The sequence below is a fragment of the Kitasatospora sp. McL0602 genome (assembly GCF_052076145.1).
Classification (GTDB): Bacteria; Actinomycetota; Actinomycetes; order Streptomycetales; family Streptomycetaceae; genus Kitasatospora.
The window spans coordinates 5,229,215-5,342,608 of the sequence record NZ_CP197246.1 but is presented as its reverse complement, the minus strand read 5'-3'; the positions used below and the strand labels follow the sequence as shown (position 1 = coordinate 5,342,608).

General features: G+C 71.3%; 102 protein-coding genes and 6 tRNA genes (2 of these 108 only partly in view). 42 read left to right on the top strand and 66 right to left on the bottom strand.

The genetic code is table 11. The features are described 5' to 3' along the window. The 3 genes from ACR68M_RS24315 to ACR68M_RS24305 all read left to right on the top strand — a co-directional run. Positions 1-481, top strand: the end of a protein-coding gene (locus tag ACR68M_RS24315; RefSeq protein ID WP_441246225.1) for a deoxyguanosinetriphosphate triphosphohydrolase. Its footprint begins 806 nt before the window's first position; 481 of the gene's 1,287 nt are visible here — the last part of the coding sequence; the start codon falls outside the window, past its left edge; the stop codon is at positions 479-481. Positions 482-561: 80 nt separating this feature from the next. Continuing rightward, entirely contained in the window at positions 562-2,460 is a 1,899-nt protein-coding gene (dnaG, locus tag ACR68M_RS24310; protein WP_441246224.1) for a DNA primase, read from the top strand. Between the two features lie 168 nt (positions 2,461-2,628). Then, positions 2,629-3,840, top strand: a complete 1,212-nt coding sequence (locus tag ACR68M_RS24305) for a sigma-70 family RNA polymerase sigma factor (protein WP_441246223.1) — start codon at positions 2,629-2,631, stop codon at positions 3,838-3,840. Here the strand turns inward: ACR68M_RS24305 and ACR68M_RS24300 are convergent. After that, positions 3,828-4,421 carry a TetR/AcrR family transcriptional regulator gene (locus ACR68M_RS24300; protein WP_441246222.1) on the bottom strand — a complete coding sequence of 198 codons (594 nt, stop codon included), beginning with the start codon at positions 4,419-4,421 and terminating at the stop codon, positions 3,828-3,830. The two genes, ACR68M_RS24305 and ACR68M_RS24300, sit on opposite strands and share 13 nt — an antisense overlap. 177 nt (positions 4,422-4,598) lie before the next feature. Between ACR68M_RS24300 and ACR68M_RS24295 the strand changes: the two genes are divergently transcribed. Next, the gene (locus ACR68M_RS24295; protein WP_441246221.1) at positions 4,599-4,985 is read left to right on the top strand and encodes a DUF4267 domain-containing protein; all 387 of its coding nucleotides are present in this window, start codon (positions 4,599-4,601) and stop codon (positions 4,983-4,985) included. 35 nt (positions 4,986-5,020) lie between these two features. Here ACR68M_RS24295 and ACR68M_RS24290 read toward each other — a convergent pair whose 3' ends face one another. The 3 genes from ACR68M_RS24290 to ACR68M_RS24280 all read right to left on the bottom strand — a co-directional run bounded on the left by ACR68M_RS24290 (position 5,021) and on the right by ACR68M_RS24280 (position 8,750). Then, the gene (locus tag ACR68M_RS24290; RefSeq protein ID WP_441246220.1) at positions 5,021-6,424 is read right to left on the bottom strand and encodes a glutamate decarboxylase; all 1,404 of its coding nucleotides are present in this window, start codon (positions 6,422-6,424) and stop codon (positions 5,021-5,023) included. 147 nt (positions 6,425-6,571) lie between these two features. Continuing rightward, positions 6,572-7,996 (bottom strand): sensor histidine kinase, encoded by a 1,425-nt coding sequence (locus ACR68M_RS24285; protein ID WP_441251703.1) that lies wholly within the window; start codon positions 7,994-7,996, stop codon positions 6,572-6,574. 76 nt (positions 7,997-8,072) lie between these two features. Beyond that, a complete protein-coding gene (locus ACR68M_RS24280; protein WP_441246219.1) occupies positions 8,073-8,750 on the bottom strand; it encodes a response regulator transcription factor in 678 nt (225 codons plus the stop codon). A 134-nt stretch (positions 8,751-8,884) separates the two neighbouring features. On the opposite strand from ACR68M_RS24280, the gene ACR68M_RS24275 reads away from it, so the two are divergent. The 3 genes from ACR68M_RS24275 (at position 8,885) to ACR68M_RS24265 (ending at position 11,582) form a co-directional block, all read left to right on the top strand. Further along, positions 8,885-9,514, top strand: a complete 630-nt coding sequence (locus tag ACR68M_RS24275) for a hypothetical protein (protein ID WP_441246218.1) — start codon at positions 8,885-8,887, stop codon at positions 9,512-9,514. Positions 9,515-9,762: 248 nt separating this feature from the next. Beyond that, positions 9,763-10,866: an MGDG synthase family glycosyltransferase gene (locus ACR68M_RS24270; protein ID WP_441246217.1), complete on the top strand. Its 1,104-nt coding sequence runs from the start codon at positions 9,763-9,765 to the stop codon at positions 10,864-10,866. Next, complete coding sequence (locus ACR68M_RS24265) at positions 10,863-11,582, top strand: polysaccharide deacetylase family protein (protein WP_441246216.1); 720 nt, start codon at positions 10,863-10,865, stop codon at positions 11,580-11,582. The genes ACR68M_RS24270 and ACR68M_RS24265 overlap by 4 nt, the downstream gene beginning before the upstream one ends. A 26-nt stretch (positions 11,583-11,608) precedes the next feature. Here ACR68M_RS24265 and ACR68M_RS24260 read toward each other — a convergent pair whose 3' ends face one another. Then, on the bottom strand, positions 11,609-13,042 hold the full coding sequence (locus ACR68M_RS24260; RefSeq protein ID WP_441246215.1) for an FGGY family carbohydrate kinase: 1,434 nt from the start codon (positions 13,040-13,042) through the stop codon (positions 11,609-11,611). A 148-nt stretch (positions 13,043-13,190) separates the two neighbouring features. Next, positions 13,191-13,484 (bottom strand): hypothetical protein, encoded by a 294-nt coding sequence (locus ACR68M_RS24255; protein WP_441246214.1) that lies wholly within the window; start codon positions 13,482-13,484, stop codon positions 13,191-13,193. A 303-nt stretch (positions 13,485-13,787) separates the two neighbouring features. On the opposite strand from ACR68M_RS24255, the gene ACR68M_RS24250 reads away from it, so the two are divergent. Continuing rightward, a tRNA-Asn gene (locus tag ACR68M_RS24250) sits at positions 13,788-13,860 on the top strand. 44 nt (positions 13,861-13,904) lie between these two features. Next, positions 13,905-13,977: transfer RNA gene (locus tag ACR68M_RS24245), tRNA-Asn, on the top strand. A gap of 110 nt (positions 13,978-14,087) precedes the next feature. Here ACR68M_RS24245 and ACR68M_RS24240 read toward each other — a convergent pair. Together ACR68M_RS24240 and ACR68M_RS24235 are read right to left on the bottom strand one after the other, a co-directional pair. Beyond that, the gene (locus ACR68M_RS24240; RefSeq protein WP_441246213.1) at positions 14,088-14,858 is read right to left on the bottom strand and encodes a trypsin-like serine peptidase; all 771 of its coding nucleotides are present in this window, start codon (positions 14,856-14,858) and stop codon (positions 14,088-14,090) included. A 112-nt stretch (positions 14,859-14,970) separates the two neighbouring features. Beyond that, positions 14,971-15,861: a trypsin-like serine peptidase gene (locus tag ACR68M_RS24235; protein WP_441246212.1), complete on the bottom strand. Its 891-nt coding sequence runs from the start codon at positions 15,859-15,861 to the stop codon at positions 14,971-14,973. Positions 15,862-16,077: 216 nt separating this feature from the next. On the opposite strand from ACR68M_RS24235, the gene ACR68M_RS24230 reads away from it, so the two are divergent. The 5 genes from ACR68M_RS24230 (at position 16,078) to ACR68M_RS24210 (ending at position 20,177) form a co-directional block, all read left to right on the top strand. Then, positions 16,078-16,154 (top strand) — tRNA-Ile (locus tag ACR68M_RS24230). Positions 16,155-16,468: 314 nt separating this feature from the next. Beyond that, complete coding sequence (locus ACR68M_RS24225) at positions 16,469-17,371, top strand: ABC transporter ATP-binding protein (protein ID WP_441246211.1); 903 nt, start codon at positions 16,469-16,471, stop codon at positions 17,369-17,371. Positions 17,372-17,422: 51 nt separating this feature from the next. Next, positions 17,423-18,166: an ABC transporter permease gene (locus ACR68M_RS24220; protein WP_441246210.1), complete on the top strand. Its 744-nt coding sequence runs from the start codon at positions 17,423-17,425 to the stop codon at positions 18,164-18,166. 41 nt (positions 18,167-18,207) lie between these two features. Continuing rightward, positions 18,208-19,494: a sensor histidine kinase gene (locus ACR68M_RS24215; RefSeq protein ID WP_441246209.1), complete on the top strand. Its 1,287-nt coding sequence runs from the start codon at positions 18,208-18,210 to the stop codon at positions 19,492-19,494. Positions 19,495-19,589: 95 nt separating this feature from the next. Continuing rightward, a complete protein-coding gene (locus tag ACR68M_RS24210) occupies positions 19,590-20,177 on the top strand; it encodes a response regulator (protein ID WP_441251702.1) in 588 nt (195 codons plus the stop codon). 14 nt (positions 20,178-20,191) lie between these two features. Here the strand turns inward: ACR68M_RS24210 and ACR68M_RS24205 are convergent, their stop codons facing one another. After that, a complete protein-coding gene (locus tag ACR68M_RS24205; protein WP_441246208.1) occupies positions 20,192-21,058 on the bottom strand; it encodes a polysaccharide deacetylase family protein in 867 nt (288 codons plus the stop codon). A 295-nt stretch (positions 21,059-21,353) separates the two neighbouring features. Here ACR68M_RS24205 and ACR68M_RS24200 point away from each other — a divergent pair, with 295 nt between their 5' ends. After that, positions 21,354-21,812 carry a hypothetical protein gene (locus tag ACR68M_RS24200; RefSeq protein WP_441246207.1) on the top strand — a complete coding sequence of 153 codons (459 nt, stop codon included), beginning with the start codon at positions 21,354-21,356 and terminating at the stop codon, positions 21,810-21,812. Between the two features lie 126 nt (positions 21,813-21,938). Further along, the gene (locus ACR68M_RS24195; protein ID WP_441246206.1) at positions 21,939-22,610 is read left to right on the top strand and encodes a class F sortase; all 672 of its coding nucleotides are present in this window, start codon (positions 21,939-21,941) and stop codon (positions 22,608-22,610) included. Positions 22,611-22,663: 53 nt separating this feature from the next. On the opposite strand, the gene ACR68M_RS24190 is transcribed toward ACR68M_RS24195, so the two are convergent. Further along, positions 22,664-23,593 carry an SGNH/GDSL hydrolase family protein gene (locus ACR68M_RS24190; protein WP_441246205.1) on the bottom strand — a complete coding sequence of 310 codons (930 nt, stop codon included), beginning with the start codon at positions 23,591-23,593 and terminating at the stop codon, positions 22,664-22,666. A gap of 113 nt (positions 23,594-23,706) precedes the next feature. Continuing rightward, positions 23,707-24,651, bottom strand: coding sequence for a PAC2 family protein (locus ACR68M_RS24185; RefSeq protein WP_441246204.1), 945 nt, complete (start codon positions 24,649-24,651; stop codon positions 23,707-23,709). A 955-nt stretch (positions 24,652-25,606) separates the two neighbouring features. Between ACR68M_RS24185 and ACR68M_RS24180 the strand changes: the two genes are divergently transcribed. Then, positions 25,607-26,326 carry a GNAT family N-acetyltransferase gene (locus ACR68M_RS24180; protein ID WP_441246203.1) on the top strand — a complete coding sequence of 240 codons (720 nt, stop codon included), beginning with the start codon at positions 25,607-25,609 and terminating at the stop codon, positions 26,324-26,326. A 137-nt stretch (positions 26,327-26,463) separates the two neighbouring features. Here the strand turns inward: ACR68M_RS24180 and ACR68M_RS24175 are convergent, their stop codons facing one another. From ACR68M_RS24175 to ACR68M_RS24150, 6 genes are all read right to left on the bottom strand, one after another. Next, positions 26,464-26,943, bottom strand: coding sequence for a ribonuclease domain-containing protein (locus tag ACR68M_RS24175; RefSeq protein ID WP_441246202.1), 480 nt, complete (start codon positions 26,941-26,943; stop codon positions 26,464-26,466). A gap of 322 nt (positions 26,944-27,265) precedes the next feature. Then, positions 27,266-29,974 carry a pyruvate, phosphate dikinase gene (gene ppdK / locus ACR68M_RS24170; protein ID WP_441246201.1) on the bottom strand — a complete coding sequence of 903 codons (2,709 nt, stop codon included), beginning with the start codon at positions 29,972-29,974 and terminating at the stop codon, positions 27,266-27,268. A 564-nt stretch (positions 29,975-30,538) separates the two neighbouring features. Continuing rightward, the gene (gene dusB / locus ACR68M_RS24165; protein WP_441251701.1) at positions 30,539-31,645 is read right to left on the bottom strand and encodes a tRNA dihydrouridine synthase DusB; all 1,107 of its coding nucleotides are present in this window, start codon (positions 31,643-31,645) and stop codon (positions 30,539-30,541) included. Positions 31,646-31,813: 168 nt separating this feature from the next. Next, positions 31,814-32,737, bottom strand: a complete 924-nt coding sequence (locus ACR68M_RS24160; protein ID WP_441246200.1) for a DUF4097 family beta strand repeat-containing protein — start codon at positions 32,735-32,737, stop codon at positions 31,814-31,816. After that, positions 32,738-33,382, bottom strand: coding sequence for a response regulator (locus tag ACR68M_RS24155; protein WP_441246199.1), 645 nt, complete (start codon positions 33,380-33,382; stop codon positions 32,738-32,740). Beyond that, positions 33,370-34,599 carry a histidine kinase gene (locus ACR68M_RS24150; RefSeq protein WP_441246198.1) on the bottom strand — a complete coding sequence of 410 codons (1,230 nt, stop codon included), beginning with the start codon at positions 34,597-34,599 and terminating at the stop codon, positions 33,370-33,372. The genes ACR68M_RS24155 and ACR68M_RS24150 overlap by 13 nt, the downstream gene beginning before the upstream one ends. Positions 34,600-34,733: 134 nt before the next feature. Between ACR68M_RS24150 and ACR68M_RS24145 the strand changes: the two genes are divergently transcribed. Next, entirely contained in the window at positions 34,734-35,198 is a 465-nt protein-coding gene (locus ACR68M_RS24145; protein WP_441246197.1) for a hypothetical protein, read from the top strand. Between the two features lie 571 nt (positions 35,199-35,769). Here ACR68M_RS24145 and ACR68M_RS24140 read toward each other — a convergent pair. Further along, positions 35,770-36,633, bottom strand: coding sequence for a helix-turn-helix transcriptional regulator (locus ACR68M_RS24140; protein WP_441246196.1), 864 nt, complete (start codon positions 36,631-36,633; stop codon positions 35,770-35,772). A 152-nt stretch (positions 36,634-36,785) separates the two neighbouring features. Between ACR68M_RS24140 and ACR68M_RS24135 the strand changes: the two genes are divergently transcribed. Then, complete coding sequence (locus ACR68M_RS24135; RefSeq protein ID WP_441246195.1) at positions 36,786-38,258, top strand: MFS transporter; 1,473 nt, start codon at positions 36,786-36,788, stop codon at positions 38,256-38,258. An 82-nt stretch (positions 38,259-38,340) separates the two neighbouring features. Beyond that, positions 38,341-38,937 (top strand): NADAR family protein, encoded by a 597-nt coding sequence (locus ACR68M_RS24130; RefSeq protein WP_441246194.1) that lies wholly within the window; start codon positions 38,341-38,343, stop codon positions 38,935-38,937. A gap of 151 nt (positions 38,938-39,088) precedes the next feature. Here ACR68M_RS24130 and ACR68M_RS24125 read toward each other — a convergent pair whose 3' ends face one another. After that, on the bottom strand, positions 39,089-40,471 hold the full coding sequence (locus ACR68M_RS24125) for a glycine--tRNA ligase (protein WP_441246193.1): 1,383 nt from the start codon (positions 40,469-40,471) through the stop codon (positions 39,089-39,091). 194 nt (positions 40,472-40,665) lie between these two features. Here ACR68M_RS24125 and ACR68M_RS24120 point away from each other — a divergent pair, with 194 nt between their 5' ends. The 4 genes from ACR68M_RS24120 (at position 40,666) to ACR68M_RS24105 (ending at position 43,992) form a co-directional block, all read left to right on the top strand. Next, positions 40,666-41,637: a metal ABC transporter substrate-binding protein gene (locus tag ACR68M_RS24120; RefSeq protein WP_441246192.1), complete on the top strand. Its 972-nt coding sequence runs from the start codon at positions 40,666-40,668 to the stop codon at positions 41,635-41,637. An 89-nt stretch (positions 41,638-41,726) separates the two neighbouring features. Then, the gene (locus ACR68M_RS24115; protein WP_441246191.1) at positions 41,727-42,545 is read left to right on the top strand and encodes a metal ABC transporter ATP-binding protein; all 819 of its coding nucleotides are present in this window, start codon (positions 41,727-41,729) and stop codon (positions 42,543-42,545) included. Continuing rightward, positions 42,542-43,498: a metal ABC transporter permease gene (locus ACR68M_RS24110; RefSeq protein WP_441246190.1), complete on the top strand. Its 957-nt coding sequence runs from the start codon at positions 42,542-42,544 to the stop codon at positions 43,496-43,498. The genes ACR68M_RS24115 and ACR68M_RS24110 overlap by 4 nt, the downstream gene beginning before the upstream one ends. Before the next feature lie 35 nt (positions 43,499-43,533). Continuing rightward, the gene (locus tag ACR68M_RS24105; RefSeq protein ID WP_441246189.1) at positions 43,534-43,992 is read left to right on the top strand and encodes a Fur family transcriptional regulator; all 459 of its coding nucleotides are present in this window, start codon (positions 43,534-43,536) and stop codon (positions 43,990-43,992) included. Positions 43,993-44,095: 103 nt separating this feature from the next. Here ACR68M_RS24105 and ACR68M_RS24100 read toward each other — a convergent pair whose 3' ends face one another. The 4 genes from ACR68M_RS24100 to leuA form a co-directional block, all read right to left on the bottom strand. Beyond that, a complete protein-coding gene (locus ACR68M_RS24100; protein ID WP_441246188.1) occupies positions 44,096-44,929 on the bottom strand; it encodes an isoprenyl transferase in 834 nt (277 codons plus the stop codon). Between the two features lie 2 nt (positions 44,930-44,931). Continuing rightward, entirely contained in the window at positions 44,932-45,678 is a 747-nt protein-coding gene (recO, locus tag ACR68M_RS24095) for a DNA repair protein RecO (RefSeq protein WP_441246187.1), read from the bottom strand. 210 nt (positions 45,679-45,888) lie between these two features. Next, positions 45,889-46,434, bottom strand: a complete 546-nt coding sequence (locus ACR68M_RS24090) for a TerB family tellurite resistance protein (protein ID WP_441246186.1) — start codon at positions 46,432-46,434, stop codon at positions 45,889-45,891. 315 nt (positions 46,435-46,749) lie between these two features. Next, positions 46,750-48,531 carry a 2-isopropylmalate synthase gene (gene leuA / locus ACR68M_RS24085; protein ID WP_441246185.1) on the bottom strand — a complete coding sequence of 594 codons (1,782 nt, stop codon included), beginning with the start codon at positions 48,529-48,531 and terminating at the stop codon, positions 46,750-46,752. 338 nt (positions 48,532-48,869) lie between these two features. Here leuA and ACR68M_RS24080 point away from each other — a divergent pair, with 338 nt between their 5' ends. Then, positions 48,870-49,889, top strand: coding sequence for a M4 family metallopeptidase (locus ACR68M_RS24080; protein ID WP_441246184.1), 1,020 nt, complete (start codon positions 48,870-48,872; stop codon positions 49,887-49,889). 142 nt (positions 49,890-50,031) lie between these two features. Then, on the top strand, positions 50,032-50,331 hold the full coding sequence (locus ACR68M_RS24075; RefSeq protein WP_441246183.1) for a protealysin inhibitor emfourin: 300 nt from the start codon (positions 50,032-50,034) through the stop codon (positions 50,329-50,331). Positions 50,332-50,455: 124 nt separating this feature from the next. Here the strand turns inward: ACR68M_RS24075 and era are convergent, their stop codons facing one another. The 15 genes from era to hrcA all read right to left on the bottom strand — a co-directional run bounded on the left by era (position 50,456) and on the right by hrcA (position 64,895). Continuing rightward, positions 50,456-51,385 carry a GTPase Era gene (era, locus tag ACR68M_RS24070; RefSeq protein WP_441246182.1) on the bottom strand — a complete coding sequence of 310 codons (930 nt, stop codon included), beginning with the start codon at positions 51,383-51,385 and terminating at the stop codon, positions 50,456-50,458. Positions 51,386-51,440: 55 nt separating this feature from the next. Further along, positions 51,441-51,599: a hypothetical protein gene (locus tag ACR68M_RS24065; protein ID WP_441246181.1), complete on the bottom strand. Its 159-nt coding sequence runs from the start codon at positions 51,597-51,599 to the stop codon at positions 51,441-51,443. A gap of 32 nt (positions 51,600-51,631) precedes the next feature. After that, complete coding sequence (locus tag ACR68M_RS24060; protein ID WP_441246180.1) at positions 51,632-51,985, bottom strand: cytidine deaminase; 354 nt, start codon at positions 51,983-51,985, stop codon at positions 51,632-51,634. 73 nt (positions 51,986-52,058) lie between these two features. After that, positions 52,059-52,598 (bottom strand): DUF4383 domain-containing protein, encoded by a 540-nt coding sequence (locus tag ACR68M_RS24055; protein WP_441246179.1) that lies wholly within the window; start codon positions 52,596-52,598, stop codon positions 52,059-52,061. 89 nt (positions 52,599-52,687) lie between these two features. Beyond that, positions 52,688-52,921 (bottom strand): hypothetical protein, encoded by a 234-nt coding sequence (locus ACR68M_RS24050; protein ID WP_441246178.1) that lies wholly within the window; start codon positions 52,919-52,921, stop codon positions 52,688-52,690. A gap of 81 nt (positions 52,922-53,002) precedes the next feature. Beyond that, entirely contained in the window at positions 53,003-54,331 is a 1,329-nt protein-coding gene (locus tag ACR68M_RS24045; RefSeq protein WP_441246177.1) for a hemolysin family protein, read from the bottom strand. A 12-nt stretch (positions 54,332-54,343) separates the two neighbouring features. Beyond that, positions 54,344-54,838: an rRNA maturation RNase YbeY gene (gene ybeY, locus ACR68M_RS24040; protein ID WP_441246176.1), complete on the bottom strand. Its 495-nt coding sequence runs from the start codon at positions 54,836-54,838 to the stop codon at positions 54,344-54,346. 14 nt (positions 54,839-54,852) lie between these two features. Further along, on the bottom strand, positions 54,853-55,959 hold the full coding sequence (locus ACR68M_RS24035) for a PhoH family protein (RefSeq protein ID WP_441246175.1): 1,107 nt from the start codon (positions 55,957-55,959) through the stop codon (positions 54,853-54,855). A 189-nt stretch (positions 55,960-56,148) separates the two neighbouring features. Continuing rightward, on the bottom strand, positions 56,149-57,075 hold the full coding sequence (locus ACR68M_RS24030) for a ribonuclease Z (RefSeq protein ID WP_441246174.1): 927 nt from the start codon (positions 57,073-57,075) through the stop codon (positions 56,149-56,151). Positions 57,076-57,077: 2 nt separating this feature from the next. Then, complete coding sequence (locus ACR68M_RS24025; protein WP_441246173.1) at positions 57,078-57,431, bottom strand: HIT domain-containing protein; 354 nt, start codon at positions 57,429-57,431, stop codon at positions 57,078-57,080. A 43-nt stretch (positions 57,432-57,474) separates the two neighbouring features. Further along, positions 57,475-58,320, bottom strand: coding sequence for an MBL fold metallo-hydrolase (locus ACR68M_RS24020; protein WP_441246172.1), 846 nt, complete (start codon positions 58,318-58,320; stop codon positions 57,475-57,477). Positions 58,321-58,474: 154 nt separating this feature from the next. Continuing rightward, entirely contained in the window at positions 58,475-61,735 is a 3,261-nt protein-coding gene (locus ACR68M_RS24015) for a S41 family peptidase (protein ID WP_441246171.1), read from the bottom strand. Between the two features lie 93 nt (positions 61,736-61,828). After that, entirely contained in the window at positions 61,829-62,578 is a 750-nt protein-coding gene (locus ACR68M_RS24010; protein WP_441246170.1) for a 16S rRNA (uracil(1498)-N(3))-methyltransferase, read from the bottom strand. An 87-nt stretch (positions 62,579-62,665) separates the two neighbouring features. Next, positions 62,666-63,808 (bottom strand): molecular chaperone DnaJ, encoded by a 1,143-nt coding sequence (gene dnaJ / locus ACR68M_RS24005; RefSeq protein WP_441246169.1) that lies wholly within the window; start codon positions 63,806-63,808, stop codon positions 62,666-62,668. A gap of 73 nt (positions 63,809-63,881) precedes the next feature. After that, positions 63,882-64,895 carry a heat-inducible transcriptional repressor HrcA gene (gene hrcA, locus ACR68M_RS24000; protein WP_441251700.1) on the bottom strand — a complete coding sequence of 338 codons (1,014 nt, stop codon included), beginning with the start codon at positions 64,893-64,895 and terminating at the stop codon, positions 63,882-63,884. Positions 64,896-65,241: 346 nt separating this feature from the next. On the opposite strand from hrcA, the gene htpX reads away from it, so the two are divergent. Genes htpX through ACR68M_RS23985 form a run of 3 tightly spaced genes read left to right on the top strand, consistent with a single transcriptional unit; the run spans position 65,242 to position 67,620 of the window. Then, on the top strand, positions 65,242-66,165 hold the full coding sequence (htpX, locus tag ACR68M_RS23995; RefSeq protein WP_441246168.1) for a zinc metalloprotease HtpX: 924 nt from the start codon (positions 65,242-65,244) through the stop codon (positions 66,163-66,165). A gap of 10 nt (positions 66,166-66,175) precedes the next feature. Further along, positions 66,176-66,760, top strand: coding sequence for a PspA-associated protein PspAB (gene pspAB / locus ACR68M_RS23990; RefSeq protein WP_441246167.1), 585 nt, complete (start codon positions 66,176-66,178; stop codon positions 66,758-66,760). Between the two features lie 41 nt (positions 66,761-66,801). Continuing rightward, complete coding sequence (locus ACR68M_RS23985; RefSeq protein WP_441246166.1) at positions 66,802-67,620, top strand: DUF3097 domain-containing protein; 819 nt, start codon at positions 66,802-66,804, stop codon at positions 67,618-67,620. Positions 67,621-67,643: 23 nt separating this feature from the next. Here ACR68M_RS23985 and hemW read toward each other — a convergent pair whose 3' ends face one another. Together hemW and ACR68M_RS23975 are read right to left on the bottom strand one after the other, a co-directional pair. Further along, on the bottom strand, positions 67,644-68,873 hold the full coding sequence (gene hemW / locus ACR68M_RS23980) for a radical SAM family heme chaperone HemW (RefSeq protein WP_441246165.1): 1,230 nt from the start codon (positions 68,871-68,873) through the stop codon (positions 67,644-67,646). Positions 68,874-68,923: 50 nt separating this feature from the next. Next, entirely contained in the window at positions 68,924-70,822 is a 1,899-nt protein-coding gene (locus tag ACR68M_RS23975; protein WP_441246164.1) for an AMP-dependent synthetase/ligase, read from the bottom strand. Between the two features lie 285 nt (positions 70,823-71,107). Between ACR68M_RS23975 and ACR68M_RS23970 the strand changes: the two genes are divergently transcribed. Together ACR68M_RS23970 and ACR68M_RS23965 are read left to right on the top strand one after the other, a co-directional pair. Further along, a complete protein-coding gene (locus tag ACR68M_RS23970) occupies positions 71,108-72,841 on the top strand; it encodes an ABC transporter ATP-binding protein (protein ID WP_441246163.1) in 1,734 nt (577 codons plus the stop codon). Between the two features lie 110 nt (positions 72,842-72,951). Further along, positions 72,952-74,850, top strand: a complete 1,899-nt coding sequence (locus ACR68M_RS23965) for an ABC transporter ATP-binding protein (RefSeq protein WP_441251699.1) — start codon at positions 72,952-72,954, stop codon at positions 74,848-74,850. Here ACR68M_RS23965 and ACR68M_RS23960 read toward each other — a convergent pair. Then, positions 74,847-75,764: an EamA family transporter gene (locus tag ACR68M_RS23960; protein ID WP_441246162.1), complete on the bottom strand. Its 918-nt coding sequence runs from the start codon at positions 75,762-75,764 to the stop codon at positions 74,847-74,849. The two genes, ACR68M_RS23965 and ACR68M_RS23960, sit on opposite strands and share 4 nt — an antisense overlap. 46 nt (positions 75,765-75,810) lie before the next feature. Continuing rightward, the gene (locus ACR68M_RS23955; protein ID WP_441246161.1) at positions 75,811-77,091 is read right to left on the bottom strand and encodes an MFS transporter; all 1,281 of its coding nucleotides are present in this window, start codon (positions 77,089-77,091) and stop codon (positions 75,811-75,813) included. A gap of 75 nt (positions 77,092-77,166) precedes the next feature. Between ACR68M_RS23955 and ACR68M_RS23950 the strand changes: the two genes are divergently transcribed. From ACR68M_RS23950 to ACR68M_RS23940, 3 genes are read left to right on the top strand one after another with little or no spacing between them, the layout of a single operon-like run. Further along, a complete protein-coding gene (locus ACR68M_RS23950; RefSeq protein WP_441246160.1) occupies positions 77,167-77,670 on the top strand; it encodes a MarR family winged helix-turn-helix transcriptional regulator in 504 nt (167 codons plus the stop codon). Between the two features lie 17 nt (positions 77,671-77,687). Then, positions 77,688-78,599, top strand: coding sequence for a sigma-70 family RNA polymerase sigma factor (locus ACR68M_RS23945; protein WP_441246159.1), 912 nt, complete (start codon positions 77,688-77,690; stop codon positions 78,597-78,599). A gap of 48 nt (positions 78,600-78,647) precedes the next feature. Then, a complete protein-coding gene (locus ACR68M_RS23940) occupies positions 78,648-79,715 on the top strand; it encodes an NAD(P)/FAD-dependent oxidoreductase (protein WP_441246158.1) in 1,068 nt (355 codons plus the stop codon). 82 nt (positions 79,716-79,797) lie between these two features. Here the strand turns inward: ACR68M_RS23940 and lepA are convergent, their stop codons facing one another. Beyond that, the gene (gene lepA, locus ACR68M_RS23935; protein WP_441246157.1) at positions 79,798-81,669 is read right to left on the bottom strand and encodes a translation elongation factor 4; all 1,872 of its coding nucleotides are present in this window, start codon (positions 81,667-81,669) and stop codon (positions 79,798-79,800) included. 200 nt (positions 81,670-81,869) lie between these two features. Between lepA and ACR68M_RS23930 the strand changes: the two genes are divergently transcribed. From ACR68M_RS23930 to ACR68M_RS23920, 3 genes are all read left to right on the top strand, one after another. Next, positions 81,870-82,175, top strand: coding sequence for an antibiotic biosynthesis monooxygenase family protein (locus ACR68M_RS23930; RefSeq protein ID WP_441246156.1), 306 nt, complete (start codon positions 81,870-81,872; stop codon positions 82,173-82,175). A gap of 128 nt (positions 82,176-82,303) precedes the next feature. Next, complete coding sequence (gene rpsT, locus ACR68M_RS23925) at positions 82,304-82,561, top strand: 30S ribosomal protein S20 (RefSeq protein ID WP_441246155.1); 258 nt, start codon at positions 82,304-82,306, stop codon at positions 82,559-82,561. A gap of 433 nt (positions 82,562-82,994) precedes the next feature. Further along, positions 82,995-83,777, top strand: coding sequence for a hypothetical protein (locus tag ACR68M_RS23920; RefSeq protein WP_441246154.1), 783 nt, complete (start codon positions 82,995-82,997; stop codon positions 83,775-83,777). A gap of 21 nt (positions 83,778-83,798) precedes the next feature. Here ACR68M_RS23920 and holA read toward each other — a convergent pair whose 3' ends face one another. Then, positions 83,799-84,794 carry a DNA polymerase III subunit delta gene (holA, locus tag ACR68M_RS23915; protein ID WP_441246153.1) on the bottom strand — a complete coding sequence of 332 codons (996 nt, stop codon included), beginning with the start codon at positions 84,792-84,794 and terminating at the stop codon, positions 83,799-83,801. 139 nt (positions 84,795-84,933) lie between these two features. Between holA and ACR68M_RS23910 the strand changes: the two genes are divergently transcribed. Beyond that, a complete protein-coding gene (locus tag ACR68M_RS23910; RefSeq protein WP_441251698.1) occupies positions 84,934-85,164 on the top strand; it encodes a hypothetical protein in 231 nt (76 codons plus the stop codon). Between the two features lie 23 nt (positions 85,165-85,187). On the opposite strand, the gene ACR68M_RS23905 is transcribed toward ACR68M_RS23910, so the two are convergent. The 3 genes from ACR68M_RS23905 to ACR68M_RS23895 all read right to left on the bottom strand — a co-directional run bounded on the left by ACR68M_RS23905 (position 85,188) and on the right by ACR68M_RS23895 (position 88,530). Next, complete coding sequence (locus ACR68M_RS23905; RefSeq protein WP_441246152.1) at positions 85,188-85,919, bottom strand: hypothetical protein; 732 nt, start codon at positions 85,917-85,919, stop codon at positions 85,188-85,190. Beyond that, entirely contained in the window at positions 85,916-87,169 is a 1,254-nt protein-coding gene (locus ACR68M_RS23900) for a 2-isopropylmalate synthase (protein ID WP_441246151.1), read from the bottom strand. The genes ACR68M_RS23905 and ACR68M_RS23900 overlap by 4 nt, the downstream gene beginning before the upstream one ends. A gap of 1,136 nt (positions 87,170-88,305) precedes the next feature. Then, positions 88,306-88,530, bottom strand: coding sequence for a hypothetical protein (locus ACR68M_RS23895; RefSeq protein WP_441246150.1), 225 nt, complete (start codon positions 88,528-88,530; stop codon positions 88,306-88,308). Positions 88,531-88,692: 162 nt separating this feature from the next. Between ACR68M_RS23895 and ACR68M_RS23890 the strand changes: the two genes are divergently transcribed. Beyond that, a complete protein-coding gene (locus ACR68M_RS23890; RefSeq protein WP_441246149.1) occupies positions 88,693-89,427 on the top strand; it encodes an XRE family transcriptional regulator in 735 nt (244 codons plus the stop codon). A 675-nt stretch (positions 89,428-90,102) separates the two neighbouring features. Then, positions 90,103-90,927: a recombinase family protein gene (locus tag ACR68M_RS23885; protein ID WP_441246148.1), complete on the top strand. Its 825-nt coding sequence runs from the start codon at positions 90,103-90,105 to the stop codon at positions 90,925-90,927. Between the two features lie 877 nt (positions 90,928-91,804). On the opposite strand, the gene ACR68M_RS23880 is transcribed toward ACR68M_RS23885, so the two are convergent. From ACR68M_RS23880 to ACR68M_RS23840, 9 genes are all read right to left on the bottom strand, one after another. After that, a complete protein-coding gene (locus tag ACR68M_RS23880) occupies positions 91,805-93,415 on the bottom strand; it encodes a recombinase family protein (RefSeq protein WP_441246147.1) in 1,611 nt (536 codons plus the stop codon). A gap of 40 nt (positions 93,416-93,455) precedes the next feature. Continuing rightward, positions 93,456-95,987, bottom strand: a complete 2,532-nt coding sequence (locus ACR68M_RS23875) for a ComEC/Rec2 family competence protein (protein WP_441246146.1) — start codon at positions 95,985-95,987, stop codon at positions 93,456-93,458. A gap of 24 nt (positions 95,988-96,011) precedes the next feature. Then, positions 96,012-96,830 carry a helix-hairpin-helix domain-containing protein gene (locus tag ACR68M_RS23870; RefSeq protein ID WP_441246145.1) on the bottom strand — a complete coding sequence of 273 codons (819 nt, stop codon included), beginning with the start codon at positions 96,828-96,830 and terminating at the stop codon, positions 96,012-96,014. Positions 96,831-96,917: 87 nt separating this feature from the next. Beyond that, positions 96,918-97,787, bottom strand: a complete 870-nt coding sequence (locus ACR68M_RS23865; RefSeq protein ID WP_441246144.1) for a DegV family protein — start codon at positions 97,785-97,787, stop codon at positions 96,918-96,920. 56 nt (positions 97,788-97,843) lie between these two features. Next, positions 97,844-98,560, bottom strand: coding sequence for a hypothetical protein (locus ACR68M_RS23860; RefSeq protein ID WP_441246143.1), 717 nt, complete (start codon positions 98,558-98,560; stop codon positions 97,844-97,846). A gap of 248 nt (positions 98,561-98,808) precedes the next feature. Next, the gene (leuS, locus tag ACR68M_RS23855) at positions 98,809-101,694 is read right to left on the bottom strand and encodes a leucine--tRNA ligase (RefSeq protein WP_441246142.1); all 2,886 of its coding nucleotides are present in this window, start codon (positions 101,692-101,694) and stop codon (positions 98,809-98,811) included. A gap of 214 nt (positions 101,695-101,908) precedes the next feature. After that, complete coding sequence (locus tag ACR68M_RS23850) at positions 101,909-103,213, bottom strand: hypothetical protein (RefSeq protein ID WP_441246141.1); 1,305 nt, start codon at positions 103,211-103,213, stop codon at positions 101,909-101,911. 114 nt (positions 103,214-103,327) lie between these two features. Then, positions 103,328-103,400, bottom strand: a tRNA-Ala gene (locus tag ACR68M_RS23845). Positions 103,401-103,470: 70 nt separating this feature from the next. Then, the gene (locus tag ACR68M_RS23840) at positions 103,471-104,937 is read right to left on the bottom strand and encodes an MFS transporter (RefSeq protein WP_441246140.1); all 1,467 of its coding nucleotides are present in this window, start codon (positions 104,935-104,937) and stop codon (positions 103,471-103,473) included. Positions 104,938-105,039: 102 nt separating this feature from the next. Here ACR68M_RS23840 and ACR68M_RS23835 point away from each other — a divergent pair, with 102 nt between their 5' ends. Next, positions 105,040-105,957, top strand: a complete 918-nt coding sequence (locus ACR68M_RS23835) for a helix-turn-helix transcriptional regulator (RefSeq protein ID WP_441246139.1) — start codon at positions 105,040-105,042, stop codon at positions 105,955-105,957. A gap of 72 nt (positions 105,958-106,029) precedes the next feature. Here ACR68M_RS23835 and ACR68M_RS23830 read toward each other — a convergent pair. The 8 genes from ACR68M_RS23830 to ACR68M_RS23795 form a co-directional block, all read right to left on the bottom strand. Then, a tRNA-Ala gene (locus ACR68M_RS23830) sits at positions 106,030-106,102 on the bottom strand. 37 nt (positions 106,103-106,139) lie between these two features. Next, positions 106,140-106,212 (bottom strand) — tRNA-Ala (locus tag ACR68M_RS23825). A 120-nt stretch (positions 106,213-106,332) separates the two neighbouring features. Then, entirely contained in the window at positions 106,333-106,980 is a 648-nt protein-coding gene (locus ACR68M_RS23820) for a histidine phosphatase family protein (protein ID WP_441251697.1), read from the bottom strand. After that, a complete protein-coding gene (gene rsfS / locus ACR68M_RS23815) occupies positions 106,977-107,420 on the bottom strand; it encodes a ribosome silencing factor (protein WP_441246138.1) in 444 nt (147 codons plus the stop codon). Before rsfS ends, ACR68M_RS23820 begins: the two co-directional genes overlap by 4 nt. A 113-nt stretch (positions 107,421-107,533) precedes the next feature. Next, on the bottom strand, positions 107,534-109,258 hold the full coding sequence (locus ACR68M_RS23810) for a LytR C-terminal domain-containing protein (protein ID WP_441246137.1): 1,725 nt from the start codon (positions 109,256-109,258) through the stop codon (positions 107,534-107,536). Beyond that, entirely contained in the window at positions 109,255-109,917 is a 663-nt protein-coding gene (gene nadD / locus ACR68M_RS23805; RefSeq protein ID WP_441246136.1) for a nicotinate-nucleotide adenylyltransferase, read from the bottom strand. The genes ACR68M_RS23810 and nadD overlap by 4 nt, the downstream gene beginning before the upstream one ends. 94 nt (positions 109,918-110,011) lie before the next feature. Then, positions 110,012-110,158 carry a hypothetical protein gene (locus tag ACR68M_RS23800; RefSeq protein ID WP_441246135.1) on the bottom strand — a complete coding sequence of 49 codons (147 nt, stop codon included), beginning with the start codon at positions 110,156-110,158 and terminating at the stop codon, positions 110,012-110,014. 141 nt (positions 110,159-110,299) lie between these two features. Then, complete coding sequence (locus ACR68M_RS23795; RefSeq protein WP_441246134.1) at positions 110,300-110,446, bottom strand: hypothetical protein; 147 nt, start codon at positions 110,444-110,446, stop codon at positions 110,300-110,302. Between the two features lie 193 nt (positions 110,447-110,639). On the opposite strand from ACR68M_RS23795, the gene ACR68M_RS23790 reads away from it, so the two are divergent. Continuing rightward, on the top strand, positions 110,640-111,689 hold the full coding sequence (locus ACR68M_RS23790) for a M48 family metallopeptidase (protein WP_441246133.1): 1,050 nt from the start codon (positions 110,640-110,642) through the stop codon (positions 111,687-111,689). 11 nt (positions 111,690-111,700) lie between these two features. Here ACR68M_RS23790 and ACR68M_RS23785 read toward each other — a convergent pair whose 3' ends face one another. Then, complete coding sequence (locus ACR68M_RS23785; RefSeq protein WP_441246132.1) at positions 111,701-112,765, bottom strand: SCO2583 family membrane protein; 1,065 nt, start codon at positions 112,763-112,765, stop codon at positions 111,701-111,703. A gap of 110 nt (positions 112,766-112,875) precedes the next feature. Beyond that, a protein-coding gene (locus ACR68M_RS23780; protein ID WP_441246131.1) for an SCO2584 family spore wall biosynthesis protein crosses the window boundary here: on the bottom strand, positions 112,876-113,394 show its 3' portion. The gene runs 63 nt beyond the window's last position; only the last 519 of its 582 coding nucleotides appear in the window; its start codon lies off the right edge, out of view; the stop codon is at positions 112,876-112,878.

The window sequence follows — 113,394 nt, the reverse complement described above, 5'->3', positions numbered from 1 at the left end:
GGAGTTCGGCGAGGCGCTCGACCGCCTGCACCGCGAGGAGTGGTGGCCCCGCTCGTACGACGGCTCGGCCCGCGCCCGCGCCTCGCTCAAGGACCTCACCAGCCAGCTGATCGGCCGCTTCTGCCTGGCCGCCGAACAGGCCACCCGGGCCCGCTACGGCCCCGGGCCGCTCACCCGGTACGCCGCCGAGCTGGTCGTGCCGCCCGCCGTCCGGGTCGAGTGCGCCGTCCTCAAGGCCGTCGCCGTCCGGTACGTCATGCAGCGCGACGAGCAGGCCCAGCTGCGGGCCCGCCAGCGCGTCGTGATCGCCGAGCTCGCCGACGTCCTGACCCGCAGCGCCCCGCACGGCCTCGACCCCGTCTTCGCCGCCCTCTACCTGGAGGCCGACGACGACCGCGCGGCACTGCGCGCGGTGATCGACCAGATCGCCACCCTCACCGACGCCTCCGCCCTGGCCCTGCACGCCCGCCTGCTGACCTAGCCTGCCTGCCAGCCGGCCGACCCAGTAGGCCGACGACCGGAACCGCCCGGATGCGGGCGCCACTCCCGTACACTTCCGGGGTGGCTGGGCGGATCAGGGACGAGGATGTACAGGCGGTGCGCAACGCGCTGCCCATCGACGCGGTCGTCGGCGACTACGTCCAGCTGACCAGCGGCGGTGGCAGCCAGCTCAAGGGGGTCTGCCCCTTCCACGACGAGAAGTCCGCCTCCTTCTACGTGCACCCGGGCAAGGGCGTCTTCCACTGCTTCGGCTGCGGCGAGAGCGGCGACACGATCTCCTTCCTGATGAAGATCGAGCACTTCTCCTTCGCCGAGGCCGTCGAGCGGATGGCCGGGCAGGCCAACATCACCCTCCGGTACGAGGAGGGCGGCTACAGCAGCCGGAGCCAGCCGGGCGAGCGGACCAGGCTGGTCGAGGCCCACAAGACCGCCGCCGCCTGGTTCCAGGAGCAACTCGACTCCCCGGAAGCCGAGATCGCCCGCAACTTCCTCGCCGAGCGCGGCTTCGACGCGGAGGCGGCCAAGCACTTCGGCGTCGGCTACGCGCCCGTCGGCTGGGAGCATCTCGTCCGCTACCTGCGCGGCAAGGGCTTCTCCGACAAGGAGATCCTGCTCGGCGGCCTGGCCTCCCAGGGGCAGCGCGGCGGGCTGATCGACCGCTTCCGCGGCCGGCTGCTCTGGCCGATCCGGGACACCGCAGGAGAGGTGATCGGCTTCGGCGCCCGCCGCCTGCGCGAGGACGACACCGGGCCCAAGTACCTCAACACCCCCGAGACGCCGATCTACAAGAAGTCGAACGTGCTCTACGGCCTCGACCTGGCGAAGAAGGACATCGCCAAGACCGGCCGGGCCGTCGTGGTCGAGGGCTACACCGATGTGATGGCCTGTCATCTCGCGGGCGTGACAACGGCGGTGGCCACCTGCGGCACCGCGTTCGGCGAGGACCACATCAAGATCATCCGTCGGCTGCTGATGGACACCTCGCAGTACCGGGGCGAGACCGTCTTCACCTTCGACGGCGACGCCGCCGGGCAGAAGGCCGCCCTGCGCGCCTTCGAGGACGACCAGAAGTTCGCCGCCCGCACCTCCATCGCCATCACCCCCGACGGCATGGACCCGTGCGAACTCCGGCTCGCCAAGGGCGACGAGGCCGTCCGCGAACTCATCGAACACCCCGTCCCGCTCTTCGAGTTCGCGCTGCGCAACGCCGTCACCCGGCACCGGGTCGACACCGCTGAGGGCCGCGCCGCCGCCCTCGAAGAGGCGTCCCAGATCATCGTGAAGATCAAGGACCGCTCGATCCAGCACGAGTACGCCGTCCAACTCGCAGGGCTGCTCGGCATCCTGGACGAGCAGTTCGTCGTCCGCCGGATCGGCCAACTGGCCCGCTGGCAGCGCGAGAACCCGCAGCAGCAGCGCAGCTTCCGCCGCGAGGAGCCCCAGCGCCCGGCCGCACCCGTGCGCCCCGTCCACCGGTTGAACCCGAAGGACCCGGCCCAGTTCGTCGAGCGCGAGCTCCTCAAACTGGCCCTCCAGCACCCGGACATGGTCAGCCCGACCTTCGACAACTACGGCGACGAGGAGTTCCCGACCCCGCCGTACACCGCCGTCCGCCAGGCCGTCCGGTCGGCCGGTGGCGCCGCCTACGGAGCCACCCTCCCCGACTTCACGTCGCTGGTCCGGGAGACCTGCCCGGACGATCAAGTACGGTCACTCGTCACCGAGTTGACGGTCGAGCCGATCCGCACCCGCCGCGCCGTCGACACCATCTACGCGGGCGAGTTCCTCGTCAAGCTGCGCCTCCAGGCCGTCGACCGCCGGATCGCCGAAGTCCGGGCCCAGCTCCAGCGGCTCGGCAACCGGGCCACCCCCGAGGAGATGAACGCCGTCCAGGGCGAACTCTGGGCCCTCCAGCAGTACGCGCAGGGCCTGCGCAGCCGGGGCTCGGCGGGCCTGTAGCGCCGGCACTCAAGCGGAACTCCCGGCGCCGCGCGCCCGATATCGGACGGCTCGTCAGAAAACCCTCGCACAGCTCTCGGCCCCGGAGAGTGGCGTAGCGCACACTGATGGGTATCCCAGTCCGTGTGGCGCGGCCTCCCCCACGAGCCGCGCGCGGCTCAGAGAGGGATGCCCGTGGACCTTGCCCCAGCGCAGCCGTCACCGGCCGTTGACGAACCGGACCTCGCGACGCCCAGCCCCGCAGCGCCGGACCCCGCGGAACCGAGCCTTGCGGAACCGAGCCTTTCGGAACCCGCCGATCTGCCGGATGACCTGGGAGAACCGGCCGAACCCGCCGAACCGGCCGACCTGGCTGACCTGGCCGACGGCCCTGGCGTCGCCTCGCCCGCCCGGGTACCCGTCCAGGGCGGGCACCAGCGAGGCCGGGCCGACGACGGCGAGACGCCGCTGCCCACACTCGACGAGACCGGCGGCCCGGCCGCCGACCTGCTCCGGCAGTACCTCCGGGAGATCGGCCGGATCCGGCTGCTCACGGCGGTCGAGGAGGTCGAGCTGGCCCGGCAGGTCGAGGCCGGGCTCTTCGCCGAGGAGGCCCTCGACGCCGCCGGGCTGGACATCCGGCTCACCGACGAGCTGGACCACCTCGTCCTGCTCGGCCGCCTCGCCAAGCGCCGCCTGATCGAGGCCAACCTGCGGCTCGTGGTCTCGGTCGCCAAACGGTACGTCGGCCGGGGGCTGACCCTGCTCGACCTCGTGCAGGAGGGCAACGTCGGCCTGATCCGCGCGGTGGAGAAGTTCGACTACGAGCGCGGCTACAAGTTCTCGACGTACGCGACCTGGTGGATCAGACAGTCGATGAGCCGGGCGCTGGCCGACCAGGCCCGCACCATCCGGGTGCCGGTGCACGTGGTCGAGCTGATCAACCGCGTGATGCGGGTGCAGCGCGCGATGCTGCAGGAGCACGGGGCCGAGCCGAGCCCGGCGGAGGTCGGCGCGGCGCTGGAGCTCTCCGAGGCCCGCGTCCGGGAGGTCCTGCGGCTGGCCCAGGAGCCCGTCTCGCTGCACACCCCGGTCGGCGAGGAGGACGACGTCGCCCTCGGCGACCTGATCGAGGACGCCGATGCCGCCTCGCCGGTCGAGACGGCCGCCTTCCTCCTCCTCCAGGAGCACCTCGACGCCGTGCTGGCCATCCTCGGCGAACGCGAACGCCAGGTCGTCCAGCTGCGCTACGGCCTGGACGACGGCCGACCCCGCACCCTGGAGGAGATCGGCCACCTCTTCGGCGTCACCCGTGAGCGCATCCGCCAGATCGAGGCGAAGACACTCGCCAAGCTCCGCGACCACGCCTTCGCGGAGCAGCTCCGGGGCTACCTGGACTGACGGCCCGTCGTCGTCCTGGCACGCGCGTGGTGGGACATCCGCTCGACCAGGGCGTCGACCCGCTGCGCCTGCCCGGCAGCCGGGATGCGACCGCTCTGCGTGAGGACGGCCAGACCGTGCAGGGCGCTCCAGAGGAGCTCGGCGAGCAGCTCAGGGAACGAGGTCTGGCCGATCAGGGCGGTGACCAGCTCGCCGAAGGCGGCGCGGAGGGGCTCCGGGGTCTCGTCGCTGGCGAACTTCAGGTCGGTCGGCAGGACGAACATCGCCTGGTAGAGGGCGGGCCTGCGGTCGGCGAAGTCCAGGTAGGCGGTGCAGACGCCGTGCAGCGAGGGGCCGTCCGGCTGGGCCCGCCCGAGCTGGGCGGCGAGTTCGGCGAAGCCCTCCAGTGCGACGGCGCGGACGATGGCGTCCTTGCCGTCGAAGTGGCCGTACAGGACGGGCTGGCTGTACTCGACGCGCTCGGCGAGGCGCCGGGTGGTCACCGCATCCCAGCCTTCGGCCTCGGCGAGTTCACGGGCGGCGGTGATGATCAGTTGGTGGCGCTCGGCGCGTTCGCGCCCACGGCGATCGGTAGAGGGCATGGGCAGATTCTAGCAGTGCTAGATATTCGATCAGCGTTACGAATCCGATCAGCGCTAGAAAATCTAGCAACGCTAGACATCCTAGCGGCGCCAATGCTAGCGTCAGCCCAACTTCTAGCGCTGCTAGAAGTTCTTGCGCCGCTAGCGCGCCACGCAGCACTCGGGGAGGGCTCAACCATGACCGTGACCACCACCATCGCCTACGTACTCGCCGGCCTGATCGGCGTCGGCATCATCTTCGTCGGCGCCCGCTTCCTCTTCGTCCCGAAGGCCGCCGCGGCCGCCTTCGGCATCCCGACGACCACCGGCGACTCCACCGCCCCGGGCTCCTGGCTCTTCGTCAAAGGGGTCCGCGACATCGCCTCGGGGATCTTCATCCTCCTCCTGATCGCCAACCACGAGCCGCACCTGCTCGGCTGGTTGATGATCGCCGCCACGTTCATCCCGTTCGGCGACGCCGCGATCGTGCTGCACAGCCGTGGCCCGAAGGTCGCCGCCTACGCCATCCACGGCGCCACGGGTGCCGTGAGTCTGGTGATCGGCGCGCTCCTCCTCGCAGCCTGACCGCTCCCACCCGGCCGCCCAGCACCGGGCACCGGTCAGTGGTGGAAGCCCTCCCTCGGAACGATGCCCAGGTCCTGCAACGGGGCCGGCTGGCGCTGGAGTTCCGGGATGAGGCGGGCCAGGTCCGCGAGGAGCAGGTCGGCGAGATCGAGGGTGAAACCGTTGCGGCAGACAACGCGCAGGACGGAGAGGTCGGTGCGTTCGGCGGGGAAGGTGTAGGCGGGGACCTGCCACCCGCGCTCGCGCAGGCGGCGGGAGACGTCGAACACGTCGAAGGGGAGCCCGTCGACGGTCGTGAAGGCGAAGACCGGCAGCTGGTCGCCCCGGGTGATCAGCCGGAAGCAACCCAACTTCTCGACGGCATCGGCGAGATACTCGGCGACCTCGCGGCAGGCCTGCTGGACGGCACGGTAGCCGTCCCAGCCAAGGCGGAGGAAGTTGTAGTACTGGGCGACGACTTCTGCGCCTGGGCGGGAGAAGTTGAGTGCGAAGGTGGGCATTTCGCCGCCGAGGTAGTTCACCCGGAAGACCAGCTCCTCCGGCAGGGCGCTCTTGTCCCGCCAGAGCGCCCAGCCCACACCCGGGTAGACCAGCCCGTACTTGTGGCCCGAGGTGTTGATCGAGACGACCCGGGGCAGCCGGAAGTCCCAGTCGAGCTCCGGGTCGAGGAAGGGTGCGACCATCCCTCCGGAGGCGCCGTCGACGTGCACCGGCACGTCGAGCCCGGTCCGGGCCTGGAGGCCGTCGAGGGCCGCGCAGATCTCCGCCACGGGCTCGTACGAACCGTCGAAGGTGGAGCCGAGAATGCCGACGACGCCGATGGTGTTCTCGTCGCAGAGGGCCAACGCCTGCTCGGCGTCGAGGTGGTAGCGGTCGCCCGACATCGGGGCGAGCCGCGCCTCGACCTCCCAGAAGTTGCAGAACTTCTCCCAGCAGACCTGGACGTTGATGCCCATCACCAGGTTGGGCCGCGCCCCGGCCGCGTACCGCTCGGGGTTGCGATGCATCCAGCGGCGCTTCAGGGCGAGCCCGGCGAGCATGCAGGCCTCACTGGAGCCGGTGGTCGAGCAGCCGACCACCGACTCCGGGTCGGGCGCGTGCCAGAGGTGGGCGAGGATCGCCACGCAGCGGCGCTCCAGTTCGGCGGTCTGCGGGTACTCGTCCTTGTCGATCATGTTCTTGTCGAGGCACTCAGCCATCAGCTTCTCCGCATGCACCTCCATCGAGGTGGTCACGAAGGTCGCCAGGTTGAGCTTGGCGTTGCCGTCCAGCATCAGTTCGTCGTGGATCAGCTGGTAGGCGGTGGACGGTGGGATGGGCCCCTCCGGCAGCCGGTGCCTCGGCGGGGCGAGTCGCATCGCCCCGAGCGGATCGGCGACCCCCAGCAGCGGGTTCAGCGCGATCCTGTGGTCCCGGCCGTCTCCGTGGTGCAGTGCCATCCTCTGGTTCCCCTTCGCTTCCGCCAGGCGTACTGCTGCCAGCCTCCACGCTCGCACCGGGCCGAGGGCGCCTCATACCGCCGTCCGGGTGTCAGCCGGCCCCGCTCAGCCCAGCCCGGACCGGCCCGGGTCCACCAGGCCCCCGGCTCAGTGCGTCCCGGCTCGGTCCGGTGGGGCCAACGGCAGCCGGGCGACCAGGCGGGCACCGCGCGGTGACGGGACGACAGCCAGCGATCCGCCGAGGTGGGTGGCCAGGTCGCGGGCTATCGCGAGGCCGAGCCCGGCGCCGCCCTCCTCCCGGCTGCGGGCGTCGTCGAGGCGGGAGAAGCGTTCGAAGACCCGCTCCCGGTCCGCCTCGGGGATGCCGGGGCCGTCGTCGGAGACCGCCAACACCACTGTCCGGGTGGCGGGTTCGGTCTGCAGGACGAGCTCGACCCGGGTCTCGGCGTAGCGCTGGGCGTTGTCCAGCAGGTTGGTGACCAGCCGCGTCAGCCAGAGCGGATTGCCGACCACGGTGACCGGCCCGGCGTCAGCAGCCCCGGGTTCCTCCCCCGCACCCGCCACCTCCCCCACCATGATGACGGCCTGCACCGGGTGCCGGTCGGCGCGCCGGGATTCGGCCAGTCCTCGGACGAGCTCCACCAGGTCGACGCGGGTCGTCGAAGCGGGCTCGGAGGTGTCCAGGCGGGCGAGCAGGAGCAGGTCGGAGGCGAGGTCCTGGAGCCGGGCGGTGTCCTCCAGTGCGCCGCTGACCAGCTCCGGCCAGAGGGCGGGGTCCGGGTGGGCCAGAGCCACTTCCAGCTGGGTGCGCAACACCGTGATGGGGCTGCGGAGTTCGTGCGAGGCGTCCGCGATGAACTGGCGCTGGCGGACGCCGGACGCCTCCAGCCGGTCGAGAGTGGCGTTCATGGTGACGGCGAGCCGGGCGATCTCGTCCTGGCTGGCCGGTACCGGCACCCGGCGGTAGAGATCCCGGCCGGTGATCTCGGCAACCTCCGCCCGGATCGCCTCCACCGGCCGGAGCGCCCGCCCCGTCACCCGCCAGGTGACCAGCGCGACGGTGAGCACGAGAAGCGGCAGGCCGACGGCCAGCAGGGCGCCGGTCGTCTCGTCGACGGCGTCGGCGTCCCGCAGCGAGGTGCCCGCGTAGACGGTGACCAGGCCGTTGCGGGTCTCGGTGGTGACCTCGACGACGCGCTGGCGGTGGCCCTCGTGCAGCGGCCCGCTGTCCCAGGTGGACCGCACGGTGCCGGGGCCCAGGGGTCGGCGGCCGCCGAGGGCCGGGCGGCCGGCCAGATTCGGGCTGGCGGCGAGGACCTGGCCGTCGGCGCCGACCACCTGGATGAAGTCCGCCCCGTGCGAGGCCGGTGGCAGCGGCAGGAGTGTGCCCTCGGCAGCGCGCCCGGCGACGCCCAGCGCCTGCTGCGCGGCGGCGTTCTCGGCGTTCTGCACCAGGTTGGTGTCCAGTTGCCAGACCAGGACGAAGGACGCCACGCCGAGCGCGACCGCCACGACCGCCGTGGCCGCGAGCGTCGCCCGCGCCCGCACCGACTTCGGCCGGAGCCGCCGCAACACGTCCCGCACCCGCCGCAGGCCGGGAACCGCCCGCAGCCGCCTCAGCACGGGCAACGGCCGCCGCCGCCCGCGCTCAGCCACCGTCCACCGCCAGGCGGTATCCCGCACCCCGGACGGTCTCCACGGCGGCCCGCCCGAACGGCGCGTCGATCTTGCGGCGCAGCGCACTGACGTGCACCTCGACGATGTTCAGGTCACCCTCGAAGGCCGAGTCCCAGACCTGCTCCAGGATCTCCCGCTTCGGCACGACCTCCCCGGCCCGCCTGGCGAGGTGCTCCAGCACCGCGAACTCCCGCGAGGTGAGCTTGGCCTCCACACCGCCCCGGGAGCAGAGCCGCCGGGCGGGGTCGATCAGCAGATCGCCGAACTCCATCGCCTGCGGCGCGCGCCTGCCGGTGCGCCGCACCAGGGCGCGCAGCCGGGCGACCAGCACCACGTACGAGAAGGGCTTGGAGAGGAAGTCGTCGGCCCCGGTGTCGAGGGCCTCGGCCTCGTCGTACTCGCCGTCCTTGGCGGTGAGCATCAGGATGCCCGACTCGATGCCCGCCGCGCGCAGCCGGGAGCAGACCCGGTAGCCGTTGAGGCCGGGCAGCATGATGTCGAGCACGATCGCGTCGTAGTCCTGCTCGGTGGCCATCCAGAACCCCTGCGGGCCGTCGTGGGCCACGTCGACCGAGAACCCCTCGGCCTGGAGGCCCCGCTGCAGGGCAGCGGCCAGCCGCCGTTCGTCCTCGACCACCAGTACGCGCATGACAACAAGGGTCGCAGGCCGCGCGGGCGGCAGGCTGAAGAGGTCTTCAGCTGGCTTCAGCTCAGCTTCAGCATCCCTTCAGCATGCTCAGCCCGAGCCGGGCGCAGTGCCCGGCGGGTCCGAGGAGCAGCCAGATGTCCCAGTCCTTCCCGCCGCCGTCCGAGCAGGGCGAGCCCAGCACGCCGGGTCTCCGGAAGCGCGTGCGTTTCACCCGCCTGGTGCCCCGGCGGCGCGGCACGCGCCTTGCCGCGTTGGGCGCGGCCGTGATCATCGTGGGTGCGGGCGCCGCCGCGGTCACCGTGGCCGACCACCACCGGGGCGAGCACGAGCAGCGGGGCGGCCAGCCCACAGCGGCCGGTCGCGCCGACGGCGGCCACACCAAGAACCATGGCGAGAGCCACGGCGAGAACCGCGCCCAAGGCCATGGCAAGGGCCACGGCGAGGGTCACGAGAAGGGCCACGGCGAGAACGCCAGCCACGAGAACGGCAGCAACGGCGGCCCCGGCCCGGCCCTGGCAGCCGCGCCGCTGCCCGCCCTCCCGGCCGCGCAGGCTGCCGACAAGGCCGCTGCGGCAGTGCCCGGCGGCAAGGTCGAGAGCCTCCAGGTCGTCGGCCAGCAGGGCGGCGGCAGCGCCTGGCTCGCCGTGGTGGTGGGCCCGGACGGCGTCCGGCACCAGGTGACGCTCTCCGGCGCCGACGGTACGCCGACGAGCAACATCGTCACCGTCCCGACCACTGTTGGTGGCCCTGCCGTCATCCGCTAGGCGCACCCTGTACCGGGTCGGCCCCGAAGGGATCTCGGGGCCGACCCGCTCCATTTGCCCTGCCCTGCGCCGAAGTTCCCTATTATCATCTGCCAAACAACGCGAACTACCGCTGTCCGGCGGGCCGTTCGCCACATCACCGACCTCGGCGTCCGGGGGCCGAGCTAGTTCGTGGCCGTAATCCGTTCCGCCGTAGCTGAAGCCCGAGAAGGAGCCTGATGCCATCACGACGGACGCGGATAACCCTGGTGTCGGCCAGTGTTGGGGCCGGACACGATGGTGCCGCCCGTGAACTCGCGCGCCGCCTGGAAGAGTTGGGTTACGGCGTCGACCGCCATGACTTCCTCGACCTGCTGCCGCCCGGCATCGGCCGCCTGCTGCGCGGCAGTTACGCCTTCGAGCTGCGCGTCGCCCCCTGGGCCTGGGGCGGCCTGCTCCGCACCCTGGAGCGGCACCGTTCGCTCGGCGCCCTGGTCGGCCGGATCATGGGGTACGCGGCAGCCCGCCGCACCCGCGCGGTGATCGGCCCGGACACGGCGGCGGTGGTCTCCACCTACCCGCTCGCCAGCCAGGCGATCGGCCGCCTGCGCAGCCGGGACAGCGGCCTCGACGTGCCGACGATGACCTTCCTCACCGACATGTCCGTGCACCCGCTCTGGATAGCCGACGGCATCGACCTGCACCTGGCCCTGCACCCCGTCGCGGCCGCGCAGGCCACCCGGCACGGCGCCGACGCCGTCCGGGTCTGCGGCCCGCTGGTCGGCCCGGCCTTCCGCCCGGCCCGCTCGGCGGCCGAGCGCCGCGAGGAGCGCGTCCGCTTCGGCCTGCCCACCGACCGGCCGCTCGCCCTGGTGGTGGCGGGCTCCTGGGGCGTCGGCGAGGTCGAGCAGACCGCGCGCGAGATCGCCGCCTCCGGCCTCGCCGTCCCGGTGACGGTCTGCGGGCACAACTCGGCGCTTCGCGCCCGACTGCTGAACTCCGCGGTCGGCGTCCCGCTCGGCTGGGTGGACGACATGCCCGCACTGCTGCGCACCGCCGACGTGGTCGTGCAGAACGCCGGCGGCCTGACCTCGCTGGAGGCGATCGCCGGTGACGTCCCGGTGGTCAGCTACCGCTGCCTGCCCGGCCACGGTGTGACCAACGCCGCCTCGCTCGACGAGGCCGGGCTGGCCGTCTGGATCCGCGACCGCGCCGCCCTCGCCCCGGCCCTGCGCACCGCCCTCGCCCCTCGGCCGCACCCGGTGAGCCCCTGGGCGCCCGTCACCCCCGCCGACCGCGTCGTCGCGGAACTGGCCGGGCCCGCCACGCCGTCCCACGTACAGATCAGTCACACCCTTGAGGAGGCCGCGTGATCAGGCCCCGTACCCTCGCCCTCGCCGCCGGGGGCCTCGCCGTGGCGCACAGCCTGCCCGCGCTGACCTCGCTCGGCCCGCTGCGCCCGTACCTGGCGCCGGGTCTCAGCGGCGAGGGGCACCCCGGCCACGTCGCGCTCACCTTCGACGACGGGCCGGATCCGCGCTCGACCCCGCTCTTCCTGAAGGAGCTGGACCGGGTCGGTGTCCGGGCGACGTTCTTCCTGCTCGGCCGGATGCTGCTGCGCGCTCCCGGGCTCGGCCGCGAACTGGTCGACGCCGGGCACGAGGTGGCCGTCCACGGCCTGCGGCACCGCCCGATGCTGATCCGCTCGCCCCGGGCCACGATGGACGACGTGGCGCGCGCCTGCGATCTGATCACCGACCTGACCGGCCAGCAGCCGCGCTGGTACCGCCCTCCGTACGGGGTGCTCAGCCTCTCCGCGCTGGCCGCCGCCCGGCAGCAGGGGCTGACGCCGGTGCTCTGGACCCATTGGGGCCAGGACTGGACGGCGAAGGCCACCCCGGACTCCGTCCTGCAGACCCTCACCCGGGCCCCGCTCGCCGGTGGCACGGTGCTCCTGCACGACTCCGACTGCACCTCCGCCCCCGGTGCCTGGCGCAGCGCCCTGGGCGCGCTCCCGCGCCTGCTGGACCGCTGCGCGGAGCAGGGCCTTGCCGTCGGCCCCCTCCGGGAGCACGGCCTGCGCCGCTGACCCCCCGGAACAGTCCAGGCGCCGGCCTAGCCGGCCGTCTCGGGGTAGGTCTGGGCCCGGAGGGTCGCGTACTGCTGCCGTACCGCGTTGCCGACGGCCGGGTCGTGGTACTGGTCCGGTGCGACGGTGACGGCCTCCGGCAGCTCCCACCGCGGCGGCTCGGCGGTGCCCGCGAGCGCCCAGGCGGCCTGCCGCGCCGCGCCGATCGCCGCGTAGTCACCGGCGGGCGGTATCACCACGGGGAGGCCGAAGAGCAGCGGCGCGATCTCCCGGACGGCGGGCAGCCGCCCGACCGCGCCGAGCAGGAAGACCCGGCGCAGCGTGACGCCCTGGGCGCGCAGCACGTCCAGGGCCTCCGCGACGTTGCAGAGCATGCCCTCGACGGCCGCCCGCGCGAGGTGCTGCGGCGCCATCGACTCGGCCCGCAGCCCGGACAGCGAGCCTGCCGCGCTGGGGAGTTTGGGCGTCCGCTCGCCGTCCAGGTACGGGAGCAGCACCAGCCCGTACGAGCCGGGGGTGGACTGCTGGGCGAGGTCGCTCAGCCCGGCGAGGTCGCAGCCGAGCACCCCGGCCATCGATCGGAGCACCTGCGCGGCGTTCAGCGTGCCGACCATCGGCAGGTGGTGGCCGGTGGCGTCGGCGAAGGAGGAGACGGCGCCGGTGAGATCGATCACGGGCTGGTCGTGGACGGCGAAGATGGTGCCGTTGCCGCCGAGCGAGACGACGGCGTCGCCGGGGCTCAGGCCGAGGCCGAGCGCGGCGGCCATGTTGTCGCCCGTCCCGGCGGAGATCAGCAGGCCCTCGGGGGTGTGTCCGGCGGGTTCGGCGGGGGCGAGCACGTCCGGCAGGCGCAGCTGGTGGCCGAGGGCGAGCTCGACGAGGTCCTGCCGGTACTCGCCGGTGACCGGAGACCAGTAGCCGGTGCCGGAGGCGTCCCCACGGTCGGTGGTGCGGCGCTTGGGGTGGCCGAGCAGCTGCCAGACCAGCCAGTCGTGCGGCAGCAGCACCTCGGCGATGCGCTTGGCCGAGGTGGGCTCGTGTTCGGCGAGCCAACGCAGCTTGGCGACGGTGTAGGTCGGGGCGGGGGCCGAGCCGATCGCCCGGACCCACGGTTCGATGCCCCCGAGGGCGTCGATCAGGGCGGCGGCGGCGCCGGCCGAGCGGGGGTCGTTCCAGAGCAGTGCGGGGCGGACGAGGACACCGCCCGCGTCGAGGCCGATCAGGCCGTGCTGCTGCGCCGACACTCCGATCGCCCGGACGCTCTCCAGCAGGCCGCCGGTGGCCGCCTCCCCGAGCGAGTGCAGCCAGTTCTGCGGATCGGTCTCGGTGGCCCGTGCTTCAGGGTTTTCCTGCACGGGGTGCGGTGCGCGGCCGTCCCGCAGGACGGCGCCGGTGTCGGCGTCGCACGCGACGATCCTGGTGCGAGTGGTCGAGCTGTCGATGCCCGCGACGATGGCCATGCCGAGATCATGCCTCAGCCGGCGGTGAACTTCACGCAACTGGCCGAGCCCGGCGGCCACTCCCGTCCGGGAGCGCGGGAACCGCACCGAGGGGCACCCCTTCGACGCGGGGTGCCCCTCCGTGCCGCCCTCGGGCGGCCGGTGCCCGTCAGTGCCTGACGGTGCCCCAGCTGTCGTCCTCGGAGTGCTGGCGGTTGAAGAGGGCGACCCGGTCGGTCACCGCGTTCGGCAGCCGGTCCCCGACCTTGTCAGCTACGGCGCCCGCCGCCTTCCCGGCCACCGCACCGGCCTGGTGGCGGGCCTTGCCGGCCGCGTCCTGGACGCGGGGGTTCTGAGCGATCTGGCGGGCCGTCTTGGAGATCTGCTCGTACCGCTGCCGCCCGGCGCGGGCGCCCAGCACGTACCCGATCCCGACTCCGGCGACCAACGTCAGCTTCCACATGCTCGGCTTCCACCCTTCCTTGCGGACCCTGCCGCGTTGCCCTACCCGTCCGGCCCCGCGGTGAACCGCCGGCCCGGTGGCGGGTCCGGGCCATCTCGTCCCCGCCGTGCCCCCAGCATCCCCGCCAGGGCGTACGGACGCGCGGCGGGCGCGCCGAGCGGGTCGCGCGCCGAGCACCTCCGGCCGCCCCCGATCGCCCCCGGGGAAAGCGATTGGCGGACCACCCCCCTGAGTGCGCTAATGTATGTCCCGCAGCGAGCGCCGAAGGGCCGGGCAGACCGGCTCCCCACAGCAGAAGCTCATTCCCGCATAGCTCAATTGGCAGAGCAGCCGACTGTTAATCGGCAGGTTATTGGTTCGAGTCCAATTGCGGGAGCGCAGAAGGCCCTCAACAAGCCTTCCGGCACTGCACCAGCACCATCCCGCATAGCTCAATTGGCAGAGCAGCCGACTGTTAATCGGCAGGTTATTGGTTCGAGTCCAATTGCGGGAGCTTCACCGGTAGTTGAGGTGAGTTGCGCAGAGCGAAGGCCCTCCGGTCACCGGAGGGCCTTCGTGTTTCCCGAGCCTGCATCCCACTGCGGGCCCACCCACCGCAGGCCCTCAGGCCGTGGCCTGCCGGTAGAGCTCGCTGACACGCTTGTCGAAGGTGATGCTGTACGAGGTCTGGTCGGTTGCCCCGCCCTGCTGGTAGCCGCCGATCACGCCGATCACCTGGCCCGACCTGGTCAACCAGGGGCTGCCGCTGGTGCCGTCGGTGTAGCCGTAGCAGTCGAAGCGCTCCTGGGTGTCCGTCTGCCTGAGGGTCCGCACGGAGCAGGTGATCGGGATCTCGCTCGAGTTCGGGTAGCCGGTGACGGAGACCCGCACACCGAAACCCAGATCCGTGGCGAGGCGGTTGGCACCGAGCACGTCCTGGATCTGCCGCCCGCCCAAGGCGTCGACGGTGAGGAAGGCTACGTCGTACTCCGGGTCCTCGTCTGCCGTCCAGTGCGGGTCGACGAAGGTATCCACGACCTTCCAACTCCCGTACGGGGAACTACCGTTGCGGAAGCCCGGCGCGAAGACCAGATTGTCCAGACGGCCGTTGGTGGCGGTGTAGACGCAGTGCGCGGCGGTGACCAGCAGGTTGTGGTGCGGGCTGTCGACCACGCTCGCGGTGCAGCCCCGGGCGCCGTCCAGGCCGCCGACGAAGAGCGCGCCGATCCGGTCACCGGTGCCACCCCCGTCGGCCGGGCGGGACGAGGGCGTGCCCCCCGGGCCGGGCTCACCACCGGAGCCGCAGCCGGCGACGGAGAGCAGCAGGGCGGCGACAGCGGCCACGAGCGCGGCGGAGCGTCCGACGGGCCGTCCGAAGGGCCGTACGCGTGCCATCCAGGTCCCTCTTCTCCAGCTGCGCCGACGCACGGCACGTCCGGAGGCAAGATCTATCAGCCGAGCGCCCTCCCGCGCCAGCTCCCCGGCTGCCCTCCCCCGGCCCTGGGGGTCAGCCGGTGGCCCGGTCGTAGAGGGCCTGCACCTGGTCGCCGAAGTAGCTGCTGTACGAGGTGTCCGGGCTGTCCCCGCCCTCCTGGTAGCCGCCGATCACGCCGACGACCGTGCCGGTGCGGGTCTTCGGGTCGAGGTCGGTGATCCAGGGGCTGCCGCTGGTGCCGCCGGTGTAGTCGGGGCAGTCGATGCGCAGCTGGGTGGAGCTCTGCTCGGTGGTGGTGTTGGAGCAGGTGATCGGCACGTCGCCACTGCTCGGGTAGCCGGTGACCCGGACGGGGAGTTGGTAACCCTTGTTGATGCCCAGGGTGTTGGCGCCGAGCACCTGCTGCAGCTGTTGGCCGTTCTGCGGCTGGACGATCGCGAAGGCGACGTCCATGTCCGGGTTGCCGTCGTCGGTCCAGCTCTGGTCGACGGTGATCGAGACCAGCGGCCACACCCCGTTCGGCGTCTCGCCGTTGCGGTAACCGGGGATGAAGACGAGATCGCTGCGCTGGCCCGCGAGGGCGTCGTAGACGCAGTGTGCGGCCGTGATGATCAGGTTCTGTCCGGCGCTGTCCACGACGCTGGCGGTGCAGAAGTGGTCGCCGTCGGCGTTGTGCGTGAAGACGGCGCCGACCAGGCCGTTCAGCGGCGTCGCCTTGGCGGTGCGCGTGGTGCCCGCGTGCTTGGCGATCGCACCGAGGATGCGGTCCTTCGACCAGCCGTGCGCGGCAGCCGTACCGCTTGCCTTCACCGACGCGCCGGCGGCTGAGCTGCCGGCGCTCGGGGCCCCCGGAGTACCCGAACCGGAGCCGCAGCCCGCCACCGCGAGCGTCAGCGCCCCGGCCGCCGCAGCCCTCGCCCACACCCGGACCACCATCCGCCCACCGCCCTCGCTCCGGAGCACCCGCCGTCCGCAGCATCCGCCTGCCGCAGCACCCGCCTCCGCCCAGCCTCACCCGCCGAAGCAGGCAGCCGCACATCGACACGCCGGACGGAGCCTCCACCCCCGGATGCGCCCCTGGCGAGCACCATGACTGATCGACCGGCTATGCTGCCGAGGACGGCCCTGAGGGGCCGTCTGCTGCTGCATCGGCGTCAAAGCCGCGCTGCGCGGCGAACCGGGGCGGTAGCTCAGCCGGTTAGAGCAGGGGACTCATAATCCCTTGGTCGTGGGTTCGAGTCCCACCCGCCCCACCACCTCTCGCGAAGATCGGTGAAGATCCAAAGCACGAAAAGCGGGCCCTACCAGGCACAACGGTAGGGCCCGCAGCCGTAGGACCCAGCACCGACATGCCGAGGTTCACCCGAACGGGGCGCCGACGAGGCCATCGGCGCAACGGTCGGGGGCCCTGAAGCACACTTCGGGCCGCTCCTCCCATCAACCGATCGGTTGACCACCCCTCCACCGCAGCCGCCACCGGATGCAGCCCACTGGTCGATCCGCGGCGGCCCCTCGAAAAGACAGGCTTGTCCTTGTCAGCAGGGACGGGTCGGACGGGGAGCGGGACACCATGGCGGTCATCGAAGTGACGGAGCTGCGCAAGGCCTACGGGCGGCGGCAGGTGCTGGACGGAGTCTCCTTCGCCGTCGAGGAGGGGGAGATCTTCGGGCTCCTCGGGCCGAACGGCGCCGGGAAGACCACCACCGTCGAGTGCTGCGAGGGGCTGCGCCGGGCGGACGGCGGCAGCGTTCGCGTGCTCGGGCTGGACCCGGTGCGGGACGCGAAGGAGTTGCGGGCCAAGGTCGGCGTGCAGCTCCAGCAGGCGCGGTTGCAGGACAGCCTGCGGGTCGGCGAGGCCCTGGAGCTGTACGCCTCCTTCTACCCTCGGCCGCGCGACCAGCGGGAGTTGCTCACGCAGTGGGGGCTGACGGAGCACCGGCAGACTCCGTTCGGGAAGCTCTCCGGCGGGCTGCAACAGCGGCTGTTCATCGCCCTCGCGCTGATCGGCAACCCCGAGGTGGCCTTCCTGGACGAGCTGACCACCGGGCTCGACCCGCAGGGCCGCCGGGACACCTGGGAGCTGGTGCGTCAGGTACGGGAGGCCGGCGTGACGGTCGTGCTCGTCTCGCACTTCATGGACGAGGTCGAGGCACTCTGCGACCGCGCGGCCGTCCTGGACGGCGGCCGGATCATCGCCTCCGGCACCCCGCGCGAACTGATCGCCCGCTCCGGCGTCGGCGGCGAGCTCAGCTTCCGCCCCGGCGCCCCGCTGGCCGCCGCCGAGCTGGCCGCCCTCCCCGGGGTGACGGGTGTCGAGGAGCGCGACGGCCGGGTGGTGGTGACGGGCACCGGCGGGTACGCGGACGAGGTCACCGGCCTGCTCGCCCGCCGGGGCATGGTCGTCACCGGCCTGCGGATCAAGGAACACAGCCTGGACGACGCGTACGTCGCGCTCACCGGCCACCAGCACTGACCACCAGCACTTCCCACCAGAACTGACAGACATCCCAAGGGACTTGAGACCATGAACACGCTTGCCCTGCGCCGCCTGGCCATCACCGAGGCGAAGCTCTTCCTCCGCGACCCCGTCACCGCGTTCTTCGGCCTGGCCTTCCCGGTCGTGCTGATGGGCATCCTCGGCTCGATCCCGGCCCTGCGCAAAGCCTCGCCCGCCATGCACGGGCTCAGCACCCTCGATCTCTACGCACCGATCCTGACCGTCTTCACGCTGATGATGCTCGCCATGAACGGCCTGCCGCCGCTGCTGGCCGGCTACCGCGAGAAGGGGGTGCTGCGACGGCTCTCCGCGAGCCCGGTGCGGCCGGCGATGCTGCTCGGCGCGCTGCTGCCGCTCTACCTCGTCGTCGCGGTGATCTCGATGGCGCTCGTGATGGTGGTCGGGGTGATCTGCGGGGTGTCGCTGCCGCAGCAGGTGGCGGGCTTCGTGCTGGCCTTCGTCCTCTCCGCCGCCGGGCTCTTCGCGCTCGGCCTGCTCGTCGCCGCACTCGCCCCCTCCGGCAAGGCGGGCAACGCGATCGGTGCGACGCTGTTCTTCCCGCTGATGTTCTTCGCAGGCGTCTGGATCCCCCGGGACTTCACCCCGGAGTGGCTGCGCCGGATCGGCGACTTCACCCCCAGCGGCGCCGCCGTGCAGTCGCTCCAGGACGCCTGGACGGGCCACTTCCCGCACGGAGTGGATCTCCTCACACTCGCGGTGTTCGCCCTCGTCGCCGGTGGTGCAGCTGCCAAGCTCTTCCGGTGGGAGTAACCGGAGTGACGCGAGTGGTTGATGCGGCGGAGGCAACCGGCATGACCGACGCGACGGAAGCCACCAGCCTCGGTGAGTGGCAGGACCGCCTCGACAACGCCCTCGGCCCGGTCGGCTACGCCGCGCTGCTGGTGGCCGTGACCCTCGCCGTGCTGGCGCCCTCGCCGCACGCTCGCCCGCTCGGCGTGATGCTGCCGATCGCCGCCGCCGCACTGCTCAGTCTGGCCCTGCGCACTGCACTCGACCGGGCCTCCTCCACCAGCGGCCGGGCCCGCCACGGCGGGCCGCTGCTCTTCCTGGCCCTGCTGGTGACGATCACCCTGCTGGTGCTCTGCGACCCCTGGTTCGGCTTCTTCGCCTTCGCCGGCTACCTGCACGCCGCCCGCTATCTCACCGGCTTCGTCCGGGTGTTGGGGGTCGCAGCGCCCGCCGTTCCGAGCACGCTCTCCCAGATCGGCGGGCAGCTGCCGACGACCGGCCGCCAGATCGGCAGCTTCCTGGCCATCCTCGCCTTCAACCTGCTGGTGGTCGGCGTGATCATCACGCTGAGCGAGGTCACCGACCGGCTGAGCCGCCGCCGCCAGCTGGCCAACGCCGAACTCGCCGAGGCCAACCACAAGTTGACCGAGATGCTGGCCGAGAATGCCGGGCTGCACGCCCAACTGCTGGTCCAGGCCCGGGAGGCCGGGGTCGCCGACGAACGCCAACGGCTGGCCCGCGAGATCCACGACACCGTCGCCCAGGGGCTGGCCGGGATAGTCACCCAGCTCCAGGCCGCCGACCAGGCCCGCGAGCAGGACGCCCCCGCCGAGACCTGGCAGCGCCATCTCGACAGCGCCGCCCGGCTCGCCCGGGAGAGCCTGACCCAGGCCCGCCGCGCCGTCCACGCCCTGCGCCCGGAGGAGTTGGAGCGCGCCGACCTGCCGGACGCCATCGCCGAGGTACTCGCTCACTGGCAGCAGCTGCACTCCCCCGCCGCCACCCTCACCGTCACCGGCGAGGCCCGCCCGCTGCACCCCGAGGTCGAGGTCACGCTGCTGCGCACGGCGCAGGAGTCGCTGGCGAACATCGCCAAGCACGCCGGGGCCGCCAGAGTCGGCCTCACCCTCTCCTACATGACCGACCTCGTGACGCTGGACGTCCGGGACGACGGCGTCGGGTTCGACCCCGAGGCGGAGCCGGAGTCGCGAGCCGACGGTGGGGGCTACGGTCTCTCGGTGATGCGTCGGCGCGTCCAGCGGCTGGCCGGGCGGCTGGAGATCGAGACCGAGCCGGGCGTCGGCACCACCATCTCCGCCGCACTGCCGGCGATCGGCGTCGGGACATGAGGGAGCGACAGTTGAACGAGCAGAACCGACCGGGCCAGGACATCAGGCTGCTCCTGGTGGACGACCATCCGGTGGTCCGGGACGGGCTGCGCGGCATGTTCACCGCAGCCCCCGGCTTCGAGGTGGTCGGCGAGGCCGGGGACGGCGCCGAGGCACTCGTCCTGGCCGAGGCGCTCAAGCCCGACGTGGTCCTGATGGACCTCCGGATGCCCCGGATGGACGGCGTCTCGGCGATCCGGGCGATGACCGAACGCGCCCTGCCCTGCCGGGTGTTGGTACTCACCACGTACGACACCGACAGTGACGTCCTCCCGGCCGTGCGAGCCGGGGCCATCGGGTACCTGCTGAAGGACGCGGCCCGGGAGGAGCTGTTCCACGCCGTGCGCTCGGCTGCTGCCGGGGCTTCGGTGATCGCGCCGACAGTGGCCGCCCGGCTGCTCGGGCAGGTCCGCAAGCCTGCCGAGGAGCCGCTCAGCCCGAGGGAGTTGGAGGTGCTCGGCCTGGTGGCGGGCGGCTCCACCAACCGGGAGGCGGCCGCGACGCTGTTCATCAGCGAGGCCACCGTCAAGACCCATCTGCTGCACATCTACGGCAAGTTGGGCGTCAAGGACCGCGCCTCCGCGGTCGCCGCCGGGTACGAGCAGGGGCTGCTCGTACCCCGTGGTGACCGCCGCCACTCCTGACCGGGCCGGCTCGTTCAGCGAGGAGCGGTGAAGTGGTAGCCGTCCTCGATCAGCACCGGCAGGTAGGTGCGCAGGGCGGCGACGGTCTGTGAACGGTCGCCGCCGCCGTCGTGGTTGAGCACGATCGAGCCCGGCCGGATGGCGTCCAGGACCCGGGTGGTGATCTTGGACGTCCCCGGGCGGGCCCAGTCCCGCGGGTCGACGGACCAGCCCATCGGCCGCATGCCGAGCTCGTTGCTGACCTTCAGCGCGACGTCCGACCAGTCACCGCCGGGAGCGCGGAACCAGGTCAGGGGCTTACCCGCCGCCTCGCGCAGCACGTCCGAGGTGCGCTCCAGCTCGTCGCGGACCTTCGCCTCGGGCAGCCGTCGCAGATCCGGATGGGACCAGGTGTGGTTCGCCAGATGGTGGCCCTCCTGGGCGATCTCCCGGACCAGTGCCGGGTGTTCGGCCGCGTTCTCGCCGACCAGGAAGAAGGTCGCCCGGATGCCGTACTGCCGCAGGATCGACAGCACGGCGGGCGTGTGGGTCGGGTCCGGACCGTCGTCGATCGTCAGGGCGACCAGCTTGGTGTCGGAGTCGAGCGAGAAGAGCGGGGCGGTCGAGTTCGGCCTCGGCGCAGTGCTCGCCAGCACCGGGCTGGGCACGTTCACTGCCGGGGGCTTGGCAGCCACCGGGACGGTCGAGGCGCCCGGGGCACTCGGTGGGGCCGGCGGGACGGGAGGCACCGGCCCGGGGGTGCCGAGCCGGGCCGCGGCAGTGGCGGCGCCGTGCTGCTCGCCGGTCTGCGCGCCGCAGGCGGAGGCGGAGGCCGAGAGCAGCGTGACCCCGGCTACGCTGAGTAGCAGCCTTCTGGTGATGATCTGATGGTGTGACAGCATGATGAATGTGTCCCCATAGCTGTCCCCGCGACGCGCAGACACACCCGTGCGGAGCCAGCTACCACCCCAACGGCCGAACACTCTCGGTGCCCTGCCGGACCGTCGCCGCAGCGGACCGGGCTCGGCCTGGCTTGGTGGAGGACGGGCAGCGGCAGACGGCAGCCGTCCACCGGAAGGACCTCGGCGGTGGCGCGCAGCCACTGCGTGACGGACGGTGATGGAGGCGCGACCACGATCCCCTACGCCGGCGCGGTGCCGGCAGTCGTCCAGGTCGCCGCCGGAAGGACCGAACCCGATGCGTGTCGAACGCTCCCTCCTCGCCGGAGCGGCTGCCGCCGCTGCCGTCCTCGCCCTGGGTGTCCCCGCTGCCCACGCCGACACCCCGCCCGCACCCCGGTCGGTCGTCGTCGACGACCAGAAGGTCTGGCAGGACCCGGCCCCGGCCGCCCCGGCCGCCCCCGCAGCTCCGGCGGCCGACGCCCCGAAGCCCGAGAGCGAGAAGAAGGCCGTCAAGGAGGAGCCCAAGAAGGAGACGCCGAAGAAGGAAGAGGCGAAGGAAGAACCGAAGGAGGAGGCCGCCAAGGAGGCCCCCTGGCAGGACGAGAAGAAGCCGCACGGCGGCGTCCACACCGGCGGCGGCGGGCTGGCGGTCTCCGGCGGCGGGCTGGCCTCCGGCGCGGCCCTGCTGGCGGGCGGCATCGGCGTCGGCGCCTACTCCCTGCGCCGCCGGGGCTCCGCCCCGGGCGCGGTCTGAGCCTGCGTCACCCCTTCCTCGACCCCGTCGTGGCCGCCCCGCCCAGGGGCCGGCCACGGCGGCGCGTCGGCCCCGCACCAGCACCCGTCAACTCGGTTCAACTCGGTTCAGCTCAGGAGAGACCGGATGGCAGCAGCACAGGAGTCGGCCGCCGAGACCGGCAGCCCGAAGCTCTTCCGTTGGGCGATGGGCGCAGCCGTCCTCGGACTGCTGGTGATCTACCAGTCCGTCGACACCTCGCCCGTCCAGCCGCCGACGACCTCGGTGTCGGCCCCGGTCGCCGCCCCCGCCCCCGTCGCACCGGTCCGGGCGAAGCCCGGGGCTCCGGCGCTGCCGCGCTCCCGGCCGACCCGGCTGCGCATCCCGCAGCTCTTCCTGGACGCGCCGTTCACCGAGCTCGGGCTGACTCCGGCCGGTGCTCTGGAGACCCCGTCCGCCGACAACCACAACCTGGTCGGCTGGTACCGGGGCGGCGCCTCCCCCGGCGAACGCGGCAGCGCCGTCGTCGCCGGTCACGTCGACACCCGGACGGGCCCGGCGGTCTTCCTGATGCTGCACCTGCTCACCCCGGGCAGCACCGTCGACATCACCCGCGAGGACGGCCTGATCGCCTCCTTCGTCGTCGACTCGACGCAGACCTTCCCCAAGAACGCCTTCCCCGACGCCCAGGTCTACGGCGACACCCCCGACGCCCAGCTGCGCCTCATCACCTGCGGCGGTGCGTACGACAAGAAGCTCAAGGACTACACGGACAACGTGGTCGTCTTCGCGCACCTCCAGTCCTCCCGCCAGGCCTGACCGCTCCCACGCAGCCCGCCCGGCGGCCCGATGCCCCGGTGGCCCGGCGTGGGTCAGGGCCTGACCGCCCGGAGCACCGCCGCCGCCATCCCGGCCTCTCCCTGCGCATTGGGGTGGACGGGTGCCAGCCCGGCCTCGGGCAGCGGCGGCTCGACCCACCGGGTGCCCTCGCCCGCGCACATGTCGTGCCCGACGGAGGGCGTGAAGGTGTCCACGTACGCCGCCCCTGCCGCCTTCGCGCGCTCCTGGAGCATCGCGTTGAGCCCGCGCTCCTTCTCCAGGAGGAAGGCCAGGTCACCCACGCTCACCCCGCGCCCGAGCGTCCGGGTGCAGGCCGCGCCGTCGTCCGGCAGCAGCGCCGGGTACCCGACCACGTACACCCGGGCCTGCGGCGCCCGCTGCCGGATCAGCCGCAGCACACCGTCCAGCTGCTCGCCCGCCGCCTCGACCTTGCCACGGAGCACGTCCTGCCCGTTCGGTGTGTAGTGCGCGCGGCAGGGTGAGTCCGCCGCCGACCCTGCGGCCAGCTCACCGACCAGGGCCTTCCGCAGGCCCTGAGCGGCGCACTCGGTCAGCACGCTCACGAATCCGACGTCGTTTCCGCCGATCCCCAGCGTCACCAGCCGGGTCGAGGCCGAGAGTGCGTCCAGCTGGGGCGCGTTGGTGCCGTCCAGCGTCTGCTGTGCCTGCGTCAGGTGTGCCGTGGTGGCGCCGCTGCAACTGACGTCGGCGAACTCGGCCGCCGTGAGCCCGACCGCCTTGGCGACCAGCGACGGGTAGTTGACCCCCGAGCGGGCACACCCGGCCGGCTCGCCGACCTGCGGTGCGATGGCGAGCCCGGAGGTGTACGAGTCCCCGAGGGCGACGTACGGCCCCGACGCCTCGGACGGCTCGGGCGACGGGGCTGCCTGCCCGGAGACCCCGGGCGGCGCGGTCTGTCCGGGCCTCGTCGGCTGCCCGCCGGTGCAGCCGGTTGCAAGCAACAGGCCGGCCAGCAGACCGAGTACCAATCGCGCTCGCCTCACGTCCGTGCCCCCACCTGTCGGCCGCTGCCTTGCCTGCTCTGTTCTGTTCTGCCTTACTCGGTGGCTCTGCCCTACTCGGTGTCGCGCTCGTGCTCGGCCAGGAACTCCTCGAAGCGGCGGCCCAGCTCGTCCGCCGACGGCAGATCCGCGGGCTCGGCCAGCAGGCTCTCCCGGCCCTCGGCGCCCGCCACGGCGTCGTACTGGCTCTCCATCCCCCGGATGGCGGAGCGCAGCTCGTCGTCGCCCTGCGCCAACTGCTCCTCGATGTCGGCGTAGACCTCGCCGATCCGGTCGCGCAGCTCGGTGCCGGGCAGGACGAGCCCGCTGGCCGACTGGACGGCCTCCAGGATCAGCACGGCAGCCGCCGGGTAGGCGGAGCGGGCGACGTAGTGCGGCACGTGCACCGCGAAGCCCAGCACGTCGTGGCCCGCGTCGGCCAGTCGGTACTCCAGCAGGGCCTGCGCGCTGCCGGGCACCTGGGCCTGGTCGAACCACTTCGGGTAGCCGGCGGCCAGGTCGAGCCGGGTGCCGTGCGGGGTGAGCCCGACCGGGCGGGTGTGCGGGACGCCCATCGGGATGCCGTGGAAGTCGAGCGAGAGGCGCACCTCGAAGCGCTCGGCGAGCTCGCGGACGGCCGCCGCGAAGAGCTCCCACTCGGTGTCCGGCTCCGGGCCGGTCAGCAGCAGGAAGGGCGTGCCGACAGAGTCGTGCACCAACTGGAGGAGGATCTCGGGCGGGTCGTAGGACGTCCACCGGTCACGGGTGAAGGTCATCACGGGCCGCCGGGCCCGGTAGTCCACCAGCCGGTCGTGGTCGAAGCGGGCCACCACCTGCGGCGAACCGCTCTCCAGCAGGTGCGTCACGACCTGGCCGCCGGCCTCGCCGGCGTCCATGAAGCCCTCGAAGTGGTAGAGCAGCACCAGGCCCGCGGCCTCCGGCCCGGCTTCCGCGTCTGCGGCGACCAGCGCGGCCACGCCCTGCTGGTCCAGCTGGTACAGCTCCCTGGGTTCCCGCACTGCGCACCCAACCCCGTTCCGTCTCGTCCGTCGTGTCCCGGCTGCCGTCCCGCTGGACCAACCGCCTGACCTGGCCGTTCGGCCCGTCCGTAGCGGATCGGGCCGTCCGCTCAGTCCAGCGTGCCGGAGGCCGCCGACATTCCCGGTGACTGACGAGGTAACGGAGATGTCCCCGCCCAGGTTCCGTCGCCGACCTTGCGTCCGGCTTCAGCCGGGACGCCGCTCCCCCGCGCCCGGCCGACGGGGACGACTCCCCCTCCGACCTCGGCGCGCCAATCATCGCACCCCGACGCAGATCCGCTGGTGGGAGGCCTGATTCAGGTCGTACGCGGACCGTGCGCGACACTTCCCGGGTCCACTCGGGCGTCCGCGCGCGGTCGGAGCCGGGACGTGAAAACGATCACTCGCCGACCTGCCGAAACGCCCTGTGCAGCCGGTGCGCAGGCCCTGTGCGGGGCTTGCGCAGGGGTTGCGACGGGTCCGCCGCAGGGTCTCGGCGGGGTCTCGCCACCCCGATGGCGCGCCGCGAGGTGACGCACCGCGTTCTGGCGGGTATCGTCCTCTCGCTGACCCGCATCGCCGCGCCGTCGTCACGTCGTTCGTCACGCCGTAGTCCCGGCCCGGCCTGGTGCGATCAGCCACTTGCACCGCACCTTGCCTTCACCTGGCCGCCTGCTTCCCTTCGCGCTCTCATTCCCTTTTCGGCCATCTCGCGGACGCACACTGTCCCCTCGCACATCACGCCGGACCGGCCCGATGCTCCGTGTCCGTTCCGGCACCGCGCTGCCCGCCTCCGGGCCGCCTCCCCCGCTGCACGACCGGGCCCTGCCGGCGTTGGCGACCCCGCCCCCCACGGCGGGGGGTGGCGCCTCCCGGAGAGCCGGGGCGAAAGTCCTCGCCCTCGTGCCGTACCCCGGTACGAGGTCCCTCCGACCGCCGAAGGACCGAAGGATCCGTGCCCGTACCCGTAACCCTCATCGGCCGCACCGCACGGCTGGAGCCTCTCGCCGAGCGCCACGCAGAGGCTCTCGCAGCGGCAGCCGCCGAGGATCGTGCGACCTACGCCTTCACTCCCGTCCCCCACGGCCTGGAAGCCGCCCGGGAGTACATCGCCCGTGCACTGGCCGATCAGGCAGCGGGCCGGTCGCTGCCGTTCGCCACGGTGAGCGTGGCCGACAACCGGGTGGTCGGCGCCACCCGGTTCCAGGAACTCGACTACTGGCAGGGGCCGCTGGTCTGGCCGCCGACGCCCGGCGTGCCGTTCGGTGATCCGGCCGAGGCCGTCCCGGACGCCGCCGAGATCGGCGCGACCTGGCTCTCCGCCCGCACGCAGGGCACCGGCATCAACACCGAGGCGAAGCTGCTGATGCTGCGCCACGCCTTCGAGACCTGGGGCGTACAGCGCATCTCGCTCCGCGCCGACGCCCGCAACCTCCGCTCGCGCACCGCGATCGAGCGGTTGGGTGCGACCTGCGAAGGTGTCCGCCGGGCCCACTCCCGTGGGCTGGACGGGATCGTCCGCAGCACGGCCTTCTACTCGATCCTCGACGAGGAGTGGCCGGCCGTCCGGGACATCATCGAGCTCCGGATCGCCGCCGCGACCTCGCCGAGCGCCCCCGATCCGGCTCTCCCTCAGGAGTGCCTTAGACACGGCGGCCCGCTGATCAGCGTCTGACGGCCCCTCGCCGACAGCCAGCCCGATAGACAGGCAGACAGCCGGACGCAGCTGTGGCGCCGACCCCACGTCAGGGGTCGGCGCCACACTCGTCTCTGGCAGTCCCTCAGCTCGGTCCGGCCTGTCGCCAGCCCGGCTCAGCAGCGACTGTCGATCTCCTGGAACGTGCTGTAGTGGTCACCGGTCCAGTACTCCTCGCCCACCGATCCGGTGACGACCCGTCGGGTGCCGCGGTCGTCCGAACCAGGAGTGACGACGGTGTACTCGTGGTAGTACCCGGTGGCCTGCTTCGGCAGTCGGCTCTCCCGGTTCTCGAAGACGATGCCGTCGTTGCGGTACGGGTAGGGGCCGCCCTTGTCGATGAGGCCGAGCGTGTCGCGCGCCTGGCTGGGGAGCTTGCTGCGGCAGACGTCGGCGATCGAGGCGTTCGTCGGCACCCAGGTCGTCGCCCGGCCGGCGGGAGCGGACGGCTTGGCGGTGACGCTCGGCCGGGCAGAACTGCTCCTGGCGGCGCTCGGGGTCGACTTGCCGGTGCCCGACAGGGCATAGACGGCGGCGGCGACGACCGCGCAGACAAGGACGGCCACCACGGCGAGCAGACGGTTTCGGCTGGTCATGCGCCCAAGCTTGCCGGGTCGGTGGGATCAGCCGATCAACGGGGTACCGCCAGTCACCCGAACGGCCCACGCGGGCAGGTCACGCGGGCAGGTCACGCGGGGAGGTCACGCGCGGCGGTCGGCGGCAGCAAGGGGCGGCGTCAACGGGCCCAGATGTAACGGGCGCAGATGTGGAGCCGGGGCGGGAACGGACGCCATTGTCCGTTCCCGCCCCGGCTGCCTACGTACGGCGGCTCTCCTGCGCCGAGCTCCGCCGTACGCCCCTCCTCTGTGGGAGGGGAGTGCGGTCAGCGATGGGACCGCGCTGGTGGGTCAACCCCCGTCAGCGCGAGTCGCTGCCCGCAGTCTCGAGGGCGGCGCGGCCTGCCTCCAGGCGCGCCACCGGGATGCGGAAGGGGGAGCAGGAGACGTAGTCCAGCCCCACCTCGTGGAAGAAGTGGACGGAGTCCGGGTCGCCGCCGTGCTCGCCGCAGACGCCGAGCTTGAGGTCCGGGCGGGTGGCCCGGCCGGCCTCGGCGGCCAGCTTCACGAGGGCGCCGACGCCGTCCCGGTCGATGGTCTCGAACGGGCTGACACCGAAAATGCCCTTCTCCAGGTACGCGGTGAAGAAGCTCGCCTCCACGTCGTCCCGGGAGAAGCCCCAGACGGTCTGGGTCAGGTCGTTGGTGCCGAAGGAGAAGAACTCGGCGGCCTCGGCGATCTGACCGGCCGTGATGGCGGCGCGGGGCAGCTCGATCATGGTGCCGAGCTTGATGTCCAGCGTGACACCGGTGGAGGAGGCCACCTCGGCGAGTACGCGCTCGCACTCGTCGCGGACGATCTCCAGCTCCTGGACAGTACCGACCAGCGGGATCATCACCTCCGGACGCGGGTCGCCGCCACCGAGCTTGCGCTCGGCCGCCGCCTCCGCGATCGCCCGGACCTGCATCCCGAACAGGCCGGGGATGACCAGGCCGAGACGCACGCCGCGCAGACCCAGCATCGGGTTCTGCTCGTGCAGCTTGTGCACCGCCTGGAGCAGGCGCAGGTCGTTCTCGTTCGGGTCCTTGCGGGCCTCGGCGAGGGCGACGCGCACCGACAGCTCGGTGATGTCGGGGAGGAACTCGTGCAGCGGCGGGTCGAGCAGACGGACGGTGACCGGCAGCCCGTCCATCGCCTGGAAGAGCTCCAGGAAGTCGCCCTTCTGGAGCGGCAGGAGGGTGGAGAGGGCCTGCTCGCGGTCCTTGTCGTTGTCCGCCAGGATCAGGTGCTCGACCTCCTTGCGGCGCTCCTCGCCGAGGAACATGTGCTCGGTGCGGCAGAGGCCGATGCCCTGGGCGCCGTACCGGCGGGAGCGGTTCGCGTCCTCGGCGTTGTCGGCGTTGGCACGGACCGCCAGGCGGCGGCGGACGTCGGCGTGCGACACCAGCCGGTGCACGGCCTGGACGAGACCGCCCTGGACGTCGGCGCCGGCGTGCAGCGTGCCCTCGAAGTACTCGACCACCGGGGAGGGCAGCACGGGTACCTCACCGAGGTAGACCCGGCCGTTCGCGCCGTCGATGGAGACGACGTCGCCCTCCTCCACGACCTTCCCGTCGGAGGTGGTGAAGCGGCGGCGCTTGGTGTCTACCTCGAGCTCCTCGGCACCGCAGACACAGGTCTTGCCCATGCCACGGGCGACGACGGCCGCGTGCGAGGTCTTGCCACCGCGCGAGGTGAGGATGCCCTCGGCGGCGATCATGCCCTCGAGGTCGTCCGGGTTGGTCTCCCGGCGGACCAGGATGACCTTCTCCCCGGAGCGGGACCACTTGACGGCGGTGTAGGAGTCGAAGACCACCTTGCCGACCGCTGCGCCGGGCGAGGCCGCGATGCCCCGGGCGACCTGCTTGGAGTTCGCGTCGGGGGCGAAGCGCGGGAACATCAGCTGCGCGAGCTGGCCGCCCGTCACCCGCTTCAGCGCCTCGTCCAGGTCGATCAGTCCCTGGTCGACCAGCTGGACGGCGATCCGGAAGGCGGCGGCGGCGGTGCGCTTGCCGATCCGGGTCTGGAGCATCCAGAGCTTGCCGCGCTCGATGGTGAACTCGATGTCGCAGAGGTCGCGGTAGTGCAGCTCGAGCGTGTTCATGATCGTCATGAGCTCGTCGTACGACTTCTTGTCGAGCTGCTCCAGCTCGGCGAGCTGCAGGGTGTTGCGGATGCCGGCGACGACGTCCTCACCCTGGGCGTTGGAGAGGTAGTCACCGTAGACGCCGACGGCACCCGTGGAGGGGTCGCGGGTGAAGGCGACACCGGTGCCGGAGTCCTCGCCGAGGTTGCCGAAGACCATCGAGCAGACGTTGACCGCCGTGCCGAGGTCGTTCGGGATGCGCTCCTGGCGGCGGTACAGGCGGGCCCGGTCGCCGTTCCAGGAGTGGAAGACGGCGTGGATCGCCAGGTCCATCTGCTCACGCGGCTCCTGCGGGAACGCACGGCCCGTCTCACGGAGCACGATCGCCTTGAACGTCTCGACCAGTTCCTGGAGGTCGGAAGCATCCAGGTCCAGGTCGTTGACGGTGCCCTTGGCCTCCTTGGCGTGGTCGAGGGCATCCTCGAACAGCTCGCCGTCGACACCCAGCACCGTCTTGCCGAACATCTGCACCAGACGGCGGTACGAGTCCCAGGCGAAGCGCTCGTTGCCGGACTGCGCGACGAGGCCGAGCACCGAGGTGTCGGAGAGCCCGATGTTGAGGACGGTGTCCATCATGCCGGGCATGGAGAACTTCGCCCCGGAGCGGACGGAAACCAGCAGCGGGTTGTCCGCCTGGCCCAGCTTCTTGCCCATCTCCGCTTCGAGCGAGTCCAGGTGCGCGCTGATCTCCTCGTGCAGCGAGGAGGGCTCGCTGCCCGTCTCCAGGAAGACCTTGCAAGCCTCGGTGGTGATGGTGAACCCCGGAGGGACGGGGAGGCCCAGGTTGGTCATCTCGGCGAGGTTGGCACCCTTGCCGCCAAGAAGGTCCTTGAGGTCCTTGTTTCCTTCTGTGAAGGAGTAAACAAACTTCTGCTCGGACGGCACGGGTCGGTCTCCTCGTACGCGGTTGCCCTGACGCCGGAGAACATACCCATTTCGAAGGCGTTTGCGCGCTGCCAATGGGCCGTACGAATCTCACAGTGGGCGAGTACCCAACAGATCGAATGCCCGTCAGGGCGTTCACCTCTGTTGGCGCAATCGTCCGGATGACGCTAGGAAGTGTTCAAGTAGTGAACGCGTCGAAACGTCAAGATCATACGAACTGAACAGAGAGTAATGGCCTGGCGTCCGCCATGTTGCCCCGGCTTGATTTCCTGCAGCCAGCCGAGCCGATCCGCCTCGGAGCCCTTCGGGAAGCGTTTTAGGACTTGCTGTCCAACGAACCCACCTGACCAGCCGTCAATCGCCACAATATGTGGTCAGCGTCACGGGCGCATCTCAGCTGTCGAGCCGAGGCGAACTCCCCACTTCGTCACCTTCCGTCGACACCATGACAGCTCCACGTAAGCAAAATGCACCATAAAGGAGCCCTCTTGGCCAGGTTGTCCAAGAGGGCTCGGACGGACCGGCAGTCGACCCCAGAGGGGCCAACTTGCCGATCCGGCTGGCTCAGCCGCCCGATGTGTCCAATTCGGCGTCAATGCTCGGCAGGGCGCAGTCATACGGATCGTCCAACCAGCCCTCCGGCAGGACCACCCGGTTGTTGCCGCTCGTCCGGCCCCTCGGTCCGTCCGCCCCGGCCGGCCACAGCTGCTCCTGCTCCACCAGGGCCAGGGTCTCCCCCAGCTCCGCGAGCGAGCTGGACATCGCCAGCTTCACCCGCAGCTCGGAGCCGACCGAGAAGCCCTTGGTGTACCAGGCGACATGCTTGCGGAAGTCGACCACGCCCCGTGCCTCGTCGCCCATCCACTCTCCGAGCAGCTGTGCGTGCCGCACCATCGCCCGCGACACGTCAGCAAAGCTCGGCCGGGCGTAGTCGACCTCACCCTCGAAGATCGCGACCAGGTCCTTGAACAGCCAGGGCCGACCGAGGCAGCCGCGACCGACAACCACGCCGTCGCAGCCCGTCTCCCGCATCATCCGCACGGCGTCGTCGGCCGACCAGATGTCCCCGTTCCCGAGGACGGGGATCTCGGCCGGTACGGAGTCGCGCAGGCGCGCGATGGCCGACCAGTCCGCCGTGCCGCCGTAGTGCTGGGCGGCGGTACGACCGTGCAGCGCGATCGCCGACACACCCTCCTCGGCACCGATCCGGCCGGCGTCCAGGTAGGTCAGGTGGTCGTCGTCGATGCCCTTGCGCATCTTCATGGTGACCGGGAGGTCACCCGCGTTGCCGACCGCCTCCCGCAGGATCTCGCGCAGCAGGTTGCGCTTGTACGGCAGCGCCGAGCCACCGCCCTTCCGGGTGACCTTGGGGACGGGGCAGCCGAAGTTGAGGTCGATGTGGTCGGCCAGGCCCTCGTCCGCGATCATCCGGGCGGCCTTGCCGACGGTCGCCGGGTCGACTCCGTACAGCTGGACCGAGCGCGGCTTCTCGCTCGGGTCGAAGTGGATCAGCTGCATGGTCTTGGCGTTGCGCTCCACCAGGGCTCTGGTGGTGATCATCTCGGACACGTAGAGACCCTTGCCGCCGCTCTGCTCCCGGCACAGCGTCCGGAACGGGGCATTGGTGATACCTGCCATCGGCGCCAGCACCACCGGCGGCCACACCTCCATCGGGCCGATGTTCAGCGGCGCGAACTCGGGGGTGGCGGGGGTGGCGGTTGCTGCCGCCGTGCCCGTGGGTGTGGCCGGGCGGGCGACGGGGCTGGCGTCGGTGTCGGGCGAGGTGGTCATGCGTGGTGAGTCCTCAACGAGATCGGCAGGGCTTCGGACCGAGACTCTTCATTGTCCCCCACCTGGCGGAGTGGCCAGGTGGGGGACGCCGGAGGCCGGTGCGCCGGTGCTTGGGCTCTTCGCTGTGGGGGCCGTGGGGGCCGTGGGCGCCGTGGTGGATGGGTTGGTGGACGTGTCAGGGATCTCGTCCGTCGCCGAGCCGGGGAGGGCCGGAGTGACGCTGACGTCTCCCGAGGTCACCGTGGCGTCGATGGTGCGGTGTGAGGTGCTGTCCATCACACCGGGATCGACCCCCCAGTTGCCGGAGGTGACATGGCCGGTGACGTTGTAGCGGGTCTGGTCCGTCGGGACGGCCACGACCGTCTCACCGGAGGTGGCCAGCACGGTGACGGCCTCGGGGGGCCGGGCGAAGGCGAGATCGATCCGGCCTGAGGTGACGGCCGCCTGGACCTTCTGCGAGGCGAGACCCCTGCCGACGATCTGACCGGAGGTGCTCTTGACCCACACCGGGCCGCTGACGCCGTCCAGCTTGAACTGACCGGACAGGGACTGCGCGCGGATCTCGCCCGACACCCCGTGTATCTGTACGGCTCCGGAGCTGCTCCGAGCCTGGATGGCGGTGGCGGCAGGGACCTGGATGTCCAGGGTGACGCCGCAGCCGGTCACGCCGAGCGGTGAATGGCACTGGACGGCGACCTTGAGCGTCTGCCCGGCCAGCTGCACCTCGACGGACGGCCGACGGAGCGCCCACTTCAGCTTCTGCCCGACCGTCACACGGTCAGCCGCACCGGCCACCAGCCGTACCTCGGCACTACCCGAATCCAGCTCCACCGTCTTGATCGGCTGCCAGTAGACGCGCTGCTCGCTGTGGCTCTGCTGCGCGAGCCACTCCCAGCTGGAGACGCCGCCCACCAGCAGCGCGGTCGTCAGCATCAGCCAACCCACGACCCGCCAGACCTGTCGCTCGACCACCTACGCCACCTCCAGGAACCGCAGCACTGCCAGGACCCTCCGATGGGTGGCATCGGCCGGTGACAGGTCGAGCTTCGTGAAGATGCTGTTGATGTGCTTCGCCACCGCGCTGTCGCTCACCACCAGCGACTCGGCGATGGCCGTGTTGGAGTGGCCTGCAGCCATCAACGCGAGCACGTCCCGCTCCCGAGGGGTGAGCCGTTCGAGCGGATCACGGTGGCGGCGGAGCAGCAGTTGCGCGACCACCTCCGGATCCAGTGCCGTGCCACCGGCGGCGACCCTGTGCAGCGCCTCGACGAACTCGTCCACGTTGGCGACCCGCTCCTTCAGCAGGTAGCCGACCCCACTGGTGTTCCCGGCGAGGAGATCTGCGGCGTACCGCTCCTCCACGTACTGGGACAGCAGCAGGACGGCGGTCTCCGGCCACTGCCGGCGGATCACCAGGGCGGCCCGCACTCCCTCGTCGGTGAGGCCCGGTGGCATCCGGACGTCCGTGACCACCACCTGGGGGGCGTGCTCCTCCACTGCGGCCAGCAGCGCCTCGGCGTCGCCGACCGCGGCGACGACCTCGAACCCGACCGCCTCCAGGACCTTGACCAGGCCCACTCGCAGCAGGACCGAGTCCTCGGCGATCACAGCTCGCACGGCAACTCCACAGTGATAGTCGTCGGGCCCCCGACGGGGCTGGTCATGGCGAGGGTGCCGTCCACCGAGGCGGCACGTTTTCGGAGCCCGACGAGACCTGTCCCCCGGCTCGGGTCCGCGCCGCCGACGCCGTCGTCGGTCAGCTCGATGTGCAGGCGGCCGTTGCTCTGCCGCAGGGACAGCTCCACTCGGGAGGCCCGGGAGTGCTTCGCCACATTGGCGAGTGCCTCGGAGACCGTGAAGTACGCGACGGCCTCGATGGTCGGGGCCAGCCGGGCCGGCAGGTCGACCTGGAGGCGTACCGGCACCGGGGAGCGGGCCGCGATGCCGGAGAGTGCGGCGTCCAGACCACGATCTTCCAGGACCACGGGATGCAGGCCCCGGACCAGATTACGAAGCTCGACGATGGCGGCCTGGGCCTCCTCGTGTGCTTCGACGATGACCTGCATCGCCTCGGGCGGGACGTCCTTGAGAGTGCGGCGGGCCAGCCCGAGATTCATGGCGAGGGAGACCAGCCTCTGCTGGGCTCCGTCATGGAGGTCGCGCTCGATGCGGCGACGCTCGGCGTCGGCCGCGTCCACCACGCCGGCCCGGCTCTCGGCCAAGTCCTCGACCCGACGCTCCAGCAGCTCCGTACGGTTCGGTCCGAGGAGTCTCCGGGAGGCCAGCTCGTCGAGCTGGGCGAGCCAGGCCGCCAGCCACGGAACGGCCCACAGCAGCGCCAGCCCGCCGACGGTGGTGAACCCGTCGTAGGTGGTCCAGCCGACCCCCGAGCGCAGGTTGCTCCCGGGCGGCATGAGGAAGACCCAGGCATAGATCGTCGCCATCACCAGACCGACGCCCAGAGCCAACAGAACTGTCGCTCCCGCCACCGCGAGCAGCGGTCCGACCAGCAGATGGTAGGCCGCCTGCCGCCAGGTCAGGCCTGCCCGCAATCGGGACAGCCAGGCGGCACCGGCCGGAAGGCGACCCGGCACCTGTACCCCGCGAAGAGCCCGGAGCCGGCTGCGCTGAGCCGTCGTCAGGAGATCCAGGCAGACGACGACCAGGAGCAGCAACGGAGCGATGGCCTCCGTGGGCCCGATGACTGCGAGCAGCACCGGGGAACCGAGGGGAACCCCTGCTGCGACGAACAGGACGTCTCGCCGAGCGCCCACCGACCACGGGGCATGCTCGGCACCCCGGGCGAGCATGCGGCGGAGAGCGGAGATCGACATGCGGGACAGCCTAGGGCCACCCGCCGAGCCGTGACCATGAAGCCAAGTACCGCTTTGGGGTGTACCTAGCTACACCCCAAAGACGGGAGCGCACGCTACCGACGGGGCCTCAGATCTTCGCGAACCTTGAGGGCATGACGAGGACAGTGCGCACCACAGCAGCCCGCTCCGCCGGGCAGACGGATGTAGGTCCCGCAGCTGCGCCGACGGTGCCGGGTGCGGAGATGCTGGCCATCGGGCCCTGGTCGGTCCGCGCGGCGCAGCAGTCCAACGGCCGGGCAGCTCTCGAGGTGTACGAGCAGGGCGAGCTGCTGGACGTGACCGTTGCCTCCCGGCTCGGCACGGAACTACTGCGCGGGGCGCGGAGCTGCGTCCGGGTCGACGGTCGCACCGGCTTCGCCTGGGGTCGGCTGCCGACCGGAGGCGCGCTGCCCGCAGTCACGTTCGCCGACGGGCGCCTGAAGCGGGTCCGTCACCCGGCCCGGGTGGTCGCGCTGGCAGGCGAGTTCTGGCTGGCGTGGGCCGAGGGCCAGTGCGGCCACGTACTGGTGGAGCACGCCACCGGAGCGGTCGAGCGGCTGCGCACACGCCGGATATGAACCCCCGCCGGGCTACGTCCGGCACACGTAGGACGAGCTGGAGGTGAGAGAGGTGCGAGCGGTGGAGACGGTACCGGGGCCGAGGGGCGGGCGAGAGATGGCAGGCGTGGCCAGCAGGGAGGCCGTACAGCGGCTGCTCCTCACCTGCGGTGTGCTGCTGGTGCCGTGGTTGGTCCTGCTCTCCACCCTGCCTGGCGGCCTGGGGTGGGCGGTCCTCGATGCCGCCGAGGCCACCGCGCTGATCACCACCGCCGTGCTGCTGCGTCGAAGCGGCGACACCCACCGCTGGGCAGCCGCGCTGGCTTCGGTACTGCTGCTCGGCGACGCCTGGTACGACCTCCACTCCGCCGCTCCCGGCGCCGAACTGGCCACGGCCCTGACGATGGCCGTCTGCGCGGAACTGCCGCTGGCCTGGCTGTGCGCGGTCCTGGCAATGGGTGGCCTGGTCCTCCCCCGGTGTCCGCTGCAGCAGCCTGGGCACATCCGCCACAGCCGCACCCACCGCGACAGGCACCACGGCCGGGTCCAGTACCGTCCTCGCCCCATTCGTCGGATGCCACGCCTCGCCCTGTCACTCAGCTGCGTTGAGCTGCTCCAGGCGCGAGCGGGTCTCCTCATCCACAGGTGTGTAGGCCACCAGCCGCGTGTGAGCGTTCGGGCCGAGCCAGAGATTGGTGTAGTCGAAACGGAGCAGGCCCACCCCCGGGATCGTGAAGCGCTTCAGTCCGTTGCCCAGTCCTTCGACCTCGTGCCGGGCCCAGAGCGCCTCGAAGTCGGGCGAGGCCTCACGCAGCCGCTGCAGCAGGTTCGTCCAGACCCGCTCGGCGCTGTGCTCGGCCATCGCAGCGCGGAACCGAGCGACGATCGCCTCCTGCGCCGCCTCCCGGTCGACCAGCACCGACGAGAAGTAGGAGTCGGTGAAAGCCAGCCACAACACGTTGCGGTCCTCGAAAGGCATCGCTTCGAGATCACCGGCGATCCGGGTGTAGGCCCGGTTGTGCGCGAGGATGTCGTACCTGCTGTTGAGGACGAGGGCCGGCATCGGCTCCAGCTGGTCGAGCAGCAGCCGTACGGCGGGGGTGACTGTCGGGCAGTCGACCACCGGAGTCGGGTCTTCCGCACCGGCCAGCGCGAAGAGGTGCGCCCGCTCGTTCCGGTCGAGCAGGAGTGTCCGCGCGACGGAGTCGAGCACCTGCGACGAGACCTGGATGGCCCGGCCCTGCTCGAGCCACGTGTACCAGGTGACCCCTACCGCAGCCAGGAGTGCGACCTCCTCGCGGCGCAGGCCAGGAGTGCGGCGTCGGCTGGTTGGCGGGAGCCCGACCTGTTCCGGCGAGATCCGCTCCCGGCGGCTGCGGAGGAACGCGGCCAGCTCGTGGCGTCGGATGTCGGCAGACGTGGACGCAGATGCGGACGAGGTCGTTGCAAGGCTCATGAGGTAAGCATGCGACATCTCGGAGCCTGTTGCCAGGTAGTCCTGATACCTGGATAAACACTCTCTGGTACCAGGTTGAGGAAGGGGCCATCGTAGTGGTCGTGACCCAGCAACTAGCGCTTCCCAAGACCTCTGCCCTGGCACGACCTGCCGTGTCGACGGACGCTGCCCCAGCCGCCCGCGCCACGAGCGCCACCACCCCAGGCGTCACCACCCCAGCCGCCAGCAGTACGACAACCCTCGGCGTCGCCGGTCTCGTCACCGTCCTGCTCGGGGCCTTCCTGCCGATGCTGGACTTCTTCATCGTCAACGTCGCTCTGCCCACCATCGACCACGACCTGGCGGCCGGCCCCGCTGTGCTGGAGCTCGTCGCGGCGGGGTACGGCATCACGTTCGCCGTCCTGTTGGTGGTCGGTGGGCGGCTGGGCGACGCCTTCGGCCGGCGGAGGCTCTTCATCGTCGGGGCCGGAGCTTTTGCCCTCACCTCCCTCCTCTGCGGCATCGCACCCACGGCCTGGTCCCTGGTGGCGGCCCGCGCCGCCCAAGGAGCTTCGGCCGCACTGCTCATCCCCCAGGTGCTGGCCACCATCACCACCATCGGCAACGGGCCCCGGCGGGCCCGCGCACTCAGCATCTACGGTGCCGTCGGTGGGATCTCGGTAGTGATCGGTCAGGTGCTCGGCGGGATGCTGGTCTCGGCGGACCTGTTCGGGAGCGGGTGGCGCGCGGTCTTCCTCCTGAACGTGCCGTTCGCGCTGCTCACCGTCGTCCTGGCGGTCATGTTCGTACCCGAGACCCGCTCGGCGCACGCGGCGAAGGTCGACCTGCCGGGCACGGTCCTGCTGACGGCCACCCTCCTCTCCCTCTTCGTCCCGCTGATGGAGGGTCGGGCGATGGGCTGGCCACTCTGGTCCTGGCTGCTGCTCGGGGCCTTCCCCTTCCTCGCGGCGGCCTTCCTCCTCGTCGAGCACCGCATCGAGCAGGGGTCCGAGACCCACGGCCGGGTGCCGCTGGTGCCGCTCTCGCTGCTGCGCATACCCGAGATGCGGCGTGGGCTCGGCATCGCGGTTCCGTTCTTCGCGGGCTTCGGTGGCTTCATGTTCGTGATCGCGGTCATGCTCCAGCAGGGGCTCGGGCTCGGCCCGGTCGCCGCTGGCTGGGCGCTGGTGCCGATGGCGGTCGGCTACTTCTTCGCCTCGCTGGCCGGCCCACGGCTGATCGGTCGCTTCGGCAGCCGGGTGATCACTGCCGGTGCAACCATCCAGGGGGTTGGCCTGGCCACCCTCATCGCTACGGTGCTGACCGACTGGGCGCACTTCTCACCCCTGCAGATGGTGCCGGGGGTTGCGCTCGCCGGTATCGGGCAGGGCCTGATCGGCACCCCGCTCTTCCGGGTCATCCTGTCGAAGGTGCCCATGGAGCGGGCCGGGGTCGGCAGTGGCGTCCTGGCGACCACTCAGCAGTCCAGCCTGGCTCTCGGCGTCGCAACCCTCGGGACGCTCTTCGTCGCCCTGTTCCCCACCCTCGGTCTCGCCCACGCCCTCGCCCTCGTACTGACCATTCAGCTCGGCGGCTCGGCGGTCATCCTCGCCCTCAGCACCCGCCTTCCTCGCTCGGTCGGCTGACCCGACCCACCCGCTACTCCCCCAGCCCCGATGCCTCGAAAACCAGCAGCCACTGTCGTAGGCGGATGCCAGGATGGCAGACATGACGACGACCAAGCCCCTCACTCCGGCCACACCCAGCACCCCGGCCGAGACCCGCACCCGCGAGGAGCTCGCCGCACTGGTGGCGTCGGGTGCACGCCCCAAGTACCTGCTGTTCTGGGGCCATCGACCCGAGAACGACGGACGGATCGGCACCGGGTCACTCAGCCAGTGGTGGCCGTCGGCGTTCACGGTCGACGGGGTCAGGTACGCGACTGCCGAGCACTGGATGATGGCGGGCAAGGCCCGGCTCTTCGGTGACGAGGAGATCCTGCCCAGGATTCTCGAGGCACGGACACCAGCCGAGGCCAAGAAGTTCGGCCGGCTGGTGAAGGGCTTCGACGACGCGCAATGGGTGGCCGCCCGCTTCGAACTCGTCGTCCAGGGCAATGTCGCCAAGTTCGGTCAGGACGACGCCCTGCGGACGTACCTGCTCAACACGGCGCAGCGGGTCCTGGTCGAGGCCAGCCCGATGGACCGGCTCTGGGGCATCGGGCTCGCGGCGGACAACGAGCGGGCGACCAACCCGGACCAGTGGCGCGGTCTCAACCTGCTGGGTTTCGCCCTGATGGAAGCCCGAGCCCGCCTCGCCGGCTGATCCACCCCGCCGCACAACTCCCCGCATCTCCCCGCATCACCCTGTATCTCCCCGCATTTCCCGCTCGGGAAAGCCCTTGGCCCCCTCGCAGTACAGATCGCGAGGGGGCCAAGGGCAGGACGGGCAAGCTCACATCAGCGTCAGGCCAACGTCAGCAGCCGATCAGTCGGGCTGCGAGGTAGGACTTCACCTGGTCGAGGGAGACACGCTCCTGCGCCATGGTGTCGCGCTCGCGGATGGTGACCGCGTTGTCCTCAAGGGTGTCGAAGTCGACCGTGACGCAGAACGGCGTGCCGATCTCGTCCTGGCGACGGTAGCGCTTGCCGATGGCGCCGGCGTCGTCGAACTCGACGTTCCAGGCCGTCCGCAGGTCGGCGGCGAGGCCGCGGGCCTTCGGGGAGAGGTCGGCGTTGCGCGAGAGCGGCAGCACCGCGACCTTGACCGGGGCCAGCCGCGGGTCGAGCCGCATGCCGACGCGCTTCTCCATGACGCCCTTGGCGTTGGGCGCCTCGTCCTCGAAGTAGGCGTCGATCAGGAAGGCCAGCATGGCGCGGTTGAGGCCCGCTGCCGGCTCGATGACGAACGGGAAGTACCGCTCGCCCGACTCCTGGTCGAAGTACTTGAGGTCCTGGCCCGAGGCCTCGCTGTGCACGGTGAGGTCGTAGTCGGTCCGGTTGGCGACGCCCTCCAGCTCGGAGAACTCGGTGCCGCCGAAGTTGAAGCGGTACTCGATGTCCACCGTGCGCTTGGCGTAGTGGGAGAGCTTCTCCTTCGGGTGCTCGAAGAAGCGCATGTTCTCGGTCCGCAGGCCGAGGCCGACGTACCAGTCCCAGCGCTGCTGGAGCCAGTAGTCGTGCCACTCCTCGTCGTCGCCGGGCTTGACGAAGAACTCCATCTCCATCTGCTCGAACTCGCGCGTGCGGAAGATGAAGTTGCCGGGCGTGATCTCGTTGCGGAAGCTCTTGCCGACCTGGGCGATGCCGAACGGCGGCTTCTTGCGCGAGGTGGTCTGCACGGCCTTGAAGTTGGTGAAGATGCCCTGCGCCGTCTCGGGGCGCAGGTAGGCCAGGCCGGACGCGTCCTCGGTGACGCCGAGGTGCGTCTTCAGCATGCCCGAGAACTCCTTGGGCTCCGTGAAGGCGCCCTTGTTGCCGCAGTTCGGGCAGTTGATGTCGGCAAGGCCGTTGGCGGGCAGCTTGCCGTGCTTGGCCTCGTACGCCTCCTCCAGGTGGTCGGCGCGGTAGCGCTTGTGACAGGAGGTGCACTCGGTCAGCGGGTCGTTGAAGGTGGCGACGTGGCCCGAGGCCTCCCAGACCTCGCGGGCCAGGATCACCGACGAGTCGAGTCCGACGACGTCCTCCCGAGCGGTGACCATCGAACGCCACCACTGGCGCTTGATGTTCTCCTTGAGCTCGACGCCCAGTGGCCCGTAGTCCCAGGCGGCACGCGTGCCACCGTAGATCTCGCTGCAGGGGTAGACGAAGCCACGGCGCTTGCTCAGGCTGACAATCGTGTCGATCTTGTCGGCTGCCACAGTGCTCTCTTCAGTACGACGTCGTACCCGGTACGACGGCACGGTCAAGGCGCGGCTGGTTGCACGCACCCGAATACCTCAGGTTACCGGGCACGTGGGGAGGGGGTTCAAATCGATATCCGGGGGAGCACCCCAGCCGTTCCCCCATCCGAGTGAGTTGACAATCATTTCCACTTAAGATGAGAATGGTTGTCATGATGCTGCGACTCACCGGACTGCGACGACTGCCGACCTCCATAGCCCTGACGGCCACCGCCCTGGTCGGCTCGCTCGCCCTCACCGCGTGCGGCGGTACGAGCAGCGCCAGGACCAGCGACGGCAAGCTGGACGTGGTCGCGTCGTTCTACCCGATGGAGTACCTCGCAGAGCAGATCGGCGGCGAGCACGTCCACGTCACCGACCTCACCGCCGCCGGGGTCGAGCCCCACGACCTCGAACTCACCGCCAAGCAGGTCGGCGCCGTCCAGCAGGCCGATGTGGTGGTCTACCTGAAGGGCCTTCAGCCCACCGTCGACCAGGCCGTCGGGCAGTCCTCCGCCAAGCACAAGGTGGATGCGGCTGCCGCCTCCCCCCTGGTCGACCACCACCTCGACGAGGGCGCCACGGACCCGGCCGCCCAGAGCGGCGCCGCCCACGACCACGCCGCCGGCGACCCGCACATCTGGCTCGACCCGACCCGCTACGCGACGGTCGCCAAGAGCGTCGGCTCGGAGCTGGCCAAGGCCGATCCGGCCAACGCCGCCGACTACCAGAAGAACACCGACGCCCTGGTCACCAAGCTCGCCGCGCTGGACCAGGAGTTCCAGGACAGCCTCAAGGGCGTCAAGTCCAAGATCTTCGTGACCAGCCACGCCGCCTTCGGCTACCTCGCCGACCACTACGGCCTGAACCAGATCGCGATCAACGGCGTCGACCCGGAGGCCGAGCCCACCCCGGCCCGTCTCGCCGAGATCCAGAAGGCCGCCAAGACCAACGGCGTGACCACCATCTTCTTCGAGACCCTGGTCAGCCCGAAGCTCGCCGACACCGTCGCCAAGGACCTCGGTCTGAAGACCGCCGTGCTCGACCCGCTCGAAGGCGTCAAGGACCCGGCCCAGCACGACTACTTCTCGGTCATGCGGCAGAACCTCACCAACCTGAAGACCGCACTCGGCGCCACCAGCTGAAGCGGCGCCAGCACCTGACCCAGTACCACCGCCGGACCCAGCACCACGAGCTGAACCAGCACCACCAGCTGAGGGGACACCAGCCACCCATGAGCTCCGTCATAGCCGAGGCCCCGCGCCTCACCACCGACCCGGGCAGCACTCCCGGGACTGCCGTCCGTCTCACCGGCGCCGTCGCCTCGCTCGGCGGCCGACCCGTCCTGCGCGGGGTCGATCTCCAGGTGCGGCACGGCGAGGTCGTCGCCCTGCTCGGCGCCAACGGCTCCGGCAAGTCGACCACCGTCAAGGCCGTGATCGGGTCGGTCGGACTGGACCAGGGCGGGCTGGAGCTCTTCGGCACCCCGTACGGGAAGTTCCGCGACTGGCACCGGATCGGGTACGTCCCGCAGCGCACCACCGCCGCGAGCGGCGTACCGGCGACCGTCCGCGAGGTGGTCTCCACCGGACGGCTGCCGCAGCACCGTCTGCTGCCCTTCCGCCGCAAGGACCGGACGGCCGTCGACCGGGCGCTGGCCGCGGTCGGCATGCTGGACCGGGCCGAGGACGGCGTCGCCGACCTCTCCGGCGGCCAGCACCAGCGGGTGCTGATCGCCCGTGCACTGGTCGGCTCCCCCGACCTCCTGATCATGGACGAGCCGATGGCCGGGGTCGACATGGCGAGCCAGCAGGTGCTCGCCGACACCCTGCGGACGGAGGTCGAGCGCGGCGCAGCCGTGCTGCTCGTCCTGCACGAGCTCGGCCCGCTGGAGCCGCTGATCGACCGGGCCGTCGTGCTGCGCGACGGCTGCGTCGCCCACGACGGGCCGCCGCCGCCCAGCGCCGGACAGCACGCGCTCCCCGGCCACGACCACGTCCACCCGCACGGGGACGACCACCACCGCACCAACACCCCGGGGCTGCTGGCATGACCGAGATGCTGAGTTACGACTTCATGCAGCGCGCAGTGATCGCCGCCGTCCTGGTCGGCATCACCGCGCCCGCCGTCGGCATCTACCTGGTGCAGCGGCGGCAGGCACTGATGGGTGATGGCATCGGACACGTCGCATTGACCGGCGTCGGCCTGGGCTTCGTCTTCCAGACCAGCCCGGTCTGGATGGCCGTGGTGGTCTGCGTGCTGGGCGCCGTGATCATGGAGCTCGTCCGCGCCCGCGGCAACAACCGGGGTGACATCGCGCTCGCGATGCTCTTCTACGGCGGCATGGCCTGCGGAAAGCTGCTCGTCAGCATGAGCGCGCAGGCGGGCAGCGGCAGCCTGGAGAGCTACCTCTGGGGCTCCATCCTCACCGTCTCCCCCACCGATCTCGCCACCATCGCCGTGCTCGGCGCGGTCGTGATCGCCGTCACCCTGGGCCTGCGCCGCCAGCTCTTCGCGATCTGCCAGGACGAGGAGTTCGCGCGTGTCACCGGCATCCCTGTCCGGGTGCTCAACCTGCTGCTGGCCGTGATGGCCGCCGTCACCGTGACGGTCGCGATGCGGGTCGTCGGCCTGCTGCTGGTCAGCGCGCTGATGGTGGTGCCGGTCGCGGCGGCGCAGCAGTTGACCCGCTCCTTCGCCGCGACCCAGGCCGCCGCGATCGGGCTCGGCGTCACCGTCGCGCTGGCCGGCGTCGCCGGGTCGTACCAGGCCGACATCCCGTCAGGCCCGGCCATCGTGCTGCTCGCCATCGCGGTCTTCGCGCTGTTCAGCGCGATCGCCGCGCCGCTGGCCAGACGCCGCCACCGGGCGGCCTCGGCGGCGGCAACCGGCTCCGGGCCTGCGGTGTGTGACGTAGTCCTGCCGAATCAGGGCGGTTCCACCGCACCCGGACAGGGCGGGTCCACCAACGGCGACCCGGTGGGAAGTCCAGGGCTGGCACAATGATGTGCGATAAGCCCCCACTCCCAGGAGGACCCACGGTGACCACCGCAGGCCCGACGCCGCGCGCCCGATCGACTCGGCAGCGGGCCGCCGTCTCGGCGGCCCTGGACGAGATCGAGGACTTCCGCAGCGCGCAGGAACTGCACGACATGCTCAAGCACCGGGGTGACTCGGTCGGTCTGACCACCGTCTACCGCACCCTGCAGTCGCTCGCCGACGCCGGCGAGGTCGACGTACTGCGCACGGCGGACGGCGAGGCCGTCTACCGCCGTTGCAGCAGCGGACACCACCACCACCTGGTGTGCCGCCACTGCGGCGCGACCGTCGAGGTCGAGGGCCCGGCGGTGGAGCGCTGGGCCAACTCCGTCGCCGCCGAGCACGGCTACAGCGACGTCGCGCACACCCTGGAGATCTTCGGCACCTGCGGCGAGTGCGCAGCCAAGCAGCAGGCCCAGGCTGAGGCACAAGCCCAGGCACAGTCACAGGCACAGGCGTAAACACAGGAACAAGCAGCAGAACCAGCAGAACCAGCAGAGCGAAGGGCCCGGGAGCAGCAGCTCCCGGGCCCTCACCCATTACCCGTCACCCATCGCCCAGCGGTTACCGCTGCGCCGGCAAGTCCGTCGAAGCCACGTCGTTCGGGAGCGCGCCGCCGAAGCGGCGGTCCCGCATCGCGAACTGCTCGCAGGCCGACCAGAGGTCGCGACGGTCGAAGTCCGGCCAGAGCACGTCCTGGAACACGAACTCGGCGTACGCGCTCTGCCAGAGCAGGAAGTTGGAGGTGCGCTGCTCACCGCTGGGGCGCAGGAAGAGGTCCACGTCCGGCATGTCGGGGTGGTACATGTACCTGGCGACGGTCTTCTCGTTGACCTTCGCCGGGTCCAGCCGGCCGGCGGCGACGTCGCGGGCGATGGCTGCGGCGGCGTCGGCGACCTCGGCCCGGCCGCCGTAGTTGACGCACATGTAGAGCGTGACGGCGTCGTTGTTCTTCGTCTGCTCCTCGGCGACCTGGAGCTCCTGGACGACGCTCTTCCAGAGCTTCGGCATCCGCCCGGCCCACCGGATGCGGACGCCCATGGCATCCATCTCGTCACGGCGGCGGCGGATGACGTCCCGGTTGAAGTTCATCAGGAACTTCACCTCGTCCGGGGAGCGCTTCCAGTTCTCGGTGGAGAAGGCGTAGAGCGAGATGTTCTTCACGCCGATCTCGATGGCGCCCTTGAGCACGTCGAGCACCACCGACTCGCCGACCTTGTGGCCCTCGGTGCGCGGCAGGCCGCGCTCCTTGGCCCAGCGACCGTTGCCGTCCATCACGATCGCGACGTGGTTCGGGACGAGCTCGCCCGGGAGCTTCGGCGGCCGGACACCGGTCGGGTGCGGAGTCGGGGGGAGGTACTCCCGCTGCTTGCTGCCGAAGAGCCGTCGCGCTGCCATGCTCACTTCTCCACGTATCTCATCGAGCGGATACCCCGCTCCAGGTGCCACTGCAGATAAGCGGCGACCAAGCCGCTGCCCTCCCGCCAGTACCGGGGCTCGCAGTTGTCGGCCGTCTGCCAGTCCCCTGACAGCAGCGCGCCGAGCAGTACCAGTGTCTCAGGGGAGGGTACGGCACTTCCAGGCACTCGGCAGTCCGAGCAGAGCACCCCGCCCGCCTGGAGCGAGAAGAACCGGTTGGGGCCGTCCAGACCGCACTTGGCGCAGTTGGTGAAGCTCGCGCCGTAGCCGTTGACGGCGAGCGAGCGGAGCAGGAAGGCGTCCAGCACCAGGTGCGACTCGTGCGTCCCGGCCGCCAGTGTCCGCAGGGCGCCGACCAGCAGCAGGTACTGCTGGACGGCGGGTTCGCCCTCGTTCTCGGCGAAGCGTTCCGCCGTCTCCAGCATCGCGGTGCCGGCGGTGTAGCGGCCGTAGTCGATGACGATCCGGCTGCCGTAGGGGGCAATGGTCTCGACCTGGGTGCAGAGCGGCAGCGAGCGGCCGACCAGGTCGGCGCCCCTGCTGAAGAACTGCACGTCGACGTGGGAGAACGGCTCCAGCCGGGCGCCGAACTTCGACTTGGTCTTCCGGACGCCCCGGGCCACCGCGCGGACCCGGCCGTGCTGGCGGGTCAGCAGGGTGATGATCCGGTCGGCCTCGCCGAGCTTCTGGACGCGCAGCACCACGCCGTCGTCGCGGAACAGGCTCATGGGCACGTACCGGTGCGGGCGTCGAACAGGGTGACCATCAGACCATTGTCCCGCACCCGCGCACCTGACGAGGACAGCCGTGCGCCCGCACCCTGGTCCGTGGGGGGACACCGCAGGTGCGGGTGACGGCAGGGCCCGGAGGGGGGAGTCGGGCCCGGTACGGGGAGAGCCGGTGGGCTCATCGGGGAGGAGCGAGAGAGAAGAAGCAGGTCAGTGCGGTGCGCTGGTCGCCGACTCCAGCAGCTGGCCGACGCGGTTCTCGGAGAGCTTGAGGCATCGGCCGACGGCGGCCAGGGCGGTACGTTCCTGCGGGAGGTAGCGGCCGTCCGCCAGGGCGATCCAGGCGCCCTGGAGCAGCAGCCGCTCGCGGCCCTGCTGGGCCAGGTGCGGGGCCAACGGCTCCAGTGCGGCGTGCAGTTCGATGGTCAGACCGCTGCCCGAACCGTCGAGGTCGACCGGTGCGTCACCGGGCTCGCCGGAGAGCGCTGCCAGCGCGGCCAGCACCTGGGCCTCGCCGCAGTCCTCGAACCCGGCCTCCCGGACGACCGCGCAGGCGGCGTCCCTGGCGGTCCGCCCCGATGTGCCACCGGCCGCGAGCACCGCCAGCGCGACGGTGTACTGGGCGTCCCGCAGCATCGAGCCGAGCCGGACGCTGGTCAGCTGCTCCAGCGTCTCCACGCCGTACCGGCCGTGGCAGCTCGTGCACTGCACGCTGCCCACCACCGGACCGATCGGGAGCACCGGGGTACCGATCAACCGCAGCCACCGTCGGCCGTGTTGCCGACGGTAGTTGCGGTCCCCACCACAGCCCGGACAGAAGAACTCACCGAGGACATCAGTCCGCCAACGAGGGCGGACACCCCACAACCCTGTCACGGCGCCACTCCCCAGACACGGCAGGCGGCCTGCACATCAATGGGCAGGTCACGCGTCCGGACCCCTGAGCCGTCCCACCGACCCGGGTTACCGGTGGATAGATGCTGCCACGGTTAAGGGAAAGTGTCAGCACCCCGAACGGGTAAAAATGTGGCGCGGAACACACTCGTTCCGCGCCACTCGAACACCGGCAGGTCAGCCGCGCTGCGCCCGGTTGACGGCGCTCACCATGGCCTTCAGAGAGGCCAGTACGGTGTTGCCGTCGATGCCGACGCCCCACAGCACCTTGCCGTCGACGGCGCACTCGACGTAGGCGGCCGCCTGCGCGTCGCCACCCTCGCTCAGCGCGTGCTCGGCGTAGTCCAGCACCCGTACGTCGATGCCGATCCGGGCCAGCGCGTCGCCGAAGGCGGAGACCGGGCCGTTGCCGGTACCCGTCAGGGTGGCGGGGACGCCGTCGACCACGGCCTCGGTGGTCAGGGCGTCGCGGCCGTCCTCGGTGGTCAGGCTGCGCGAGCCGCTCAGCGAGATCCGGCCCCAGGCGTTGTCCGGGGTGGGCAGGTACTCGTCCCGGAAGCTCGCCCAGATGTCGGCCGGGGTGACCTCGCCGCCCTCGGCGTCGGTCTTGGCCTGGATGATCTTCGAGAACTCGATCTGCATCCGGCGCGGCAGGTCCAGCTTGTGGTCGTTCTTCAGGACGTACGCGATGCCGCCCTTGCCGGACTGGCTGTTGACCCGGATCACGGCCTCGTACGAGCGGCCGACGTCCTTCGGGTCGATCGGCAGGTACGGGACGCCCCAGGTGTACTCGCCGACCGGGACGCCGGCGGCGGCCGCGTCGGCCTCCAGAGCGTCGAAGCCCTTCTTGATGGCGTCCTGGTGCGAGCCGGAGAAGGAGGTGTAGACCAGGTCACCGGCGTAGGGGTGGCGCTCCGGCACCGGCATCTGGTTGCAGTACTCGGCGGTGCGGCGGATCTCGTCGATGTCGGAGAAGTCGATCATCGGGTCGACGCCCTGGGAGAACAGGTTCATCCCGACGTTGACCAGGTCCAGGTTGCCCGTCCGCTCGCCCTGGCCGAACAGGCAGCCCTCGACCCGGTCGGCGCCGGCCATGACCGCCAGCTCGGCGGAGGCGACACCGGTGCCGCGGTCGTTGTGCGGGTGGGTGGACAGACAGACGAACTCGCGGCGGGTCAGGTTCCGCGACATCCACTCGATCTTGTCGGCGTAGACGTTCGGAGTGGAACGCTCCACCGTGGTGGGCAGGTTCAGGATGATCTCGCGGCCCTCGCCGGGCTGCCAGACGTCCATCACCGCCTCGCAGACCTCCAGGGCGAAGTCCAGCTCGGTGTCGATGAAGATCTCGGGCGAGTACTCGTAGCCGAAGACCGTGTCGTCGCCCAGCAGCTTGTCGGCGTACTCCATCACCAGGCGGGTGCCGTCCACCGCGATCGCCTTGATGTCCTCGCGGGAGCCCTTGAAGACCACCCGGCGGAACAGCGGCGAGGTCGCGTTGTACAGGTGCACGGTCGCGCGCTGGGCGCCGACCAGCGACTCGACCGTGCGCTCGATCAGGTCCTCGCGGGCCTGGGTCAGCACCGAGATGGTGACGTCCTCGGGGATGGCGCCCTCGTCGATCAGCGAGCGGACGAAGTCGAAGTCGGTCGCGCCGGAGGACGGGAAGCCGACCTCGATCTCCTTGTAGCCCAGCTTGACCAGCAGGTCGAACATCTTGCGCTTGCGGGCCGGCGACATCGGGTCGATCAGTGCCTGGTTGCCGTCCCGCAGGTCGGTCGACAGCCAGCGCGGCGCCTGCGTGATGACCTTGCTCGGCCAGGTGCGGTCCGGCAGGTCGATGGTGCCGAACGGCACGTACCGGCCGAACGGCATGCCCGAGGGCTGCTGGCGGACGGAGGAGGCGGTGATCGGGGTGGGGCGGTCGGTGAACGCACGAGCGATGGAGGACTGCTCAGTCATGGAAGAGACTCTCGGCTTCTGTCGATTGCGGGCTGGGTCGGGGTGGTGAACACCCGACTCGGCCGACTACTGCGCCGCGATAGGTCGTCGCATCGTGACCCGATGCATGGGCACAGCACAGTCCCCGCGGCGAGGGAGCCGGCCTTCGTGGTCTACAGGCCCTCGCCGCGGCAGCTAAGAAGAAGCAGCCCGTAACGCATGATGTTGCCCAGCGTAACCCAGCCCACCCGAAGCGAGCAGTGAACCCGGCCACCATTCCACTCCTTGAGATGACTTGAGTGGAACCGAAGAGTGACAGCGTCGTGACAAGAAGTCACCGATGCCTCACTCTTGGCGACATGACTCCTGCCGCACACTTCTGCAGCATCGTCCCGCCCTACATCCTCGACCACCTCGCCGAACAGGGCCACGAATCGGCCCGGCTCTCCCTCGCCCTGGACGCCGCCCACCGCACCGCCCGGCTCACGGCCGTGCCGGTCAAGCCGCCGGCCCACCAGCTGACCCGCACCATCGGGGACGCCCACCACGCCCAGAAGGCACCGGGCAAGCCCGTCCGCCTGGAGGGCCAGCCGCCGGTGAAGGACGGCAGCGTCAACCGGGCGTACGACGCGCTCGGGGCGACTTTCGCGCTGTACGAGGAGATCTACGGCCGGCACTCCATCGACGGCAGCTGGCTGCCGCTGGACGCCACCGTGCACTACGGGCAGCACTACGACAACGCCTTCTGGGACGGCTCCCGGATGGTCTTCGGCGACGGCGACGGCGTGATCTTCAACGACTTCACCGTCTCCCAGGACGTCATCGGCCACGAACTGACCCACGGCGTCACCCAGTACACCGCCGGGCTCGACTACCGCGACCAGTCCGGCGCGCTCAACGAGTCGGTCTCGGACGTGTTCGGCTCGCTGGTCAAGCAGTACGCCCTGCGGCAGGCCGCCGCCGACGCGGACTGGCTGATCGGATCCGGCCTGCTCGCCCCCGGCATCCAGGGCGTCGCCCTGCGCTCGATGAAGGCGCCCGGCACCGCGTACGACGACCCGCAGCTCGGCAAGGACCCGCAGCCCGCCCACCTGCGCGACTACGTCGACACCTCGGAGGACGAGGGCGGGGTGCACATCAACTCGGGCATCCCCAACCACGCCTTCTACCTGCTGGCCACCGCCCTCGGCGGCAACGCCTGGGAGAAGGCCGGGCAGATCTGGTACGACACCCTGACCGGCGGCTCGCTCGCCCACGACTGCGACTTCGCCGCCTTCGCCCAGGCGACGGCGACGGCCGCCCGAGCCCGCTACACCGACGAGTCGGTGGCCACCACGGTGATCGCCGCCTGGTCTCAGGTCGGGGTCAGCGCGACCTGACCGATCGGGCAACAGCTGCAACCTGACGGCCAGTCAGTGCGTGTGATCAGAAGTGTGCCGAGTGCTGCGCAACCGGGCGGCACTCGCGCATACTCCGTGAAGAGGCACTCCCCACACGGCCACGACTAGCAGACTGGCAACCATGCGCATCCAGGTCACCCGTACCGGCGGCTTCGCCGGCCGCTCCCTCCACTCGGAGCTGGACACCGCGGAGCGGCCCGACGCCCCGCACGTCCACGCCCTCGCCCGCGAGGCCGTGGCCGGTGGGCTCCGCGCCCGCTCGTTCGGGGTGCCCGACGGCTACCACTACGAGATCACCGTCGACGGCCGGACGGTGCACTGCGCCGACCCGAAGCTGACCGACTCGCAGCGCGAGCTGATCTCCCTGGTGCTCCGCGAGGGCACCTCCCAACCGGCTCAGCCGAACCGGCCGTTGACGTAGTCGACGGTTGACGTGGTCGACGGTTGACGTGGTCGACGGTTGACGTGGTCGGCGGCGCGCCGACGGCCGGTGCCCCGTGGGAGCACCGGCCGTCCTGGTCAGCGGTGGTGAGCGGTGTTAGGTGTCAGAACCCGAGCTTGCGCAGCTGCTTCGGGTCGCGCTGCCAGTCCTTGGCGACCTTCACGTGCAGGTCGAGATAGACCGGCGTGCCGAGCAGCGCCTCGATGTGCTTGCGGGCCGTGGTGCCGACGTGCTTGAGCCGGGCCCCCTTGGCACCGATCACGATGGCCTTCTGGCTCTGCCGCTCGATGTACACGATGGCGTGGATGTCGAGCAGTGGCCGGTCGGCCGGGCGCCCCTCGCGCGGGATCATCTCCTCGACCACCACGGCGAGCGAGTGCGGCAGCTCGTCCCGGACACCCTCCAGGGCGGCCTCGCGGATCAGCTCGGCGACCATGACCTGCTCGGGCTCGTCGGTGAGGTCACCGTCCGGGTAGAGCGGCGGGCCCTCGGGCAGCAGCTTGGTGATCAGGTCACCGACCAGCTGCACCTGCTGGTCACCCACCGCCGAGACGGGGATGATCTCGGCCCACTCGATGCCCAGCTCGGCACCGAGCTGCTGCACCGCGATGAGCTGCTCGGCCAGCTTCTTGGAGTCGACCAGGTCGGTCTTGGTGACGATCGCGACCTTGGGGGTCTTCCGCACCTCGGCCAGTTCCTTGACGATGAACTTGTCACCGGGGCCGAGCTTCTGGTCGGCGGGCAGGCAGAAGCCGATCACGTCGACCTCCGCCCAGGTGCTGCGCACGAGGTCGTTCAGCCGCTCGCCGAGCAGCGTACGAGGCTTGTGCAGGCCGGGCGTGTCGACCAGGACGAGCTGCGAGTCCGGGCGGTGGACGATGCCGCGCACGGTGTGTCGGGTGGTCTGGGGGCGGTCGGAGGTGATCGCGACCTTCGTCCCGACCAGCGCGTTGGTCAGGGTCGACTTGCCCGCGTTGGGGCGGCCGACGAAGCACGCGAACCCGGAACGGTACGGGGATGAAGGGGCACTCATGTGCACCATTCTCCCTGATCACCCGAGCGCCGGTGGCCACCCCGCCACGAAGCCCTCAGCGAGCCTTCCCCCGCCGCGAGGTCAGGCCCCCGATCAGCGTCAGCACGAACAGCGTGATCGACCCGGCCAGCCAGTACGGCGACCCGGTCTCCTCCCACCGCCCCATCCCCATCACGCACAGCAGCAACGCGGCGAAGAACCCCAGTGCTCCCACACCCCACCCCCTCGCCGGTCACACTAACGGCTCTACTCGGCCCGTGCGGAGACCCGCAGCGCCCCGTCCGGCCCCGCCAGCAGCACCGGCGTACCGACGCCGCCGAGGTCGCGGACGGCGGCCAGGTCGGCCGCCGCCGGCTCGGTCGCCTCGGAGACGACCGCCGCCGCCTCCAGGCTGCGCGCACCGCTCGCGACGGCCATCGCGACGGCCGTCTGCAGCGCGGTCAGCCGCAGCGACTCCAGCGCGACGGTGCCCGCGACGTACGTGCGGCCGGTCTCGTCGCGGACGGCTGCGCCCTCGGCGACGCCGTTGCGGGCACGGGCCGAGCGCGCCAGCGTGATGATCTTCTTGTCTTCGGGGTCCAGATCAGTGAGCTCACTCATGCGCTGAGCATAAATGCCATGGCCGGGCAGGTGTCGGCCGCCCGGCCATGGTCTGTCAGGACTCGCCGCTCCGTCAGTGGCCGATCGGGTTCGACGGGCCGGGCTTGAAGATCTTCACGAAGGCAGGCGGGCCGGAGGGCAGCTCGCGCTCGGCGGCCCGGCGCTTCTGCCAGTACGGATTGTCGTGCGGGAGATTGCTGCTGACCCGGCCGTACATCCCGAAGGTGAGCACGACGAAGCCGAAGATGAAGGCGAAGAGCACGTTGGACAGCCGGAAGTTGAGGATGTTCGCGTCGGGCCGCCCGAGCACCGTCAGCCCGAAGAAGCCGGAGAGCACGAAGAGCGTGCCGACGACCATGTTGAGGTTCGAGGCGAGGTTTCCGCCGATGACCGCCCCGGCGACCAGCACCAGACCCATGGCCACCGAGAGCCAGCTCAGCGCGCCGTTGGTGGACATTCCGGCGATCTTGTCGCCGTGGGTGCTGAGGAATCCCGGATGGTCCAGCAGCCCGAGGATTCCGAAGACCATCAGGAAGACGCCACCGAGCCCCGCGCCGACGCGGTAGACGGTGGCGAGCCGGTGGTCCATGGGGAGTTCGTCTTGCAGTTTCATTGGGACCTCCACCACACGGACGGTTCTGTCCGCACCGCCTTCCAAGCTACGTCCGCGCGGGGAAGCCAACCACTCAGCGGGGCTCCACCTCAGCGGTGCGGGTCACCCGGGAAGTGCGGGGCCTCGTGGATGTAGAGCGAGCCGCACTGCTGGCAGCCCCGCAGGCCGGTGCCCCACTCCGACTCGTCCCTGGTCTCGGCGTCGGCCTCGATCTCCCGCCCGCACATGGCGGCGGTGGGGTCGGAGCTCCGCACGACGTGCCATGTCTTGACCTCGCCGGAGCGGCCCTGGGGCCCGTACTCGGCTCGTAGTAGGTGCGTCATGGTCACAATCGTGGGGAGGCCCGGAAGGGCCGGGCAATTCGGGCTAGCCCTTCCGGGCACGGGCAGCACCCGGCCGACGGCTCACTCGCCGCCCTCGCCCTCCTCGGGCTCGCCGCCGGCCCGGACGGGCGACGCGACGACCGTGCCGATCCGGTTGCGGCGCCCGGCCGAGCTCTCGGCGGTGAGGCGGATGGCCGCCAGCTCGCCGCCGCCGTCCTCGGGGACGGGGACGTCGCAGGAGGAGCCGGGGATCGGCACCCGGCCGAGGTGTTTGGCGAGCAGGCCGCCGACGGTCTCGACGTCCTCGTCCTCCAGCTCCAGGCCGAAGAGCTCGCCGAGGTCCTCGACCAGCAGCCGGGCGGTGATCCGGTACGAGCCGTCCCCGAGGTCCTCGACCGGCGCGATCTCGCGGTCGTACTCGTCGGTGATCTCGCCGACGATCTCCTCCAGCACGTCCTCGATGGTGACCAGCCCGGCGGTGCCGCCGTACTCGTCGATCACGATCGCCACGTGCGAGCGCATCTGCTGCATCTCGCGCAGCAGGTCACCGGCCGGCTTGCTGTCGGGGACGAAGACGGCCGGGCGCATGACCGTGCCGACCAGCTCGGACTCCGCGTCCCGGTTGATGTGGGTGCGGCGGACGAGGTCCTTGAGGTAGACGATGCCGACCACGTCGTCCTCGTTGTCGCCGACCACCGGCATCCGGGAGAAGCCGGAGCGCAGGGCCAGCGTGAGGGCCTGACGGACGGTCTTGTGACGCTCGATCATCACCAGGTCGGTGCGCGGCACCATCACCTCGCGGACGATGGTGTCGCCCAGCTCGAAGACGGAGTGCACCATCCGGCGCTCCTCGTCCTCGATCAGGTCGTCCTTCTCCGCCAGGTCGACCAGGGCCCGCAGCTCCGCCTCGGAGGCGAACGGGCCCTCGCGGTAGCCCTTGCCCGGGGTCAGCGCGTTGCCGAGCAGGATCAGCAGGCGCGGGATGGGCCCGAGGATGCGGGCCAGCGGCAGCAGCACGAAGGAGGCCGCCGTCGCAGTGGTGAGCGGGTGCTGGCGGCCGATCGTGCGGGGGGAGACACCCACCGCGACGAAGGACACCAGCACCATCACACCGAAGGCCAGCAGCACGGCCTGCCAGGTCTCGTGCAGGTTGCGGACGCAGACGACCGTCACCAGGACGGCCGCCGCCATCTCGCTGGCGACCCTGATCAGGGTCGCCAGGTTCAGGTAGCGGATCGGGTCGGAGGCCAGCGTCAGCAGCCGGTCGGAGCCGCGCCGGCCGACCCGCACCGCCTCCTCCGCGCGGAACCGGGAGATCCGGGAGATCCCCGCCTCCGCACAGGCCGCCAGCCAGCCGAGCACGACCAGCAGCAGAGCCCCGACCAGGAAGCTCGTACTCTCACCACTCACAGGGGCCGGGCCTCAGTGGGTGGTCGGCGCCGGGGAGAGCCCCGACAGCCCGCGACCGGCGCGCCAGTCGTCCAGGATGCGCTTCTGGAGGGCGAACATGGCGCGCTCCTCCTCCGGCTCCTCGTGGTCGTACCCGAGGACGTGCAGCACGCCGTGCACGGTGAGCAGCTGGAGCTCCTCGTCCATGGAGTGCTTGGACGCCGCCTCCAGGCCCTGCTTCTCGGCGACCTCGGGGCAGAGCACGATGTCACCGAGCAGGCCCTGCGGCAGCTCCTCGCCCTCCTTGCCGGGGCGCAGCTCGTCCATCGGGAACGACATCACGTCGGTCGGGCCGGGGAGGTCCATCCACTGGATGTGCAGCTCCTCCATCGCCGCGCTGTCGACCAGGATGACGGACAGCTCGGACTGCGGGTGGATCCGCATCTTGTCGAGGGCGTAGCGGGCGACGTCGAGGATGGCATCCTCGTCTGCGTCCCAACCGGACTCGTTGGCGATGTCGATGGACATGGAGAGCTTGGTACTCAGCTTTCGGTGCGATGGGACTGGCGGGGTGTGCGGGCGCCCTTGCGCTGGACGGGCTTGCGGGGCGGCGTGGTGGCCGCGTCCGCCTCCTGCTGGACGTCCCAGCGTTCGTACGCATCAACGATGCGGCCGACCAGCTTGTGGCGCACCACGTCGGTGCTGTCGAGCACGGAGAAGGCGATGTCGGGGACGTCCACCAGGATCTCCTGGACGACCTTGAGGCCGCTACGGGTGCCGCCGGGGAGGTCGATCTGGCTGGTGTCGCCGGTGACGACCATCCGGGAGTTGAACCCGAGACGGGTGAGGAACATCTTCATCTGCTCGGGCGAGGTGTTCTGCGCCTCGTCCAGGATGATGAAGGCGTCGTTGAGGGTGCGGCCGCGCATGTAGGCGAGCGGGGCGACCTCGATGGTGCCCGCGGCCATCAGCCGGGGGATGGAGTCCGGGTCCATCATGTCGTGCAGCGCGTCGTAGAGCGGGCGCAGGTACGGGTCGATCTTCTCGAACAGGGTGCCGGGCAGGAAGCCGAGCCGCTCACCGGCCTCGACGGCCGGGCGGGTCAGGATGATCCGGTTGACCTCCTTGGCCTGGAGGGCCTGGACGGCCTTGGCCATCGCGAGGTAGGTCTTGCCGGTGCCCGCCGGGCCGAGCCCGAAGACGACGGTGTGCCGGTCGATCGCGTCGACGTACCGCTGCTGGTTGAGCGTCTTGGGGCGGATGGTGCGGCCGCGGTTGGAGAGGATGTTCGCGGTGAAGACCTCGGACGGGACCGGGTGACCCGGGTCGTCGACGGCGCTCCTTAGCATCGCGATGGACCGCTCCACGGCGTCCTCCGTCAGAGGTTGGCCGGTGCGCAGCACCAGCATCATCTCGTTGAACAGCTGCTGGACGAGGCCGACCTCGGCGCGGCCGCCGGTGGCCGTCACCTCGTTGCCACGGACGTGGATGTCCGCGTCGGGGAAGCCCTGCTCGATCACTCGCAGGAGGGAGTCACCGGCACCGAGCAGGGTGACCATCGGGTGCTTCTCGGGGATCACGATCCGGGCACTGGCCGGGCTCTCGGAGCGCGGCTGTCCGTTGGCGGGGGTCTGCGATGTCTCAGTCATGGGTCGGCGCTGGGGCCTGCCTCATCCCATCCGTCGTCGGGGTGCCGCTCGGTCTGTCCGGGGTCACCAGGGTACGCCGCACGGATGATCGTTGCGGCGGCGCGGTGGCCACCGGCGGGTGGCGGCCTGTCGATGCTGCGGCACTTCGGCGCGGAGCGCGAGTGGTTTTACCCTGCGGGCCGGTGGGTGCTACCCGGTGGGTCTGCGGGGCGGGACGGGCACCCGGGTGAGGTCCTCGGCGATCACCAGCTCGCCGTCGAAGTGGGCGCGGGCCTCCGCCCGGTGGGCGGAGAGGTCGGGGTAGCGCTGCGAGAAGTGGGTGAGCACGAGGGTGCCGACACCCGCCTCGGTGGCGACCCGGGCCGCCTGGGCGGCGGTGAGGTGGCCGTGCTCCTCGGCGAGGTGGGCGTCGGCGTCCAGGAAGGTCGCCTCGATCACCAGCAGGTCGGCGCCCTCCGCCAGCTCGTACACGCCGTCGCAGAGCCGGGTGTCCATCACGAAGCCGAAGCGCTGGCCGGGACGGGTGACGCTCACCTCGGCCAGGGTGACGGTGCGGCCGTCCAGCTCGACCGCGCCGTCGCGCTGGAGCCGCCCGACGTCGGGGCCGCGCAGGCCGAGTGCGGCGAGCCGCTCGGGCAGCAGCCGGGTGCCGTCGGGCTCGACCAGGCGGTAGCCGAAGGAGTCGACCGGGTGCGAGAGCCGGGCCGCCTCCAGCACGAACGGCGCCCCCGGGGCCGGCAGCGGGCCCGCCTCGAAGACCGGGCGCGGGCGCAGCTCGGCCGTGTCGTGGAAGGCCGAGGCGTGCACCAGCCGCTCGTAGAAGACCTCGCCGGTCGCCGGGTAGTAGACGTCGACGGGGTGCGGCACGCGGTCCAGGTTGATCCGCTGGACGACGCCGGGCAGGCCCAGGCAGTGGTCGCCGTGGAAGTGCGTGACGCCGATCCGGGTGATCGAGGTCGCCGAGACACCGGCGTGCAGCATCTGCCGCTGGGTGCCCTCGCCCGGGTCGAACAGCAGGCCCTCGCCGTCCCAGCGAAGCAGGTACCCGTTGTGGTTGCGGTGCCGGGTGGGCACCTGGCTGGCCGTCCCGAGGACGACGAGTTCGCGCACGGACACGGTCAGACCATGCGCTCGTGCAGAGCCCGGCCGCCGAGCACGTGCACATGGGCGTGGAAGATCGTCTGCCCCGCGCCCGCACCGGTGTTGAAGATCAGCCGGTAGTCGCTGAGACCTTCCTCGGCGGCGGCCGCGCCGGCCTCGGCCAGCAGCTCCCCGGCGATCTCGGGCTCGGCGGCGGCGAGCGCGGCGGCGTTCGGGTAGTGGGCGTGCGGGATGACCAGGAGGTGCGTCGGCGCCTGCGGGTTGATGTCGCGGAAGGTGAGGGTGCGCTCGGTCTTGCGGAGCACCGTCGCCGGGATCTCACCCGCCGCGATCTTGCAGAACAGGCAGTCGGGCTGCGGCTCGCCGGCCATCTCGGTCTCCCCAAGCAGAGTGCGTGTCAGGTACGGCCGAAGCCTAGCGCTCCACCGGTCCCCCGGGGTCGGCTCGAACCCCCCGCAACAGGTCGTACTCGTGCGCGTCGTGGGCGCAGAACAGCCGCACCTCGCCGTCGTGTTCGCGCCGTAGGGCCCGCAGCCGCTCCTGGTTGTGCAGCCGGACGCCGTTGTCGGTGGCGAGCAGCCGCTGGAAGAGCGCCAGGGTGCGCGGGCCGCGCGGGCCGCCGGGCACCGCCTCCCGGTGCGAGAAGTACGCGTCGCCGCAGTGCAGCAGCCAGCCCCTGCCGTCCCGGACCGCGACGGCGCTGTGGCCCCGGGTGTGGCCGGGCAGCGGGACGAGCAGGATCTCCGGCTCCACCGGCAGCCGGACGGCCGCGAAGCCGTACCAGGACTCACCGGCCGTCCGGTGCTCCACCCAGGCCGGGCCGTGCTGCCACTGCACCGTGCGGTAACGGTCCCGCTCGCCCCGGGTCAGCGGCGAACGGGCCGCCCGCAGCTCGTCGGCGAGGACGTGCACCCGTGCCTCGGGGAAGTCGCCGAGGCCGCCCGCGTGGTCCGCGTCGAGGTGCGTCAGCACGATGTCGCGGACGTCGCGGGGGTCGTGGCCGAGCGCCCGGACCTGGTGCAGCGCCGTGCCCGGCAGGCTCAGCCTCGGCCGCACCATCGCCGTGAACGCCCGGCCGAGCCGGGCCGGATCGGCCACGTCGGCCGTGCCGAAGCCGGTGTCGACCAGCGTCAGCCCGGCCGGCCCCTCGACCAGCAGACAGTGCCCGACTATTCGGCCCGTCAACAGACCCCCGCTGCCCAACAGCAGCTGCCCGCCGAACGGGCACATGCTCGCGCAGTCCAGGTGATGAACGGTCATGCCGCCTCCGAAGTCCGGGATCACATACTTGGGCGCACGCAACAGGCCAGCCCCAGAGGCGCGGGGACCTGCGCGAAATCGGGAGTGACGGACCTGTGCCTCCTGCAGCGCGCAGTTCCTCGCGCCCCTTGATAGTGCAAGTGCGGCGCAGTTCCTACGGCAGCGGCGGGGGCGTCTTCGCCGGGTGGTCGGCCAGGGTGGCGAGCGCGATGCGGACGCCCTCGGCGAGTTGGGGGTCGTGGCCGGCCGCCCAGTCGTGCGGGGCGATCTCCACCTCGACGTCCGGGTCGACGCCGTGGTTCTCCACGCCCCAGCCGTAGCCCTCCAGCCAGTAGGCGTACTTGGGCTGGGTGACCAGGGTGCCGTCGACCAGCGTGTACTTGCTGTCGATGCCGACCACGCCGCCCCACGTCCGGGTGCCGACCACCGGGCCGATGCCCAGGGCCTGGATCGCCGCGTTGACGATGTCGCCGTCCGAGCCGGAGTGCTCGTCGGCCAGCGCGACCACCGGGCCGCGCGGGGCGTCCTGCGGGTACGGGTCCGGGTTGGCCAGGTCGCGGCCCAGGTCCCAGCCGATGATCTTCCGGGAGAGCTTCTCGACGATCAGCTGCGAGGTGTGGCCGCCCTGGTTCTCCCGGAGGTCGACGATCACGCCCTCCTTGGCCATCTCGACCCGCAGGTCGCGGTGCAGCTGCGCCCAACCGGTGCCGACCATGTCGGGCACGTGCAGGTACCCGAGCCGCCCGCCGGACAGCTCCCGGACGGCGGCCCGGCGGCCGGCGACCCAGTCGTGGTAGCGCAGCGCCTCCTCGCTCGCCAGCGGCACCACCACCGGGTGGCGCTCGTCGCCGCCGGGCGCGGCGACGGTCAGCTCGACGGGCTGGCCCGCCGTCCCGGCCAGCAGCGGGGCGGGCCCGGCGACGGCGTCCACCGGGCGGCCGTTGACGGCGAGCAGCGCGTCCCCGGCGCGGACGGCCACCCCGGGGGCGGCCAGCGGCGAGCGGGCCCGCGGGTCGGAGGACTCGCCGGGCAGCACCCGGGCGACCCGCCAGACCTCGCCGTCCCTGACCAGGTCGGCGCCGAGCAGGCCCTGCCGCCGCGCCGCGTCGGTGCCCCGGCCGGGCGGCACCACGTACGCGTGCGAGGTGCCGAGCTCGGCGACGGTCTCCCAGAGCACGTCGGACAGCTCGTCGTGCGAGCCGACCCGGTCGACCAGCGGCCGGTAGCGGGCCAGCGCACCCGCCCAGTCGAAGCCGCCGAGGTCGGCCCGCCAGTAGTTGTCCCGCATCAGGCGGCCGTTCTCGTCGAACATCTGCCGCCACTCGGCCGCCGGGTCGACCGTCACCCTGATCCGGGCCAGGTCGACGTCGAGCTCCTCGTCGTCACCGGCCTTGTGCCCGGCGGGCACCACCCGCAGCGAGCCCTGGTCGAGCACCACCAGCCGCTGGCCGTCGCCGCTGACGAAGGCGTGGTCCAGCTCGGAGACCAGCTCCTCGGCGCGGAGCTTCTTCAGGTCGAAGCGCTCCAGCGTCGCCCGGGGCTGCTCGGCCTCCGGGGAGGCCGCGTTGTCGCCGCTCTCGCCGGTCAGCGGCAGCCGCGTCCAGAGCACCCCGTCCTTGGCCGTCCCCAGGTGGCCGAACCGGCCGCCCTCGACCGGGAAGGGGATGATCCGGTCGGCGATGCCCTCCAGGTCGACCCGGGTGACGGGCGGCGCGTCGGCGGCCTCGTCCTCCCCGTCGTCCTTCTTGCCGTCCTTGGTGTCCTTGGCGTCCTTGGCGTCCTTCTTCGGCTCGTCGTCCTCGTCCCCGACCGGCCGACCGGCCCGCTGCGGGCCGAACGGTGACGGGGTGTCGGCGGCCAGCGTGATCAGGTGCGGGCGGCAGCCGGTCGGGAAGGAGAGGTCGAAGACGTGCGCGTCGTAGACCGGGTCGAAGTGCCGGACGGAGAGGAAGGCCAGGTGCCTGCCGTCCGTCGTGAAGGCGGGCGCGTAGTCGACGAAGCGCGCCGGGGTGGCCTCGGCGACCGTACGGTCCGCCAGGTCGGCCAGCATGATCTGGCGCAGGCTCCAGGGCCCGAGCGCGGGCTGCGACCAGGCCAGCCAGCCGGAGTCCGGCGAGTACGCCAGCCCCTGCACCTCGCCGTCGGCGCTGCGGGCCAGCTCGTGCACGGCGCCGTCGGCGAGGGTGACCAGCAGCACCCGGCCGTCGTGGGCGGCGACGGCCACCTGGGCGCCGTCCGGCGACACGGCCAGCTCCTGCACCCGGCCGAGCTGCCCGGCGGCGAGCCGGCGCCGCTCGGCGCCCAGCACCGCCGGGGCGTACTCGATCGCGTCGTCGCCCTCGGCGTCGCTGACCCAGAGCGCGCCCTGCTCGCCGTCCGCACCGGGGACGACGGCGACCAGCCGGGCCCGGACGCCAGGCGTCTCCGACAGCACCCTGGCGGGGCCCTCGCGGTGCGTCAGCCAGTGCACCGTGCCGCGCACCAGGGCGACCGAGGCCCGCCCGGTGCGGTCCGGGGCGGCCTCCTCCAGGTGCCCGGCGGCCGGGACGGGGTGCGGGCGGCGGCCCGTCCGGGGCCCGGCCGGACGGACGTCTAGCCGGCGCGGCTCCGCGCCTTCGAGGTCGTCGAGCAGCCAGATCTCGCCCGCGCTGTGCCAGATCACCCGGGTGCCGTCGGTGGCGGCGTCCCGGGCGTAGAAGCCCTCACCGGGCGTCGCCCCGCCGGAGTGCCGACGCAGGTCGGTGCCGTCCGGGAGGCTGGACCAGAGCTGCCCCACGCCCTCGTGGTCGGAGAGGAAGGCCACCCGGCCGCCCACCCAGAGCGGGGAGGCGATGTTGCCGCCGAGGCCACCGTGCAGCCGCTCGAAGCGCTCCGCACCGATCCAGAGCTTGCCGACCTGGCCGCCCCGGTAGCGCTTCCACCGCGCCGGGTCGCTCGCGGCGGCCGAGAGCAGCAGCGCACGCGGCCCGCCCGGCTCCAACGCCAGCCCGCTCACCGGCCCGTACGGCAGCCGCTCCGGCTCGCCCCCGTCCAGCGGCAGCGCGTACGCCCAGGTGTGCCGCCCGCTGGCGTGCCCCGCCGAGCTGACCGCGATCGGCCGCCCGTCCGCAGTCCAGCCGCGCAGGCCGGTGGTGCCGCTCCCCCAGTACGTCAGCCGCCGCGACGACCCGCCGTCGACCGGTGCCAGCTGGATCTCCGGGCGGCCGTCCCGCAGCGAGGTCCAGGCGACGTGCCGCCCGTCCGGCGAGAACCTCGGGTGCCGGACGGGAGCCTGATCGGCCGTCAGCCGCCAGGCCCGCCCGCCGCCCACCGGCGCGAGCCAGAGGTCGTCCTCGGCGACGAAGGTGACGAGGTCACCGTGCACATGGGGGTGGCGCAGGTACGCGCCCTGGTCGGAGCTCCACGGTTCGTTCACTGCGCCACTGTATGCAGCACCGCACAGCAACGCGGCACGTTTCACTCAGAGGGCATCCATGCACTACCCAGGGGCGCGCCGGTTACGTACGCGCTACTGCCAGCGGCCCGTGCGGCCGAGCAGGAGGGCGCCTGCGGCGACGCCTGCGGTGGAGGTTCGGAGGACGGACGGGCCGAGGCGGTAGGGATGGGCGCCGGCTTCGGCGAAGGCGGCGAGTTCGTCGGGGGAGACTCCGCCCTCGGGGCCGACGATCAGGATGATGTCTCCGGTGGGCGGGAGGTCGGCGGTGGCGAGGGGGGTCGCGCCCTCCTCGTGCAGGACTCCGGCCAGGGCGGCGGCGGAGAGCAGGGGGGCCAGCTGGCGGGTCGTCATCAGCTCCCGCACCTCGGGGAACCGCAGGCGGCGGGCCTGCTTGCCCGCCTCCCGGGCGGTGGCCCGCCACTTGGCGAGAGCCTTGGCGCCGCGCTCGCCCTTCCACTGGGTGATGCAGCGGGAGGCGGCCCAGGGGATCACCACGTCGACGCCGACCTCGGTCATCGTCTCGACGGCCAGCTCGCCCCGGTCGCCCTTGGGCAGTGCCTGGACGACCACGATCCGGGGGCTCGGCTCGGCCTCCCGCCTGACCTCCCCGACCGTCACGTCGAGCGCGTCCTTGCCGAGCACCGCGGCGACGGTGCCGTCGACGCCGAGCCCGAGCCCGTCCGCGAGGGTGACCGCCTCACCGGGCTCCAGCCGCTTCACGGCGGCGGCGTGCCGCCCTTCCGCCCCGTCGAGCCGCACCACGGCGCCGGGCAGTGCCCCGGCCAGCCGCTCGGTCTCGACGACGAACACGGGCGCGGTCATACGGCGAACCTCCGGTACGTGGTGGGTGAAGCCCGAGGGGCGCGGGGCTCTGTCCGAGCCCCGCGCCCCTGGAGAAAACGTGAAGACCTACCGCCCGTTGAAGGCGTCCTTCAGCCGGGAGAACAGACCCTGCTGGCCCGGGGCGAAGGTGCCCGAGGGGCGCTCCTCGCCGCGCAGGATGGCGAGCCGCCGCAGCAGATCCTCCTGCTCCGGGTCGAGCTTCGTGGGCGTCTGCACCTCGACATGCACTATCAGGTCGCCTCGGCCGCCGCCGCGCAGATGCGTGATGCCCCGGCCGTGCAGCGGGATCGACTGCCCGGACTGCGTGCCGGGGCGGATGTCGACCTCCTCCAGACCGTCCAGGGTCTGCAGCGGCACCTGGGTGCCGAGCGAGGCGGCCGTCATCGGGATGGTGACCGTGCAGTGCAGGTCGTCGCCGCGCCGCTGGAAGGTCGCGTGGGTGGTCTCGGCGATCTCGACGTAGAGGTCACCGGGCGGGCCGCCGCCGGGGCCGACCTCGCCCTCACCGGCCAGCTGGATGCGGGTGCCGTTGTCGACACCGGCGGGGATCTTGACGGTGAGCGTGCGGCGGGCCCGGACGCGGCCGTCGCCGGCGCACTCGGGGCACGGGGTCGGCACGACAGTGCCGAAGCCCTGGCACTGCGGGCAGGGCCGGGAGGTCATCACGTTGCCGAGGAACGACCGGGTGACCTGGGAGACCTCGCCCTTGCCGCGACACATGTCACAGGTCTGCGCCGAGGTGCCGGGGGCGGCACCCTCACCGGAGCAGGTGGTGCAGGTCACGGCGGTGTCGACCTGGAGCTCCTTGGTGGTGCCGAACGCGGCCTCCTCCAGGGTGATCTCCAGTCGGATCATCGCGTCCTGCCCGCGGCGGGTGCGCGAGCGCGGCCCGCGCTGGCCGGAGGCCGCGCCGAAGAAGGCGTCCATGATGTCGGAGAAGCCGAAGCCCGCCGCACCGGCGCCGAAGCCGCCCGCGCCACCGCCGCCGCCCGGCGACAACGGGTCGCCACCGAGGTCGTAGACCTGGCGCTTGCCCGGGTCGGAGAGCACCTCGTAGGCGGCGTTGATCTCCTTGAACCGCTCCTGCGTCTTCGGGTCCGGGTTGACGTCCGGGTGCAGTTCACGGGCAAGGCGCCGGAACGCCTTCTTGATCTCGTCCTGCCCCGCATCCCGTCGGACGCCGAGTACCGCGTAGTAGTCCGTGGCCACCAAATGCTCCGCTTGTTCCGCCTCTAGAAGTGCTGCGACGAGTCCGCGAGGCGATGGCCCCGCGGCTTACTGCTCAGGATTCGGCCAGGATCTGACCCACGTACCGTGCGACCGCACGGACCGCCCCCATTGTGCCGGGGTAGTCCATCCGGGTCGGGCCGATCACACCCAGCTTTGCCACGCTCTCGTCGCCCGAACCGTAACCGACGGAGACGACGGAGGTGGAATTGAGCCCCTCGTACTCGTTCTCCCGGCCGATCCGGACGGTCATCCCGGCGTCCGCCGTCTCGCCCAGCAGGCGGAGCAGGACGACCTGCTCCTCCAGGGCCTCCAGGACGGGCTGGATGGTGAGCGGGAAATCGTGCCCGAACCGTGTCAGGTTCGCCGTGCCGGCGAGCATGATCCGCTCTTCGTTCTGCTCGGCGAGGGTCTCGAAGAAGGTCGCCAGCACCGTGGTGACGGTCGGCCGGTCGGCCGCCTCGAATGCGGCCGGGAGGTCCTCCAGCAGACCGGGCACGTCGGGCAGCCGCTGACCGCCCGCACGCGCGTTCAGCCGGGCCCGCAGCTCCGCGAGGACGGTCTCACCGACCGTGCCGGGGCAGTCGACCATCCGCTGCTCGACCCGGCCGGTGTTGGTGATCAGGACGAGCATCACCTTGGCGGGGGCCAGCGCGACCAGCTCGACGTGCCGGACGGTGGAGCGGGAGAGCGAGGGGTACTGGACGACCGCGACCTGTCTGGTCAGCTGCGCGAGCAGCCGGACCGTCCGGGCGACGGTGTCGTCCAGGTCGACCGCGCCGTCGAGGAAGTGCCGGATGGCGCGCCGCTCGGGCGCGCTCATCGGCTTGACCTCGGCCAGCCGGTCGACGAAGAGCCGGTAGCCCTTGTCGGTGGGGATGCGGCCCGCGCTGGTGTGCGGCTGGTGGATGTAGCCGTCCTCCTCCAGCGCCGCCATGTCGTTGCGCACCGTCGCCGGGGAGACCCCGAGGCTGTGCCGCTCGACCAGGGCCTTGGAGCCTACGGGCTCCTCGGTGCCGACGTAGTCCTGGACGATGGCGCGCAGCACGGCGAGCTTGCGGTCGTCCAACGGACGGAGGTCACGGCGGGTGTCGAGCTGCCGCGCGTCGGACTTGCGTTCGTCGGGCCTGCGCTCGCTGAATCGCTCGTTGACTCGTTCGTTGTGCACGGCACGCACCTCCGTCTTCGTCCGTTGTGCTGGTAGCTGACGGGCCCTTTGGCACTCTGAAAGGCAGAGTGCCAGAACCGTACCTGCCAGTGTAAGGCCCCCTCACGGCGGCAGGAACGGCCCGCTTGAGTGATCCTCGTCCGATTCCGGGCCGGATCTCCCGCGCGGGGGCGGTGCCTGCGCGGCCGTCGGGTGGCAGCATCGAAGACGGAACGTGATACCGGGCATTGGGATCGAAGGAGCCGTGATGTCGCCGTCACCCCAGCACTCCCGCTTCGCACCCGACCGAGGGCTGACCGGTCGGATGATCACCACGATGTTCCTGATCGGGTTGCTCTACGTCGGCTTCACCGGGGTGCTGATCGTCCTGCTGCGCGGGGCGTGGCCGCTGATCGTGCTGATCTCGGGCGGGCTCTTCGTCGCCCAGTTCTGGTTCAGCGACAAGATCACCGAACGGGCGATGGGTGCCCGCGCGGTCACCCCCGAGCAGTACCCGCAGCTGCACGGCACCATCGACCGGCTCTGTGCGCTGGCCGACATGCCCAAGCCCCGCGTCGCCGTCGCGGACAACGACATGCCGAACGCCTTCGCCACCGGCCGCAACCCGCAGAACGCCGTGGTCTGCGTCACCACCGGCCTGCTCCGCCGCCTGGAGCCGGAGGAGCTGGAGGGCGTCCTCGCGCACGAGCTCTCGCACGTCGCCCACCGGGACGTCGCGGTGATGACGATCGCCGGCTTCCTCGGTGTGCTGGCGGGCATGATGACCCGGATCGCCCTCTACGGCGGCTTCATGGGCGGCAACCGGAACAACAACAACGACAGCAACGCGGCGATCGCGATGCTGGTCATCCCGCTGGTCAGCATGGTCGTGTACGCGATCAGCTTCCTGCTCACCCGGCTGCTCTCGCGCTACCGCGAGCTCGCCGCCGACCGCGCCGCCGCCCAGCTCACCGGCAGGCCCAGCGCGCTGGCCTCGGCGCTCACCAAGGTCACCGGCCAGATCGCCGCCATCCCCAGCAAGGACCTGCGCTCGTCGCAGGCGTACAACGCCTTCTACTTCGCCCCCGCGCTCAGCGCCCGGGACGCCGCCACCCAGCTGATGTCCACCCACCCGTCGCTGGAGAAGCGGCTGGAGCAGCTCGGCAAGATCTCCACCGAACTCGGCCGCTAAGGAGCTTCTGTTGGGATTCCTCGACGCACTCTTCGGCCGGACCAAGCCCGTCCGGCCGGACCTCGACCAGCTCTTCGGCATCCCCTCCGCCGCGCTCACCCTGGAGGCGGCCGCCGGGTTCACCCCGACCGGGCTCGGATCGGTCTGCTTCGCCGCCGTCGAGGGCGGCGCCTTCGGCGAGGTGGAGCAGCAGGTCCGGGCCCTGCTGGACGCCGACACGGCCAGTGGCGGCGTGCCGGTGGAGGCCAGCCAGGACGGCTACGGCTACTCCTGGCTGCTCTCCCGGCACAAGCCGGAGGAGCTGCCGGAGCTGGTCAACGACCTGCACGCGGTCAACAGCGAGCTGGAGGCGAACGGCTTCGGGCCGCAGCTGCTCTGCTCGATCGTCGGATTCCGCAACGCCTCTGGCCAGTCGCTCGGGCTGGTCTACCTCTACAAGCGGGGCAGCTTCTACCCGTTCGCCCCGATGCCGGGCGGCGGCGAGAAGCGCAACAGCCCGGTCGAACTCCAGGTGAAGGCGATGCTCGGCAACGACCTGCGGGTCGAGCAGGACCTCACCCGGTGGTTCCCGGTCTGGGGCGCGCCCGGACTCTGACGGGGCCTCTGACGCGGCGTCCGGAATCGTATGATCGCCGGATGCGCAGCTACGGACCGGATCTGACCCCGCCCTGGAAGCAGCAGCGGCCGGCGCCCGAGGTCGTCGCGGAGCGGGAGCTGGTGGTGGAGGAGGCGGCCACCGGCTTCTGCGGGGCGGTGGTGCGGTGTGAGAAGACCGCCGAGGGCTTCACGGTCACGCTGGAGGACCGCTTCGGCAAGCGGCGGGTCTTCCCGATGACGCCCCGCGGCTTCCTGCTGGAGGGCCAGGTCGTCACGCTGGTGCGGCCCGCCGCAGCCTCCCCCGCTCCCGACCGGAGCCGGACGGCCTCCGGGTCGGTCGCGGTGCCCGGCGCACGGGCCCGGGTCGCCCGGGAGTCGCGGATCTACGTCGAGGGCCGGCACGACGCGGAGCTGGTCGAGCGGGTCTGGGGCGACGACCTGCGGATCGAGGGCGTCGTCGTCGAGTACCTGGAGGGCATCGACGACCTCCCCGCGATCGTCGCCGACTTCGCCCCCGGCGAGGGCCGCCGCCTGGGCGTCCTGGTCGACCACCTGCTGCCCGGCACCAAGGAACACCGGATCGCCGCCCAGGTCACCGACGCCTCCGTGCTGGTCGTCGGCCACCCCTACATCGACATCTGGCAGGCCGTGAAGCCCACCAGCGTCGGCATCCCCGGCTGGCCCGACGTCCCCTACGAGGAGGTCTGGAAGGAGGGCATCTGCCGCCGCCTCGGCTGGCCCGTCGACCCCCCGGCCGCCTGGAAGCGCATCCTCGCCTCGGTCAACTCCTACAAGGACCTGGAGCCCGCCCTCCTCGGCAAGGTCGAACACCTCATCGACTTCGTCACAACAGGCTGACCCCGGGGGCTACCCGGTTGCGTTCAGTCCACCAGGTCCCGGACGACGCCGTCGGCCAGCAACCGCCCCTGCAGGGTGAGCACCGCCCGCCCCTCGGCGAAGGCCGCTGCGTCGAGCAGGCCGTCGGCCAGCGCGCGCTCGGCGGCTCGGAGCCCGGCTGCGGCGAGCAGCGGGAGCGGGCAGCCCTCGCGGAGGCGGAGCTCCAGGAGGATGCGCTCGACCCGGCGGTCCTCGTCCGGCAGGACCTCGCGGCCGAGGGCGGGTGTCCGCTCCTCGGCCAGCGCCTGCGCGTACGCGGCGGGGTGCTTGGCGTTCCACCAGCGGACGCCGCCGACGTGGCTGTGGGCGCCTGGGCCTGCGCCCCACCAGTCGGCGCCCGTCCAGTAGAGCTCGTTGTGGCGGCAGCGCCCGGCCTCGCTGGTGGCCCAGTTGGAGACCTCGTACCACTCGAAGCCGGCCGCCGAGAGGGCCTCCTCGGCGATCAGGTAGCGGTCGGCGTGCACGTCGTCGTCGATCATCGGCAGTTCGCCGCGCTTGACCCGGGTTGCGAGCTTGGTGCCGTCCTCGACGATCAGCGAGTACGCCGAGACGTGGTCGGGCCCGGCGCCGATCGCGGCGTCCAGCGAGGCCCGCCAGTCGTCGTCGGACTCGCCGGGGGTGCCGTAGATCAGGTCGAGGTTGACGTGGTCGAAGCCCTCCGCGCGGGCCTCGGCGACGCAGGCCTCCGGGCGGCCGGGGGTGTGGTGGCGGTCGAGCAGCTGGAGCACGTGCGGCTTGGCGCTCTGCATGCCGAAGGAGATCCGGTTGAAGCCACCGGCCCGCAGCTCGGCGAGGTAGGCGGGGTCGACGGACTCGGGGTTGGCCTCGGTGGTGATCTCCGCGCCGGGCGCGAGCCCGAACTCGTCGCGGATCGCCGCCAGCGCCTTCACCAGGTCGGCGGCGGGCAGCAGCGTCGGCGTGCCGCCGCCGAGGAAGACCGTCTGCACCGGCAGGTCGGTCTGGCCGAGCACCTTCCGGGCGAGCCGGATCTCGGCGGTGAGGTTGTCGGCGTACGTCTCCTGCGAGGCGACGGCGCCTGAGGAGCGCAGCTCGGTGGCGGTGTAGGTGTTGAAGTCGCAGTAGCCGCAGCGCGTCGCGCAGTACGGCACGTGCAGGTAGAAGCCGAAGGGCCGCTCGCCCAGCCCGGTAAGGGCGTGGGCGGGCAGGGAGCCGTCGGACGGCACGGGTTCGCCGTCGGGGAGTGCGGAGGGCATACCCCTATTGTCCGGTACGGCTCAGGTGAGCCGTACCGGACCCAGACCGATCACGCCTCGTTGGCGCCCGCGTACATGCCCGCGACCGCGTCCGCGTACGTCTTCTCGACGACCGGGCGCTTGATCTTCAGGCTGGGGGTGAGCTCGCCGTGCTCGACGTCGAGGTCACGCGGGAGCAGGGTGAACTTCTTGATCGTCTGCCAGCGCTGCAGGTCGCCATTGAGGCGCTTCACGAAGCCCTCGATCAGCTCGTTGACCTGCGGGGAGGCGGCGACCTCGGCGTACGACCTGCCCGCCAGCCCGTGGTCGGCGGCCCACGGCATGATCGCCGCCTCGTCCAGGGCGATCAGCGCGGTGCAGTAGTTGCGGCCGTTGCCGATCACCAGGATGTTGCTGGTGAAGGGGCAGATCGCCTTGAACTTGCCCTCGACCTCGCTGGGGGCGACGTACTTGCCGCCGGAGGTCTTGAACATGTCCTTCTTGCGGTCGGTGATCCGCAGGAAGCCGTCCTTGTCGAGCTCGCCGATGTCGCCGGTGTGGAACCAGCCGTCGGCCTCCAGCACCTCGGCGGTCTGCTCGGGCATCTGGTGGTAGCCGCGCATGATGCCGGGGCCGCGCAGCAGGATCTCGCCGTCCTCGGCGATCCGGGCCTCGGTGCCGGGCAGCGGCTGGCCGATGGTGCCGACCCGGACGTCCTCGGCGCGGTTGACGCTGGAGCCGGCGCTCGTCTCGGTGAGGCCGTAGCCCTCCAGGATCGGCACGCCGACCCCGACGAAGAAGTGCCCGATCTCGGGGGCCAGCGCGGCGCTGCCGGAGACCGAGCCGCGCATCCGGCCGCCGAACGCGGCGCGGATCTTGGTGTACACCAGCTTGTCGGCGATGGTGTGCTGGAGCTTGAGCGCGAACGGCACGGAGCCGGTGCCGGTGGCGATCCGGTTGGCCTGCACGGTGCTGGAGTACTCGCGGGCGACCCGGGCCGCCCAGAGGAAGATCTTGTACTTGGCCCCGCCCTGGGCGCGGGCCTTGCCGGCGATGCCGTTGTAGACCTTCTCGAAGATGCGCGGCGCGGAGGCCATGATGGTCGGGCGGACCACCGGCAGGTTGTGGATGATCCGGTCGACCCGGCCGTCCACGGCCATCACGTGCCCGGTGCGGATCTGCCCGGAGATCATGGTCTTGCCGAAGACGTGCGACAGCGGCAGCCACATGAACTGCACGTCGTCCGAGCGCAGCAGCCCGCTGGCCTCCTGGGCCACGGCCTCGTACGCCCAGCAGTCGTGCACCAGGCGCACGCCCTTGGGGCGGCCGGTGGTGCCGGAGGTGTAGATCAGGGTGGCGAGCTGCTCGCGGTCCAGCCCGTCGATCGACTTCTGGATCGCGTCGGGGTGGTCGGCCAGGTACGCGGCGCCGGCCTGCTCGAGCTCGGCGAGCGTCAGCACGGTGAGGCCGTCGACCTCGGGGCGCTCGGCCGGGGAGTCGAAGAGCACCACCGTCGCCAGCGCGGGCAGCTCGGCCCGCTGGGCGGTCACCTTGTCGAGCTGCGTCACGGTGTCGGCGAAGAGCACCCGGCTCTCCGAGTTGGAGAGGATGTACGCCGTCTCCTCGGCGTTGGTGCTGGGGTAGACCGTGGTGGTCGCGGCCCCGGCACACATGTTGCCGAGGTCTGCGATGATCCACTCGACTCTGGTGGCGGAGGCGATCGCGACCCGGTCCTCCGCCGCGATGCCGAGGGACATCAGACCGGCGGCCACCGCCTTGACCCGTACTGCCGTCTGCGCCCATGTCAGCGAGCGCCACTGCTCGGCGCCGGGGGCACCGTCGGCGGCGTGCTCGTCGACAGGAGCCGGGTACCGGTACGCCTCAGCGTCAGGTGTGGCCTCTACCCTGCTCAGGAAGAGGTGCGCCACGGACACCGGGCGTCGCTCGATCATGGAATGCGCGGAACTCAACGAGGACCTCCGGGGGGCGGGCCGAGGGTGGGGCGGTGGCGTGGGGGCAGCGACCGGCCGACTTGCAACCAACCTTGTTAACCGGTGAGTAACAAGAGGGCAATCAGCAGCCTAGGGGGTACGGAGCCGTTCCGTAAGGGGGTTGATAAACCTGACACCTGCCCGGTCCGGCAGTGCAAAGGACAGTACAAGCCTGCGGGTCGGGGCTCGGCAAAGCCCCCCTGAAGCCCACACGAAGTATGAAAATGGGATGCGAATCCCCCAGCCGACAACGAGAGTGTCTCAGTGCTGATCAAACTTCTCCGGACCCACCTGGGCCCGTACTCCAAACCGATCACCCTGCTGGTCCTGCTCCAACTCGTCGCCACCATCGCGGCGCTCTACCTCCCGACGCTCAACGCCGACATCATCGACAGCGGCGTGATCAAGGGCGACACCGGCTACATCCTGCAGATCGGCGGCGTCATGATCGCCGTCACCATCGCCCAGGCCCTCTGCTCGATCGGTGCCGTCTACTTCGGGGCCCGCACCGCGATGGCCGTCGGCCGGGACATCCGCGCCTCCGTCTTCGACCAGGTGCAGCGGTTCTCCGCCCGGGAGCTCGGCGGCTTCGGCGCACCCTCCCTGATCACCCGCACCACCAACGACGTCCAGCAGGTCCAGACGGTCACGCTGATGGGCTTCAACCTGATGATCGCCGCCCCGATCATGTGCGTCGGCGGCATCATCATGGCGCTCAACCAGGACGTGCCGCTCTCCGCGCTGCTGATCGTCGTGGTGCCGCTGCTCGGCGCCGTCGTGACGCTGCTGGTCAGGCGGCTGCGCCCGCAGTTCCGCTCGATGCAGGTGCGGATCGACAAGGTCAACCGCATCCTGCGCGAGCAGATCACCGGCATCCGGGTCATCCGGGCCTTCGTCAAGGACACCCACGAGCAGGACCGCTTCGGCGGCGCCAACCAGGAGCTGACCGACGTCAGCCTGCGGGTCGGCCGGATGCTGGCCTTCATGTTCCCCGCCGTGATGCTGGTGGTGAACATCTCCAGCGTCGCCGTGCTGTGGTTCGGCGGGCACCGGATCGACAGCGGCGGCATGCAGATCGGCGCCCTGACGGCCTTCCTCTCCTACCTGATGCAGATCCTGATGAGCGTCATGATGGCCACCTTCATGTTCATGATGGTGCCGCGCGCCGAGGTCTGCGCCGAGCGCATCCAGGAGGTGCTGGGCACCGACAGCAGCGTGGTGCCGCCCGTCCGCCCGGTCACCGAGCTGCGCCGCAAGGGGCACCTGGAGCTGCGCGACGTCGAGTTCCGCTACCCCGGCGCCGAGGCGCCCGTGCTGCTCGGCATCGACCTGGTCGCCAGGCCCGGCGAGATCACCGCCGTGATCGGCTCCACCGGCAGCGGCAAGTCCACCCTGCTCGGGCTCGTCCCCCGGCTCTTCGACGCGACCGGTGGCTCCGTGCTGGTCGACGGCGCCGACGTCCGTGAGCTCTCCCCCGAGCTGCTCGCCGAGACGGTCGGCCTGGTGCCGCAGAAGCCGTACCTCTTCTCCGGCACCGTCGCCAGCAACCTCCGCTACGGCCGCCCGGACGCCTCCGACGAGGAGCTCTGGCACGCGCTGGAGGTCGCCCAGGCCAAGGACTTCGTCGAGCAGCTCGACCTCGGTCTGGAGGCCCCGATCGCCCAGGGCGGCGGCAACGTCTCCGGCGGCCAGCGCCAGCGGCTCGCCATCGCCCGCGCCCTGGTGCGGCAGCCCGAGATCTACCTCTTCGACGACTCCTTCTCGGCTCTCGACTACGCGACCGACGCCCGGCTGCGCAAGGCGCTCTCCCAGGAGACCGCCGAGGCGACGGTGCTGATCGTCGCCCAGCGCGTCAGCACCATCCGGGACGCCGACCGGATCATCGTGCTCGACGAAGGCGCCGTCGTCGGCAGCGGCACCCACCACGAGCTGATGGCCGACAACCCGACATACCGGGAGATCGTGCTCTCCCAGCTCACCGAGCAGGAGGCGGCGTGACCACCCCGGAGAAGCCCACCCCGGAGAAGCCCACATCCGAGAAGGCGGCCCCGGTCAGCGACTCGCAGACCGCCGCCGCCCGGCGCGGCCCGGCCGGGCCGGGCCGCTTCATGGGCGGCCAGGGCACCGAGAAGTCGATGGACTTCAAGAACTCCGGCAAGCGCGTGCTGAAGCTGATGCGGCCCGAGCGGGCCGGCCTCTACGGCGTGTTCACGCTCGGCGCGTTCAGCGTCGGCTGCGCCGTGGTCGGCCCGAAGATCCTCGGCCACGCCACCGACCTGATCTTCGCCGGGATCATCGGCAAGCAGCAGCCGGCCGGTGCCACCAAGCAGCAGATCATCGACGGGCTGCGGGCAAACGGCAAGGGCAGCATCGCCGACCTGCTCTCCTCCGTCCCCTTCACCCCCGGCCAGGGCATGGACTTCGGTGCCATCGGCACCGTCCTGCTCTGGGTGCTCGCCATCTACGTCGCCTCGGCGGTCTTCGGCATCTTCCAGGGCCGCCTGGCCGCCCGGGTGATCCAGCGCACCGTCTTCCGGCTGCGCGAGTCGGTCGACGCCAAGATCTCCCGGCTGCCGCTGAGCTACTTCGACAAGCAGCCGCGCGGCGAGGTGCTGAGCCGCGTCACCAACGACATCGACAACATCGGCCAGTCCATGCAGCAGAGCATGGGCCAGGTGGTGAACTCGCTGCTCACCATCGTCGGCGTGCTGGCGATGATGTTCTGGATCTCCTGGCTGCTCGCGCTGATCGCGCTGATCTCCGTGCCCGCCTCGGTGATCGTGGCGACGAAGGTCGGCAAGCGGGCGCAGCCGCAGTTCATGGCCCAGTGGAAGACCACCGGCACGCTGAACGCGCACATCGAGGAGATGTACACCGGCCACGCGCTGGTGAAGGTCTTCGGCCGGCAGAAGGAGGCCGCCGAGACCTTCCGCCAGGAGAACGAGGCGCTCTTCGCCTCCAGCTTCAAGGCGCAGTTCATCTCGGGCATCATCCAGCCCGCGATGATGCTGATCGGCAACCTCAACTACGTGCTGGTGGCGGTCGTCGGCGGTCTGCGGGTGGCCAGCGGCGCGCTGTCCATCGGTGACGTGCAAGCGTTCATCCAGTACTCGAGGCAGTTCAGCCAGCCGCTCACCCAGGTCGCCTCGATGGCCAACCTGGTGCAGTCCGGCGTCGCCTCGGCGGAGCGGGTCTTCGAGCTGCTGGACGCCCCCGAGCAGACGCCCGAACCGGCCATGCCCGAGCGCCCGGCCGAGCTGCACGGGCGAGTCTCCTTCGAGGAGGTCTCCTTCCGGTACGAGCCGGAGAAGCCGCTCATCGACGGCCTCTCGCTCAAGGTCGAGCCCGGCCACACCGTCGCCATCGTCGGCCCGACCGGCGCGGGCAAGACCACCATGGTCAACCTGCTGATGCGCTTCTACGAGGTCAGCGGCGGCCGGATCACCCTGGACGGCGTGGACATCGCCGCGATGTCCCGCGAGGAGCTGCGCTCCGGCATCGGCATGGTGCTCCAGGACACCTGGCTCTTCGGCGGCAGCATCGCCGAGAACATCGCGTACGGGGCCGAGTCGGCCACCCGCGAGCAGGTGATCGAGGCGGCGAGGGCCGCGCACGTCGACCGCTTCGTCCGCACCCTCCCCGAGGGCTACGACACGGTGATCGACGACGAGGGCGCCGGCGTCAGCACGGGCGAGAAGCAGCTGATCACCATCGCCCGCGCCTTCCTGGCCCAGCCCAGCATCCTCGTCCTGGACGAGGCGACCAGCTCGGTCGACACCCGTACCGAGGTGCTCATCCAGCGGGCCATGGCCACCCTGCGCACCGGCCGCACCAGCTTCGTCATCGCGCACCGCCTCTCCACCATCCGGGACGCCGACGTCATCCTGGTGATGGAGAACGGCTCGATCGTCGAGCAGGGCTCGCACGACGAGCTGATCGCCGCCAAGGGCGCGTACGCCCGCCTGTACCAGGCCCAGTTCGCCCAGGCGGTCGCCGAGGTCGACTAGGCACTGCGTCTACCAAGGGGCGCGGGGTCCTGCTCGGTGAGCAGCGCCTCGTGCCCCTTCTGCATTGCCGGGCGGGCCGGGCGGCCCTGGCCGGCCACGGTGCTGCCGAGGGCGACAGCCACCCCGAGCAGCTGGAGCGGGCTCAGCGCCTGGCCGAGCGCGGCCCAGCCGATCACGGCGGCGGAGAGCGGGCTGAGCAGGGCGAGGAAGGCCACCGAACCGGCGGGCAGACGCTCGATGCCCCGGAGCCAGAACCAGTACGCGACGGCGGTGTTGACGACCGCGAGGTAGAGGTAGCCGAGCAGGTTGGTGCCGGTCAGCACGGGCAGCGCACCCTCGACGAACAGCGCGACCGGCAGCAGCATCAGCCCGCCCGCCGTCAGCTGCCACCCCGTCATCGCCAGCGGGCCGACCCCCTCGGGGCGGCCCCAGCGCTTGGAGAGCACCGTCCCGGCCGCCATGCAGACGGCCCCGGCGAGCCCCGCGAGCACCCCCAGGGTGTCCAGCCGGGCACCGGCCCGCAGCACCACCAGGGCCACCCCGAGCACCCCCGCCACACCCGCCGCAACCCGCCGGGCCCCCGCCCGCTCCCCCAGCAGCGGCCACGCCAGCCCCGTCGCGATCAGCGGCTGGACGGCCCCGAGCACCGCCGCGACCCCACCGGGCAGCCGGTACGCCGCGATGAACAGCAGCGCGAAGAACACCCCGATGTTCAGCCCCCCGAGCACCGCGGTCCTCCACCACCACGCCCCCTCGGGCAGCCGCCGCCCGACCACCAGCAGCGCCACCCCGGCAGGCAGCGCCCGTACGGTCGCCGCGAGCAACGGCCGGTCCGGCGGCAGGTACTCGGCCGTCACGGCATAGGTCGACCCCCAGACGAGCGGGGCCAGCGCGGTGAGCAGGACGGTACGCATGAACAGAACCCTTCGACGAGCGGCAGGTGGCCTGTACTCAGGTGGCCTAGACCTCGGCGAGAGCCGGGGCGCGGACCGCCTCGGCCGGGAGGCGGCGTTCGAGCCGCAGGAGCATGGCCGCCCCGAGCAGCATCCCGACCGCCAGGACCACCCAGGGCAAGCGCCCGTCCAGCGCCGAGAGGCCGGTGAGCAGCGAGGGCGCGAGCGCGGCGGAGAATGACCAGGAGAGTTGGTACGCGGCCATGTAGCGGCCCCGCAGGGCGGCCGGTGCCGCGGCGGTGACCAGGGCGGAGGCGGCGGGGTTGTGGACGATCTCGCCGAAGGTGGCGACCACCACGGCGGCGAACACGCCCGCGACCAGCCACCCGGAGCCCGGGGCCACCAGGCCGAGCACGGCCTGCCCGAGGAAGGCGGCGGCGAACAGCGCGGCGCCGGTCGCGGCGGCCCGGTTGCGGCTGCCGAAGCGGCGGACGAGCCGCCCGGCGGGCACGCCGAGTGCCGCGCAGAGCACGGTGTTGACGGCGAAGGCGATCCCGGTCAGCGACTGCGGCTCGTGCAGCACGGTGGTCAGGTAGACCGGGAGCAGGACGCCGAGCGAGGCGTAGCCCATCGAGATCAGGAAGTTGGCGGTGGTCAGGCCGAGAAACGGACGGTCCGTCAGGACCTGTCGGTAGCCGACCCGTTCGCGGGGGCGGCCGCCGCCACCGGCGCCCTGCGGCACCCGGATGGCCAGGGCGCCCGCGACCAGGAAGCTGGCGGCGTTCAGCCAGGCGGCGGCGGTGTAGCCGGTGCCGCCCGCATAGCCGACCAGGAGGGCGGCGAGCAGGCTGCCCGCACCGAGCCCGGCGTTGGCGAGGCTGCGGCTGAGGGCCTGGAGCCGCTCCAGCCCGGCGCCGGAGACGAGTTCGCCGATCCGGGCCTGCTGGACGGCGGGGAAGCCCCGGGTGGCGGCGGAGGTGACGAGTGCGACGAGGAAGAAGGCGGCGAGCGAGTCGGCGAAGGGGTAGGCGGCGAAGCCGAGGCCGCGCACCAGGTAGAGCGCGACCTGCATCCGCCGGGCGCCGTACCGGTCCACGGCGGAGCCGACCAGCGGCAGGGTGGCCATCCCGGCGAGCCCGGTGATCGTCAGCACCAGGCCGATGACGGGCAGCGGGAGGCCGGTGACGTGGCGGAAGAAGACCAGGCTGAACGGTACGTACATGCCGTTGCCGAGGGCGTCGACGGCCAGGCCGGTGAGGAGGAGGCGTTCACCGGGGAAGCGGCCCTGGCTCGTCGGCCGGGCCGGCTGCGCCGCCTGGGCCGTCCGAGCCGTCTGATTCGAAAGCATGTAAGTAACTTAGCACTAAGCTACTTACTTGCGAGCTACTTTCTCGCCAGCAACCCGCTGTGCCAGACTCGGCCCATGGACACCCCCCAGCGGCCCGACGCGGTCGACGCCATCTCCGAGCAGTGGAGCCGCGTCCGACCCGATCTCCAGACCGATGCGATGGCCACCTTCGGCCGGATCTACCGGATCGCGCGGGCCATGGGCGAGCGGGGCGAGCAGGCGTACGCCCCGTACGGCATCAGCCGGGGCGAGTTCGACGTGCTCGCCACCCTGCGCCGCTCGGGCGAGCCGTACACCCTCTCCCCCCGCGAGCTGACGGCCACCCTGATGCTGACCACCGGGGGCATGACCGGGCGGCTCGACAAGCTGGAGAAGGCCGGGCTGCTCACCCGCGCCCCCGACCCGACCGACCGCCGCGCCCTGCGCGTCACCCTCACCCCGACCGCCCTGGAGCTGATCGACCAGGCCGTCGGCGCCGGGCTGGCCGTCCAGCAGACGGCCCTCGAAGGCTTCACCCCCGCCGAGGTCGGCACCCTCAACGAGCTGCTCCGACGCCTGCTGGACGCCGCCACCGACTGAGGCAGTACCGTGACGCCGTGCGTGACGACGGATCAGCAGCAGTCTTCTCAGTAGGGGTGTTCGAGGCGCAGCGACGCTACCTGGGCTCGGTGGCCTACCGGCTGCTCGGGTCGTTCAGCGACGCCGAGGACGTGCTCCAGGAGGCCTGGCTGCGCTGGCACGCCGCCGACCGGGCGGCGGTCGCCGACCCGCGCGCCTATCTGACCAGCGTCGTCACCCGGCTCTGCTACGACCTGCTGGGCTCGGCCCGGGTGCGGCGCGAGTCGTACTTCGGCGAGTGGCTGCCCGAGCCGCTGGTCGACGACGAGCACTCCCCCGACCGGCAGGCCGAGCTGGGCGAGTCGGTCTCGCTGGCCCTGCTCGCCGTGCTGGAGCAGCTCACCCCGGCCGAGCGGGCCGCGTTCGTGCTGCACGACGTGTTCGCGGTCGGCTTCGACGAGATCGCCGGCACCCTCGAACGGAGCCCCGAGGCCACCCGCCAGCTGGCCTCCCGGGCCCGCCGCCGGGTGCGGGAGAAGGCCCGGCGCGGGCCGGTCGACCCGGCGGAGCACCGGCAGGCCGTGCACGCCTTCGCCGCCGCGAGCTCCGGCGGCGACCTCCAGGGGCTGCTGGCCGTCCTCGACCCGGACGTGGTCTGGCACTCGGACGGCGGCGGCATCGTCACGGCCGGAGCCCGGCCCGTGCTGGGCGCCGACAAGGTCGCCCGGATGGTCGCGGGCCTGGCGGCGAAGTGGATCGGCCCCGGCTCGGGCGTCACGACCTCCGTCGCCCTGGTCAACGGCGAACCCGGACTGCTCTGGAGCGACCCCGAGGGCCGGGTCGGCGGCGTGCTCGCCTTCACCGTCTCCGGCGGCCGGATCACCGAGGTGTACGTGGTGGTCAACCCGGAGAAGCTGACGCATGTGACGAGGGTCACCGTCACACCCTGACCGGCTGCGTCGTCCCCTTCCCGACACCACCTCGGAAGGGCGGACGACATGACCGGGCAGCACATCGTGGTACTGGGCGCGGGGTACGCGGGGCTGAGCGCGGCAGCCAGGGCGGCCCGTCGGCACAGGGTGACGCTGGTCGCCCCCGAGACCCACTTCCTGCACCGCATCCGCCAGCACGAGACCGCCGCCGGGCACCCCGAGCACCGGCCGGCGCTGGCCCACCTGCTGCGCGGCCGTCAGGTCACCCACCGGCCGGCCCGCGCCACCGAACTGGACCTGACGGGCCGCAAGGTGCTCCTCGACTCGGGCGAGACCCTCGCGTACGACACGCTGGTCCACGCCCTCGGCAGCCGCACCGCCTGGCACGGCGTGCCCGGCGCCGCCGAGCACGCCTACCCGGCCGAGCGCGCGGCCGAGCTGCGCGACCGGCTGCGCGGCGCCGCCCGCCCCGGCACGGTCGCCGTGGTCGGCGGCGGCGCGACCGGCATCGAGCTGGCGGCCGAGCTCGCCGAGGCGTACCCGCAGTGGCAGGTCCGGCTGGTCGCCGCCGGGCAGGTCGGCGGCTGGTTCTCCGCCAACGGCCGGGCCCACGTGCTGCGGACGCTGGAGCGGCTCGGCGTACGGGTCGACGAGCACACGCCGGTCACCGGAGTCACCCCGGCCGGGGCGCAGACCGGCCGGGGCCCGATCGAGGCGGAGGTGGTGGTCTGGGCCGCCTCGATGGAGCCCGCCCCGCTCGCCGCCGAGGCCGGACTCGCCTGCGCACCCGACGGGCGGGCCCTGGTGGACGACCACCTGCGCTCGGTCTCCCACTCGGAGGTGCACGTGATCGGCGATGCCGCCTCGGTCACCGTGCCCGGCACCGGCACCCTGCGGATGGGCTGCGCGACCGCCCTGCCGATGGGCCAGTACGTCGGCAAGCTGCTCGCCGGCGGGCCGGACAAGCCGTTCGCCTACCGGTACGCCGTCCAGTGCCTCAGCCTCGGCCGCCGGGACGGGCTGCTCCAGCTGATCCACGGCGACGACTCGATGCGCCCGACGGCCCTGACCGGCGCGGCCGGGCGGCTGGCGAAGGCCGTCATCGTCACGGGCGTGGGCGCGAGCCTGCGCTGAAGGACGACCGTGCGGACGGCTGCGGAGACGACCGTGGGGCCCTGGGCGGTTGCCCAGGACCCCACAGTTCGCTTCGCGCGTGCTACTTCTTCTCGCCCTTCGGGGCATCCGCGTCGGTGGACAGCGCGGCGATGAAGGCCTCCTGCGGGACCTCCACGCGGCCGACCATCTTCATCCGCTTCTTGCCCTCCTTCTGCTTCTCCAGCAGCTTGCGCTTACGCGAGATGTCACCGCCGTAGCACTTGGCGAGGACGTCCTTGCGGATCGCGCGGACGGTCTCACGGGCGATCACCCGGGAGCCGATGGCCGCCTGGATCGGCACCTCGAACTGCTGGCGGGGGATCAGCTTCTGGAGCTTGCCCGCCATCATGATGCCGTAGTTGTAGGCCTTGTCCTTGTGCACGATCGCGGAGAACGCGTCGACCGCGTCGCCGTGCAGCAGGATGTCGACCTTGACCAGGTCGGCGGACTGCTCGCCGATCGGCTCGTAGTCGAAGGAGCCGTAACCACGGGTCTTGGACTTCAGCATGTCGAAGAAGTCGAAGACGATCTCGGCGAGCGGCAGGGTGTAGCGCAGCTCCACCCGCTCCTCGGAGAGGTAGTCCATGCCCTGCATGTTGCCGCGACGGCCCTGGCAGAGCTCCATCACGGCGCCGACGAACTCGTTGGGCACCAGGATCGAGCCGCGGACCACCGGCTCGTGCACCTGGGAGATCTTGCCGGTGGGGAACTCGCTCGGGTTGGTGACGGTGTGCTCGGTGCCGTCCTCCATGACCACCCGGTAGACCACGTTGGGGGCGGTGGAGATCAGGTCGAGGTTGAACTCGCGCTCCAGCCGCTCCCGGACGATCTCCAGGTGCAGCAGCCCCAGGAAGCCACAGCGGTAGCCGAAGCCCAGCGCGACCGACGTCTCCGGCTCGAACACGAGGGCGGCGTCGTTCAGCTGGAGCTTGTCGAGGGCGTCGCGCAGCAGCGGGTAGTCGCTGCCGTCCAGCGGGTAGAGGCCGGAGAACACCATCGGACGCGGGTCCTTGTAGCCGCCCAGCGCCTCGGTCGCACCCTTGTGCATCGAGGTGATGGTGTCACCGACCTTGGACTGCCGGACGTCCTTCACACCGGTGATGATGTAGCCCACCTCGCCGACGCCGAGGCCGTCGGAGACCTTCGGCTCGGGCGAGATGACGCCGATCTCCAGCAGCTCGTGCGTCGCACCCGTGGACATCATCTGGATGCGCTCGCGCTTGGTGAGCTCACCGTCGACCACACGGACGTAGGTGACCACGCCGCGGTAGGTGTCGTAGACCGAGTCGAAGATCATCGCGCGGGCCGGGGCGTCCTTGACGCCGACCGGGGCGGGGACCTTCGCGACCACGTGGTCCAGCAGGTCCTCGACACCCAGGCCGCTCTTGGCGCTGACCTTCAGGACGTCCTCGGGGTCGCAGCCGATGATGTGCGCGATCTCGGCGGCGTACTTCTCCGGCTGGGCGGCCGGCAGGTCGATCTTGTTGAGGACCGGGATGATCGTGAGGTTGTTCTCCAGCGCCAGGTACAGGTTGGCGAGGGTCTGCGCCTCGATGCCCTGGGCCGCGTCGACCACGAGGACGGTGCCCTCGCAGGCGGCGAGCGAGCGGGACACCTCGTACGTGAAGTCGACGTGGCCCGGGGTGTCGATCATGTTGAGGATGTGGGTCTTGCCCACGCCCTCACCGGTCAACGGCGCCCACGGGAGGCGGACCGCCTGCGACTTGATGGTGATGCCGCGCTCGCGCTCGATGTCCATCCGGTCGAGGTACTGAGCACGCATCTGCCGGGGGTCGACGACGCCGGTGATCTGGAGCATCCGGTCGGCGAGCGTCGACTTGCCGTGGTCGATGTGGGCGATGATGCAGAAGTTGCGGATCAGCGCCGGGTCGGTGCGGCTGGGCTGTGGCACATTGCTGGGGGTCGCGGGCACCTTGGTCCGATTCTCCGTGGGTCCGGGGGCCGGGGTGTCCGGGTCATCGCCGACGGATCGTCCGTCGCTGCTGACCGGTTTCCCGGGGACCGGACGGTCTCGTCCGATCGACATGGTTCCGACCATTCTCCCACGAGCGGCGAGCGGCTCGCCGTACCGGACTGTCCCTGGCCGTGGGCGGTGAGCGATGATCTCGGATCATGATCCTTGAGAGCGCGATACTCGACGTCCTGCCGGGGCAGGAGGACGCCTTCCTGGCCGCCTTCGCCGAGGCCAAGCCGCTGATCTCGGTCCAGCGCGGCTTCCGTTCGCTGGAACTCCGGCGCTGCCTGGACGAGGGGCGCGGCGCGCGCTTCCTGCTCCAGGTGGAGTGGGAGACGCTCGCCGACCACACCGAGGGATTCCGGGGCTCGGCCGAGTACCAGCAGTGGCGGGCGCTGCTGCACCACTTCTACTCGCCGTTCCCGACCGTCGAGCACTACGGCGCACCCGCCGTGACGGCCTAGCCGGTTTGGGGACGCTCGACCACCCCTGGTAGCGTTGGGCGCTGCACCTGGTTTCGGCATGCCCTCTCAGCCTGTCGCGACCGTGGTGCCAACCCGTTCAATCCATTGAAAAAGACTGAGGCTCCTTCGTGGCGAACATCAAGTCCCAGATCAAGCGCAACAAGACCAACGAGAAGGCGCGCCTGCGCAACAAGGCCGTCAAGTCCTCGCTGAAGACCGCTGTGCGCAAGGCCCGCGAGGCCGCTGCCGCCGGTGACACCGAGAAGGCGATCGTGCTGGCCCGTGCCGCCTCCAAGGCGCTCGACAAGGCCGCCAGCAAGGGCGTCATCCACAAGAACCAGGCTGCCAACAAGAAGTCCGCGATCACCAAGGTCGTCGCTGCCTGATCGAGTCCCCGGACTCGTCCGCTGCCTGACTCCGGCTGACTCCAGCCGACAGAACCTCCCGGGCCCCGCCCGGACCGGTCGGTGGACCGGCGGCCCTCTACCCGCCCCCACCGGCACAGCCCTCAGACCGACTCCGGCCCTCTATCCGGAGACCTGAGGCGTACGGACTCCGTACCGCACGCGGCCTGCGTTCGCCACGCGGGTGCGGTACACGCAGGCAGCGGACCGAAAGGCGCCGCAGCCCGCCCCTCTCCAGGGGTGGCTGCGGCGCCTTTCGGCGTTTCTGGCGTTCTTGGCGTCCCCGGGTGTTTTCCGGCTGCTGTCCGGGTAGACCGGGCGGGTGACGCGCCGGGGGCCCTCACCCTCCGTGCCCGCACTGTCACCGATAGGGTTCGCTGGTCAGCTCGGGACACCCAGTTGGGGGCTCATCAGAATGTCGACACCCACCGAGACCGGGCCGGGCGGCTACGCGGCCTTCCCCGGCCCGACCTCGTCGTTCGGACCGCCCCCTCCCCCGCTCGACCCCCCGCCCGGCCCACCGGCCCCACCTGCCCCACCTGCCCCGGTGCGCGGCCGGCGGCGCCGGGGGTTGCTCTGGGGCGTCGGCGGGGCACTCGTCGCCTCGGCGGTGTGGGCGACGGCCGTGATCACCGTGCCGGGCCTCGTCACCCCCGACAGCTCGGTGCCCGGCCTGCACGGCTACCACCTGGTCGGCGACCTCTGCGCCGCAACCCGCTTCAACCGGTTCAGCCAGCTCTACCCGGCGCAGTCCGGCCAGCCGTACCACTACTCGACCCGGCACCCGGCGCTCGACGACATGTACTGCAGCGAGTACCTCAAGAAGAGCGCCGGCGACACCGACTACTCCTCGCTCTACGTGGAAGCCCAGCTGCACAAGGCCGTCGACCCCACCGCCGAGTTCGAGGCGCAGCAGGAGAGCCTGCGGCAGCGGAAGTACCAGATCACCGAGGTGCCGGCCCTCGGCGAGCACGCGTACGTCGGCTACCTGGACGACCCGAGCAGCTCGGACCGGACCTGGCACTACCTCACCCAGGTGCTGTACGTCCGCGACGGCGGGCTCACGTACTACCTGAGCTGGTCCGGCTCGTACCAGGAGGGGCGGTCGAGCCCGCCGGACCGCGACACCGTGCGGCAGGCGCTGCTGATGGACAGCCGGGACGCGCTGAAGGCCCTCGGCCCGAACTCCGTCCAGTAGAGCCGGAGGGGGCTGCGCCCGTCAGTACGCGCGGGCGCCGGAGCGGGCGGCGCGGGCCACCGCGACGACGGCTCGCTCCAGGGCGTAGGCCGGGTCGTCCGAGCCGCCCTTGACGGCGGCGTCCGCCTGGGCGATCGCGGTGAGGGCGGTGGCGACGGCATCGCCCGTCCAGCCGCGCATCTGCTGACGGACGCGGTCGACCTTCCACGGCGGCATGCCCAGCTCGCGGGCGAGATCGGCGGGCCGCATGTTCCGGCCGGTGGTCGCGAGCCGGCCGATGCTGCGGACACCCGAGGCCAGCGCATACGTGATGCCGGTGGGGGGCTGGCCGACGGCCAGGGCCCAGCGCAGCCGCTCCAGCGCCTCGGCGGCCCGACCGGTGACAGCCAGGTCGGCGACCTCGAAGCCCGTCGCCTCGGCGCGGCCGCTGTAGTAGCGGGCGACGACCGTCTCGTCGATGGTGCCCTCGACGTCGGCGGTGAGCTGGTTGCAGGCCGCCGCCAGCTCCCGCAGGTCGCCGCCGAGCGCGTCCAGCAGGGCCTGACAGGCCTCCTGGGTGGCGGCCCGGCCGAGCGTGCGGAACTCGCCCTTGATGAAGGAGAGCCGCTCACCGGCCTTGGTCATCTTGGGGCAGAGCACCTCACGGCCGCCCGCCTTGCGACCGGCGTCGAGCAGGCCCTTGCCCTTCACGCCACCGGCGTGCACCAGCACCACGATCACCTCGTCGGCCGGGGAGTCCAGGTACGCCTTGACCTCCTTGACCGAATCGGCCGAGAGATCCTGCGCGGCCCGGACGACGATGACCTTTCGCTCGGCGAAGAGCGAAGGCGTCGTCAACTCGGCCAGGCTGCCCGGCTGGAGGGCGCCCGGGGCGACGTCCCGTACGTCGGTGTCCGGGTCGGCGGCTCGGGCGGCGGCCACCACCTGGGCGACCGCGCGGTCGAGCAGCAGCTCCTCCTGGCCGACCGCGAGGGTCAGCGGGGCGAGCAGGTCGTCGGGTGCACTCTTCCTGGCCATCGCCTACCAGGATCGCACGCGCCACCGACAGCTCCGGGCCGGACGGGCGAGGGTCTGTGGGAGGGGGTGCTGCCCGAGCCGTTCAGGCGGATTGCAAAATATACGGGTGACTCTCAATCTCGCCCGCCAACTTCTCGTCATGCCCGACCGCGACACTGCCGAGACCGCCCTCGAAGAGCTCTCCGCACGTCGGCCCGACCTCGGTGACCTGGAACTCGTCCGCGACTCCCTCGCCGGGGAGGACGACGCCGAGGACGCCCAGTGGCTGGTCGTCCTCGAAGCCCCCGAGGACAGCGGCTGGACAGCCGAACAGCTCGCCGCACTCGACTCCTTCGCCACCGAGCACGACGGCTGGCGCGAGGAGGACTGACCACGCGGGGTGCTTCGGGCCTCTCACCTCGCCGCACCCCTGTGGGCGGCGAGGACGTGGTCGAGGTACCGCTCGGTGCTCGGGTACGCCTGGTCCTGGGCTCCGTGGCGGTGCAGGCCGAGCTGCCCGTCGGGGTACAGGCGCAACGTGGTGGTCGCGCTGCGGGGCTGCTCAGCGGCAGTTCGCTCGGGGGAACTGCGTTCGTCGGCACTGTGCTCGGCGGTCCTGTGCTCGTCGTCCGTGAGCGAGGCGGTGCCGAGGACGGCAGTGCCTGCGGGGAACATCGCGACGGCGTCGCGGGTGGTGGCGGCCGGCGAGCAGCCGGTGCGGTTGGCACTGCTCACGTAGAGGACCGGGAAGCCGTCGAGGAGCGGGACCAGCGGTGCCCAGCGGGTGCCGAACAACAGGGCCCAGCCGTCCTGGCTCGCCGGTGACAGCCAGTCAGGCCGGTGGCCGCCGACGCGCAGTGGCACCAGCAGGGTCACCCGCTCCTCGGTGAGCAGTCGGCGGGCCAGGGTGACGTGCTCGTCGTCCAGCGCGAGGGCGTCGGCAAGGGCCGTCAGGGTCTGGGGGTGGTGAGCCCACAGGGCGACGGCCTGGTCGGCGGGGCGGCCCTTGGCCGTGTTGACCGCGCGCGGATCGGTGGCCGTGACGGTGTACGTCAGCGGGGCGGGGTTGGGCAGGACCACCGCAGCCCCGGTGCTGAGGGTCCGGCGGGCACGGTCGATGTCCACGGTGCCGGGCTCGGGGTTCACAGCGTGCCTTCCGTCGTCGCGCGCGCTGCGTCTTTCAGGCCGTCGAGGTAACCGGCGAACGCGCTCTCGTCGACGAGAGCCCGGCCGGTGCGGTATGCCTGGGTCTTGACCCAGCGCATGGCCGCGGGCGCCTGCTCGCGGCCCAGGTCGTGGCCGAGCCGGGCGGCGACCGCCGTCACCACGCGGGCACTGGCCAGGTGGGTGAGGACCACGCTCGGGGTGATCCCCAGAAGTTCCTGCGGGTCGTAGGGCTGGAACAGGTGGGGGTGGACGAAGGGGGTGCCGGTCGAGATTGTGCCGACCCCGGTCCCGACGATCGGTGTCGTCACGCTCAGCGGCACCCCGGTCTCCTGCGAGACCATCCGCGCGATGGCGGGCAGGCGGGTCAGGTCCGGCGCGCTCCACCACGGATCGGCGTCCTCGCCCAGGATCGCCCTGGTGTGCTCGGCCCGGTGGGCGAGCAGGAAGAGCAGTTGTTCGGTGGCCACCATGCCGCTGCGCTCCGCGAGCCCCAGCCACGAACTGGAGAGGACCCGCACGCCTGCGCGCACGGCCTCCAACGTGTTGGCCAGGCCGAGCCCGAGGTCGTTGTGCAGGTGCGAGGCGAGGACCACCTCCTCGCCGGCGCCCGCCCGCACCCGGACGAAGATCGCCGCGACGTCGACCGGAAGCTGGTCGCCGACGGTGTCCGCCAGGATCACCGTCCCCGCACCGGCCGCGGTCGCCGCGGCCGCGCAGGTGGCCACCAAGCCGTGATCCGCGCGGAAGGCGTCCGCCAGGCAGACGTCCACCGCCACCTGGTCGTCCAGGCCGCGGGCCTCCTTGACGAGCGCGACCCCGGCCTCCAGGGCCTCGCGGGCGGGACGGTGGGTCATCACCTGCGCCATCGCCTCGGAGGCCGGCACGATCACCATCACCCGCACGTGTGCAGTGCCCCGTACCGACGCGACGGCCTGACGGACATCGGCAGCCGTCCCGCGGCACACCGCCGCCACGCTCACCGCGCCCTCGGCCTCCACCGCCACCCGCCGTACCGCCTCGAACTCCTCGGCGCACACGGCAGGGAAGCCAGCTGCGAACACCACGTGCCGAGGCCCGTCAGCACCGAAGATCCGCCCCTGCTCGACCGCCAGGCGCACCCGGAAGTCCGGTGTCATCAGCGTCTTGGCCTGCGCGCCGTCGCGCGCCGACTCCTCCCACAACACCACCCGGCCCGCCAACGCGGACTCCCGCACGAGATCCCCACCCACGGCCGGCCCCGATCCCCGAAACGATCCCGCAGGGCCGCCCGGCGCTCTCGCCCTCCACCGACGAAGGGCAGACAGCACCGAACTGTAGGCCCGCAGAGCGCCACAGCAGCGAAAGATCCCGAACCTCCCCCGATCGTGGGAACTGAGCTTCACGCCATCGTCCGGTTGGTCAGGGGTGGCGGTGGGGGTGGGTGACGGCGTGGAGGGTGCGGTGGTCGCCGAGGACGGCGATGTCTCCTGACTGGTCGGTGCGCAGGACGGTGGTGCCGAGGGCTCGTAGTTGGTCGACGGTGTGTGGGGAGGGGTGGCCGTAGGAGTTGCCATACGGACCTGACTAGTAGTTCTGGAAGGTACCGCAGGCCGGAGGCAGCGTGAAGCCCCGCCCATGCGCCACGGGGGACGACACACGGACGGGGCGGTTCACAGGGCGCGCATCTTGGCGTCCATGGCGGCCTGCCACTTTGCGAGGTTGGCGGGATTCCGGAGGTCCGGTAACCGGCGGGTGGTGAGTGTCCGCGCCGTGAGCCGGTCGCACCCCGCCGCGTCGCCTATCTCCGCCCAGTAGGCGCCGTGCTCGCGGGCTAGCACTGCTGCCGCTTTCAGCCGGGCCTCAGCGTCGCGCTTCTGCTGAGCCGCCCGGCGCACCTCGCTGAGCAGTAGCCGTAACTGCGAGGCAGACGGACGCTCGGAGTCTGGGAAGGCTTTCCCCACCCCGCACCCTCCTTGTTGTGTGGGCTGTTTGAGTGCCCTACCGCCCCGGGCGTTGGCTCGGTTCATCCGGCGGTAGGGCGGGCCCGCTGCTACTCGGCATGGCTTCCAGTGCAACAGCGGGAGACTTGGGGTGGAGATCGGGTTCCCCGCTCAGGCGGAGCCTGGCCCGGATCGGCGCAGAGTTCGCCAAGATCACGTCCAGCGCACGGCCGATCTGCCAATACGGGTACGTCATCGTCCGACCCACCCACGGTGATTGAGCTCATGGACGCGTGAGAGCAGCCTCGCGCGCCTTTCCCGGGCCTCCGGGCTCAACGGGGCGTCGGTGTGTTCCTCGGGCGTCAGGGGGGCCCTTACGGCGTCCAGGTCTGCCGCGCTGTCGTCATCGAATGCCCACCACGGCAAGCTCGGTTCCGGCGCGCTCACTAGCTCATGCCCTTGCGGAGGGTCGCTGCAATGAGCGCCGCTTCCTCCTCCTTCAGGTGGCTCGCAAGGGCTACCCACGAGATGCCCGACTCTTCGAACACGTCCGGGCCGCCCTGGACGATGACGGAGATACCCAGTGCTCGGAGGGCCGCCCGGAGGTCGTTCGCTGCCGAGTCCCGTGCGCTGACTCGGGCGGGCCGTTCGGCGTGCACTGCTGCTGACATGGGCTGCTCCCCGGGTAGACGGATCGTCATGGGGCCCACAATGGCCTGCCCTTTGGGACGAATCTGCACCGTGCGGCGGACAGTTGGACGGTTCCGGCGGTAGATTCGTAGAACGCCCAAACGTCCCTGGGGGAAGCCTTGAACACTGCCCTACGATCAGCTATGTCCGCTGCTGGTCTCTCGCCACGCCAGCTGGCGGGCCGCGTAGGAGTGTCGGGCAAGACTGTCGAACGCTGGCTATCGGACGACCACCTGATCCCCCACGCGCGGAACCGTGAGGACGCCGCCCAGGCGTTGGGAGTTGACTCAACTATGCTGTGGCCGAAGGCAGTTCGGGACGTCTTCAAGACCGGCCCCGATCGGGAGATCGTCCGCAGCTACCCATATCGGTCAGCATGTCCTTCGACCGTGTGGGGCGAGCTGATCAAGGACGCCAGGACTGATCTCTACTTCGCCGGATACACCAACTACTTCCTGTGGTTGGAGCAGCCAAACCTAATCGAGACCCTGCGCCGGAAGACCGAGGCGGGCTGTCGAGTGCGGTTCCTCATGGGTGACCCTGACGGCGAGGTAACGCGCCAGCGGGAAGCCATCGAAGACGTGGCCCTATCGGTCTCTACGCGGGTGCGGATCACCTTGGAGCACCTACGCCGCCTCGGGCCGCTGGAAGGGCTGGAGGCTCGATTCTCAGCCCCTGCGGACGCCATGAACCACGTAAGCCTGTCCGTGTTCCGATTCGACCATGCCGCACTGGTCACACCTCACCTGGCGAGGCTGGTCGGTCACGACTCCCCGTTGATGCACCTGCGCGGGCAGGGCGAAGGTGGCATGTGGTCGCGATTCTCCGACCACGCCGAAGAGCTATGGGAGCGCGGCACGCCCGTGACACTGGGTTGACCAGAAGGCACCTCCGCCCACCCAACGCAGACCCCCAGGTGCCAATTTCGCGGAGCTGTGCGTCAGCCCTTGGGCTGGGTCCGGACGGCCGGTTACGCCAGAGATAGACCCACCCCCCGGCGCCTACCGTGCCTCACAGAGTCACACTCGCTGAGCTAGGCGCGTGAGCCGATGACCGACAGCCGGGATCTGTCACGCCTCATTTGATCTTCCTAGCGTGCTTCACTGGTGGCACCCGGCACTACCAGCTGGATTCCCTTCCTAGTCGGCCGAGAATGCCGCCAGGAGGTCGCAATGCCCACGCCCAGCAAGCAGCCCCGCACGCACCGCCTGACCTTGACAGCTACCGTCACGACCAGCAGCAAGCTACAGCTGGGGGCGTGGGGCTCGACCTGCGCATTGCTTCGTAGGCGTCGGCGCCGGATGTTGTACGACACGGTGATCGTGGTCTCCGCCCTGGCATCCGCATGCGCCGCGCTCCTGGCCTTCCTGCGCTGAGGCGGTCAGGCCACTGGCAGCGCCGACCCGAGGACCCTCTCCCAGTCTCACAAACGATCGAATATGAGACGGTCGACAGAGCCGCCGAATCATGTCCGATTCAACCCAGTTTGGCGTCTCAAAATCCGTCTCATCAGACTCTATGTTTCAAGACACCTTTATGAGACGATCAAACCCATGACGACGAACGCAGCAACCCAGGTCGAGCGCAACGACTGCCCGAAGTGCACCGCACCCGCCGGAAGCCCCTGCCGGACCACAGCGGGCAAGGTCGCTGCCAGCTACCACACGGGACGGTTCACGCTCGTACCCTCGCTCAAGGCTGAGCTGACGATCAAGACCCCGGCCGACCGCAACCCCGGCAAGGTGTGGACGCAGTGCGCAGCAGTGCCTACAGCGACCTCTGACGCTGCCCCCGGCGCTCCCATCCGGATCGGGTACGCGCGCTGCTCCACGGCCCGTCAGGAGCTTCAGAGCCAGCTTGACGCGCTGAGCCGGGCACACTGCACGAAGATCTTCTCCGAGAAGATCAGCACGCGGATCAAGATCCGGCCGGAGTTTGAGGGAGCGCTCACGCTGGCACGGGAGATCAAGACGGCAGCGCCCGACCAAGCGGTGATCCTGACCGTTCACGAGATGAAGCGACTGGCACGCAGCGCAGCAGAGCTGATGGCACTCTCGACGGCTCTGCAAAAGGACGGCATTCAGCTGGAGATCCTGTCCGGCCCACTTCAGGGCATTCACGACCCCGACGCTGGGGCAATGCTGTTCGCAGTACTCGCCATCAGCGCCGAGGTCGAGCGGGAAGGCATCCGGGAAAAGACCATGGAAGGTCTGGACACGGCAGCGCGCAACGGTCGGCATGGCGGACGCCCCACGGTCGTGGACGCTGACAAGCTCGCCGTGGCCCGTGCTCGCCAGCTCAAGGGCGAGAGCGTGACCAGCATCGCGAAGGCGCTGGAGATCAGCCGGGCGACCCTGTACCGGGCACTTGCCGAGTAAGGCGCAGCACGACACACAATGAGGACCACCTATCGAGCCGGGTAGGTGGTCCTCTGACGTTTCACGCCAGCTCCGACGCCACGTGATGGCCCAGGAAGGGCCCCCAGGGCACCCCTGAGCGCCTCGCATACCTCTCGGGTCGCCCGCGTCGCTCGGACTGCGAACGGCGGCTGACTGGCCTCCGTGGCCTCTCAGCCCTCGGGGGGAGTTCCGGGCTCCCTGTCGAGCCAGCTACAGCGGAGAGGGGCCCGGATGACGAATGACGTTCCGAACCCTGTTTTGAGTTTTGTATAGAGTTTTCTATAGCAACCTCAAAAAGATAGTAGAACCGTCATTCGTCATCCCTCCCCGGCGAGAGAGATGATCAACGGGCGGCCGAAACCTCCGTCACGTCGCCGTCCGCTGGCGCTGCTCCTGGTAGCGGGCCCGGTCCCTGCAACGACGCGAGCAATACCGCTGTGGGCGCCCCGTGCCCTTGTACGGCACGGCATCCGCGCACTCTGGGCCCTGGCATGCGGGAGCGTCGGCGGCCTTCCTGGCGAGCTCCAGGGCCCGCCGTACGAACTCGTGGGCAAGCTCAGCGTCCCCCTGCTTGCCCATTATCGCCTTCCACGCGAACTCCTCAGCGCGCTTCAGCTCGCAGCAAATCTCTGCGTAAGTTGTGCTATCCACGTGGGCTCACCATCCATGTATCGGTCGTTTGTCGTTTCAACGGACTGGGCTGCCCGTCGAATCTCGCGGCAAGTCAGTGCGGCCATGGTGGTCTACTCGTCCTAATGCGACGTATCCCGGCGGCTGAGGCGGCCTAGCCACGTCGTATCTCGACGTTTCTACCTACCAGAGAACCCACCTAATTACCCAGGGCCGAACGGGCGCCTTACGCTGCTACGCGAATCTTGGCGCCGGGAACACGAGGAACATTCGGCCGGGCCGTTTCCGCCTCCGCGATAGCTATGAATTCATCAATCGCCGGAGCATATTCGCCGCCTCGGACGCTGAGGCTCACGCGGGACTCGTCCAATTTTCGCCATCCTCCGCGACCGCCCCGCGCGACCCTGAGAACAGCGCCTGCATCAATGAGCATGTGGCGCTTGCCGGTCACGTCCTGTGCGTGCCACTCGTCCGCCAGCGTGCGACCCGTTTCGATAGTCTCGACTCGCGCTTCGCGCTTCGGGGTCATTTCCAGGGTGGATAGACGCTTGTCCAGGGCGTCAGCCCTCCCCTGCCATGCCATCCGGGCTGCGTTCGACCTCTGCCGCCCTTCCTGCTTCTGGTGTTCCTCAAACTCCGCCAGCGTGGCCGCTATCTCCGGCGCAGGGTCGTACCCAGGGATTACGCGTGTCTGTGTGAACTTGACGCCGCCTGCGATACGTAGGAACTCACGCTCTACGTACTCATCTGCCCACTCCCGCTTCACAGTTGCGCGACTGTCACATTGAGCCCCGCGAGTGTATGCACCGCACTTGTAAGTCTCTGCCTTGCAGGTCGACTTACCGGATGGCCGGTGAAGATACATCCTTTCGCCGCATCCAGCGCAGTTAATGACTCGGAGAAGCAGGGCAACGGTGTCTTGGCGGTCCGAACCTCGGTTATCAATTGAGCGGGCAGCAAACATTGCGCCTATCGCATCAAATTCTTCACGGGTGACGATAGGTTCCAGGGTGGCAATGACGGGCTGCCCTTCACCATCCCTCACCGGGTTATTCCCATGCATCTTCCAGCCGAGAAGCCTTTCCGAGGTCAGGAGTTCCTTGATAGCCCCGTGGCGCCACGCGAATTTCTCCCGGACAACGGTTTCGCCGGGCTTCCCTCCTGTCTTTCCTCCTGTGCTGCGCCCCTGCCTCAATGACCAGTAATCCCGAGGGGAAGGAACGCTATCCTTGTTTAGCTCAGCGGCCACAGCGGCAGCGGATTTCCCGCCCATGATCTCTCGAATTATCCACTCAATTACCCCAACCGCTTCGGGATCGGGTACTAGGGTCCAGCCGCCGCCCTCCAACGGTGCAGGCATGTAGCCGTAAGGCGGACGGGAACCGCGCCAGCGAAGCGGCATGACGCGAATAGCTGCCTGCGCCCCTATGACGCGTTCCCTAATCGCCTGAGCTTCCATCTGCGCTGCAAAGGCGAAGAGTGTGACCATTAGTTGAGCCATGGGGTTCAGCGGGTTCTGGAAGTCCAGAACGAGCCGACCACCAGGACTCTCGGCAAACACAATCATCTTTCGATGCTCACGCGCCCATTGGGCAAGCACGTGCATATCGTCCATCGACCGAACCGCACGATCGAACCGCCAGAAGACCAGCGCATCGAACTCGTCAGGTCGGCGAAGCCACGCGCCAAGCTCCGGCCTCTCGAACGGCGTCGTCTTGCTTGCGCTGACGCCCAGGTCCACGGCCTCACGTCCGCCGAAGTCGATGCCCAGGGCTGCGGCTGCTCGGTCGTCCGCCTCCCGTTGCCGTTCGGGTGACGTGGTCTCGTCGGTGAGCACGGACAGTCGTATGACCCGCACTCCACGAAGCATCGTTGTCTCAGAGTTCTTCATGCCATCGGAAGAACCCACGAAATTCCTTGGCCCTCTGACCTGCGCTGATGCCGCCACGGCACGCTCTCCAGAACTGGAAGTTGCGTCCGTAGGGGTTGTCCCGGCCGCAGGAGATCAGGGCGAGCCGAGGGGCGAGGGCGGCTGTCAGCTGCCAGTCCTGGTTGGCCGAGCCGTGGTGGGCGACCTTGAGGACGTCCACGGCGGGCGGCGGTCTGGCCCGCAGGGCGGACTGGGCCGGTGGTTCGAGGTCACCCAGCAGGGCGAAGCGGAACGCCTCGGGCGGCAGGCCGACGGAGACCAGCAGGGCGACGCTCGAGTTGTTCGCGCCGGGGGCGGCGGGGTTGGACTGCCCGTCGGGCCAGAGGACTTCCCAGGAGAGCCCCGGCCCCGCCGTGCGGCGCTCACCGCGCTGGGCCCGGACCACGGGGAGGTGCGCCGCTGCCGCCCACCCGAGCACGCGGGCCCGCTCGCCCACCGGACTGTCCGACGTCGTCACCTGGAGAGCGCCGACGCTGCGCCCACGCAGGACGCCCGGCAGACCCTCCGCATGGTCGGCATGGAAGTGAGACAGGATCAGCAGCGGCACCCGAGTGACACCGAGCGCGCGCAGGCACTCGTCGGCAGCCCGAGGATCCGGCCCGGCATCGACCACCACCGCACTGTCCGTCGACTCCCCGGAGGGCGCGGGCAGGGGCAGCACCGTCATGTCCCCTTGACCCACGTCGCACATGACGAGCCGCCAGCCGTCCGGCGGCCAGCCGGTGGCGATCCTGGTGAGCAGCGGCGGCCGCAGCAGGACGGCGAGCAGCGCCGCGCCCAGCACCGCGACCAGCGCCAGCCGTCGGTGACGCGGCTGCCCGGTGCGGCCCCTGCGGGGGCTCCGACTCCCGAAGGGCCGTACTGCCCAGGCCACCGCGAGCGTGGCGACCGCCAGCGTCGATGCGCCCAACAGCCCGGCGGGTAGGTCGAGTTGCGCTCCGGGCAGGGCGGCTCCGCGCCGGGCCACGGCTGCCAGCCAGCCGGTCGGCAGGGCCGCCAGATCGGCCAGGAAGCGGGCGGCGGCGGACGAGACCGGGTCGGCCACGAGGGCGGCGAAGCCGAGCAGGGTGGCTGGGGCGACGGCGAGCTCGGCGAGTACGTTGCAGGGCACGGCGACCAGGCTCACGCGTGGCGCCAGCAGGACGGTGACGGGTGCGCAGAGTGCCTGTGCGGCAGCGGTCGAGGCGACGGCCGCGGCCAGTGGGCGCGGCCACCGGCGGCCCAGCAGGGCGGATGTCCAGCGCGGGCCGAGGGTGAGCAGCCCGGCGGTGGCGAGGGTGGACAGGACGAAGCCGAAGGAGCGTGCGAGCCAGGGATCGAGCAGGACGAGGACGAGCACCGCGCCGGAGAGCGCGGACAGTGCCTGCCGGGGGCGCCCGGTGGCGAGGGCGAGCAGCCCGATCAGCGCGGTCGCCGCTGCCCTGAGCACGCTCGGGTCGGGTCGGCAGACGGTGACGAACGCCAGTGTCAGGGCGGTGCCGAGCAGTGCGGTGGCGCGCAGTGACAGACCGAGGGCTCCGGCCAGGCCACTTCGGCCGGGGCTGTCGGCGCGCGAGGGGGCACCGATCAGGACGGTCAGGACGATGGCGAGGTTGGCGCCGCTGACGGCGGTGAGGTGGCCGAGGTCGGTGGCCCGGAAGGACTCGGCCAGGTCGTCGGGGAGGCGTGAGGTGTCGCCGACCACGAGCCCCGGGAGTAGGCCCCGGGTGTCGGGCGGCAGGTGGTCGCAGGCCCGGCGCAGCCCGGCTCGCAGGCGCCCGGCCAGCCGCTGCGGCAGGTCCGGCGGCGCGAGCACCCGGGGCGGGCCACGGACGAGCAGGACAACGGCGGAGGACTCGGCGGCGGCGCCCGGAGCACGCCCGGCCTCGGGGAGGACGCGTACGTCGGCGCGAAGGCGGGTGGAAGGGAGCAGCGGCCGCCAGTCGGCTGCATCCTGCGATCGGATCATCAGCGTGACCGGTGTCCGGGTGTGTACGGGGGCCGGGCCAGTGCCAGCTACCGGATCGGCGGCGGTCGGGAGGCTGACGCGGTCGACAGTGGCCCTGACGGTGAGCAGGGGTTGGGCCGGTGTCGTGCCCTGACTCCGGGAGCGGTGGGCCCTGGGGTCGCCGTCGACGGTCGCCTCGACCGTCAGCTCGGTCGGTCCGGTCGGTCCGGTCGGCTCGGTCAGCTCGGTTGGCTCGGGTTGCCTGGCCAGGTAAGGGAGCGGCCCCCGGTGCAGGTCCGCCGTGTGCAGGAGCGTGGTGACGGTGGCGGCGGCCCCGGTGAGGAGTACGGCCGCGACCACGGCGGCCGTGCGGCGGTGTCCACCGGTGACAGCCATGACAGCCGTGACAGTGAGCAGGAGGAGCGCGCCGGCGAGGGCCGCCCCGGCGGCGAGGAGCAGCCAGGGCCGGTGAGCCGGGCCGACGCCGAGGGTGGCGGCGGTGACAGCCCAGGCGGAGATGGCTGGGGCGATCAGCCGCAGGTCGGAATTCACAGGTGCCACCTCCTGAGGTGGGCCTCAGAGCGTCAGCAGGGACCGGAGATCGAGGAACTTCCGTTCGCCGATGCCGCTGACCTGGCGGAGTTGGTCGAGGGTGCTGAAGCCGCCGTGCTGGCGGCGGAATGTGGCGATGCGTTGGGCCAGGGCTGGACCGACACCCGGCAGGGTGTCCAGCTGCTCGACGGTGGCGTGGTTGAGGCTCAGCGGCGCGCTGGGGCTGGCCGGGCCCGGTGGTGCGGCGGGGCCGCCGACCACGATCTGCTCGCCGTCGGTCAGCACCCGGGCGAGATTGAGGCTGTCGGTGTCGGTGTCCGGCAGTGGGCCGCCGGCCACCCGCAGGGCGTCGGCGACCCGGGCGCCGTTCGGCAGCGAGCGCAGCCCGGGGTGCTGCACCTTGCCCGCGACGTCGACCACCACCTCGGCTCCGGGCGGTGCCTGCGCACTGTGCGGCAGCGAGGGCGAAGAGGCGACGGAAGGGGAGCCGGACGCGAGCAGCGGGACGTGCACTTCCTGCGGGCGGCCGAGCCAGAAGTGCTGCACGGCGTACCCGACGGCGAGGAGCAGCAGGACGGTCAGCCCGACGAGAGCTCTCCGGTCCAGGAACAGGCCGGGGTGCAGCCCGAGACCCGACCTGGGCGGTGGCGGGGGTGGCGGGGACGGCTCCCACTCCGCGTCCACCTCGGGCGACGGCGCAGCAGCAGGGGGCTCGGGCGGATCGGGCGCGGTCTGCGCCTCACCACCCCAGCCGTCATCAGCCGGGAACAGGGTCGAGATCCGGTCGCGGACAGTCTCGGTGGTCTCTCGGCGCCGCGTGGCGCCCGGGGTCATGGTCCTCATGCCGAGGACGCTAGAGCAGCCCCAGTACAATTCGACGAGTCGTCAGAAACCTGTGGATAACCAGGGGTTGTGGATAACCCGAGCCCCTCAGACGAGTGAGTTTGAGAGCCGCGGCGAGACGACGACCGCCAGCATCCCCGGCCCGACGTGAGCACCGATCACCGCGCCCACCTCGCTCACCGACAACTCGCGCAGCCCCGGCACCCGCTCGCGCAGCCGCTCGGCGAGCGGTTCGGCACGGTCCTCGGCGGCCAGGTGGTGCACCGTGATGTCGACCTCCGTCCCGGCAGCTGCGGCCTGGGCCACCGCGATCTCCTCCAGCCGGGCGATCGCCCGGGAGGCGGTCCGGACCTTCTCCAGCGGTTCGATCCGGCCTGCGGAGAGGTGCAGCAGCGGCTTGACCGCCAGGGCCGAGCCGAGCAGGGCGCGGGCCGCGCCGATCCGGCCGCCGCGCCGCAGGTGCTCAAGCGTGTCGACGTAGAAGAAACCCGTGGTCAGGTCGGCCCGACGGCTCGCCGCCGCCGCCGTCTCGGCCGGCCCGAGGCCCGCCTCGACGGCCTCGGCCGCTGCCAGCACGCAGTGCCCCAGCGCCATGCCGACCAGGCGGCTGTCGACGACCTGGACGGGGATCGGCGCCTGCGCGGCGGCGAGCAGCGCGGCCTCGTACGTGCCGGAGAGTTCGGCGGAGATGTGGATCGAGACGACCCCGGTCGCACCCGCCTCCGCCGCCGCGCGGTAGGCCGCGGCGAAGGTCTCGGGGTTCGGGCGGGAGGTGGTGACGCGGCGCTTGGCGCGAAGGGCCTCCGCGACGTCCTTCGGGGAGATCTCCACACCGTCCGTCAGGACCTCGTCGCCGACCACGACACTGAGCGGGACCACCGTGATCCGATGCCGGTCGGCAGCGTCCTGAGGGAGATAGGCCGTGGAATCGGTGACAAGTGCGAGGTGGTCGGGCATGAGGCGGAGGTTACTCCCCGTACGGCCCAGAAGACAGCGACCCCGTACGCGAGGGGTCAGCTCGCCGAGGGCTTGCGCAGCCGCTGCTTGGCCAGCCCGAGGAGTTCCTCCGCGTTCAACTGGGCCCCGAACGGGAGGCCATTGCGCCCCGGCCCAGCAGCACGCGCGTCAGCAGATGTGTCGGACGGCGCGGGCCCCGCAGGCCCTGCAGTGGCCGGCCCGGTGTCCCAGTGCCGCAGCGCCCCCGCCTCCTGCTCGCACTCCTCGCTGAGCCGGGACAGCTCGTCGTCGGCGAAGCGGTGCAGCCGGTCCTGGGCGGCCCAGCGCATCGACTCGGCGGCGTGCGTGATCCGGTCGGCGCGCTCGCGCAGCTCAGGGAGCTTGGCCTCGATCCGCGCCGGGTCGGGCTCGCGCTCCAGGATGCGGAGCTCGCCGTCGAGTTCGGCCGCGTGGGCGTCGAGGCGGGCGAGCAGCTGGAGCGACTCGGCGAGCTGCGAGTCCTGCGCGAGGGCGGACTCCAGCACCTTGCGGGTGCCGTCGAGGGAGGTGCGCAGCGCGAGTCGGACGGCCGAGAGTCGGCCCTGGGCGCCCGGCTTGGTGTAGCTCTTCGCCTTGAGCGTGACGTTCTCCACCGTGCGCCGGGCGATGGCCTCGTGGTGGTCGATCTTGGCGGCGACGGCCTTGGTGGCCTTGACGGCGGCCACCACCAGCAGCGTCAGCACGCCCACGCCGAAGAGCAGGATCAGGCCGAAGAGCACACCCAGGGCATCCATCTCGCGCCACCTTCCAACCGGGCCACGCGACCGGGCACGCGCCCGACGCCAGAGACTCCACCGTAGCCTGAGCGGTCGTCCCGATCGCATGGTGAACGGACAATCCGCCAGAGATCAGGGGTGACTCGGGGCTCCCCCTCCGGGACGCCCTAGGGGCAGCCCCGGTACCAAGCGCCGCTACCACGCATCAGCAGAGCGGCCCCGCTCCCCCGGGTCGGGGGAGCGGGGCCGTCGGCACGGCGGGTGCATCAGCCGGTGACGATGTTCACCAGCTTTGGGGCCCGCGCGATGACCTTCCGCACCGGGGCGTCGCCGATCGCGGCGACGACGGCCGGGTCGGCCAGGGCCAGCGCCTCCAGTTCGGCGTCGGAGATGGTCGGGGCGACGTCCAGGCGGGCCTTGACCTTGCCCTTGATCTGGACGACGCAGACGACCGACTCGTCGACGACGTACGCCGGGTCGGCGACGGGGTAGTCGGCGTGGGCCAGCGAGCCGTCGTGGCCCAGGCGGCGCCACAGCTCCTCGGCGATGTGCGGGGCCAGCGGCGCGACCATCAGCACGATCTGCTCCGCGACCTCGCGCGGCGTGGAGCCGCGCTTGACCAGGAAGTTGTTCAGCTCGATCGCCTTGGCCACGGCGGTGTTGAAGCGCAGCCCGGCCATGTCGCCGCGGATGCCGTCGATGGCCTTGTGCAGTGCGCGCAGGGTCGCCTCGTCTGCGGGCTCGTCGGTGACGACCAGCTCGCCGGTGGCCTCGGAGACGATGTTGCGCCACAGGCGCTGCAGGAAGCGGTACGAGCCGACGACGGCGCGGGTGTCCCAGGGGCGGGAGACGTCCAGCGGGCCCATCGACATCTCGTACAGGCGCAGCGTGTCGGCGCCGTACTCGTCGCAGATGGCGTCGGGCGCGACGGCGTTCTTCAGGGACTTGCCCATCTTCCCGGCTTCGCGCTTGACCTGCTCGCCCTGCCAGAAGTACTTGCCGTCGCGCTCCTCGATCTCCGCGGCGGGCACCGGGAAGCCCCGGTCGTCGCGGTAGACGTCGGCGGTGATCATGCCCTGGTTGAACAGCTTGTGGAACGGCTCGACGGAGGAGACGTGGCCCAGGTCGTGCAGCACCTTGTGCCAGAAGCGCGCGTACAGCAGGTGCAGCACGGCGTGCTCGGCGCCGCCGACGTACAGGTCGGCGCCGCCGCCGGGCTTCTGCTCGGTCGGGCCCAGCCAGTAGCCCTCGTTGGCCGGGTCGACCACGGCGGCGCTGTTGGCGGGGTCGATGTAGCGCAGCTCGTACCAGCAGGAACCGGCCCAGTTGGGCATGGTGTTGGTCTCGCGGCGGTACGAGCGGACGCCGTCGCCCAGGTCCAGCTCGACGTTGACCCAGTCCTCGTTGCGGGACAGCGGGGTCTTCGGGGAGGAGGTGGCGTCGAACGGGTCGTAGGTGTGCGGCGAGTAGTCCTCGACCTCGGGGACCTCGACGGGCAGCATCGACTCGGGCAGCGCGTGCATCACGCCGTCCTCGTCGTAGACGATCGGGAAGGGCTCGCCCCAGTACCGCTGGCGGCTGAACAGCCAGTCGCGCAGGCGGTAGTTGACGGTGCCCTCGCCGATGCCGCGCTCGGCCAGCCAGGCGGTGGCGGCGGCCTTGGCCTCGACGACGCCCAGGCCGTCCAGGGACAGGCTGTCGTGCGCCGAGTTCACGATGACGGAGTCGTACGTGTCGAACGCGTCCGCCCACTCGTGCGGGTCCTGGCCGCGGCCGTCGGTCGGCTCGACGACGCAGCGCATCGGCAGGTCGAAGGCGCGGGCGAAGGCGAAGTCGCGGTGGTCGTGCGCCGGGACGGCCATGATCGCGCCGGTGCCGTAGCCCATCAGCACGTAGTCGGCGATGAACACCGGCACGGGCTGCCCGCTGACCGGGTTGGTCGCGTACGCGCCGGTGAAGACGCCGGTCTTGATCTTGGCGTCAACCTGGCGCTCGACGTCCGACTTGGCGGCGGCCTCCGCGCGGTACGCGGCCACGGCCTCGGCCGGGGTGGCGGCGCCACCCTTCCAGTCCTCGTGCGTCTCGGCCGGCCAGGCGGCGGGGACGATCGAGTCGACCAGCACGTGCTCGGGGGCCAGCACCATGTAGGTGGCGCCGAACAGGGTGTCCGGGCGGGTGGTGAAGACGGTGATCGCCTGGTCGCCGGAGACCGAGGACACGGCGAAGTCGACGCGGGCGCCCTCGCTGCGGCCGATCCAGTTGCGCTGCTGCAGCTTGATGGCCTCGGGCCAGTCCAGCAGGTCCAGGTCGGCGATCAGGCGGTCGGAGTACGCGGTGATCCGCATCATCCACTGGCGCAGGTTCGACTTGAAGACGGGGAAGTTGCCGCGCTCGGAGCGGCCGTCGGCGGTGACCTCCTCGTTGGCCAGCACGGTGCCCAGCCCGGGGCACCAGTTGACCGGCACCTCCTTGGAGTACGCCAGCCGGTACTCGCCCAGCAGCTCGTCCCGCTCGCCGGCGGACAGCGCGGACCACTCGCGGCCGCCCGGCACCTCGCGCTCGGCGGATGCGAACTGCGCGATCAGCTCACTGATCGGGCGGGCCTTCTGCGCGGCCTCGTCGTACCAGGAGTTGAAGATCTGCAGGAAGATCCACTGCGTCCAGCGGTAGTAGTCCGGGTCGATCGTGGAGATCGAACGGCGCGGGTCGTGGCCCAGGCCCAGGCGGCGCAGCTGCTGGCGCATGTTGGCGATGGCGGCGTCGGTGGTGATGCGCGGGTGCTGGCCGGTGGCGACCGCGTGCTGCTCGGCGGGCAGGCCGAAGGCGTCGTAGCCCAGCGTGTGCAGCACGTTGTGGCCGGTCATCCGCTGGTAGCGGGCGTAGACGTCGGTCGCGATGTAGCCCAGCGGGTGGCCGACGTGCAGGCCCGCGCCCGACGGGTACGGGAACATGTCCATGATGAAGCTGTGCGGCTTCGCGGAGACGTCACCGGCGGCCGGGTCTGCCAGGGCACCGGCCGGGTTGGGGGCGTGGAACGTGCCCTCCTTCTCCCAGACGTCCTGCCAGCGGGACTCGATCTCGGCGGCCAGCGCAGCGCCGTAGCGGAAGGGCTCGGTCGCGGTCTCAGCCGCGCCAGGGGTCGTCTCGCTCATGGTCCTTCAAGCTCCATCGATGTCGTTGGCGAACTGGCGGCGAAAACAAAAAAGCCCCTCGCAGGAGGGGACGCCACGCCGACTCCGGCACCGCCCGAAGGCTCAGCCGGTACTCGTCAGCGCGGCCGGCTAAGGAGCAGGCGCACGGTTCGCATGGGCTCAGGGTACCGCAAGCGGCCTGCGGCCCGGCCGGGGTGACCACACCATGGGCGGCTCAGCCCGCCACGTGGAGTTCGCCCCGGACCGCCGCGTCGAAGTCCCGCAGCGCGCGGGCGACCCGGGCGGACTGCATGCCCGCCGCCAGCTGCCGGGCCTGGTCGGCCTGCCGGGCGGCCTCCTCGTGCTCGCCGGTACGGCGGTACGACTCGGCCAGACGGACCATCAACAGGGCCTTGACCCGGGCGCGTTCGGGCGCGAGGGCGGTGACGGCGCCGCTCAGCAGGTGCTGGGCGCGCTCGTGGTCACCGAGGAAGAGGTAGCCCTCCCCCACCATGCCCTCCAGGTCGGCCCGCTCCTGGCTGTGGCCGTCCTCGCCCTCCAGGGCCAGGAAGGCCCGGTCGGCGACGGCCTCGGCGCTGATCTGCTCGCCCTTCTTGCCGTGGGCGCGGGCTATCCGGCCCAGTTGCAGGGCCCGTTCACGCGGGGTCAGCACCTCGTCGGCCGCCCGCAGCGCGGTGGAGAGCATCGCGACGGCGTCCAGCCCGCGCCCGCCGGAGTTGTGGGTGGCCTGCACCGCCAGACAGCCGACGACGCTGACGCCGAGCCGGGGGTCGCCCGAGACGTGGGCGGCCCGCAGCGCGGCGACGAAGGCGCGCTGGGCGGCCGCGTCGTTGCCCATGTCGTAGTTCGCCCAGCCGACCAGCCGGGCCAGCCGGCTGGCCGCGCCGTACAGCTCCCGGCCGAGCCGCTCGTCGTACGCGCCGAGCTCCAGCAGTTTGCCGGTCATCGCCAGCTCGGCCTTGGCGAGGTCGAGGATCAGCCCGCCGCCGTAGGTGCGCTCCAGCCGCTGCTTGCTCTCGTAGCTGAGCCGCAGGTCGGCGAGCTGCTCGGTGGCGATCCGCAGGGCGCCCTCGCCGCCGGTGACCTCGGGCGGGGGCGAGGCCCAGTGCCGGGCGGCCTGTTCGAGCTCGTCGCCCCGGAAGAGGTCGGTGAGGCGTACGGGCGCGGCATCGGCCCCGGCCTCGCGCAGCGCGGTCTGGGCGGTGTCGGCCGTCCACGGGTCGGTGAGCAGGCGCGGCGAGAGGATCTTGGCGCCCCGGCTGCTTCCCATCTGGCCCCAGAGCTGCTCGTACGTCACCGCCATGCCGACGGTGCGGCTGAGCACCTCACAGACGGCCTGGTCGTGCGGCGCCCTCGGCACCATGCCCCGGTCGCGCCACTTGTAGGGGGCGGTCGAGCTGATCGCGAGTGCAGCCGGCAGCGCCGCGTTGACCTCGCGGGCCAGCCGCTCGGGGCTCCATCCGAGTTGGTGCAGTATCCGGGCGAGCTCTTCGTTTCGTTTCCGCGCCAGATCGGCCATGCGACGACCGTAACCGGCGGGCCCGGCCCGGCGAAAGCTCCCCGGGGTAAAGCACGGGAGAGCCGGGAAAGCAGAAGGCCGCCCCCCGTTTCCGGGAGGCGGCCTCTGTGCCTGTGGAGCTACGGGGAATTGAACCCCGGACCTCTTGCATGCCATGCAAGCGCTCTACCAACTGAGCTACAGCCCCTTGACCTTCGATGTCCCCGGCGTTTCCCCCGGCGACATCGCTTACTTTACACGGTCAGCGGGCTGCTCCCCTAATCCGTATCGGCGCTCCGCCGCACCCTCGCGAACAGCGCCGCAGCGGCGAAGCTGCCACCGATGGCGACGGTGGTGACCAGCAGCGCGGCGCCCGAGGTGGCGGCCGGGGCCGGGTAGCTGACCTGGCCCAGGAAGACCGTGCCGAGCAGTGCGACACCGAAGACCTGACCGAGCTGGATGACCGTCACCATGACGCCGCTGGCGTCGGCCGCGTCCGCCGGGTCGACCCGGCTCAGCGCACGGGCGAAGAGCGGGCTGTACGCGCAGCCCGCCGCCAGGCCCGCGACGGCGAGCAGCACGAGCGCCCCGGGGCCGATCTCGGCGCCGCCGCGCAGCAGCAGCCCGAATCCGGCGTACACCGGCGCCATCAGGCCGAGCGCGAGCACCGGCAGCGAGCGGTGCAGCCGCTTCGGCAGCCGCTGCCAGTGCAGGCTGGAGAGGCCGAAGCCGACCGAGACCGGGCCGGAGAGCAGCCCGGCGCGCAGCGCGCTGTGGCCGAGCCCGGCCTGCTGGTGCAGGGCGTACGAGAAGAGGAAGCCCGCGAAGCCCGCCATGATCAGGAAGATCGCCCCGGCGGCCGGGAGCAGCCCGGGGGCGCGCAGCACCCGGCCGGGGATGAGCGGCTGGCCGCCGCGGGCCGAGATCCGCCGCTCGACCAGGCCGAAGAGGCCGAAGAGCAGCACGCTCGCGGCGAGCATCAGCCAGCCCCAGAGCGGCCAGCCCAGCTCGTGGCCGAGCACCAGCGGCACCACCAGGGTGCCGAGCGCCGCCGCGAGCACCAGCAGGCCGGGGACGTCGAACCGGCGGCTGCTGTCGCCCGGCAGCGCGGGCAGCAGCCTGCGGCTGGCGGCCAGCAGCGCCAACCCGATCGGCACGTTGACCAGGAAGACCGGCCGCCAGCCCAGTCCGAGGACGTTCGCGCTGACCAGCAGCCCGCCGACGACCTGCCCGATCGCCATGCCACCGGCGATCACCGCCGAGTAGAGCCCGAACGCCTTCGTCCGGGCGGCGCCGGTGACCGTCCGCTGGATCAGGCTCATCACCTGAGGCACCATCATCGCCGAGCCGATCCCCTGGGCGACCCGGAAGCCGATCAGCGAGCCGGTGTTCGGGGCCAGCCCGCAGGCGAGCGAGGCGGCGCTGAAGGCCAGCAGCCCGTACTGGAAGAGCCTGCTGTACCCGTACCGGGCGCCGAGCCGGGCGCCGGTGATCAGCAGCACCGCGTACGCGATGGTGTAGCCGGCGATGACGAGTTGGAGCCCGGCGCCGGTGGCGTGCAGGTCGGTGCGGATGGTCGGGACGGCGACGTTGACGATGGAGACGTCGAGCACGGCCATGAACTGGCCGGTGAGGACGAGGGCGAGGAGGGCACCCGGCCTGCCCCGGGCGGGAGTCGGCGCAGCCGGGGTGACCGAGCCGGGCAGGGTGACCGAGGCGGGCGGGCGGGTCTGAAGGTCCGTCATGTGTCCAGCTTCGCGGCGGTCCGGTACTGGTGGTTAGAGCCTGCTGATCCTGGTACTGACAGCACCCTGTTACCGGTACCGGGGATCGGTCACGATGGTGGCATGACCGTGTTGGACGACCGCACCGAGACCGTCGCAGCCCCCGGCAGGGACCGGCGGCGGACGGAGCTGGCGAGCTTCCTGAAGGCCTGCCGCTCCCGGGTCACCCCCGAGGCCGTCGGCCTGCCGCCCGGCCTGCGGCGCCGCACGCCGGGCCTGCGCCGGGAGGAGGTCGCGCAGCTCTCCGGGGTCGGGGTCACCTGGTACACCTGGCTGGAGCAGGGGCGTCCGATCAACGCGAGCGAGCAGGTGCTGGCGGCCGTCGCGCGGACGCTGCGGCTGGACGGCGCCGAGCGCGAGCACCTCTTCCGGCTGGCCGGGCTCACCCAGGGGCCGGCGGACGAGCCGGGCTGCCCGGCGCTCGACCCGGCGATCCAGCTGATCCTGGACCAGCTCAGCCCGCTGCCCGCCGCCATCTGCAACTACCGCTACGACCTGCTGGCGCACAACGCCGCCTACGACGCGCTCTTCCCGGGCGCGACCAGGCCGCGGACGCCGAACGGGCGGCGCAACAGCATGTGGTGCGCGTTCACCGTGCCGGAGTGCTGCAACCCCTTCCTGAACCGGAGCGAGGAGCTGCCCCGGATGGTCGCGGTGCTGCGCGGCGCGTACGGGCGGCACATCGGCGAGCCGGTCTGGGAGGCGTACATCCGCGAGCTGTCGGAGGCCAGCCCGCACTTCGCGGAGCTGTGGGCCCGTCATGAGGTCGGCCCGCCCCGGCAGGCGCTGAAGGTCTTCCGGCACGCGGCGGTCGGCGAGATGCGCTTCCAGGCCTCGTACCTGACCATCCCGGCGGCTCCCGAGACCTACCTGGTCGTCTACACGCCCGAGGGCCCGCAGGACCGCGAGCGGATGGAGTACGTCGCCGCGCACCCGGAGCGGTCGCCGGTCGTGCGCGACCACGCCTGCGAGGCCCGCTGATCCACCGGGCAGGTACGCGAGGCGGGTACGCGAAAGGCCGCCTCCCGGAGTGGGAGGCGGCCTCTGTCGCTGTGGAGCTACGGAGAATTGAACTCCGGACCTCTTGCATGCCATGCAAGCGCTCTACCAACTGAGCTACAGCCCCGCGACACGCACGGCCCCGAAGGACCGCTGGTGCGGAGTGGAGCTACGGGGAATTGAACCCCGGACCTCTTGCATGCCATGCAAGCGCTCTACCAACTGAGCTACAGCCCCGCACTTCGGAGGAATCCACGCCTTCCTTTCGGTCGGCGTTCTTTCCTGCGAACGAGGAAGACTCTAGCTGGTCAGGCCCGGAACTGCGAAATCCCGCCCCTCTCAGGGCTCCCCCGAGGCTCAGGTCTCGTCGCCGATGACCGGCTGCGGCAGGGTGCCGGCGTTGTGCTCGAGCAGCCGCCAGCCGCGCGTGCCGCGGCCCAGCACGGACCAGCAGCAGTTCGAGAGACCGCCGAAGCGCTCCCACTGCGCGGGCTCCATGTCGAGCAGCCGTCCGATCATGGTCCGGATCGTGCCGCCGTGGCTGACCACGACGACGGTGCCGTCCTCGGGCAGCTTGTCGACGGCCTCCAGCACCACCGGGACGGACCGGTCCGCCACCTCGGTGCTCAGCTCGCCGCCGCCGCGCCGTACCGGCTCGCCCTTGGCCCACGCCTCGTACTGCTCGGGGAAGCGCGCCTGGATCTCGGCGTTGGTCAGCCCCTGCCACTCACCCGCGTACGTCTCCCGCAGGCCCTCGTGGTGCTGCACGTCCAGGCCGGTGACCTTCGCGAGCTCGGCGGCCGTACGGGCGGCGCGCTTGAGGTCGGAGGAGACCAGCAGGTCGGGCTGGAGACCGGAGAGCAGTCGGGCGGCCCGCCGGGCCTGGAAGATGCCCTGGTCGGTCAGCTCGATGTCGGTGCTGCCCTGGAACCGCGACTCGAGGTTCCAGGACGTCTGGCCGTGACGCCAGAAGACGATGCGCGGCCCCCGCGCGGCGCGGCTCAGCTCTCGTCCTCGGCGGCGGCCACCGCGTTGCCCGCGGCGTCGGTGACGGCGTTCTCCGGACGGTTGCGGGTGGCCATCGCGTCAGCGGGCAGCGGCAGCTCCGGGCAGTCCTTCCAGAGGCGGTCCAGGGAGTAGAAGGAGCGCTCCTCGGAGTGCTGGACGTGGACGACGATGTCCAGGAAGTCCAGCAGGATCCAGCGGCCCTCGCGCTCGCCCTCGCGGCGCAGCGGCTTGACGTCCAGCTGCTCGCGGAGCTGGTCCTCGATCTCCTCGGCGATCGCCTTCACCTGGCGGTCGTTGGGGGCCGAGACGATCAGGAAGGCGTCGGTGATCGACAGCACGTCGCTGACGTCGAAGGCGATGATGTCGTGGGCCAGCTTGTCGGCCGCCGCCTGGGCGGCGACGTCGATGAGCTTCTGGCTGTGGTCCGTGGCAGTCACAGTGTTCTTCCGGCTTGGTGATGAGGATTCGCCTTCCAGGATCTCACGAACCGGGAGAGGCCCCGGCCGTATGAACGACCGAGGCCTCTGCTGCCCTGCTACCACCGGCCCCGCTACTGGCCCTTGCCGCCCTGGTAGTCCTTGCCGAGCACGACCACGATGTCGGCGTTCTGGACGTCGGCGGACTTCTTCACCGCCGAGTCCGGCAGCCCGAGGCTGGTGGCGAGGGACTGCGCGACGGCCTGGCGGGAGTCGTCGGTGTAACGGATCTCGCTGGTCGCCTGGGCCGCAGGTGCCTTGCCGCCGCTCGGGATGGCGTTCAGGCCGGCGTTGGTGACCTGGACGGTCGCCGAGGCCGCCGCCAGGTCGTTGCCGGAGGCGTTCACGATGCTGACCCTGGCCACCCCGCCCTTCGACTGGGCGCTGTGCACGGTACCGCCGAGCACGTCCTTGACCTGCTTACCGGCCGTGGCGTCGTTCAGCGTGCCGTCCGCCTCCACCTTGAGGGCGCTGACGGTGAAGTGACCGTCCTTGGCGAGCTGGGCGAGCTGGGCGAGCACCCCGGCGAGGGCCTGCTCGGGGAACGAGGGGTCGAGCACCGCGTTCATCCGGTGCACGTCGTCCTGCGCCTCGGCGAGGTCGGTCGGCAGGGCGTGCATCAGGCCGTCGAGCACCTGCCCGAACCGGGCCAGCTGGGCGTCCCGGTTCTCACCGGGGGCCTGGTAGCTCGCGTAGATCGCGGCCGCCTGGCCGGTCAGCGACACCTGCTTGCCCGCCGGGGCGAGCACCTTGGCGCCGTCGTGCACCTCGGCGTTGGTGTCGACCTTGATCCCGCCGATCTGCGCGACGAGTATCGCCAGGTACGGGATGTCGAGACGCCAGCTGCCCGCTACGGGCGCGCCGAGCACGGTGCCCAGGCCGTCCCGGGTGCCGGAGGCCCCGAGGTCCGCCATCGACTTGCCGAGCTGCATCGTCGCCGAGTCGCCGCTGCTGGGCAGCAGGAGGGTGTCGGGCAGCAGCAGCGCCGCGCCCTTGCCGCCCGCCTGGTCGTCGACGAGCAGCGCGGAGCTGACGACGCCGTTCAGATCACGCAGCTGGACGACGTTGACCTGGCGCTTCCCGGCCACCTTCGCCGCCGTGGTCGGCCCGCCGCCGAGCTTGCCCGACCACCAGAGGTAGCCCGCGCCACCGCCCGCCAGCACGGCCAGCGCCACCACGGCCCCGATCGCCCGGTTGCGCAGCTTCTTCCGGCGCTCGTCCCGGCGCTCGCTGCGCGACTCGGCGAACTTCAGCCAGTCGATGACGTCCTCGGTCTCCTCCGCCTGCTCGTCGACGAAGGTGAACTCGCCGGTGGCGTAGTCGTCCTCGGCCGGAGCACTCCCCGGAGCATCCGCCGGAGCACTCCTCGGCGCCCGGGGGCGCGGCGGCGCAGCAGCGGGTGCGGCGGGGGCCGGAGCTGGAGCCGGACGGGGCGTCTCGACCACCGGCTGCGGGTACGCGTACGGCTGCTGCTGCTCGTACGGGGGCTGCTCGTAGCCAGACTGCTCGTAGCCGGGCTGCTGGTACGGCTGCTGCTCGTACGGGGACGGCCGGTACGGCTGCTCCTGGTACGGCTGCTGCTGGTACTCGTACTCGTACGGCTGCTGCTGCGGCTGCTGCTCGTAGCCCGGCTGCTGGTACGGGTAAGGCTGCTGCTGCTCGTACCCGGGCTGCTGCTGGTGCGGGTACGCCTGCTGCTGGCCGTAGTCCTGGTAGGGCTGCTGGTACGGCTGCTGCTGGTAGTGCTGCGGGTCGTAGCCGTCGCCGTCCGGGCCCCTGCGGTCTGCGGTTCCGGTCACGCCGACCCTCCTGCCGCTTCTCGATGATCGCTGTAGGGCTGGGCCGGCGCGTAGAGCGCCCGCTTGTGGATGTAACGCACCACGCCGTCCGGCACGAGGTACCAGACCGGATCGCCCTTGGCGACCCGCATCCGGCAGTCGGTGGAGGAGATGGCCAGTGCGGGCACCTCTATCAGGGAGACGCCGCCGGCGGGAAGCCCCGCGTCGGAGAGGACGTGCCCGGGGCGGGTGCAGCCGATGAAGTGGGCGAGCGAGAAGAGCTCCTCGCTGTCCCGCCAGGAGAGGATCTGGGAGAGGGCGTCGGCGCCGGTGATGAAGAAGAGGTCGGCGTCGGGGTGGAGCGCGCGCAGGTCGCGCAGCGTGTCCACGGTGTAGGTCTGGCCCTGCCGGTCGATGTCGATCCGGCTGACCGAGAACTGCGGGTTCTCCGCCGTCGCGATGACCGTCATCAGGTAGCGGTCCTCGGCCGGGGTGACGTCACGATGGCTCTTCTGCCACGGCTGCCCGGTCGGCACGAAGATCACCTCGTCGAGATGGAACGCGCTCGCCACCTCGCTCGCGGCGACGAGGTGTCCGTGGTGGATCGGATCGAAAGTGCCGCCCATCACGCCCAGGCGCTTCCTCGCCGGTACGCCGGGGGTCTCGGCCTGCTGTCCCATGCCGCCAAACCTTACGCCACCCGGCCGGCCGCGCACCGACCCAGGGCCCCGCGCCCAGGTCGGCGCGCGGTCCCCGGGCCCGGCTGCGAAGTCTCTAGCGGTCGCGGTTGAAGCGCGTGGTCACGTAGAGCAGCAGGAGCAGGATGAAGAGCGCCGCGCCGCCGGTCAGGTACGGGTTGAGGCTCTCGTGGTTGCCGCCGTCGGCGATCGAGGTCAGGGCGGGCAGGGTGCGAATGCTCATGGTCGGCGGGACCTTCTCGGCTCGGGTGAGGGGGTCAGGACGCGGGCCGCTGCGGCTCGCGCGCTCATCGTACGGGGACGGCCCCCGCAACCGCGCGGCGGCCCACCGCGTCTGACACCCGGTGAGCTACCGGCGAACCCGTCAGTTGTTGCGGCCCGCCCGGACGAGGATCCACGCCAGCAGACCGACGCCGACGATCGAGGCGATCACGACGATCCGCAGGAACAGGCCGGGGCCGTTCTCGCTGGAGATCGGCGCGGCCAGGGTCGCAAGGGCGGCGGGGTTCATGGAGGCTCCTCGGTCGTGCAACTGCCCGGAGTTCGGGCCCGTACAGCCAGAGTAGACCGGCACATACCGGGCTCCGGACCGACCCCCCGGGGCGGAGCGCGGGCCTGCGGGGACGAGTAGCCACGGGCAGTCGTTGTAGCGAGAACCAGCGGGAACCAGCGAGTACCGACTTCGAGCAGGAGGCACCTCGACCATGACCGACACGACCAAGCCCAACGCCCCGAGCCGCCGCCGTCAGCGCTTTCCGGAGATCTCCACCCGGGCGTGGGAGCACCCGGCCGACCGCTCCGCGCTGGTCGCGCTGCGCAAGCTCTCGGGCTTCGACGAGATCCTGAAGAAGCTCGCCGGGCTGGTCTCGGAGCGCAGCGTCCGGCTGCTGTACCTGGCGACGGCCGTCCGCACCTCCGAGCGGCAGTTCCCCGAGCTGCACGCGATGGTCCGCGACGCGGCGTACGTGCTCGACCTGGAGCGGGTGCCCGAGCTCTACGTCACCCAGGACCCGGCCGTCAACGCGATGTGTGTCGGCATGGACAACCCCGTCATCGTGCTCACCACCGGCCTCGTCGAGCTGCTCGACGAGGAGGAACTGCGGGCGGTGGTCGGCCACGAGGTCGGGCACGCGATGTCCGGACACGCGGTCTACCGGACGATGCTGCTGATCCTCACCAACATCGCCGGCCGGATCGCCTGGCTGCCGCTCGGGAACCTCGCCATCAGCGCCGTGATCACCGCGCTCAAGGAGTGGTTCCGCAAGGCCGAGCTCTCCTGCGACCGCGCCGGGCTGCTGGCCGGGCAGGACGTGCAGGCGTCGATGCGCGGCCTGATGAAGCTCGCGGGCGGCCACAACCTGGCCGAGATGAACGTCGACGCCTTCCTGGAGCAGGCCGAGGAGTACGACAAGGCCGGGGATCTGCGGGACGGCGTGCTCAAGCTGCTCCAGGTGCTGCCGCAGACGCACCCCTTCGCCGTGGTGCGGGTCGCGGAGCTGAAGAAGTGGGCCGAGAGCGAGGAGTACCGCTCGATCCTGGCCGGGGCCTACCCCCGACGCGGCGACGACCCGCAGGCCACGGTCGGGGAGCAGTGGAAGGCCGCCGCGGATTCGTACTCCAAGACGGTCAGGGAGAGCAAGGACCCGCTGATGGGGCTGCTGCGCGACGTCGCGGGCGGGGTCGGGACGGTCGGCGGGAAGCTCCGCGACACCTTCACCCCGAAGGACCAGGGCGCCTCGAAGGACCAGGGCTGACCGTCCGCTCCTCAGCCGAGCACGCCGCAGAGCTGCCAGGCCGGGTGGGCGTGGTCGCCGGGGTTGACCGGCGCCGGGGAGGCGGGCGGGGCGGCGGGCACCGGGCCCCTGGTCGCCAGGACGGGCTGGAAGTGGTCGGCGAGCGGGGTGCCGCAGGTGGTCGGCCCGGCCTGTTCGACGGCGTCGACCACCCGCAGGTGCCCCGCACCGATGTCGGCCCGGTCGAACTCCAGCCGCAGCTCGCGGCGGACGGAGAACAGGCTGACCAGGACGGGGCTCTCGGTGCCGGCCGGGCGCAGCGCGTAGACGAAGGTGTGGTCGGTGGTGACCTCCAGCGTGCCGGTGTCCACCTCGGTGACCTGCATCGTGCCGGTCACCTTGACCACGTCCGAGGCGAGCGCGACCTGACCGGGGTCGAACCGCACCAGCCAGCCGGTGGCCGCGTGGTGCTGGTCGTCGCGCGCGTTGTTGATGCTCTGGTCGTACTGCGCCTGCTCCCCCGGGGTGATCAGGCTCCGCACCTCGCCGGTCTCGCCCTGCACCAGCACCGCCGGGCTGAGGTCGGCGGCGGTCAGGTAGGACTGCGCGACGTCCAGCGCGCGGGTGACCTCGGCCTTGGTGAAGTGTTCGGTCGCCGAGGGCGCGGGCACGCCGAAACCCGCCGAGCCGTCGGCGTAGCCGCTGGGCAGCGCGGCGAACGGGTTCTTGGTGTCCGCCACCGCCGCGACGGGCGAGACGGGGCTGAGGGCGACCAGGCTGACGGTCAGTTGGTTGCCGGTCGGCGCGGCGGTGAGGCGGTGCGGCGAGCTCACGCCGAAGTAGACCGCCGCCGCGAAGGCCATCGCGACGAGCAGCAGCAGCGCCACCGCCTGCCGGGGCAGCGATCCGAACGGCCCGAGGAACACCCGGGGGCGTACCGCCCTGGGGTAGTGGCCACCGAGCCGTTCACGGGCCGACAGTTCCTGGATTCGCGCAGCGCGGACGAACGACTCGTCGAAGACGACGGATCGGTACTCGTCCTCGTTGCCGGACCCACCGTCGGGCGTACCCTCAGGAGGTTCGCGCGGGTCACCCATAACACCAGAGTAAGGCGGTCGCACGGCGGCCACGAGAGTCTCGGCACAACTTCACGCAACTGGTGAAACCTCGCGCGCCCGGAGCGCTCCCGGAGCGCGCGCGAGCCCGCTCAGCCCGGCAGCAGGACGGCCGGCTTCGGCTGCGCCGCGCCCGAGCTGCTCGCGGCGGGCTCCGGACGGGGCGGGGCGTCGCTGCCCCCGCCGCCGGTGCTCCGGTAGATCGCGGCGACCGCGACGGCGATCAGGCTCGCGCCCATCACCACGGCCAGCACCCAGGCGACCGGCCGGTGCCAGCGCTGCTGCGCCACGTGCCGACCGCCGACCCGCCGGGCCGCCTCGTACCGGGCCGCCCGGCCCCAGCCCGCGCGGCGCAGGCTCGCCCGGCGCTGGGCGCGGGCCGCCCGGCCGGGGCCGGTGAACGGGTCGGGGTAGAGGTGGTCGTCGTCCAGCCCGCCCGGGTGCGGGCGCAGTTCGAGCGGCAGGCCGTCGGGTTCGAGCCCCCGGCCCGGCGCGACGGTGTCGGGCTCGAACCGGGCCTCGGCGGCGGCCAGCTGCCGCTCCCTGGCGCTCGGTTCGTGCACGGCGGCGGACCGGACGAACGCCTCGTCGAAGACCACGGAGGAGAACTC

Excerpts from the sequence above, each read along its gene's own strand:
- ACR68M_RS23870 (WP_441246145.1), bottom strand. The coding sequence starts at position 96,830 with ATGAGGACCATGACCCCGGGCGCCACGCGGCGCCGAGAGACCACCGAG.
- ACR68M_RS24150 (WP_441246198.1), bottom strand. The coding sequence starts at position 34,599 with ATGTCGATCTCCGCTCTCCGCCGCATGCTCGCCCGGGGTGCCGAGCAT.
- ACR68M_RS24055 (WP_441246179.1), bottom strand. The coding sequence starts at position 52,598 with ATGAAACTGCAAGACGAACTCCCCATGGACCACCGGCTCGCCACCGTC.
- ACR68M_RS24130 (WP_441246194.1), top strand. The coding sequence starts at position 38,341 with ATGACGACGACCAAGCCCCTCACTCCGGCCACACCCAGCACCCCGGCC.
- ACR68M_RS24115 (WP_441246191.1), top strand. The coding sequence starts at position 41,727 with ATGAGCTCCGTCATAGCCGAGGCCCCGCGCCTCACCACCGACCCGGGC.
- ACR68M_RS24255 (WP_441246214.1), bottom strand. The coding sequence starts at position 13,484 with ATGTGGAAGCTGACGTTGGTCGCCGGAGTCGGGATCGGGTACGTGCTG.
- ACR68M_RS24145 (WP_441246197.1), top strand. The coding sequence starts at position 34,734 with ATGACGAGGACAGTGCGCACCACAGCAGCCCGCTCCGCCGGGCAGACG.
- ACR68M_RS24295 (WP_441246221.1), top strand. The coding sequence starts at position 4,599 with ATGACCGTGACCACCACCATCGCCTACGTACTCGCCGGCCTGATCGGC.
- leuA (WP_441246185.1), bottom strand. The coding sequence starts at position 48,531 with ATGACTGAGCAGTCCTCCATCGCTCGTGCGTTCACCGACCGCCCCACC.
- ACR68M_RS23865 (WP_441246144.1), bottom strand. The coding sequence starts at position 97,787 with ATGCCCGACCACCTCGCACTTGTCACCGATTCCACGGCCTATCTCCCT.
- ACR68M_RS23890 (WP_441246149.1), top strand. The coding sequence starts at position 88,693 with ATGTCCGCTGCTGGTCTCTCGCCACGCCAGCTGGCGGGCCGCGTAGGA.
- ACR68M_RS23785 (WP_441246132.1), bottom strand. The coding sequence starts at position 112,765 with ATGGGTGACCCGCGCGAACCTCCTGAGGGTACGCCCGACGGTGGGTCC.
- ACR68M_RS24060 (WP_441246180.1), bottom strand. The coding sequence starts at position 51,985 with ATGAGTGAGCTCACTGATCTGGACCCCGAAGACAAGAAGATCATCACG.
- ACR68M_RS24220 (WP_441246210.1), top strand. The coding sequence starts at position 17,423 with ATGAACACGCTTGCCCTGCGCCGCCTGGCCATCACCGAGGCGAAGCTC.
- ACR68M_RS24240 (WP_441246213.1), bottom strand. The coding sequence starts at position 14,858 with ATGGCACGCGTACGGCCCTTCGGACGGCCCGTCGGACGCTCCGCCGCG.
- ACR68M_RS23850 (WP_441246141.1), bottom strand. The coding sequence starts at position 103,213 with ATGGCCGATCTGGCGCGGAAACGAAACGAAGAGCTCGCCCGGATACTG.
- ACR68M_RS24200 (WP_441246207.1), top strand. The coding sequence starts at position 21,354 with ATGCGTGTCGAACGCTCCCTCCTCGCCGGAGCGGCTGCCGCCGCTGCC.
- ACR68M_RS23920 (WP_441246154.1), top strand. The coding sequence starts at position 82,995 with ATGTCGACACCCACCGAGACCGGGCCGGGCGGCTACGCGGCCTTCCCC.
- ACR68M_RS23800 (WP_441246135.1), bottom strand. The coding sequence starts at position 110,158 with ATGAGCATTCGCACCCTGCCCGCCCTGACCTCGATCGCCGACGGCGGC.
- ACR68M_RS23840 (WP_441246140.1), bottom strand. The coding sequence starts at position 104,937 with ATGACGGACCTTCAGACCCGCCCGCCCGCCTCGGTCACCCTGCCCGGC.
- ACR68M_RS23885 (WP_441246148.1), top strand. The coding sequence starts at position 90,103 with ATGACGACGAACGCAGCAACCCAGGTCGAGCGCAACGACTGCCCGAAG.
- ACR68M_RS24260 (WP_441246215.1), bottom strand. The coding sequence starts at position 13,042 with ATGGCCATCGTCGCGGGCATCGACAGCTCGACCACTCGCACCAGGATC.
- ACR68M_RS23795 (WP_441246134.1), bottom strand. The coding sequence starts at position 110,446 with ATGAACCCCGCCGCCCTTGCGACCCTGGCCGCGCCGATCTCCAGCGAG.
- htpX (WP_441246168.1), top strand. The coding sequence starts at position 65,242 with ATGTCGCCGTCACCCCAGCACTCCCGCTTCGCACCCGACCGAGGGCTG.
- ACR68M_RS24110 (WP_441246190.1), top strand. The coding sequence starts at position 42,542 with ATGACCGAGATGCTGAGTTACGACTTCATGCAGCGCGCAGTGATCGCC.
- ACR68M_RS24140 (WP_441246196.1), bottom strand. The coding sequence starts at position 36,633 with ATGAGCCTTGCAACGACCTCGTCCGCATCTGCGTCCACGTCTGCCGAC.
- ACR68M_RS23965 (WP_441251699.1), top strand. The coding sequence starts at position 72,952 with ATGGGCGGCCAGGGCACCGAGAAGTCGATGGACTTCAAGAACTCCGGC.
- ACR68M_RS24035 (WP_441246175.1), bottom strand. The coding sequence starts at position 55,959 with ATGACTGAGACATCGCAGACCCCCGCCAACGGACAGCCGCGCTCCGAG.
- ACR68M_RS23955 (WP_441246161.1), bottom strand. The coding sequence starts at position 77,091 with ATGCTTTCGAATCAGACGGCTCGGACGGCCCAGGCGGCGCAGCCGGCC.
- ACR68M_RS24175 (WP_441246202.1), bottom strand. The coding sequence starts at position 26,943 with ATGACCAGCCGAAACCGTCTGCTCGCCGTGGTGGCCGTCCTTGTCTGC.
- ACR68M_RS23895 (WP_441246150.1), bottom strand. The coding sequence starts at position 88,530 with ATGTCAGCAGCAGTGCACGCCGAACGGCCCGCCCGAGTCAGCGCACGG.
- ACR68M_RS24300 (WP_441246222.1), bottom strand. The coding sequence starts at position 4,421 with ATGCCCTCTACCGATCGCCGTGGGCGCGAACGCGCCGAGCGCCACCAA.
- ybeY (WP_441246176.1), bottom strand. The coding sequence starts at position 54,838 with ATGTCCATCGACATCGCCAACGAGTCCGGTTGGGACGCAGACGAGGAT.
- nadD (WP_441246136.1), bottom strand. The coding sequence starts at position 109,917 with ATGGGACAGCAGGCCGAGACCCCCGGCGTACCGGCGAGGAAGCGCCTG.
- ACR68M_RS23950 (WP_441246160.1), top strand. The coding sequence starts at position 77,167 with ATGGACACCCCCCAGCGGCCCGACGCGGTCGACGCCATCTCCGAGCAG.
- ACR68M_RS23835 (WP_441246139.1), top strand. The coding sequence starts at position 105,040 with ATGACCGTGTTGGACGACCGCACCGAGACCGTCGCAGCCCCCGGCAGG.
- ACR68M_RS24305 (WP_441246223.1), top strand. The coding sequence starts at position 2,629 with ATGCCCGTGGACCTTGCCCCAGCGCAGCCGTCACCGGCCGTTGACGAA.
- ACR68M_RS23910 (WP_441251698.1), top strand. The coding sequence starts at position 84,934 with ATGCCCGACCGCGACACTGCCGAGACCGCCCTCGAAGAGCTCTCCGCA.
- ACR68M_RS24205 (WP_441246208.1), bottom strand. The coding sequence starts at position 21,058 with ATGCTGTCACACCATCAGATCATCACCAGAAGGCTGCTACTCAGCGTA.
- ACR68M_RS24280 (WP_441246219.1), bottom strand. The coding sequence starts at position 8,750 with ATGCGCGTACTGGTGGTCGAGGACGAACGGCGGCTGGCCGCTGCCCTG.
- era (WP_441246182.1), bottom strand. The coding sequence starts at position 51,385 with ATGAGTGCCCCTTCATCCCCGTACCGTTCCGGGTTCGCGTGCTTCGTC.
- ACR68M_RS24225 (WP_441246211.1), top strand. The coding sequence starts at position 16,469 with ATGGCGGTCATCGAAGTGACGGAGCTGCGCAAGGCCTACGGGCGGCGG.
- leuS (WP_441246142.1), bottom strand. The coding sequence starts at position 101,694 with ATGAGCGAGACGACCCCTGGCGCGGCTGAGACCGCGACCGAGCCCTTC.
- ACR68M_RS24275 (WP_441246218.1), top strand. The coding sequence starts at position 8,885 with ATGTCCCAGTCCTTCCCGCCGCCGTCCGAGCAGGGCGAGCCCAGCACG.
- holA (WP_441246153.1), bottom strand. The coding sequence starts at position 84,794 with ATGGCCAGGAAGAGTGCACCCGACGACCTGCTCGCCCCGCTGACCCTC.
- hemW (WP_441246165.1), bottom strand. The coding sequence starts at position 68,873 with ATGCCCTCCGCACTCCCCGACGGCGAACCCGTGCCGTCCGACGGCTCC.
- recO (WP_441246187.1), bottom strand. The coding sequence starts at position 45,678 with ATGAGCCTGTTCCGCGACGACGGCGTGGTGCTGCGCGTCCAGAAGCTC.
- ACR68M_RS24080 (WP_441246184.1), top strand. The coding sequence starts at position 48,870 with ATGACTCCTGCCGCACACTTCTGCAGCATCGTCCCGCCCTACATCCTC.
- ACR68M_RS24210 (WP_441251702.1), top strand. The coding sequence starts at position 19,590 with ATGTTCACCGCAGCCCCCGGCTTCGAGGTGGTCGGCGAGGCCGGGGAC.
- ACR68M_RS24075 (WP_441246183.1), top strand. The coding sequence starts at position 50,032 with ATGCGCATCCAGGTCACCCGTACCGGCGGCTTCGCCGGCCGCTCCCTC.
- ACR68M_RS23960 (WP_441246162.1), bottom strand. The coding sequence starts at position 75,764 with ATGCGTACCGTCCTGCTCACCGCGCTGGCCCCGCTCGTCTGGGGGTCG.
- ACR68M_RS24025 (WP_441246173.1), bottom strand. The coding sequence starts at position 57,431 with ATGGCCGGCGAGCCGCAGCCCGACTGCCTGTTCTGCAAGATCGCGGCG.
- ACR68M_RS24215 (WP_441246209.1), top strand. The coding sequence starts at position 18,208 with ATGACCGACGCGACGGAAGCCACCAGCCTCGGTGAGTGGCAGGACCGC.
- ACR68M_RS24100 (WP_441246188.1), bottom strand. The coding sequence starts at position 44,929 with ATGGCAGCGCGACGGCTCTTCGGCAGCAAGCAGCGGGAGTACCTCCCC.
- ACR68M_RS24020 (WP_441246172.1), bottom strand. The coding sequence starts at position 58,320 with ATGACCGTTCATCACCTGGACTGCGCGAGCATGTGCCCGTTCGGCGGG.
- ACR68M_RS23930 (WP_441246156.1), top strand. The coding sequence starts at position 81,870 with ATGATCCTTGAGAGCGCGATACTCGACGTCCTGCCGGGGCAGGAGGAC.
- ACR68M_RS24010 (WP_441246170.1), bottom strand. The coding sequence starts at position 62,578 with ATGACCGCGCCCGTGTTCGTCGTCGAGACCGAGCGGCTGGCCGGGGCA.
- ACR68M_RS23790 (WP_441246133.1), top strand. The coding sequence starts at position 110,640 with ATGACCGACACGACCAAGCCCAACGCCCCGAGCCGCCGCCGTCAGCGC.
- ACR68M_RS24050 (WP_441246178.1), bottom strand. The coding sequence starts at position 52,921 with ATGACGCACCTACTACGAGCCGAGTACGGGCCCCAGGGCCGCTCCGGC.
- dusB (WP_441251701.1), bottom strand. The coding sequence starts at position 31,645 with ATGGAGGTGTGGCCGCCGGTGGTGCTGGCGCCGATGGCAGGTATCACC.
- ACR68M_RS23940 (WP_441246158.1), top strand. The coding sequence starts at position 78,648 with ATGACCGGGCAGCACATCGTGGTACTGGGCGCGGGGTACGCGGGGCTG.
- ACR68M_RS23985 (WP_441246166.1), top strand. The coding sequence starts at position 66,802 with ATGCGCAGCTACGGACCGGATCTGACCCCGCCCTGGAAGCAGCAGCGG.
- ACR68M_RS24120 (WP_441246192.1), top strand. The coding sequence starts at position 40,666 with ATGATGCTGCGACTCACCGGACTGCGACGACTGCCGACCTCCATAGCC.
- ACR68M_RS24290 (WP_441246220.1), bottom strand. The coding sequence starts at position 6,424 with ATGGCACTGCACCACGGAGACGGCCGGGACCACAGGATCGCGCTGAAC.
- ACR68M_RS23860 (WP_441246143.1), bottom strand. The coding sequence starts at position 98,560 with ATGGATGCCCTGGGTGTGCTCTTCGGCCTGATCCTGCTCTTCGGCGTG.
- ACR68M_RS24195 (WP_441246206.1), top strand. The coding sequence starts at position 21,939 with ATGGCAGCAGCACAGGAGTCGGCCGCCGAGACCGGCAGCCCGAAGCTC.